The following is a 110,499-nucleotide window of genomic DNA, read 5'->3' as shown; positions in this document are numbered from 1 at the left end:
TCCGGGTGCGTTAACAATGGAAATATTAACATCAAAGATTTTACTTACCTGTTGTCAACGTTCTTCAATTTCGAAATAAAAGATTGTTTTAATGTGTACAGGGAGATAAGGAAACGAAAATTCAACCGGACTGCATTTCTTGATGAACTCAAAATTTCTTTGCTTGCCAGAATGGATAATGCAGACAACGGTATATATAAAAAGAAGTAGCAATATCGAAACAATTATACTAAACAGACTGTTTATGTTAAGATGAATGCATTTTTCACTGTAAAATGATGCATTATATCTAAAAAATAGCAAAACACTGTTAAAAGGATATAAAAAGCAGAAGAATTAGATTATATTTGTATTGAAAATAACCTAACGATGGGAAGAATTCCGAGACCTGAAACAAAAAAGAATATCGTTTTCCAGGCTTTCATTTTGTTTACTCAAAAGCCGTACGACAAAGTTACATTCGATGATTTGGAAAGAGTCACCGGATTGAGCAGGGGTGCTTTGCTTTATCATTTTAAGACAAAACTAGACATATTCAATGCGGTTATTGAAAATTCTCTTCTCAACAGATCCTCTGTACTGAATATTCCGATTAAGGACAAAGATTGCCTTAAAAATTTCATTCTTGATTTTATTGCAAATAGTGCCATCGCTATAAAAACAATGGCTAATTTGGGCATAAAGAATGTAAATATGGCCTATTTCAATATAGAATCACAAGCTCATTACTTTTATCCGAATTATAATAAAATTTCGAAACAACAAATTGTCACAGATACTAAAGTATGGCTAAATGTGATCAATAAAGCTTTGGATAATAAGGAAATAGAAAGTCCTATTGAACCTGAAACCCTGGCTCTGTTGTTTGAAAAAACATATTTAGGGCATGCTTATGCCGCTGTATCGGAAGATAAGGGTTGTGATGTTGATTTATTGAAGAAAGAGTTGCTCTCTTTGTATGAGCTGGTAAAGAAAAAGCAAAAAAAATGATGAATGAGATAAGAGAGAGGGCAAAGAAGCTCTCTCTCATTGTTTTCAATCAAAATAGCATGGCTATTTGTTTTTTGTGCCTGCTTTAGTAAATGCCTGAGAGGTATAGCATTTGTCCTTTATTGTTAATAACCCGAGTTCACTAAAGTAATCTTCCATTGCAACAACCGATTTTTTACCGATATTCCGGGTTCTTTGCAATAATCCTATTCTTTGTTGCAACAACATGACAGATAAGACATCTTCCATATTTTCGCACTTAAAATGGGTTTTCAATGCTCTTTTGCCAATTGACGGCATGGGCAGAATATCAATCGGGGAATCAAGATAAATTGCATTTTCCGGATTACGATTGAAGCTCAATCCATATTTATTCACTTTTTTGTCTTTATGGGTACGAAGTAATGTATTTCTTTCTCTTCCGGTTTTTCCTTCTAATGACAGCAGGCACTCGATTTCATCCTGTAATTCTTTATCCCTCCTTTCTAATATATCAGTATTGTTGCTTATACTGGTTGCAGATCTTTTAATACTATTGTCTATATCCTTCAATAAACCGACGATTTTTCTGAATTGTTCCAATTTTACATCGAGATTATTTGTAAAATGATCAATTTTCTTATCGACCGTTTCAATCATATCTTCTATTCTTTCCGAACACTTATCAAGGGATTGGATCTGGCGGTTGATTACCTGAGTCTTTCTGTTGGCCGAATCAAGCAACTCCTGAAGACAATCGTCTTTGGTTGTTTTTCTCCGTTTTCTATTGGTCCACTTATTTTTTATTCGGCAGAAAAATACCCCTAAAAAGCCGAAGCTTACAATAGTGAGAATAAAAATAAGTGATGCATTTATCAGTTTGTCAACATAATAGTTTAATAGATCGGGACTCATAACTGCATATTTTTAGATTCTACCCATCCCCCATAACAAACACAGGAACAATTAGCTTCAAAGCTTTCATTCAATAAATTGATTAACTTCTGGCTGGCGTCTATCAGGATAGGATGGTATTGCAGATTTCCATTTATCCGATTTTCGGGTTCGGGAATATAAGCTGACCGGTTATCTTCCGGTTCATATTTATTAATTACAGCATTGCAATAAGGGCACATCACAGTCCAGTCGTTCTCCTGAGCGTTAATATCCTGATAGAATATCAAGGGTGTTATTCTGCTGTCATTCTTCCTTAACTCATTAACTTCTTTTTTTAATTGTTTAGAGTATTCAACAGGTAATGAGTATATAGGAATCAATGTATTATAATACTTCCAATAAAAATTATCCCATTGCGGCAACTGGGTTTTAGGAAAAACAATGCCGCTGACAATGAATATTACTTTTTTACAGATGCTACAAATATCCTTGTACGTTTCAATGTTTACTATTTGTTTTCCAGCTACAGGCCCGATGAAAACGATTTCATCCGAGTAGTATCTTTTCAGGATATTTTTTAATCCGGTATATCTTTCCCCGTTTATCGAAGTTAGCAGGACCTTATTAGTTGAAACAGGCAACCTGAGATAATTCGGATGGAACATATCCGCTTCTTCCGATAAAAAAGTCTGAATATCATTTTCCTGTTTTGACTTGCCATTACTGTGGATAATGATTAAGCGGTCGTTTTTAACCTGAATATTATCAATAAGCGGATATACGATTCCGGCTATACTGTCACTCATTTGCACATCGGATGCGATTGTTAGTATCACGATATATGTTTTTTCCGCTTGAAATTTCGGTTTGAAGCGATATAGTATTCCTCCTATTGTGTCATCCACGGCAATATCTATTGTTAAGGTTCCTGTATTGGGAGCAAGTTCCGAAATCGAACCCATAATTTGTTTATGTACTCTCACTAAAAAATCATTCATAACTTATTCGTTTTTATTGTCTGTTTCCTCATTTCCTTTTGGTGGCATACCTTTTCCAAAGTGTTCCATAATATATTTTTCTACATCTGATTTTAAATAATAATTCTTTTTATTAATGGTCCGGAAAGGGAGTTTTCCGGAGTTGCGCATCCGCTGCAGTGTGCGTTGGCTTATTTTAAGAATGGTCAACAGGTCTTGATTATCAAGCAGGACATCTTTTTCTATTTGCTGATCGAACCGTATTACCGAGTTTAGTTTACTATTGAGATTGTCAAATTGCTCCATTATGCGTTTCATCCATTCTTCAAAATCATCTTTATCTATATACATGCTACCAGTGTTTTAATTATCCGATAATAAAAATGTTTGGGTTTGACGGGTCTTTGATTATGATCTCTTTTTCCCGCATAAATTTGATATAGCTCTTGGCCGTCCGGTCTTTTACTTCCATCACCTGTTGAATTTCCTCACATAGTTCCTGATAAGTATAGAATGATTTAAGGCGGAAGATGCTTCTTGCCACATTCTTCAGTTCATTTTCTTTTCGTTTATCCTTTTCTTCTTTTGTTTTCTCTCCCAGATAACAGTGCATTCCTTCGTCCTTGTTCCATGCAAATTGGATGAGAGGAACATCAAGTGGGCTCCCGTCACGGACCTTCAATGCTTTTATTACGGAAATATTCGGATCATCGTCTTTTTCGATAGATATAATTGCGGCTGCCTTACGCTGTAGTTCCGACCCCAGATGTCCCCGTAGCTTGAGCCCGTTAGGAACAAAATGCAATACACAGATAATACAAATCTTATAGATGCCTGCCAAACGGTACAATTCGTCAACGATCCGTAAACTCTCAGCTTCATCATTAGCCGACCCGATCAAATCCGCAATACCGTCAATAATAACCAGATGAATACCTCCAAACTCATAATAATACTTATCCATACTTTGGACAATTGCTTGCAGGCGTTCATTCCGGGACATACCTGTCAGGCAATAAGCCTTAAAGTATTCAGGCATGGAATCCTGTCTGTTACGCTTCAATATATTTAATGAATTCTTATATAGCTGTACCTCTGATTGCTCCGTATCATAAAGCAGGACGGCATTATTGCTGTTGTTTGGAAGAATGGAAGTACCAAGGGTATCGATATCTTTATTTCCTTTACTCATTGCTCCGGCAATCAGGCTTGCAGCATAGTTGCTTTTACCGCTACCTTCCCCTCCTGTAATACACAGCAGGTTTCCCTGTGTACCTAAAGGGACATCATTGATTGAAACAACTGTTTCGACGCTGGCCGGAGGATTCTTGAAATCTATTTCACACGATTTAAGGATAGCCATCGTTTCCGAATAGATCAGGTCAAGATGTTGGACAAATAGCCCCATAAACTCTTCACGGCTGTGCCCTAAGCGAAAGTAATCGGTTATATCCTTTTCCTGTTTTGTTCCTTCCAATGGCAAGAGTAACCGCTTTATATCAAATCCGGACAATTGTTCCTGATGTTTCGATGAACACTCCAATCCGGTTTTGTCCATATCATAAAGAATAATGAGATGCTTAAAGCGATAGGTCAGTTTTTGGATAATACCCTTGGGGATATTGGACGACTCGCTATTAAAACAAATAGCATGAAACCCATGAGCAGCCAGAGATAGGACATCCCGTTCCCCTCCCGTTATGAAAAGCATATCTCCTTTGGGTGGTAGTTGCTCCAATCCAAAACAATAATGCTCTTCCGGCTCTCCTGCATACATATAACGGACTGCTGAAAATGGGCGGTATAATTTTAACCGCTTTTTACCGGTGTATGCAAACATGGGTTCCTGTTCGCCGGAATAAAAAGAAAAGGGTTTGCCATCGCTATTTTCACCCGAAAACTTTTTTAAAGACACAACATGATATTGCTTCAATAGTTGAATAGTTATACCTGACTGGTTCCAGAACTCAAACTCATGTTTACTAAACGTTTTTTGAACAGTAGTGAATCCTTTTGATTTTATCCGGTTTTGGATTTGTGGTGGCTCCTTGCTGCTTGTACTATAGGTTTCCGGCTTGACGATTCCACTGTCACTTTTTAAACCCAGGTTCAAATCATTATTTATTATTTCAAGTATCTCGATAAAATCTGAAGGGTTACTACAGTTCTTCCCATATATTTTCCCGACAAGGGCAAAGCAATCTCCGCTATATCCGTCGTTGCCAAAATCCTTCATCCGGTAGCATTGTTTATGCCGGTCATAAAATACATTACACGAGGCTTTGGTGTCTTTATAAAGAGGATTCAGGAAATTCTTTCCAATGCGGAAGTTTACATCCAGATAATGACGGAATACGTTTAATCCGTTATCTGTACGACGCAGTATATCATCTTTTACTAACATGGAAAATGAAATTTTTGCGGAAATTCTCCATTATTTCCGGAGTACAACGGATAACCCTGTCTTTCAATGCTTTCTCTATATCGGAACCTTTGTAGTAACATTTTCCTCCCAGAAGGCTATAACTGATAAGCCCTTTTGTCCTGAGCCTTTGCAAAGTCCTTGTACTGATATTCAAAATGATAGCGACTTCATCATTGTCTAACCAAGCATCCAGTTCTTCTTGATTTTCCTCTGGTTTTGTCGCATTCGCTACATAATGGGCTATCGACTCTATTTTACTTACAATGTCTTTATAAGCCCGGCTTTCAATAGTAATTACATCCATAATAACATAACTTAATGTTTATGCCACAAAAGTCTGAATGTTGAAAAATATAATTACACCACTGTATATACACCCTGTATATTTTTAGAAAATTGACATTGATTTTCAGAATGTTACATTTTAAAATAGCTAAAATTCGATGAAAAACACACGGGTTGGGGATAATTATGATTTATTTTGAGTATAATTGTACAACTAAGTGTACAAATTGTTATCTTTACAAATGAATGCAGAAAAGTAAATTTTACAACAATGGATATAAGGATAATAACAAGTTCCGATTTCCGGAAAAACCAAAAGAAATATTTAGACCTTTCTAAAAAAGAGAGGATCGTAATAACTCAAAGAGGAACCAATGAGGTTATAGAACTTGTCAGGAAAGATAAAATTGAGGTAAGTAATCTCCATCGGGCCATAACCAAAGATGAATTAATGGAAGGCATTGAGGCGGACATCAGAAAAATGTATAATAAATGAAGGTATTGTTTTTGCCGGAGGTCAGGCAATACTTCGTAGAATTGGCTTCTATTCTTTATCAAAAGGATTATTTTGGTTTCGAAGAGAATGCGATTAGGTATGCTCGTGAATTATTCGACGATATAGAAAATTCTTTACCCGAAAAACAAAAAAAGAAAGCTCCTGAATATTTTTCCAAGTATGGAGATAATTTATCTTATGCTGTATTCAAAAAGAACAATACAACGCAATGGTATGTGTTCTTTGAAACATACGTTCAAGAAAAGGCCTATGTCGTTACTTATATAGGCAATAACCATACTATTGTACAATATTTATAGTCTATTCACTTAATCTGATTCGATATTTTTCAGGTACAGAGTTTTCTTCTCGCCTGACAACTCAAATACTACGAACGAGTTCTTATGCTGAATGATCAAAGGATAAACCCTTCGGCGTTAATGACGGTTAAAGACCGTGGTTATCTTTTTCTTAACGGGAAGATTCATCGACAACTTGAAAAATAAACTAGTATGGACAATTACAGATTTAAATTATACTATGCCATATAATTCTCTATTCAATAAAAATGTTAATTTTGTGAACAACTGATAACTTATTATTATATACCATGAAAATATGTTTGCATACTAATTGGGAGATTAATCAAAAATATATTGGAGGAACAGAACGATTCCTCATTAATTTAAGTAAAGAACTTGAAATTTTAGGACATGAACCTTTTATTGTTTGTTCCAGTAAAGAGGAAGAGACTTATGTAGAAGGAATAAAAGTTTTAGGAAAATGCGGTTCTGATTATAAAAATATTTTCGCTAAATATGAAAGTTTTTCTTCTAATTTTTTGAGAAAAGAAATTATAGGTGAAAACTTTAGTGAAGATTCATTAAAACGCTTGTCTGATTTTACGCAAGGACAATTAGATGGAATTAACGCGGATGTATTTCATTTAAATTCCTTTATATCTGCGTCTTATATATCATCGCTAAAAAATATTATAGTAACAAATCATGAAAATAACAAAGAATATGATTGGTACTGGGGAAAAGGGTTTTTCAATCTTTTGAAAACACTGGTTTATGAGAGAAAAACTAATCTACATGAGATTAAGGGACTTTTTACTCCTAGTAAATATTATGCTAATTTTTTTTCATCTGAATTTAATTTAAAAGTAGAAGATACTAAGTTGGGCATTCCATTAAATTATTTTAAATATGAGCAAAAAGAATCTACCCTAAAGGAAGAATATGATTTCAATAAAAATGATATTGTTTTATTATTACCATCAAGATTTCAACCATTTCAAAAGGGACATGATGTTGCATTAGAAGCGTGTTCAATACTTAAAGAAAAAAGAATTCCATTTAAGATCATTTTTACAGGAGTAAAAAAAAGCAGTGAAAGATATCGTTCTTCTTTTAATGAACTTGTTAGTAAGTATGGATTAGAGAAACATATAAAAGTAATAACTTTCGCTGATATAAATGAAGCATATAGAAATGTTGATATAGTAATATCTCCTGAAAGATACTGTTCGTATGGCTTGTCTATTTCGGAATCATTATCCTTAGGTATTCCTACTATATTAAGTGATATCCCGACTTATAGGGAAATCGCAGATGGGTATGCACATGCATCTTTCTTTAAATCAGAATCAGGCAAAGAATTAGCAGAAAAGATAATTAACGCAATGCTTCACCAAGAACGAAATCAAAGTGAAGCAGTGAGATTTAGATGTTCGAATGACATAAGAGATTGTGCGAAAAAATACACGAACATTTACCAAAATTATATTTAATCAAAATATAATTTGCTTCTTTTAAATATATAGTAGATGTTTTCAAAAAAGTTAAATTCTTGTATTGATAATATGGGATAATCTTCTTTTATATAAATATGTATTTTCTTTACTGTTGGAAAAGTATTAGAAGGACAAATAAATAATTTGCCTTTAATGGAATCATTTGTTTTTAGCATTATTCTACATCGTACTTTTCTCCAACCTTGCTCACAAGGGAAAATAAGATACCAGAATTTTTGATTATTATCGTTATCTATATATAATTGCGCTCGAAAAATATTTAAAGCTTCACTTGCCCCTGGATTAATTTCAACTTTTTCTGGATTTCCTAATGTTGCCCAACACAAGGATACGTTTTTTATTTCTTTTACTTTCTTTTCTGGAGTAATAAGTTGATGTCTTGGAAAATCCATTTTTAAATTTTCTAGTCTATATGTGGGTAAAGATGTTTCAAAAGCATCAAAATTGAATAAAGATGGCTCCATCAAATTCTTATCATCAAAAAAAAGAGTTACCTTCCCTTGTGTATTTATTGACGCAGTTCTTCCTCTATTAGCTACTATTACAGAAGCAAAAAAACCATTATCTGAAAAAAGAGGCTGTAATCTTTCAAATCTGATAATAACATTAGGTCTATATAGGAATCTTGATATTTCAGCACCTAGAAGCGTTCCAATGATCAACCCCCATATGTTGCTCGCATCAAATATACTTTCTAAAATACTCATAATAATAAGTTATCAGTTATCTAAATTGACTATAGCGTTAAACTAAACATTAAATTGAGATCAAATAATTAACTTTGTAAAACAATAGATATATCAGAAAATCATGAATGATCTCCTACAAAAATTTATAAAACAAGGTAATATTGTAATTGTGGCCGGAGCTGGAATTTCTAAAGAAAAGCCAGCTTCCTTACCTAGCTGGTGGGAATATAATTTATCATTGTTTAGAGAAATAGGTAATTTAGGAGCCGAAATATTATGTGAAAAGAATAATCTTTTAGATGATTTGGATATCGAGAAATTTATTCCTGTAATTAGTATATCTGATTTTATCTTTAATTATGTTGCAGGGAAAGCATATTTTCCGTTACTTGAAGTTCTTGAAGGATCAAGTCCTAATAAAAATCATATTTTTCTTGCTGAATTAGCCGAAAGAAAAAAAATAAAAGCTATAGTAACAACAAACTTCGATACACTAATCGAGCAAGCTTTTCTAGAGCAAAATATTCCTGTTAATGTTTTCTATGATCCATTGCAATTTGATAATATACATGAATCAGAAAATATACATTTATATAAAATACATGGATCAGTTACCAACACTTCCACGGCTGTAGATTTGGTTACTCAAAAGATTGGCGGACTTTCTATCGGTAAATATAATGTCTTAAAAAAAATATTTAGTGAAAATCATATTATATTTCTTGGGTTTTCTGGTGAAGATTTTTCTTTTAACATTGACTATTTACCTTTATCTTTTGCTCAATATGGAGTTACTTGGGTTGTTTATCCTAACTCGCCAATACCCGATGTTGTATCAAAATTGAAAGATTCAGTATCTGACTTCGTTTTTGAAGAAGCGACACTTCCTGAATTTTACTGCCGAACTGGGTGGGAGAATATATATTCTTCAATATATATAAATCAGAAGGAAGAAGAAACATTAAAACCTACCATAGATATCAATAAAAAAATAAGATCAGTGTTAAATAGTCAATCTATAACACAATGGTCATGCTTGGGAATGTGTATCCAATTATTCAAATCCATTGGAAATATTGATCGTGCTTTACATATAAGTCGAATAATAGATTATTTTTTTAAAGAAAAGTTATCCCAAGAAAATATGGATAAAAATAATATTAATGGATACATATTATTACCCATAATTGAAAAATTGTCTATTATACCCAGAAATTATTTCTCATTGTCAAGTGTTTATATTTCTGACATTCATTATTTGGTTCCTTTATTTGATACATTAGGAGATGTTTTTAAAGAAACTGACATACATGCGGCATTGGAATATTATTATTTATCCCTAAAAATATCCAATAAAAGATTGGCACAATATGTTGATGGTTCATATGACTTGAAAAAAGACATAATATATAATAATATTTCAACAACATTAGGTAGAATAGGCACATTATGTTTAGAGCAAAATCATTATAAAGATGCAGTACCTATCTTTCGAGAAGCTGCATACGATGCACTCAGCGCTAAACGATTTTATAATTTTTCATGTATGTATTTTTATGCTGTATATTCGAAAAATCATAATATTCTGAAACATTACTCTACTACCGAAAATATTGAATTATATATAGCCGAATTGAATGTTTGCATGCGGTTGGCAGAACAAGGGGGACATTGTGGGATTTTATTTGCAATACATAAAGAATTATTTGTAATTTATCATATTCATGGCTTTTCGAAAAATGCTTTAATCTCAAAAGAAAAGGCGGAATTGTATGCAAAAATGTCAATAGACAGAAACATCAAATTAAACGAGTTGGAGAATATAAATTCATCCCTCCCTGAAACGCCCTATAGAGAGGAATCATACTTTAAAATTTGGTTATATAGAGAGCCAGATAATAAATATGTATGGAAAGAAGCTGGAGAACGTGAAATTTTACGATATGAAGAAGGCATTAAAGCCTACTCCTTATTCAGAGAAAAACAATATGAAGATGCAATTCTGCTTCTGGAACAGACATCGAATAAATATTTAACAAAACATGATTTTGAAAGTAACCTACTTTCAGAAATGTTTTCATTTGCAGCTGTACATTTACGATTTTTCACGGGCTGTTATTCTCCTGAAGAAATGAAGTTACATCTTAACCGTTGTATAAAACTTGAGATAAAATGTGGATTGACGGATTATTTAGTCCTTTCAACTCATTATTACAGCATTATTCTTTCTGAAAAAAAGTTATATGAGGACTCTTTGTTTTATGCTCAATTAGGACTTTCCGTATGTGATAATCCTATAGAGCACAGCGTTATTTTAGGACTTTGTTTAAATGCTGCGAAATGCTGTATTTGTTTGAAAAAATATTCTGACACAAAATATTACATTGATAAGTATTACCATTATTCGTCTATAGTACCCGATTTTGTAGATCCAATAGGCCATGAATATGCTGAACAAATACTAAAAGACATAATTAAGATAAATAATCCCACCTAGAACAATTACAAATGATGTTATTAAATTTAATGTTGCTTCTGAAAAGTATCTTAAACTAAATAACAACAACTATTTTTCAATATTGGCTCTTTTAGAAAAACTGCAAAAGAGAAAAATAAAGATTAAATAGAAATTGATATTGTTACTATTCATGTTGATGATAAAAAGGTTCATCGTAGAGGTAAAATGACAACGAAAAAATGTCGAACCTAAGTTATTTCAACAAAATGTCAAGGTTATCCAATTGAAATAATAATTTTTTATACGATATGCTATTGATTTAATGTTATGCATTGAACTATATGCAGCTTCGTCTTCCTTCTGCATAAATTCATAATTACATCCGAAATACTCTGCTTTTGTGGTCATTTATATAATCATCTTGCAAATACATAGTGCAGTTTGAATTCCATACCATTTATACTTTTCTTCGCATTGTAATTATTAAAACAAGAAAAATATGGATATTAGAAGTTTAGGTGAGAATACTCAGGATGTGAGTGTAAATGAGGTTATTAGAGGATTTATTTTCCACTGTCAATTCGAAAAAAACTTGAATTCAAAAACATTACGAGCTTATTCTACGGACTTGAAACAATTTGCAGTATATATAAAAGGGACTAATGATGAGCAAAAGTTCAAAAGTATGTCTAAAGACACTCTGAAAAATTACCTCCAAGAAATTTCTTACCTCAAACCAAAAACGATAAAGCGTAAAGTTGCTTCATTAAAAGCAATGCTGAATTATTTAGAATATGAAGATGATGATTATATTAATCCTTTTCGAAAAATTAAAGTTCGCTTGAAAGAGCCATACCTCCTTCCTTCTGTAATGACTTTGAATGAAGTGAAAAAAATATTAACCATTATGTACCAAGAATTTGAAAACAATAGCTATACAGAACGATATACATATAAAGCACAAGTACGAAATTTAGCAATTATCGAAATTTTATTTTCGACAGGAATGAGAGTCTCAGAAGTTTGTAATTTAAAGATTCAGGATATTAACTTAAAAAATGGAGTTGTGAAGATTTTCGGTAAAGGGAGTAAAGAACGTATGATACAAATATGCCAAACTGAAACTATGTCTATAATTAAACGCTACTACCAATTACATAAAAATCAAATAAAACAAGATTCTTATTTTTTCATAAATCGCTTAGGTCTTCCTTTATCTACGCAATCTGTCAGATTGATGGTAAAGTCCTATGTGAGTAAAGCCGGATTAACAAAACACATTACACCACATACATTCAGGCATACTTTTGCCACTTTACTTTTAGAGGAAGATGTAGATATAAAATACATTCAAAATATGTTAGGCCATAGCTCTATTGCTATTACACAAATATACACTCATGTAAACGTCAGTAAACAGAAAAAAATATTATCGACCAAACATCCTAGAAGAAAACTTCAACTAGCTGGGAATGGTTGATAACTATAAATTATGAGGGATCTGGAAAAATATACAACCTTATTTGAAGTAGAACGTATCATTATTGAAGATCCCATAAGGATTGACGATATATCTATAGTTATTCCAGCTTTCAATAATCAAAAGAACTTGAATCGACTCATATATTCTTTTCTAAGTGGGAAAAACGAAAGTGAATTACCTTTAGAAATTATAGTAGTTGATAATTTATCTAATCCATCTCTAAATATAAAGAACTTTGCAAATTCAAAAATACCTATACATATATTTGTTTGTGAAAGGCGTGGAGCTGCTGCTGCAAGAAATGTCGGAATAAGTAGAGCAAAGGGTAAATGGATATGTTTTTGTGATGATGATTGCATCGCTACGCCTAATACTCTCAATGGTTATTTAATTGACCAAAATGGCTCTATTGCTTATAATGGAAGTGTTATTCCATATAAAAACAATATACTATCTAATTTTTATCAAGCTCAAGGAAGTTTGACTCCACCTCCATGTAAATATAAAAAGTTGGAAAATATACCAATGCATATAGTAACAGCCAACTCACTCGTCTATAAAGAAGCACTATGCAAAATAAATGGCTTTGACGAATCTTTTTTTATTGCAGCTGAAGATGTTGATATTAGTATTCGTCTATTTAAGCATGGCATGATATCATATGCTCCTCATAGCATTATAGTTCATGATTTTGAAGGAGGTATGCGTAGGTTTATCAAACGTTTTGTTAGATATGGTTCAGGAAATAGACACTTAGAAAGAAAATGGAAAATAGAAAGAAAACCTAAATATTATAAACCAAAAATGAATGGTATTACTCACCAAATTCTCAGTTATTTACAATACTATTCGATGATTATTGGGTATAAAATCATTAAAAATGAACAATTATCTAAACCAACGCAAAAGTATCAGAGGTAAATTTATTGGCATCATATACTCTTTTGAAGGAGAATCCTCACCTGGTTCAGAACATTATGATGTTTGGAGATCTGATGTAATATCCGATTGGCTAAAAGCAATACAAGAAATCGGGTGCATTCCATACATATTAGATGTTAGAACATTTGCATACAAAGCTTTTAATAAATCTTTACCTCCTCTTGATTTTATTGTCAATTTGAACGCTGGAAATTGTGAACTATCTATGCTCGGCTTAGTTCCTAGTATTTGCGGGTTTCTAGCCATTCCATGTATACCTTGCGACACATTAACAGCTGTCTCTGGAGAAAATAAGATTTTATCGAATTTGATAGCATTTGCTAAAGGATTCAATGTTCCAGAAGAAATAGATTCGTCAGATTCAAATGGGATTTTTAGATTATGTAATCTTGGCAGCAGCTGTGGAGTTAAAAAGGGTTTTGGACAAACTGAAACGAACTACACATATCAAAAATTTATACAAGGCTTCGACTTAACCATTCCTATTTTATATAATCCATTAACAAATGAATTAGAAGTATTACCTGGAATATTATACATTCCGGATAATAGAGACACTCAATGGTTTCTTGGAGAACAAGAAAAAGAACATCATTCTGGCTATAAAAAAGAAATCGCTTTTATTGATCATGTTACAAAAGAAAAATGTGTTGATTTAGCAAAATCTTTTTTCATCCAAACATTTTGCAGGATAGATACTCGTATTTATTGTAAATCTTTTGATGAATTAACTCAAATTATAAATAATATCCCCTTTAATAGAGTCTTTTTTTTGGAAATAAATCCCATGCCAACCATTAGAAATGGAATTAATTTTCATAACTCTTTAGAATATTTGGATTATAATTCATCAATGAATGAATGTCTACAATTATATAGAGAAGATACGCCAAATTCTTCGCTGACTGGTTTTATACTATCCAATTCAATAATAGCACTTACAACCAAGCATTGAATATTGACGGATTCATTCCGTTATTAGAAATAAATCGCTGTCTTATGCCTGAAGTTTTAGGCATATTTGAATTAGATAAAACATCATAACTAAAGAGTTTTTTTAATTCCGAATGCTTGTTTGTCAGTTTATATAGTTGATGGTTTAAAGATCCAACTCCAAGCAAGTTGGGTTTTAAGGCATTATTTAATACATCGGATATTTCAAATTCATCAAAAAGGGTAGATAATAGACCTTTATATTTTAGTGAAATTGCAATAATGTTTGTAATATAATTTGCAGATAAAAAAGCACCTTTTTGTATATCGAAATGGTCGAATATCCTTCTCAAAACACTGTATATTTCTTTTTCATTAATATCTTCTCCATAATAATCTTTTACGACCATTAAATTGCATAAAATACCAAGTTCTTGTGTCACTCGATTTTCAGTTTTTGCATAATCTTTTGCTTTATTCAAAATATCAATGGCTAGTTCGAGTTTTCCTGAATATAAATAAGCAACACCAACATTATTTAAAATAATTGACATTCCGACTAAACCAGGAACATTAAACAATGCTGTTTCTTTCATTGCTTCAAATTGATTAATGCCAATCTGATCGGTATAAAACTGATTAGTTAATTCATTATTCATACAGTAGACCATATGATCTTCCATTCCATTTTTTGAAAATATTTCTTGTGCTTTTGATAGATATAGATTCTTTTCATGAAGAGTTACGTCTTTCATAAAATGCGCATAACGATAAACGTGAGCTGATAAAATATCGTTATTTATATATTTTGCGATATCCAATGCGTCTTGTATGTCTTGCCCTCCATAATCATTACAATAAACTCGAAATAACTTAGACATACAGCTAAAACTATGCGTTAGTACATTATTTCTATGACTAGTTTCAACTTCGTTTTGTAATCTTTTAATAATGTCGCAAACATCTTCTCTTACATTATCTTTTAGATCGTACAAGAGATTTGTCCTGAGCCTCAAAATTGATGGAGCATATAATTTAACGATAGAGTTTTCTGCCCACTCTTTATTATACAAAACTCCCCTAGCAGTCTTAGAGCAAGCGCTAAAACATTGTCGCGTAAATATATCAATAAATGATTCTACATCCTCAACCCCAGTGTTGATTATCTTGTCCAATTCTGAGGAACCATCATTTCTTATCATTTTAACTAATATCCCATGAGGACAAAGAGATAATAGAGTTCTTGCTCTATCAAAATCATTATCTTTTAAAAGTATAACTATCACAGGGCGCAGGATACTACTTTTGTATAGAGATATTAATTCTGCGAGATCTTTATTGGTTACATTGCCTTCTTGAATAAGAATTGGGTCTATTATTTCAGGTCCAGCAGCTTGATGTTCGTGAACAGAAAATAATTTAGCAAGATTATTGATTATTTGAGGTATGTCGACTGCTATATTTGTAAAAAAGCAATGAGTCATTAGATCTGTAATATTGGAGATATTTTTACCAATCCATTGATATATTTTTGATTTGATTTTTTTCACCTCCCCAGATGTTGTAATCATATTTTTTTTGCCACGAAAAGTTTTAAAAAAATCACTACCTCTTCCTACAACGAAACGTTGCTCTACCACATAGATAGTAAAACCTTCTTGAGTTTCATTAAAAAAATCAGTGTCTATACCGCTCATAATTTATAGTTATCAGTTATTCGCGAATTTAACATTTATATTTGGAATACGTAAATTCTCATAAAGTATTTCTGTTTATCATCAGCCAAATGTGGTTGTTTTTGTATACATTTGGCTGATAATATTTTTTATTGCCAGCCAAATCCATCCTATTGTTCATAAAAAGCTACATACTCTCTTTCGACAAATGATATTTGATGCGATGAATAAAAACCGCGACGACCATGCGAAGAATTTTTCTTTCCAACTGATAAACGGCGAATGAAAGGAGTACAGCCCGAAACCGTTTTTAGTCAGTAGCTAAAATGAAAAATGCAGTTTAGATTATTAGCAAAGTTTTCCAACATAGAAAAAGATATTGGCACATCAGGGAAAGGAATGAGCCAATATCACATAATGACTTAAACCTGCTTCATAAATTACAATATAATACATCAATGACGTAAAAACACATCATTATTGCATTAATTAATTTAATGTCGTATATTTGCTTTATAAATAAATAATTTGAAAGTTATGACTGAAAAAGGAGACATTATATTTAGTTATACAAACAGTGATGAAAATATACTTGTGAATCTGGGAAAGCAGCTTAAGCAGATGAGACTAAATAAAAATTATACTCAGAAGCAGTTAAGCGAGTTGTCCGGTCTTTCGCGGAGTGCAATCAGTGACTTTGAAAATAAAGGAAGTGGTTCCATGAAGAGTTTCGTACAGTTATTGAGATCTTTAGAAAAGCTTGAATTACTTAATCATTTTATTTCAGAGGCATTGGTTAGCCCTATACAGGTTGCCAAACTGAAAGGAAAAATGCGCAAACGCGCCTCAGGAACAATCAATCTAAAAAACAATAAAGAAGAATCAGAATGGTAGAATTTGCTAATGTAAAACTATGGGGAAAATTAGTTGGAGTTGTATTATGGAATCCCGGCACTCAGAACGCCAGTTTTGAATATGCTCCTACTTTTATAAAAACAGGGCTTGAAGTATCACCATTAAGGATGCCGCTTCAGGAACAATATATTTTTTCTTTCCCTGAATTAAACCCTCAGACATTTAAAGGCTTGCCCGGAATGCTAGCCGATTCTTTACCCGATAATTTTGGTAATGCTCTTATTAATAGATGGCTTGCCGAACAGGGACGCAATCCTGATTCATATAATCCAATAGAGAGGTTATTGTATCAGGGCAAACGTAGTATGGGAGCTCTTGAGTTCGAACCTGCTGAAAAGGTAATATCGAATGTTTCAACAAAAATAGAATTGGAGGGACTGGTAGAAGCGGCACGTATTGCCATAAGCAATAAAGAAAAACTGGATATACGCCTGGAAGGAAATGAGTCCGAACTTCTACAGATAATGAAAGTAGGAACATCTGCCGGAGGAGCCAGGGCAAAAGCAGTTATTGCATATAATGAACAAACAAATGAGGTCAGGTCCGGCCAGTTGAATGCTCCTGAAGGTTTTACCCATTGGCTGATCAAGCTGGATGGCGTGACAAATAACAAATTGGGAGATCCCAGCCATTATGGGAGAATAGAATATGCCTACTATAAAATGGCTATTGGTTGCGGTATAGAGATGACCGACTGCCGTTTGATGGAAGAAAACGGCAGGGCGCATTTTATGACAAGGCGTTTTGACCGGATTGGAGGAAAAGAAAAACTCCACATGCAAACCTTATGCGGTTTAACACATTTTGATTTTAATACTCCCGGGGTTTATTCTTATGAACAGCTATTTCAAACTATGCGCACCTTACGCCTTCCATATTCAGCAGCTGAACAGGTATACAGAAGAATGATTTTTAATATTGTAGCTCGTAACCAGGATGACCATACTAAGAATTTCTCTTTCCTTATGAATCAACAAGGGCAATGGAGTTTATCTCCGGCTTATGATATGGCTTATTCTTACAATCCCACAGGAGAATTTACCTCCCGCCATCAAATGTCAGTGAACGGTAAAAGTGATAATTTTACAAAAACAGATTTAATAGAAGTAGCACGTTCAATGAATATTAAAAAAGCAGAGGAAATTATTGAAGAAGTTATATCATCTGTCTCTCAATGGAGTAAAATTGCGTCAGAAATTGGTATTCCTGAAAACCAAGTAAAGGCCATAGGCGCAACTCTCCGTCTCAAATGGGAATAATAATTTTAAGTCTTAAAAGTGAGATGCCTTCTTTTTAGTCATCGAAAGATCTCTTATTCGACTTGACTGATAAAGAAATGAAGATCTAGCTAAGAAACGAGTCATTTCTTTGTGTATAGTGCAAGTATCTATATATAGATAAGCTTGCACTTTACACAAAAGCTTAGAATATTCACAATCAAAGATTTGGATAGTCGGTTAATTATGTGTAGATTTGAACCTGTATTGTTTAGCGGACAATATGAAGTCAGAATAGATAAAAAAGGATAAAATTAAATCGTTACCAATTCGTTACCATCTATTTTTTAGATTATTGTAAATAATTGGTTATGCGATGATTACGAGATAAAGATTGTGAACCCAGCGGGATCACTTAAAGATCAGCAAATAAGCGACTTATTTCTGACAAACCAAGACAAAACTCTCTAAGATAGATTCTTAGGGAGTTTTTTATTTCCTCTCTAAGACATAATCAGTCATCAAAATGCCAATATTGGACAGTCATTCGTTACGGAATCGTTACGGATTTCACGAAAGACAAAAACCGTAACGAATTAGAGTGTAATATTCTCATTTGTCGCAAATTGGCAGTCGTTTGTCCGCCTGACTTCTAACAATTAACAATAGTTTTGAACACTAAAAATTTATGCGTTATGAATGTTATGAAGTCTACTTTTCGTGTGTTGTTTTATCTCCGAAAAAATGAAGTGAATAAATCCGGTAATTCTTCGATTATGGTCCGAATTACGGTAAATGGGGAGCAAGTGCAATTCAGCTCCAAGTTACAAATCAAACCCGAACTGTGGGATACCAAGAATGGAAAGGCAGTTGGCAAGAGTGCAGGAGCAATGAATACTAATCGCTTGTTAGAAGCCATCAGTGCAAAGGCAAATGAATTATATCATAAGCATCTGAGTGAGTACGGCTATGTTCTGCCCGAAAAGATTAAGAACATTATACTCGGAGTCGATTCAGACAGAAGAAAGATGCTGTTGGAGCATTTTGCCGAGCATAATGAGTTCTATGTATTGAAGATTGGTAAAGATACCTCTCAGATAACAGCTAATCGTTATAAGTTGACTATGCTTCGTTTGCAAGAGTTCCTAAAAGCAGAATATAATCTATCGGACATCCCTGTATTTGAACTAACGCCTGTATTTGTAGAGAAATTCTTTCTGTTTCTTCGGAGCACTCATAATTGCAGTAATAATACCGCTTTGAAGTTTATCCAACGATTCAGAGCCGTATTCTACTACATCAAGAACACCGGAGCAGATATAAAGATTAATCCTTTCGGTAGCTTCAAGTTTCGTACAACCAAAGTCGTTCGGGAGATACTTACCCAAGAGGAACTTGACATTATTTACAAGAAGGAGTTTCTGACCGAACGGTTAGGACAAGTCAGGGACATCTTTATTTTTATGTGTTACACCGGGCTCAGCTACATTGATGTGGCACAGTTGACAGAGGATAATATCAAAACTGCTTTTGATGGACATCAATGGGTAATGACTAAACGCCAAAAGACAAGCGTACCTTCTAATATCCGTTTACTCGAAATTCCATTAGCAATTATAGAGAAGTATAGAGGGCAACAAGCCAATGGAAAATTATTCCCGATTTGCTCCAATCAGAAGATGAACGAATACTTGAAAGAAATTGCTACAATCTGCGGAATTAATAAGCTAATCACCTGTCATATAGCACGTCACAGTTTCGGGACGACCGTTACGCTCGCCAATGGAGTACCTATTGAAACGGTATCAAAAATGCTCGGGCACACAGACATTCGGACTACTCAGATTTATGCGAAGATAGTTGATCAGAAGCTGAGCACAGATATGGATAGCTTGGCTAAAAACTATAAAAGACGGAAATACATTAATAAATAGGCTCTATGGAAACAGGATATATAACATTTACAGATATAGAAACTGGTAAACCCATTATTGAAGTGAAAATTGTAGATGGTACAGTATGGATGACAATAAATGAGATAGCTGACTTGTTCGGGGTGTATTCTCCAACAATCAGCAAACATCTTAAAGCTATTTTCAAAGATGGTCTATTAAGAGAAGATGAGGTAACAAAGGAATATAGATATACAAAAGATACCGGAGAATATATTCGCATCTATTACAATCTCCAAATGATTATCTTTTTGAGTTTTCGTATTCAATCACTTTATACAAAAGCATTTCGGGAATGGGTGCTGAATGCTTTTCGGGAGTATAGTCAGGGACATAAAAGCCATGAAGTTATTGTGATATTCAATACGAGCACAAGAAAACATTCACTTAAAACTTTGAATTAATATGGAATTACAGGTAATACAAAACAAAATATTTGAAGTTCGGGGCTTACGAATAATGATTGACTTTCATTTGGCAGAATTGTATCAGGTAGAAACCAGAGCCTTGAAACAAGCGGTCAGAAGAAATATTGAGCGTTTTCCGTCCGATTTCATGTTTGAATTGACCAATGAAGAAGCTATTCAATTGATAAACACAGGGGTATCACAATCTGTGATACCCTCCGGTTATAATATTGGAGCATCTAAAATATTTGCATTTTCGGAGCAAGGAGTATCTATGCTTTCATCTGTACTACGAAGCAAAATAGCTATTGAAATCAATATCTCGATTATGAGAGCCTTTGTCGCTCTTCGTCAATATGCTTTGGGGTATGCTGAACTCAGTCAGAGATTGGAAAACTTTATGCTCGAAACAAATATGCAATTTAACGAAGTATATCAGGCCTTGACGGAATTGGCAAGTATCAAAGAATTGGAGAATAAATCACGAAAGAGAGTTGGGTTCGTACGAGAAGAAGAATAGTTATTACAATTTATCTTTTATAATGAGCCTTTTACAATCAAATGTAAGAGGCTTTTGCTATTTTTGCATCACAGATAAATTGATATATGCTCCGAGACTTTGCAGCCATAGATTTTGAAACAGCTAATCAGGAACTATCCAGCGTGTGCAGTGTGGGTATTGTTGTAATACGAAATGGTATTATAACAGAGCGTTTCTATAGTCTGATTCAGCCCGAACCAAATTACTATTGTTACGGCAATAGTCAAGTTCATGGCTTGACTGCCGAAGATACTGCCGATGCAAAAGTATTCTCGGAAGTCTGGCAAGAGATTGAGCCGCTTATTGAAAATCTACCATTGGTCGCTCATAACAAAGGCTTTGATGAATCTTGTCTAAAAGCCGTCTTTCGTACTTATCGGATGGATTATCCCGATTATATATTCTATTGCACATTGGCTGCATCACGTCGCCAGTTGAAACATTTGCCCAATCATCAACTACATACGGTTGCCGAAGATTGTGGCTATATACTAACGAATCATCATAATGCTTTGGCTGATGCGGAAGCCTGTGCAAAAGTTGCTTTGCAATTGTTATAAAAAAATGGAAACAAAAGAAACAGATAACTTTTCCATTGTACAAAAATCAGTTATTTGAGACAACTATCCAATTTAGAGATAATGTAATCATTATACTTATTGAATAATTCTATCCCATTGTCAATAGCATTTTTCAATGTCGTTACATGTGAAAGGTCTTTATCTTCTAAATATTCAGAATTTTCTATATAATCGTTTAAGGTTTCCACATCATTATATAGTTTGTCATAGGCCTCAAAAAGATTATCAAGATTGTCGTTTAAGAATTTTTTGTCGTTTTTTTTCATATTTGAAGGGATTGCTAATAATGCTTTTCTTTCTGCCAAATACCAACTATTTCTCTCTTTTACTCGATTGACATCTCCTAAAGATCTGGGGGTACAGTATTTTAACACCCAAGCCTCTTTTGTGATTACTGCCTGATTAATAGCTCCATAATTAACGCCAAACTTATAGTGCTTAAAAGAATAAATAGTTTCATCACTATAGGCTAAATATTTTATTTTGTATTTGAAGATTGTTTCTTTGGTAGAGTTATCATATACTATTTTTTTAGACTTACAAGAGAAACATAAGCAGGTACATAGTATTATCAAAAAAATACAGATTTTATTCATAATTTGTGTTTTGAATTATTAGCAAAAATAAATATTTCAGAATGAACCATTCCTCCCGAAGGTATTTTATATTCTCCGTTTCTTTTCTTCTGAATGGGCAAATCAAAGTTCTTCGATTGCTTGATAATATGGTTTTCAGACATAAAACAAAAGTACATAAATTATAGCAATAGAATATGTTATAAATAGAGATTCAGATTCCATTTCTTATACTCATTCCCCAAATCTGAGGTATTCTTTCGAGTTCGGGAATCTTGTTCATAGAGCAAAGGTATAATCGTGTTTTAGATATTCATATTCGAGCCTGCGGTTTTCAAAACAAATCTTCCTCATTCCCTATCGGGCGAGCGTATTTATTCCGAAAAAACATGCCTATCTAAAATCACAATACCATTTGTTGCCCTACGAAACAAGAAACTCCTAACTCCGAAAGGATGCCGCAAAAAAAAGGTCATGAATATAAGAAACGAAATAAAGAAACAAGAAAGCTCCCTCACCTCAGGAATTAACATAAAAATGGGTTTGAGAATAGCTTTGCTGATGATTGGTGCATGGTTCGTCTACAAAGTGGGTATCTCGGTTGTCTCTGTAATTGGAGTCTATATACTTGTCCGTAGTGTATTTGGTATCATTCGATTGTCTCTGAAAATTATCTTTTCTCTTTTGTCTATCCTATTTCTGATAGCAATAATTTCTCTTATCGTATTATTCATCTTCTAAAACTCAAAATCATGGAAAACAATTATAAGAATCTTGATAAATACGAAAAGTTGGCTCAAATACAAGATTTACGTCTTATGAAAAAAGAACGTCCCTATGCAGCTAAGTACCTAAAGGCATTATGGCTGAATAATACAGAAGTAATAGCCGAATATGAGAGTTTTGGCAACTCAGCCCGACAACTATTAATGAACAGACGTGAATACGATCAGCATCTCTTATTTGGATTTACAGATGTTGAGTTCAATGAATACGGATGGCTGGAAAGACCTCATTTTTTAGATCTAGAACATTTTGAGTTTCCACATCGGGACGGATGGGCAGTAATGAATCATATCACAATCGGTAGAGGTATCAACGGCAAATGGTCTTATGGAACGAGTTACTCATGTAATACCAGCGGAGGCGGTTATGGCTTAGGTGTATGGGGCAAAATATTTGATAACAGAAAAAGCTGTTTAATATCTGCTTTGCAGGAGTTAATGGATAAACTCAAAAAAGTAGACCAAGATAAATATACTGCTCGTGTTTTGAAGCAAGCGAAGGAATTATTCGACACGGTTACAGGGAGAAAGCTTGTACAGTTGGAATTATTTTAAAACAGACAGATATGTACAGATTATATATAGGATTCAGGCTATTGGGCGAGTTCGATAGGATATTGGAAGCTAAACAGTTTGCAGAAAGAAGCGGATTGAGTGGAGTATTTAATCTGATTGGGGATAATTATCGGGATAGTTGGTATGTGCCAAGATGGAAAGAACTGAAAGATATACAAAACGTTACGGACTGAGAAATCAGTCCGTTTTTTATGAAATAGAATCTAATTTATGATCTTGGAGAATAGTATATAATACAAACGCCCAACAACGCTATCAAAGCTCCTATAACATCATACTTAGTCGGAACATATTTATCAAATACAAAAGCCCACAAGAGTGAAAGGACGATAAAGAATCCGCCATAAGTAGCATAAACCTTTGCAAAATTAGATGCTTGCAATGTTGCTACTAATCCGTAAAGAACAAGAATTGCACCTCCTATTATTCCATACCACACAGGCTTACCTTCTCTTACAGATAACCAAACAAGATACCCACCTCCTATTTCACAAATACCTGCTACTATAAATATTGATATTGACCTGATTATTTCCATTATTTAATTATGTTTTTGCTAATTTGAGAATCCTTATCGCCCCTCTTATAACAATAAGAAATACAATACTACCAATTATAAGGTCGGGGATCTGATTATTTAACTGCCACACTAAAAATCCTGCAAGAATTACCCCTGCATTTATTATAACATCGTTGGATGAAAAGATGATACTTGCCTGAATATGGGCATCTTTGCTTTTCGTCCTTTGAAGTAACAGTAAACATATAACATTAGCAATCAAGGCAAGTATGGATATGCCTATCATTGTCTGAAAGACAGGCATTTTTTCTGCACCAATGAACCGCCTAATTACCTCAATAAAGCCAATAGCAGCCAAAAGTATCTGGAAATATCCGCAAATCATAGCAACGCGTTTCTTACGGCTTACGGCTGCACCGACAGCAAACAAACTTAATCCATATACAAAAGCATCGGCAAGCATATCAAGGCTATCAGCAATCAATCCCATAGATTTAGATATGATACCCGTTGACATTTCAATCAGGAAAAAGCCAAAGTTAATAGCCAGTACAATCCAAAGGACTTTACGCTGCTTGTTATCTTCCTCTGCCTGAATTTTTCCTGTTGCTTCTGAACTTTCAACAAAGCGTGAACCGAGATTCAAGGTAGCAAGCTGTTGTTCGATTGTTTGATAGTCGCCTGTATGGTAAACGGTCAATATTCTGCCTTTCAGGTCAAATTCCTGTTTGGCAATACCCTCTATGTTTTGAAGTTTCATCCGAATGAGGTTTTCCTCACTCGGACAATCCATTTGTTCAATTTTAAAAATTGATTTTTTCATTTACAATTTAATTATAATCCCGGCATTCAGGACAAAACCGTCCAACGGTGCGTAAATATCCCGAAATTCGGGTTTAGTCATAGAACCTGTATGAATGGTATCGAACCTTGTCTGCCGTCTATCGGTAAAGTTCTCAAAGTTAGCATATATCGAGAATTTTTCCCAAATCCGTTGCATCATTAATCCGCAGATAAGGTAATCTTGTCCTGTTTTGCCGTCATTTAGTTTTTGTTTACCTGTATAATAGGCTTCCAATCCGATTTTCCATTTGTCCTCTACCTCATACATCAAAACAGAATTAATTTTATGTTTTGGTGTAAGGTTTTTTTGGTAGCTCCTGCCGTCTTCCTTTACATTCGCATCCGTATAAGTATATCCGAGGAATAAACCGAAATCCTTATACTTTATTTTCATATTGGTTTCAGCCCCTTTACTATCCACATGACCGTCTATGTTATAAAACAGCCAACGGTTATTATCCGCAGCTTGCAGTTCAAGCGGATTTTTCAGGTAAGTATAAAAGAATAACTGGTTTATACTTAGATATACTTGGTCACCGAACAATCCTGTTTTATAAGTAAAATCCACATTTGCCCCATAGCTTCTTTCCAGTTTATTATTATCGTCATTAATCGGTAAGACATTCTGAAACTGGATGCGTTCGCTATCTTCCGAAAAGATGGTAGGTGCTTTATATCCGAACCCGCCACCTACACGGGATGAAAATTTCTCTGTAATCTTGAAATGTGAAGATATGCGGGGTAGAACTGCAAAACCGTAATCAGTTACATAGTCGGTACGCAATCCGCTTTCAAGGTTCATCCAGTCCGTTATCTTCGTATTGTTCTGAACAAACAAGCCTAAAGTAGTCATGTTGTAATCACGCAAAGGGAAATCTGTCAGTTTTTCTTCGGTAAACTTATCCGTCCATACATTCGCACCGGCTACCCACTCTGTCTTTTCTTTTGTGTGGACATAGGATACTTCCGAAAAAGAGGATAGCTGTTCGCCGTCAAAAGTAAAATCGGGAATCTCTATCTTACGGCTGAAATAAGTAACGCTGTTCTTTACATTGAGTTTATTCTGTTCATCGAACCGATGTCCGAATGTAAGTTGGCTCGAATGTCTTTGTGTCTTGTTCCTCTCAAAATAAGAATGTTCATCACTTCCTTTACCTTTTACGTATTCCATATCTCCACCCAGACGGTTTTCGATAGTAGAATTTATGCCGAGATTAAAGTCCGTATTTTCTGATAGGTACAGGAATAGTTTCGGATTCAGAACAAATCTGTCAAACTTGGGTATGGCGGTAAAACCTACATCTGACGGGTCATAAGCCCAGTTACGGTTATAGGATGCAAATACAGTAGTGCCCACTTTATTGAATTTCTGACCGAAAAAGCTATTTACATCAAGCCCCTTGCCTGTTGTCCCGTTCAGGTGTATCGAAAAATCCCTTTCCTTTTCGGGTGTTTTTGATATGAGATTTACCAGTCCCGCAATCGCACCACCACCGTATAAGGTAGAAGAAGAACCTTTGATTATCTCTACCTGCTTTAAATCGAGCGGAGGTGTCTGCAACAAACCTAATCCACTCGCAGCACCCGAGAATACAGGAAAACCGTCTTTTAATATTTGAGTGTATCTACCGTCCAAACCCTGTATGCGGATGGACGAATTACCCGATATGGCGGATGTTTGTTGTGTCATAATACCTGTGCTTTCATTCAGCAACATACGGATGTCCCCGGGCTTCATCACTCCTTTTTCGCCTAATTCTTCGGTATTTATAAATTCTATTCGGGTCGGAATATCTTTGAAAGTGCGTGTTCCTCTTGTTGAAGAAACAACTACTTCCTGCAATGTTTCTTCGTCAGGTTCGACCTTGATAACAATAGGCTCATCGGAAGCCAGCGGGAATGTAAATTCTTTGATAGTCTTTTCATACCCCATATAAGTAATTTCAATTTTCTGATTACCATTCGGAATATTGGAAAGTACGGCTAATCCTTCAGTATCGGAAGATACTCCGTTTGTTGTGTTTTGAAGTACGACATTCGCACCGATTAAAGGTTCTTTTGTCTCGCAGTCTATCAGTTTGACTTTGAGTGTATTTTGTGCGAATATATTGGGAAGGCTAAATGCTAAAAATAGCATCAGTATAATTTTTGTTTTCATTATGATTCTTGTTTTAAATCTTCAACTATAAATGATATGAGGATTACGATATTACAAAGAATGTATTATCGTAAATAGTAAATAAGACAGGACATATTTTATTATGACCTGTAAATCAAATATTAGTTATGCTTGTGGTGGTTGCCAGATTGAAGATATAATATCGGGAAGATTGTCTCTTACTATATATACTGATTCGCAATCAGCGATTAAGTTAGTGACTATTCTTAAAGGTTTGTAGTGACGAGCTTCGGGAAAACCGGAACAGGTATTGCAATGTAGAAAGGGAGAACAGCAATCATACGTTTTATCGGAACAGTCATCGCTGGTATTGTTGCAGATAGTATTTTCTGTCTCCACAGTTTCAGTATATACAGACATACATTTATCCTCAATGCAACAAGGCATTACTGATAGCAGCAACACACTTATAGCTAATATGAGAGATAAATATTTCATGCTACAAAGATATATAAATCCCTTTAATATCATTTATGAATTGGACATTCTTTGAAGATAGATTCTATATTATGGATTTAGAAACTGGTGCTTTTTTACAAAAAAGTCAAAGAGATAAGTTCTCTCTGACTTTTTATTTTTACAATAAAGGATGTATTCTATTCCACCTCCTCGTTCCACAACTCCACATCACTCGGAGCAGTATAAATGCCGTAAGCAAAGCAAGCCAGCATTACCATTTCAAATATCAACCATGCAATCAACCAACTCATTCTTCCGATGGATTATCGGCATTATCATTGGAAAAAGCAAATGACAATTTAAACTCATTTCCAAAATTATCCGAGAAATATACATCTATCACTTGCTGATCTTCCGACTGAGAAGTATAGTATAAGCGAAACATTTCTTTTGTCAGTTCGTAAGTATCATTCGGCAGGAATATTGTCCCATCATCCAATCTCAGTTCCCCTTTTCCATCAGGCTGAAAATACCGCAGATAGTATTTTGTATTTTCATATTCTCCCGAACGCTCTAACTGACAACGAATTTCAGCAGTCTCATTTACTTTGAGTTTCTTCGGGACAGGCAAGTGAGTAACTTTGAATTCATAACTTTGCTTAATATCAAGATTATCGCTACAGGCACACGCTATTGCTGCCAACAATAGCGTATATATTAGGTAAGATGCAGATTTTCTGATGATATGTATCATTTTCATATTTTACAGTTTTAGTCGTTAATGATAAATTTTATACCCACTCCCACTTGGAGATGGATCTTATTGATAGATGAGCCGAACAACAATCGCTCCCTGCCATGAATCAGCAGGATTGTTCTGTCCGAAAGAAAAGCTTCTATCTCCAAAGTCAACGCCCCACCATACAAAATAGCATCCTTGTTTTCTATGGTAGAGCCATCGTAAAGTAGTTCCTTTCCCCAGTTCACAGTTTCATACCCTGCCATTCCTGATAAGCCAATCGAAAATAAAAAGGTCTTTCGGGGACTGGCAAAATAATTCAAAAAGTAGCCACCCTCTGCCGTAAACTGAGCCGTAGGAATCAGTATATCTTTGTAGGCGTGCTTCTTTTGCAGATATTCAGCACCAAATACCCAATGGTCGCCAAAGTTTCGATAGTTGGAGAACGCCAGTCCAACAGCAAAGGCTTGTTTGTCTCCATTTTTGAGATTAAAGCCATCCACAGCACTGGCTGTAACCTGAAAACCTTTTTGTCCCGGTAAGTAGCGTTGAGCTTGTGCCTGCCCGATCAGGACAAGACACAACGTGATTAATACTATTATTCTATACATTGTTTTTCTCATAAATGCGTTAATACAAAGGTCTGAGACCTTTACTTGACTTTTAGTTCGTTAATCTCTTTGGCACTCAATAAGTCGGCATTGGTTACGATAAACGTCTGATTACGACCGCCATTCTTCTCAAAGAGTTCAATGACCAATTGCTTGTCATCGGGAATGGTAATCTTATCAATGGTAAATACGGTTCGCTCGATACTATTTCCGCCCACATTGGAGATAAAATTGAATGCTCGCAAAGGCTGTATAACCGTTTCCTGAATAGCGGTGCGTTTAGCTACTTTCTTATCAACTACTTTCATCCGCACAAAGTCAATATCGAAAGGCACATTGGATGAATTTTTGATTTGAGTATGCAGATACAGCAATCCGTTATGTGTATAAATTCCTTTCAACAGATATTGAATACCAAAGCGATTGCTCCCGATATGTTTAACAAAGCGTTCGTTATTCTGATGAATAGAGCGGTTGATAAGGTAGACCAAGCGAGGAGATTCGCTCCCAAGTTCTTTCAGGTAGATTTCCTGTGCATTATTCGGACGATTGGTTGCGATACCATCGTGCATAAAATCTTTCATCTCAATATTTAGCTTCTCAGGCTCATCCGCATATTTGATATTGAAGGTATAGTAACTTCCTTCTTCGGTAATGACAGACATATTGGTCTCCGTCTCAAAATTCCGAATAGTCGCTTTTACCCGAATCACATTCTCCGAGTTTCCTGCTTTTCCTGCAATGATATTGTTTGAACCTAAGTCCACATAGGTAATTGCCGATGGGAAAATGATGTGCACCGTTTTATCGAAAGTTACCTCCAGCCCATAGGGAGGAATCATCCGATCGAAGGTTATTTTCTTGGTTAAGCCTTCGTAATAATCTCCCGAAGAGGGTTTGAGCACTTGTTGCAGTTCTTCCTGATAGCTTTCTGTTTCCGTTTGGGCATGAAGGCATACACTTGCCAATAGCCACATTACACTTATAATTATTGAGTGTCTCATCTGTATTCTTTTAATTTAATTGTAAATAAATAGGTCAACGACCTTTAGTTGTTTTCTTTCGGCAGTAGATAGAGTCTGTATCCCGATTTAAGATTTACTTTCACTTGCCGGATTTTCTTCGTCATATACTGTGATGCTCCCTGCATCAAGCCTTTAGTCAGATCGGAGGTTATCTGCTGCCCTGTACTCTGATTCATCGTAAAGCTCGTTCCGACACTATTTCCCATATTCGCTGCAATTTCTTTGACTGCGTTCATTTCCATCGAACCGGGGATGTAGATGCCACGCTGCCCATCGGTATCGAAAACTGTCATTTCCACAGGGATAATCTCCGCTTGATATTCCAACGATGTGATAAGTATCTCCAACCGTTCGCCTTGTATTTTGGCTACTCCCGTAATAATGGAATTTTCAGCAATCACACTTGTGCCTGCTACTAAGGGTTCAGTCAGCCGAAGGCGAACTGTCTGCCCGTCAATCAAGGTCTGGTCATCGTGTACCACTGCACCAATGGTATTTTTATCAGAGGACAGGACTTTAGAGCCAACCGTATTGAATCCGAAATTTCGGGCTTGATCGTATTGCTGATACAGTTCTTCATTACTGATATTCTGAGCCAATGCCGATACTGTTTGCTCCCGAACTTGCTTGATGGGAGTAATCTTTGTTTTTCCATTATTGGAACTACCGACCGATCCTTTCGCTATCCGTTTGCTCAGGCTTTCGTTGGATGTCTGACTTTGGGACGGATCGCCTTGATTCTGACCCTGTGGCATATACTTGGCAGCCATTTGGTAGGATTTCTCCATCAAAGCCAACTGTTCATCCATAGCGGATTGCTTGCTGTCCTTATCATTCATCTTCGCTTCTAATTGCTCCAACTTCTGTTTCAGTTCTTCCTTTTCGGGATCGACTTTCGGTTGTTCGTAGAAATTGCCTAACGTCTTATTGATGTCCTGATAGGCAGAAACAGAGTTTGTAATGGGAGTCTGCTTTTTTACGACTTCTCGCTGAGTGGGTTTTGCATCTTCCAACAGATTCAGTTCATCATTATTGGCTTTTGCATCGCCAAGCATAAAAGCATAATCCTGTAAGGATTGCATCCGGTCATTTTGCTTTTGCTTCATCTGCTCCTGTTCGTAGGCATCTTTCTTGTCGCCGATAATGCCCTGCTCCTTCGGATCGGGAATATCCGCATTGAAACCTAATCCCTGCTTTTCTTTTTCTATATCGGCTTCCGATGGTCTGAATATAAATACAACCGAAGCCACACAGAGGATTCCTGCAAAAGCAAAGACAGCATACTTTTTTACTTTCTGCCTCAGGGCAGCGTTTGTATTATTCGTATCGCTCATTTTCTTCTTCGTTAAAATAATTGTTAGTAGACTTTTCAATATCCAATTGCTTGATATGCTCTATCTTCATCTGCTCCCGCTTTTCTTCTTCTCTACCCCAATCTTTGATGGTGGTAAATGTGAAATAGAGGTTGAGTAGTGTAAATGCCAAGAGCATAATCAGAATAACCGTCAATCGCTTATCGGGAGTAATCTCTCCGCATAGGGCTTTCAGTTTGTCTTCAAACCAATAGCCGATTTCGTTGATTCGTTCTTTCATACACGAATACGATTAGCGGTTCAGCACCCGAATATCCTTATTCTCTTTAATCTCAAAGCCTTCGATAGTAAATCCGTGCGGATTGTTGTCGGAGCGGACTGAGTTTAAAAGTTTACAGTGGGTTACAAGGCTTCGTTCGGTAATATTACTTTCACGGACAATCATCATTCGGGCGTGTACCGCCACATTGTAAGGATAGGTATCGAAACTGCAATTGACACTATCCACCACTATCGTTTGGTTGATATTTCCCGAGATGATTCGATTGTAGTAGCCTTTCTCTGCCAAGTCTTTGTAATAATTGAAAGCTGATCTGTCGGACAATAGTAATGCCCTTTGTATATTGCTTTCAATAGCAGATTTATCGGGAGACAGTGTAAAGAACAGCTCGTGAAACCGCTTGACGTGTTCCCTCGCTTCAACAGGTCTGTTCTGAGACAGGTCTTGAGACAGAGCAAGCATCAGCGACTTACCTCCATCCAACACATATATCTTTTGGCGTTGCTCTTCGGCAAAGTTGTATGCACTCCACACGGCATAGCACGTAATGATAGCACATAAGCCCAAGAACAGCATTCCAAACAGACGTATCTGCTTAAAACTGGATTCTATATTTTTTAATGACTTAAATTCCATTTTCTAATTTATTAATGTGAAACAACGTTCGACGGAACGTAGTGTAGTTAAAATATGCTAATGTGCCAATATTGGGATTTATTTTATTGGCACATCGGCACATTAATTAATTTACATATTGAGGACCTACCGCCCCATTAGCTTTCCGGCAACATTTCCTGCGGCTGCCCCTGCTCCACCTCCGGCAAGTGCTCCTGCTTTGGTTGCGGTCGAGTTGACATTCTTACCTACATTACCCATACCTCCTGCCTGAATGATCCACCCTGCCACACTCGGTATAGTAAAATATCCGATGATGCCAATCAGCATAAACACGATATACACCGCATTAGAAGCATCTATTGAATAGGCAGGATTGTTCTGCAACTCGGTAATATCATTTTGCAGCATTAGTACTTGAATGCGAGCCAAAATACAACTGAATATATCCGAGACAGGCAACCAGAGATAGACTGTAACATAGCGTGTCAGCCATTGCGTGAGAGTCGATTGAAAGCCATCCCAGACTGAAAGGGCAAAAGCAATCGGTCCGAGTATGGCTAACACAATCAGAAAGAAGGTTCGTATGACATCTATAACCAATGCAGCAGCCTGAAACAAGAGTTCCAACAACTCCCGAAAGAAATTCTGCACGGTTTTCTTCAATGAATACATTCCCCTTTCGACATACATCCCTGCTATTTGCGGTGCATCCATTATGCCCAACTGCTCCAATTGTTCATCGAAAACCTGATTGTCTACCAAATAAGCAGTTTCGGGATTACGTCTCAAAGCTTCATATTCCAACTTGTCCTTTTGTGCCCGATAGGTATTCATATCAAAAGTCTGGGTAGTCAGCATTTTGTTTGTTCCCTGCACGATGGGACTTAGCACTCCGTTGATAGTACCCAATACAATAGTCGGGAAGAACATAATACACAGACCGATAGCAAAAGGACGAAGCAGAGGGTACACATCAATCTGTTCAGCCCGGGAAAGGGATTGCCAGACCCGATGAGCCACATAGAACAGTGCACCCAATCCGGCAATCCCTTTGGCTACTCCTGCCATATCGCCACAAAGCGGCATCATATCGGCATAGAGGCTTTGAAGTATCTGATGTAGATTGTCAAACGTCATTACCAGTATCTTTCGCTTTCGTTACCATACAATGACATTACCCGGTCGGTATCATTCTTTTTCTTCGCCCGAAGCAGTGAAACCCCAATATTTTTATTGGTGTAGTATTTCACAAGGTTGCGGTAGTTCCTTGAGGGGCAATACAATCCACGCACTTTTATGTTTTGACTGAAAATGTTTATTAATAGGTGTTTATGTGAAAGCATTGGTAACACCACATTGGTAAAACACTGGTAAACGTCTGGTGTAAAAACGCTCCGAAACCGCTATAAATAAAGCACTTTATTGGTTACTTGATGGTGAACCGCTAAAGTGCTTCTTTTTGTCTGTATATTGGTAACACCCTGTTACCATCAATATACGCACTTTTTAACTAAATGCAATGGTAACAAAAATGTATGTATTGAATTGCTGCTTTTTGAGTTTAAATTATTAATTCTAGTTCCTTACCTGTTAGAGAAAAATATAAGTTTTGAAGTTGATGAAGTGATTTCATTTCTATAATGTTACCGTTTCTGTTTTTACCTTGAATCAATCTAATAAGAGATACAACACCTGTATTATCTAAATAAGCTTATTATACAGATTGCCCTGTAGTTTTATCAGTTCGATCATACCATATTCTATTTCTTCAGGTGTGCCGGCTAAATCTTCGGGATAGGCTTCGAACTCATATACCTGTGTGTGGTAATTGATAACCGGGGCATCAATAATGCCTTCTGACACAAACTTTAAAGGAGTGGTACGACCTAACGGTTTTCTTTCAAGCATCTTTTGAATTACAAAATGATAAAGAAACCGTTTTAAACCTGAATCACGTTGCATCGATATATTCGAAGCATCAGGCATTTCATCAGTAATAGTGTGTAATGTCAATGTTACCAGGCGTGGATTTTTTGCACCTTGACCTGTCAGCTGGTAGTCAACAAACATAGCCGGTAAAGAAAAGTATTCGTATAATCCTGGATCTAACGGTTGTGAACGGTATATATCGATGAACCAGTCTGAACTTAATTCATATTTATCAAACAATGCTTTGCTTTCTTCGAATCGTTTATATAAATTCAGTAGTGTAAGTATCATAATGTTTTATTTTAAAGCACGGACAAAGCGTGCTGTTACGTGTAATTCTATTCTTCGTGCAAGCGTATAGCTGTTACCTATGAAACGCCTGGAAGGTATCTTTAAATTCATTTTTCGGGTATGAGCCTTGACCGTATAATCTTTGATTGTTTGAGCCTTTATACGTTCTGCACGTCCGTTCCGATTCCTGGTGTATGCTTTTCTCCTATGCGACTTTATCGTATGAGATTTCACATTCACCGTTTTATTGATTTCACCGCCTTCGTTGTGTATTTCAGCATATGGTACATCAGTGCCAATAATCACTTGTTCTGTTGTAGCCTTTATCTTCCTGATACTCTTTTTCAATCTGCCGGTATCAACCAGTAATGTCTGGCTTCTTCTTCCGGGACGCTTATTTTTTCGTGGTTTCCATTTATGTTTGGTTTCATCCAGCCAAGCCTGATCCCTGAAGCGCTCTTTACTGAAGTTCTCGGCAATAGTTGCTATTTCGGGCGGTAACCTTCTGTAAGTTTCCAAAATAGAATCAATCCTGCGTGTAAAATCCGATATATCTACCTTGTTACTCATAAGCAATTTACATTGAGGTTTCAGCACTTCTTACCACACGCATAAATACTTCGGTCATTTTGCGTTCAAATTCGTCTGTACTCATATTATTGAAAGATTGGTGTGTTGGTGAAAAACTTTTGATAAAACTATCTATATTGATAGTTATATTCTTTGTCTGGCTGTTGCCTTTAATACCTCTTGCTCCATCGGCAATGGATGAATTCGTATTATCAGGCATTATTGCATCTGGACTGGTTGGCCCTGAACCAGTAGGCACACCGGAAAAGTCACCATCGTCGTCAGCTGATTCAACCACAACCCTTTGTTTGATTTCGCCAATATCAGGCAACTTAAAGTTGCTGATTTTGTCTTTAACTCCATTTACATTAAATGTAAATACATCATACATCAATGAACCTATTTCAGTAAGAAATTCTTTTAACCAGACAAGATAAGGGCGTATTGTATTATACAATTTCTTAAAGCTGAACTGAACACCAGTTACTTTTGTTATCCAGTTCTCAAACTTGGATAGAAGTATAGACACATTTGATATTGTGTTTTTGACTAAATTAATAACAAGGTTGAAACCTATTGTTGAAACATTCCACAACCATTCAAACACAGCGCCTATGCCGCTCAATAAATCCCTGAACATTTGAGAATTATTATATAAGTCTTTCCAATATTGTATGATTCCCAGAATTTTATTACCAATGGCTGAAACAATAGGTAAGAACAATTCGCCTATCTTAATCATTTCAACTTTAATCTGGTTTTGTATGATCTTCCAGCTTTCCATTGGTGTTAATGAATCAGCATAGGCTTTTTCAAGTGAACCAGCAGAATTTGTTGTTGCATCAATAGCTTTCTGTAAAGCTGGTATATCCTGCATTAAAGAAGAAAAACCTAATGAACCCATCTGATCAAGGCCTAACTTATCAAACTGAATCATACGTTGTTTATCAGACAGGCCTGCCATTTTCTGATTTAGTTCTGTAACAATCTGAAGGATAGGTTTTATTTTCTTTGTTGTTGGATCGAAAACATCAATACCGATTGATTTAAACCCGGATACATATTTACCAGTAGCTTTATCAATTTGACCTATGGCAACACGCTGTGATGATAAGGCTCTCATAATACCCTGCAATGCTGTTGTGGATTGTTCTGTACTTAAACGGCCTGTAAGCATTGCATAAGCGCCAGCAACTTGTTCGAGTTCGTAACCGACATTTTTTGCTAGCGGTATGACTTTTGGCAGATATTGTGCAATGTCCTTAAATTCAGCATTCCCTTCTTTTACAGTTTCAAACAAGATATCATATACGCGTTTTGCGTCGTAACCAGTAGCCATCATTACAGAAGTTGCTGCACTAGCGGCTATTTCAATGTCAGTAAAACCCGCTTTTGCAGCACGTAAAGTCGGTTCAAGTGTGGCCAATGAATCATTTACACTTAGACCTGCAGATATGATACGGTTAAAAGCTTTGGGTACTTCTTCCAGTGGTGCAACATTGCGGCCTCCTATATCAAGTAGCTTATCAGACAATTTACCAAGCTTGTCTTTTGAAAGTTCGGCTGTGACGTTTATTTCAGCCATCTTTTCATGCCACTCATTGGCCTTTAATGTACACATGGTGACAGCTCCAGCTAATGCTACAACTGCAGCAGTAGCCAAAACATAGGGATTGGATAAAAGTGTAACAGCTCTGGCAACACCAGGAACTTCGTCTTTAATTGCTCCAAATAATTTGGTGTTTTCTATGCTGAATGCTTTTAATTTATTCTGCATATTTCCAGTTGCACGTTCAATCTTTTTTTTAGCCTTATTTAAACCGACATTCAGTTTATCTTTAATTTCTATAAGTAATTGTAATTTAGCTAATCCAGCCATAATCTTTGTTTATTTAAATAATGTTTGTATATTTGTGGTGTTCAGGGATACGTCCCAGGGCTCCCAAAAGCGATGGTGTATTTATGTACATCATCGCTTTTGCCTTTTATACTGTACTTTTTCGTTATTATTTATCAACCATATATCACTATTGTTGTTAGGGTAGTGCTTTAGATGTCCATTTACAATGCGATAGGCATCATTTATATCCATACTATCTGGTATGCAAATAAATACTGTGTCTGCCTGGGCTATACCATGTTCGACAGCATGCTGAATTGAACGTTTACTGCCAGACGGGATTTCTATTTCTGCAACTTTCTTGTTGTAAAGAATATCAGCATTTTTTGTTGGAAACTTATCCAAATACTCTTTTGGGTAATATTTCTTTCTTGCATCCATATTATTTTCAGAAATAATAGGCATCAGTTTTACTTTTGCATCCGGTTCTTTTTTCAGTAATGTTGTAACTGCATTAATGTTTTTGCCTAACTCTTTTTCTCCATGCAACGGGTGTATTTCGAAATGGCATCCATTTACCTTTATATCAATAAATGTATTTTCCGGTGGTAGATATGCCAGTGCTTTGCTTATTTCGGCTTTTGGTACACCATTGTAATAGGGATGGTTTTTAGGATAAATCAGGCCTGTTTTAGCCAGGTTTGTTTTAAACATTTTGGGTATATCCACAACAGGAATATCTTTATCAGGTGTTACTTTTCCGTAACCTTCGAGTGATTGCACTACTTCGCATCTGCAGCCCCAACCGTTTGGCGGGTAATGGGTAATCCAGAAGCTATCATTAACAGGCCGTATAATACCATCCAGTACCTGGTGTGATGCACGTACATGATCGTCACCAACAGTCTGATATTTCAGGTTTGGTATAATGCCAGCTTCTTTTTCAAATTCAACCCATCGTGCAGCATTTTGCGATGAAGAAACCGCAAAATTGTACTCGGTTCTTAACCAGGTTTCATTGTATTTGTCAATGATACCTTCAGCCGCTTGTTTGAAATCTTCAAACTCACGCAACTTGCCGTTGTCGTCTTTCAGTAACAGCGTTAAATCCCGCATTTCCTGATAGCTTTTCGCACCACTGAAATGCCATACATCACGCACCAGGCGCGTCAACATTTCAGCATCAGGCGTCGTATAATCTGCAGCAACCTGGTAGGAATCAATCACACGATCTGACAGCGTTTTTACAGTAAGGTCAAGCAAGCTGTCCAGATCTTCACCCTTCATAGCCCTTTCAATGATGGATGATCTTAGTTTGTCCAGTTCATCGATGTAACCTGATGGTAAATCTGCTTCTGCTGTTGGGTGCGTTCCTTTGCAGTGAGGGCAATCATCAACGTATAATCTGGGAACATAGCCAGCCCTTACTTGTTCCCTTACTGAAAATTTGCAGAAAAGCCTGTATTTAATGGGTTTTGTACCTGTTTTTTGCCAGTGATAGGTAAATTGAATGTTTTAACCAGTTCGTCAATATCCAATTCATAACCTGCTTCAATTGCACCTTTGGTTATTTCCCATTGCTGGTTGAGTGTCAAATCTTCTGTTTCGTCAAATACAAATTCCATCGTATCCGGATTAAACGGAAAGCCTAAACTGTTGAGAATCGGAAAAAGCTGATCATTGACACAGAAAATCATATTACGCCTGTCTGATTGTGCAATCTTATCATCAAGCGTTTCAATATGTACCTGTGTTTGTGAACGGTTTGCACCTTCATCTAAAATTGTAGTTGAACCAACGAAGCGTTTGCTTACCTGGTTATCCTGAAGCTTTGCATTCTCAATGTAGGTTTTTTCAGGATTACCAGCGTTTGCCAGATCATGCACTGTGATTGTAGTGCCTGTTGGAAGTACACCAGTACCAGAATCACCCAGTTCTACCAGTGATTTGGATATGCGTGGAGCTTCAGCTTTATTATTGGTTGTGGCTGTAATCAACGGTTTGCCAAACCGTTCAGAAAATTCAGCATAGGCCTGCAGCGCATCACGTTTCCAGATAACATTGGGAATAACATCATTGACCAAACCAAACTTACTGGTGTGCATGATTTCGATTATATTGGGTACTTCATTGTAATTGACAAAAGCACTTCCAGATACTTCAATGTACATACGCCCCAATTGAGGACAAATATTTCTGCGTGGAATAAGCTTAAATATCGGTTTGTCGTTTACCCTGAAAAATTGTGCAATGGTATATTTCCGAAATACAGAATCAAGCGCGCTATCAAGAAACTCATAAAACCATTGCTTGTTCAGAAAGTCGGTTTGTTCATCCAGCGTTTCTTGTGTTTTCTTATCCCGGACATAAAATCTATGATTGAGCGTTGCAGATTTACGCACATCAATAACAGATGCAAGGTGTGCATCCAGTATCAGATCATCAATCAAGTCCTGAAGCAAGTACCAGCGTGGATCATCAGGGCTTTCAGCAGCTGTGTTTGAATCACGCCATTTGGTAATATTCTTTCTGCTTCGATCCTGAAATTCCTGTGCGATCTGTAAAACTATATCATTAACCAGTTTTTGTTTATCTGCAGTAGCAGCAACTGGTGATTTTCTTAAAAAGTTAAATAAACCCATTTGAAAAAATTAAGAATTAAAAATTAAAAATTTTGCAAAGCAGTAAAGCTGTTTTAAAGTGTTTTTAATTATAGATTGAATCCACTACACTCACCATCGTTGGTTTTCTTGAGGCCTGCTGTTAATTATTACCTCGCTGTATTCATTGCCATCTTCATCGACCAAAGCCGGCAGTTCCGGGATGGTGTCACCATTACCGACATCTTTAAGCCAGTCAAGTGCATCCTGGTAACGATCCTGCCTGTGTTGTGGAATATCTTTCATGCCTGTCTGGCTGTACAGGTGATACAGTGCTATATCAATGGTTATGGTTACAATCCATTGATCACGCGTATCGGGGTCACCCGGTATTACTGCTGTGAATATTTTGTCACAGTCATATCTTTTGGCAATCCGGTTGCGTATCTGCCTGATGGCTGTATTTTCGGCTCTAACCAGTTTAGCACTTTGATAAAATTCTTGTGCAGTAAGTAGGCGTATTATTTCCTGCTTAATCTGCATATCGTAATCGGATTCAAGTATAAATCTTGGCATAATTAAAAGCGGTTTTTACCCTGTGTTCTGGGTGTTGTTATTATTTCAAATTTTTCTATAAAAGTCGCTTTGTTCAGTTCAGCAATGGCAGATTGTAAAGCATCAGGCCCGTCATCGTTTGCACCACTCCCTTTTTCAAATGCCAGTAACTGATCAATCAGGTTGATGATATCGGTACTGTTTTTCAAAGCTTCATTAAAGAATACATTCAGGCGTTCAAAGAAACCTGCCATGCTTTCAATACGATCATATTTATTGCCTTTGCTTTGTTTGTCTGCAACTACTGGCACATAGTAACCACGCTGATCACCTTCCTGGTCGAAATCATTTATAAATTCATCCTGAGCAAAAAGGCCTTCAATCAGGTATGAGATATTGTATTTGTTCAGTTTCAGCCTTTCATACAAATCATACAACCACACAGCACATGCAGCACGTGAAGTTTGCCTTACAAAAGCATCTATGATGTGAAATTCACGCCCGATCTTTCCAACCAACACAAGTGCTTTGTAGTCTCCTTTGTCTTTATAGGATAAGTCACCATACAATACCAGGCTGTCATACCTGTGTAATGGCAGTATTCTTTTATATTGTATCCATTCAGGATTGAATATAGTACCATCAACCAACGGTGTACACATATATTCACGCATCCACGACCTGAAAGGTGTTGATGCTCTCTTTTCCTTCCAGTATTGAGCCGTATATTTGCCAGGCCAGGACGGTGTGAAATCTTCATCCAGGATAGCCTTTGTTTTGACATGAAAGAATGTTTTAGGCAGGTTTTGTTCTTTGGCCTGTTTGTTGGCAATAACGGATAATTCAACCAGCTTTGCCATGATTGAATTTTTGTGTATCAGGTTATTGTTAAAAATAAACCTTTCATTGCCTTTGTCGAAACAACCCCAAAGCGTGCCAGTAATGTAGTCTACAGCTTCACGTATCAGGCGATCATTGTTACACCTTTTCAGTGTATCAATATCATCCACTACAATTAAGTCAGGCCTGTGTTCACCATTTCGCAAACCACGCGGATCCTGTCCGAAACCCAAAGCCATGAATTTTACACCATCTTTTGTTGTAAAATTACCTTCAGCCCAATCACCATGTTGAAATTGTTCACCGTAATCATTAATAAGCCGTTGGTTATGCTTCAGTTCAGCCTGGATATCGGCTAATAATTCTATGGCTTTATCTTCTGTTTGACCGATAAGAAGCATGAACCACATTTCTTTTTTAACCAATGCCAGGTATAAGGACAATCCTACAACAGTTCTGACAGATTTAGCTGATCCACGAAAAGCATCATTCAGTAGCTTCAGAATCTTATTCTTGATTACTATATCATCTATTTTCAGATGAAAAGGTGCGCTTTCACAAGTTGCATAGTGTTTGAAATGATGTTTCCACCATCGGTCAAAATCAGCTTCAAGATGCTTGATACGCTTATATTTTTGTTCAAGCGTTTCGTGTATATCAAAGTAAGCTGCTTTCTGAATCCTCTTACAGCTTTCATCATACGATCTTAATATCTTATCGAAATTAGTTGCTGCCATTTTCCTGCCCTATTTTGTACACTAAAAACATTCTGTGATACTGTGTCATTTCAGCAGCAAGCCTTGGTTCACGTTCACTGACAAAGTTGTCCAATTCAACCAGGATATCACGGCAAACTGCAGGGCTGGCTTTCTTACTTATGTAATCATAGCCTTTCATTATTTTGCTTAATGAATCAGCATCAATTTCCTTTATTTCGTTACCTGCAGCGTCCTTTCTTACTTCACCTTTCATGATGCGCATAGCAGCTTGCAACAGTTCTTTTTTCAACTGTGTCGGTCCTGTGTCAAACAATAGTTTGGTTTCATCCCAGCCATACTTATCCCGCCAATCATAAATGGTTTTAATATTGCGTTCCAGTTCATCAGCAATTGCTTGCGGTGATAAACCTTTTTCTACATAAAGCCACTCAGCATGCTTCTTTTCACTTGGGCTTGCCTCTTTCTTTTTTGTCTTTTCTGCTATTTTCTTAGCCATCAGTACAATTTTTTTCATACAAATTACCCGGATAATCGATCATTTTGCAAATAAGTAGTAAAGCCATTTTACTAAACAGTAAAGCCACTTTACTATTTAGTAAAATGGCTTTACTACGCATAGCGGTTTATTATCGAAAGCAATCTAATTTAGCCTTCTCAAATGGTTTAAAAACCCATTAAAACAGGTTTATGTAAAATATTATGCAGATTAAAGAAATTAATAAGAAGCATGTAGAAGCTAAACTATACGGCAATATAGGTAGCTTTTTTGCTGATGGTAACAGTTTCAGTTCATTGCTGGACGGTTTTGAAACAAAAGGCTATACAGAGGTAACCATCAGGATGCACTGTTATGGTGGTTCAGTATTTGAAGGCAATGTTATGTACAATGCCTTGCAGCGTACCAACCTGAAAGTAAATATCATCATAGATGGTGTGGCTGCATCAATGGGTTTCTTCATGCTTCCTGCAATAGAAAATGTATTTATTGCAGAAAATGGTTTCGGTATGGTACACCGCCCATCAGGCTATGATGATGGGGATGCAGATGCACACCTTGCTACTGCCAAACTACTGCGTGATATGGAAGGTAGCTTTATTAAACGAGTTTCGGAACGTACCAACATGACAGCTGAAGAAATAAAAGCCAAATGGTTTGATGGAAAGGATCACTGGCTGAATGCAGATGAAATGGTACAGTATGGCTTTGCGAAAAAGAAACTGCCGGCAACAGCCAAAAACATTAAAATCCTGGATGACGAAATTTCACAAGGTTTGACAGCAGAAGCGATGTACAACCGCTTTGCTGCCTTTTTAGATAACAAAAACAATAAAAACAATGTACAAATGAATCCATTAGTAACATTATTGGTTGCAGCACTCCAATTGGAAGGAATTACAGCAGAAAGTTCAGAAGCTGATGTAGTTGCTGCAGTGACAAAGAAATTTGAAGGTCTGAACACTCGCATTACAACACTGGAAGGTGAAGCTAAAGCTAAAGCAGCAGCCACAATCAAAGCCATGCTTGATAATGCAAAAGTTCCTGCAGGTGATCTGCGTACTACTTATGAAAAGATTGGTGAAACCAGCGGTGTCGATACACTGGCTGCAATCCTGAAACCACAAACACCAGGTGCAGTTGTAACAACTGACATCACCAGCCTGATCAAACATGAAGGCAAGGAAACGCCTGGTGCAAATACTTCGAAAGACTGGAACTGGTATCAGACAAACGATCCTAAAGCTTTGGAAAAAATGCAGCTTGAAAATCCTGATCAATTCAAAGCTTTATACAAAGCTGAATATGGTGTTGAACCTGCGTGATGAATCAGTTAACAGTCAACAGTTAGCAGTAGAAATTCAGGAAACTAATTAACTAATATTTAAATTATATTTTATGGCACAAGTTTATAGAGAGGTGTGGACCAGAGAAGTGATAAAGGGGTTCAATGCAGGCCTGAAAGATACATTTCTGGATGGAATAAAAGATTACAGCCAGTATGTAACAGGCGATGATGAAGCGCAAGTTATCCATTCCACTTACTTTGGTGTTCATCCTGATGTGTTGATTAATAACACAACTTACCCTATCGCAATTCAGGCACTGGATGGTAGCGATATACCCATTGCCCTGGATAAGTACCAAACAACAGCAACACCGATTACGGATGATGAGTTGTATGCTTTGGCTTATGACAAAATAAAGAACGTAAAAGAAGCACATTCTGAAGCTTTGGTTGAAAACAGACTAAAGAAAGCTATTCATGCTTTTGGCCCTGCATCAAATGCTGTTAATCATCCTGTCTTGGTTACAACCGGAGAAGTGGTTGGCAATCGCAGGCGTTTACGTTGGACAGATGTAATCAATATCCGTTCGGCTTATGCCAAGATGGGTGTTCCTATCGAATTTTTGCGTTTTGTCCTTTGTCCTGATCATGTCAATGACTTGCTTGTAGAAGAAACTTCTATGCTTGCAAAATCGTATGCAAACTTTACAGGCGGTGTTATCACGAATCAACTGGGTCTTGAGTTCAGGGAGTTTGCCAACAATCCATTCTACAATGTCGCTGCGAAAACAAAATTGTCATTCGGTGCAGTAGTGGATGATAGTACTGATATGCAGGCATCTGTTGTATTTCCACTTAAAAAAGTAGGTAAAGCAACCGGTGCAACCAAAATGTACTGGTCTGACGCAAAGAACGATCCGCAAAACCAGCGTAATCTGGTGAACTTCCGTAACTATTTTATTGCAATGCCTTTGATTGAAACAGGCTTTGCTGCAATAGTATCTGACATTGTATAACTATAATTCAGTGAGACAAATGAAAGCAAATCAAAAACAAATTGAAAAAGGCAAAAGCATTGCCAAACAACTGAAAACGGATACCCTTTTCATCAATGACAAGGGTGAATACTTCACCAGTGAGAACCGGGCGCAATTGTCGGTAAACGGTGACAAAAAGAAGTACCAGAAACTGGATTACTCAACATCTTTTTCTAATGAAAATGATGAAGCTGAAGAACTGGCTGAAATAAAGGCACTGCAATCAGTCGATGAAGTTCAGGCAATCCTTGACCTGGAACTTGAAGGTGCAGGCCGTGAAACAATTATCAAAGCGTGTGAAGATCGCATTGCTGAACTTAAAAACTAAGCTTATATGAGTTTAAGAGGTGTAACATTACAAGAAGGCAGGATTGGTGCAAACGTTGCAGGTGACAGCCGTGAATTTGGCATCATCTGTAGCGGTATAGCAGTTCAGGACAAAGCCCAATTGAACACCACTTACAAGTTGTTAAGGCCTTCTGATGCTGAAGCAATAGGCATAACAGAAGAATACGACACAACAAATAAGGTAAGGGTGTACAGGCACATATCCGAATTTTACCGCCGTGCCGGTGAAGGCCGTGCATTGCATCTGCGATTGATTGCACAATCGTTCAAGCCTGCTGATATGGTTGAATCTGCCAAAATACTGGTAGTAGAAGCCGACGGCATGATATCAGATTTAGCTTTTGGTTATAACCCGCCTGCCGGTTACCTGGAAACAATGGCTGATGGCTTCAATTCCGATGTGCGGGCTGCGATTGGGCCGCTTCAACAATTTGCGGTGTGGACTGATGAAAACGATATGCCTTTGCACACTATTCTGGAAGGCCGTGCGCTTGCCGATGATGCTTCAGGTGCAATAGACCTGCGTGCGCTGAAAGTTGGAGATGCAACCCTTGAGGCAGCCAAAGTAACGATTGTATTTGGCCAGGACTGGGTGTATGCAGATACACTTGATGATCTGGGTAAAAAGTATGCAGATGTAGGTACTTTTCTGGGTGTGATAGCATCGCAAGCCTGGAACCGTAATCCCGGTGAAGTGGAAACGCAAAACCTGACTGATGCAACACTTGGTGTTTGGACTATCGGAGGCTTGAGTAACCACAAAAAATACAGTGAGGTATTTGAAAGCCTGGAATCATTGAATGACAAAGGATATGTATTCCCTATCAAATATCAGGGCCTTACAGGCTACTGGTGGAACGATGGCCATGTATGCGCGCCTATAATAATAGATGCACAAGGCAATATGAACCAGCACATGATTTACTACAGCCACACGATGGATGAAGCGAAGCGCAATTTGCGCCGTGTGTACCTGCCTGAAGTAAAGAAACCAGTACAACTTGAATCTGGTAAACTACCAACAGGCATGGTTGGCTATTATAATGCAATAGGAGATCGGGAATTTGAACGCCTGGCAGGTAATGAACTGATATCAGAAGGCAAAACATATACGGATGCCAACAGCGATCTGTTGATTGCCAAAGTTCTGAATATTGATTTCGGTGTTGTGCCAACAGGCTGTATCAATGAGATACTGGGAACTATCAATCTTAAAAATCAAGCGTAATGGCACGAGTAAAAAGAATGGGTGAAGTATATTCTGCAGGTGATGTAACAGTTACCGTTGCCGGCATATACGATTTCGATCCGCTTGCAATAACCTATGGCTATACTTATGCGCATGAGTATCAGAGAGGCCTAAGACGGAAGCCGCGAGGTTGGCGGATGGGACCGATAGAATACGAAGCAAGCATGACACTGGCGCTGGATGTTGCTGCCGATCTTGAAAAGAAGTTTGGCGATTTGGCATTAATCAGGCCGTTCCCAGTGAACGTAACCTTTGCCAACTTCGAAAATGAAATGATACATGACATCGTCTGGATGAAATTCACAGGCAACAAGCGTGAAGTGACAGGCGATGGCGAGCTACAGAACGAATACGAAATGTTCGTCCTGGATATGACTCTAAATATAGATTAAAATTAATTCAAAATAAACAATGAAAGAAGAAACAAAAAATCAAGAACTGCCTGCTGGCATTACCGCTGAAATGATTGCCGCAGCTAAAGAAAAACATGGCGCGGACAAAGTAAAGATGATCGACATCGCTAAAAATGAAGAAGGTACTGAATTTATGACCGTTCTTGCCATCGTACCCACCAGAACCGTTTTGGGCCAATATACAAAGATGGACCGGGTTGACCCTAAAAGGGCTGATGAGCTTCTGGTAAAGGCGTGCCTGCTTTCGCATAAAGATATTGTCGTTGCTGATGACGGTTTATTTAACGGTGCTTTATCTGGTATCGCCGAACTCATCCCTGTAAGACGTGCAGTAGTAAAAAACTGCTAACGCAACTTTCTGACATTCCCAAAATTGAGGATTTAGAAAGTTGCTTACAGGAAGGTAAAGACGATCAGTTCTTTGCTATGTTGGATGCAATGATACGCTTTTATTTCAAAGAGAATCCCGATATGCTGGATGATTTTGAATATGTAAAACGGTGGAAAGAATTACAATGGTTAGGTAACGAAGGCTTTTTAAGAGGTATAAGGTTATGAATTTCGATTTTTCAGGCAGGTATCAGGCTGCGTTTGGTTTCACACCAGGACACATCAGCAATGCACTTATCGAAGCTGGTTTCGACAGGGCAATCAAGCAAAGGCATGATACTAATTTTCAGGCATCGGTGTATGCGTTTGACAATAACACCCACTTTGATGCCGTGACGTTAAGAAACAATTCCAAAGAATATCTGTTTGCTTACCGCGAACTGGCTGAAGAATACAGTGAAGTATTTGCCACGCCTCCGGTTATCAGCCTGAAAAGGAGTAAAAGACTAATCATTACGCCTGTTGACAACAGCGATATTGAGGTTATCGAGCGGTTCAGTACAGAGCCTTACCAGATAACGATGCGAGGATTGCTGATAGATATGGAAGAACACTGCTTTCCACTTGATAAGCTGGAAACGCTTAATGACATATTCGAAGTAAACAGCATCTGGAAGGTAGATAGTGAAATACTATCGGCTGTGCGTGTCGATTCCATCGTGATTCAGGATTTGGATATCGAATTTGTAGAAGGATACGAAGATACCATTGCATACAATATTACAGCAAGGGCAACCAAATCAATAGAATATCAATTAATCAATGAGAATTAGTCAATTTGAAAATATGCCAATGTGCCAATTGGCGCAAAACAACAAGTTATTTACGAATATGCTAATTAGCTAATTTACAAATTAAAAAATGAAGAATTTAATTTTAATAATCAGTGCTATGTTACTATTTATGAATATGACAGCACAAGTACAGCTTGGTAATGTTTCTCTAAAAAACGTCAATGCTTTTGACATTGACGAGAACATACTTGAAATGAGTAATACGGCTCAAATCACCATACCACGCAACTATGTAAAACTGGAAGGCAAATCAATCCTGGAACAAATCAAGGCTGGTGATAAAGTCACAATTGATGCCGGTTATGATGGTGTGCTTGCGCGTGAATTTACCGGCTACATCCGCGAGATAGAAAGCGATATACCGCTGATTATTCACTGTGATGATGAAACCTATCCTTTGCGACAAACCAATTATGTGAAAAGCTATAAGGATGCAACACTAAAACAGGTACTGACTGATATTATACCATCATCAATAAAATTTGATTGTCCTGATGTAAGGATCGGCAAATACCAGATAGATAATGCCAGTGCCTTTGCCGTGCTTCAGGACTTGATGAAGCATTACGGATTATACAGCAGGCTGCAGGAAGGTATCTTGAAGGTTGGCCTGGCTTATGAGTTTGGTGAAAAAACAGACACGCATATTTACACCATCAATGCTCCAGCTGATAATATGTACCTGGCTAATGTAAAAAAGAACGATCTGAAATTCAAGCGAAAAGAAGATTTTAAAGTAAGGTATAAAGCGATATCCAACAATCCGAATGGTAAAAAAACAACCGTTATAGTGGGTAATAAGGAAAAAGATGCATCAGAACGCACGCTGAACTTTGCCGGGCCAATGACTGAAGCAGAACTTCGTGAACGTGCCAACGCAGTGATGGCAAAAACGGTCTATGATGGCTATACCGGGGATATTACAGGCTTTGGTTTGCCACGCACACACGCTGGTGATGCACTTGAAATACGCGATAGCCTGGAACCTGATCGCGCCGGCAAATACCTGATAGAAAAAGTAAATATTAATTATAGCGATTCATCCGGCTTTTCCAGGAAGAATACATTAAGCTATAAAATCTAATGTGCTAATTAGCTAACAATATTGTCGCTTTGCGTCAATTGGCACATTCTCATATTGGCACATTTTCAAATTGATTTAAGGCTTAAAACTGTGTGATTGATAAAACATACGGCTTACAGGTGTAAAATTGAAATTAAACGATTTTAAAGCGGTATTAAAGTATATAAATGGGACAACTGGAACAAACAATCGAGCAGGCAATAAAATCACAGGCTGGTAAGATGCAGATAAAAACAGTGTGTTGGGGTGTGGTTACAGAGGTGACCGAAACAACATGCACGGTAGAACGTGATGAAGCGCCCACCCTGTATGATGTATTGCTGAATGCTATTGATGATGATCTGCAAAGCTATGTAACAGTATATCCGGAAGTGGGTAGCAACGTGCTGGTAGCTATTGTAGAGAATCTGAAAACTGAAGCAGTGATTGTCAAATGTTCAGAGGTTGAAAAGGTTAAAATCAAGATCGGTGAACAAACTCTTATAATGGATAAAGAAGGTTTTGTTTTCAATGATGGTAAGAATCAAGGTTTAGTGAAGATTGTTAATATGGTTGATTGGATGGTAAAGCTATACACTGACTTACAAACATTGAAGGACCTCTTATCTACACACCTGGTAGCGGGTAACGGTTCACCGCTTGGTTTAATCTTTAATCCAATAACACCTTCACCTTCAGTAAAGATGTTTGAAAACGAAAAGATAAAACAATGACAGGCATATTAGTTGACGAAAATTACGATCTGCAGGTAGCTGTGAAAAGAGACAGCAACGGGCTGATCACACAAGGCCTTGTGCTTGGTAATATCGATTACCAGCGTTGCAAGTTTATCATCATTGCGCAAAAAGGTGAATTTAAACAAGTGCCAACGCTTGGTTTAGGTATTGATAACTACCTGAAGAAAACCATATCAGCACACGAAAAGCAAAAATTTATAACAGAATTGAAATCTGAATTGTCATCCGATGGCATCAAAGCTCAAATCAGGATCACAGGCAATGATATTTCAAAATTCACAATCGACATTTAATATATGGACTTTTTAATACACATAGATCAGTATCTGCCAAAATCGAAGCTTGTAATGCTTCTTTGGCTATTTGTAATCATCGCAGTTTTCATTGACCTGATGGCAGGGCTGTATAAGGCCAAAAGCCTGCGTTACCTGATCACTTCAGACGGATTGAAACGCAGTGTGCCAAAATTGCTGCTATATCTTGCCCTGATGGCTTTCGGAGGTATGATAGATATCACAATTTATGGTTCGGAAATGGTATCGATACCAATATTTTCTATTCTGTTTTGCCTGTTTGTCTTGGTGATTGAAGGCAAGTCGGTTTTTGAACGTGCTGATGAAAAGGAACGGAAACGGATTGCCGGCGGGGCAAAAGATGTAACTGCAATATTATCCAGCAGGGAAGATTTTATCAAAGCCATTGATGAATATTTGAAAAAGGCAGATAACAATGAGAAAGATAAATAACATAATCCTGCATTGTTCGGCGACACAAGAAGGGCAAAGCTTCACCGTAGAAGATATCACCCGGTGGCACAAGGCGCGAGGTTTCAGGACAATCGGTTATCACTTTGTCATCTATCTGGATGGCACTGTACACAAAGGCCGCGATATATCCGAAATAGGCGCACACGTTGCAGGGCATAACGCTGGCAGCATCGGCATCTGCTACATCGGGGGCTTAGATGCTAACGGCAACCCGAAAGATACACGCACACCGGAACAAATAGCAGCAATGGCTGCGCTTATATCCGGCTTGAAAGCTTTTTTGCCGGATGCTACGATTCACGGACATTATGAATTTGCAAATAAGGCCTGCCCATGTTTTGACGTACAAAAAGAATACAACGATGAAAAACTTTAAAACAACTTTAAAAATAGCCTTCATAGGTTCAGTACTGGCTTTGGCTGTTAGCTGCAAAACACAACAGCCACAAACACAGGTAGAGATAAAAACCATTGAAAAAGAAGTCGAGAAACTTGTGCCATACGCTTTACCGCCTGATAGTGCCGCAATCGAAGCCCTGTTTGAATGTGACAGCCTGAACCAGGTGCAACTGAAGGAACTGAAAGAACTGAAAGCAAAAGGCTGGCAAAGCAGCTTCTTTTTCAACAATGGTTTCCTGCAATATAAAATGTACCAGCCGCCCGATACAATTTATATACCGGGCAAAGACAGGTACATATATCAGGATGTTCCGGTGGAAGTGGTGAAAGAAGTGATTGTATATAAGCAAACCGATTGGCAGATCGTTTGCGGGTGGTTCGGTAAAATATTTATGGCTGTTATAGGTATTGGTTTAATAGTATTGGTTTTGAAATGGAAACGATTGTTTTAGATGGACAAAGTTTGTTTGATATTGCAATTCAGCAATCAGGTTCTGCTGAAGCTGCCTTTGCTTTATCTGTAGCAAATGATATAAGTATTTCGGGTGAAGTATCGGCTAATACTTCACTTGAAAATACTTCCATCTTAAACAGGCGATTTACAGAATATTACAAATTAAAGAATCTGAAACCCACAACTTATTCATCAAACCCCGGTGAAATAAGATTGAGAGGTATCGGGAATATGGCAATTGAAAAAGACTTTATAGTATCTGATGACAGTAAATGACATATATAAAATAATGACTGATGCCTATATAAGCGATCCTGAAGTGATTGCCAGATATGGACTGACAGAAGGCAAAACCTTTGATGAGCAATTTTCTGCAGCTTCTATCGAGAGGATTATGTTTTTTAATGCTGCTGTTGCCATGTATGTAAATTACCAGACATACACCCAGCATACAACGGATATTGACAGGAAGCTGAAAGACGAAAAGGTACACAGTACTGGATGGTACACTATGATGGCTTTATTGTTCCAGTATGGTTACGAGCTGGCAGGCGACACAGATGCTTATGATAATTCAGGGCTTACTGAAGAACAAATTGAAGCTTCACGGGTGGTTAAGTTCGCTGCTGCAGTAAGCCCAATGAATAAAAGTATCTTATACATAAAGACCGCAACTGAGGTAAATGGCGTGAAGCAACCGTTGCCCGATGAAGTGTTTGCTGCTTTCAAAGCTTATATTCTTAAAATCCAGGATGCAGGTGTTAAGATTAAGTTCATTAATGATCCTGCAGATGAAATGCGTGTTGAAATGGATGTGTATTACAATCCGTTGGTACTGGATAAGAATGGTAAACGCCTGGACGGCACGAATGATACACCTGTGCCTGATGCTATCCGCAACTATGTGCACAACCTGATTTTTAACAGCAGGTATGCCAATGTGAAGCTGGTAGATGCTGTACAGGCTGTTGATGGTGTGGAACTGCCAGAACTGAAAAAAGCATCATCCAGGTATGGTGTTTATACCGATTTTAAAGAAATAGACGCTATTGAAATAGCACATGCAGGCTATTATACTATTTCGGATGCAAACCTGATCCTAAAGTATATTCCTTATGAGTAACTATTACAACATCAATTATTCACGTATAGGTGTGTTGCTGCTTCCTACATTTTTAAGGCAGCCAATTGCTTCAGCTTTTATAAGGGCTATAATGCAACCTTTGGATAATATGAATGATGAGTTTAATGAATACAGGGAATCACTTGATATTGGGACTTATTCCCAGGTATGTTACCTGCAGGGCCTTATTAATGACAATTTCGATCCACTGGAAAGACGAATCAGGATCAGGCAGGCAGCACTGGATGAAGATGCCTTTTTGTTTTGGAAAAGAAACACCAATAAACCTGTACGATTGTATAAAAGGTCTTCACCCGGATTTGTACCCAGGCTAATGAGTAGGAAAGGGTTTATAGGCACTGAGAACCCAGATTTTGAAATTGTATTGCCTGTTGGTTTTACGCTTTCTGAAAATGAAGAAACCTATATGCGCGCATTGATAAATCAGAATAAACTGGCTTCTAAAACATATATTATAACAAATGGATAAGACTAATTTTTTAGCAAAAGATGATTTTCCTGCAGCCTCTGATGATCTTGACAGGCTACAGAATGCAACATATATGGTTGCAGCTTTGGCATTGTTAGGTGGTGCAAACTATATATTATCAGGGTGTGCGGATGATGGTTCAAATGTTGCGCCGGGTATGATCGTAATCAATGGTGAGATCTTACCGTTTCAGGGAGGTGCGAAGAAAAGCAAGATCACTATCCAGGAAACCAAAACAACACTTGAGGCCTTTGATGAAACATATCCGGAAGCATATATTGATCGGGTTGCCGTATTTGCTAATGAAGGCCAGTACAATTGGGCTGACTTTAAACAGGTATTAACCAATCAGGAACTGGAAACAAAGATATCACAGGTAAGAGGTGAACCGCCAGGCATGAAAATTGACTGGACTGGCAGGCTGGATCGCATCCCTGATAATTACATGCTGGCTGATGGTCGTATAATGAAAACTTCTGAATATCCCGATTTAGCCTGGTTTTATGGCAAGGAGAATGAAGAAAGCTTTACGTTGCCCGATTTACGTCACATGTTTATTACAGGCTATGATTCTACTAAAACGGATTATGATTCTATTGGCAAAAGTGGAGGAAATTCAAAGATTACACTAAGCATAGAACAAATGCCAAACCACGCACACGGCATCAAATTTACCGAAAACAAGTGGGGTGACAATGCAAACAGTCGTCCTTTCCCGGACGCAACAGGTTCAGCGGGATATACAGCGCAAACTGAAGCTGTAGGAGGCGGTGAAGAAATAGACATTCGGCCCGAATATTATGTATTGGCCTATATTATTAAAGTTAAATATTGAATAGCAATGATAGATTTACTTACAATATTATCATATTATAAAAAAGGAAAAGAGCCTACAGAAAAGCAATTTGCGGATTCATGGAAGTCTTTTTGGCATAAATCGGAAAGATTACCGCAAACGCAAATACTCGGTCTAACCGATGCCCTCAATGATTTAGAACAAAATAAAGCCTCTCATGCGGATTTGGAAGCCGTAAAAGAAGAAAACAAACACAATCTCGGCTATTTTTCCACGCTTGAAAAGTTGGAGGCGGATATTGCTAGCGGTACGGTGCGACAACCACAAGCGGGCGACAAAGCGGGTATTTTAGATACTGGCACTATATGGGAGTATAAAAACGATTCGTGGTCTGATACAGGTGTAGCAATATCCGAAGATATACCCGCCGTGTATGCTCAATTATCCATTATATCGAATAGTGAGTATCTTTTCGCCATCACAGACACATCAACGGCTATCCTTTGCGGTTTCCGCCGTAACGGAGAAATCTATGTCGCCAAAGGCATGCCCGAAGATACCAAAGCAGCCCTTAAGCTAAAACTTAACTATACAGATGTTGTAAACGTATTAGGCAACACGGGCAAACCTATATCCGACACAGCCGTGAACGCCGCTATCGGCGCAATATCGAGAATACTATCCGTTGTAACCGATAACGAGGGGCGAATAGAAGTGACGCTGGACGCTGAAAACAGGATTTTATCGTATCGCCGTAAGGACGGTACAAAGTGGGAATGTACCTTTGAGACTGAAACAGCAACCATAAATGACAGGATAAAACTATCTGTCAAAGCCATAACCCAACTTAAACAGGATTTAATAGACAGCGGTTTTTCTCCGGGCAAAGGTACAGGCGACTGGTCGGAACAATCCGATATTGCCATACCTATACCGAGAGTTGCGGCGCGGATAAACCTTATTGTTTCAAGGATGCCATCGGGTAAATTTGACGATATACACGCAATATTGGAATATTGGGATAAGGACGGTAACTATTTCAGGAAGCCCATTATTCTGAATGCACAGGGCACATCGTCAATGGCATACATGGTAAAAAACCTATCTGTAGACTTTACCGACTGTAAAATCAAGTTTGGGAACTGGGTAGCACAAGACAGCTTCCATATAAAGAAATATTATATAGACGCTTTCAGGGGGCAATGTAACGTAAGTTACAAGCTATGCGAACAAATGTACCAAACACGCCCGGTTGGGGAAAGAAAGCCTTATCAAAGCGTTTACCCGTCTGCAACTGCATACGATGGCACAGGCATATTGAAAGCTGATATAGTAAACGAGGCTTTATGCCATCCTGATGGCTTTCCCGTTGTTATATACGTCAATGAAGAATTTTACGGCCTGTATGCTCTCAACCTTAAGAAGCATCGCGATAATTATGCAGCCAATAAAGGTGATTCAAAACATATCATTCTGGACGGCAATTTATCTTTAAGTACATTTTGGCAAAACAATATCGTATGGTCTGAATTTGAAGTACGCAACCCGAAAGACTTGATAGACATAAACGGAAATGAGTATAACGGCGACTATCCGAAAGAACTGTCAAATACGGACGTTTTTTCAAAAGAGGTGAAAGATAATATTGTGAGGCTCAGTAATGCCTTGCCTACTTTTTCGGGGTCTACTACCAAAGCCGAATTTGAACAATACTTCGATGTGCCTTTCTTTATTGATTATTTCGTACACGCTCAATTTGTCTACAATTTTGACGGTTTCGCCAAAAATTGGATATGGTGTACATGGGATGGGCTTAAATGGTGTCCTACTTTTTACGACCATGATAGTGTGTTCGGTATGCACTGGCGGGGCAATATGGTAAAACGTAACAGTTTGAGCGCTATTCTTGGGCTCGAAAACCGTTTGCCGTCTTATTGGCTTAACCAATTATATAAACCCGAAATTCAAGCCCGCTATAAGGAGTTAAGGGATAAAGGGATATTTACGGCTGAAAACGTTGTCAATCTCTTTAATGAGTGGGTTGAAATGATAGGTTCGGACATGTATAAAAAGGAGTTTGAGAAATGGGGCGAAACACCTTCATATCGCAAATCCTATATTAATGAAGCATATTGGAAGCTTGTCGGCGATGAGTGGGATAACGGCACAGAGTATAACAACGCAACTGCTTACAATGTAGGCGATAAATGCAAATACCAAACTTTCCTTTTTGAATGTATAGATCCATCAACGGGCAATGCGCCTTTAACAAAGCTATACGATAACGTACCCAATGCGCTCGGCTTTTACAATTCGATTGAACGCATCGAAAAATGGGTAACGGCTAAACTCGTGAACCTGGACTTATATTTCAATTACAATTAAAATTAAAAAATACAATAATATGGCAGAATGTTTACAAATAAAATTAACTGAATCGGTGACAACTGATTTGTTAAAATTGAACGAAGCCCGTTTTATGGTTGTCCCTACAGGAAGCCACAATACACAAAACGATTTTGTGAAAATGACTTTCAGGCTGAATGGTGCTTATACGTTCACATTGAAAGGTGACGGCAATTTTTATAAGAGTGACCTTACGACTGTTATCGGCAAAACGGTATCGGGTACGGCAAACTGGGGCGCGGAAGTGAGCATATATTTCAAAGCTACCGAAGCGGAATATATTTCATTGAACAATAAGTTCAGAATAATAGGGCTAGGAACGCTGACTACTTATTTTTTTACCAACGCCAATAACTCTATAAGCTCCATGCCCGCTTATATTGACTTTGATATAGATGCTTTGAAATACAATGATTTGCGTTCCGTGCGTTCTGCAATCGGGCTGAAAGGCGATATATCCATATTTGCCAATATAAGGAACGAACATTTTGTAGCCTTACAGACGGCAATAGGCGGCGACTTGTCCGGCTTCTCTACTTATTCTAACCTGACGGACTTTATGATAACCCGTTCTGGTGCATCGTCAGCCATATATAAGGATATGACACCGCTAACGGGCGATGCTACACGGATATTGAACAAACTATATCTGGGCAATCTTCAGATAGCGTGCCGGGCTAATTTTGATGATGTGGCGGGAAGTCTTACTACTGGCATACATCACAACCTTTATTTGTTCTCCGTTCCAAACACGAAGATTGCAGGTGACTTGTCCGTATTGACAGGACATATTCCTGCGGGCTTGAACCTAAGCAATGTCAATTTTGAGAACTGTAAAGGTATTACAGGCGATATATCCGTATTTCATAAATGTGCAGCAACAGTAGGTTATACAATGGGTTTGAAAGGTGTTGATGGCGTATATGGGGATATAAGCCAGTTTACAAGCAACAACCTTACATTTTTCTCGAATCAAAACGGAAAATCGGTATTTACATGGTCGGGCAAACTGGCTTCACGGACATATATTATGGCGTTGGAAGCTGTCAGATTTGCTACATCAGGTGATGTAGACAGGTTTCTTAACGATATGGCAACTTGTGATTTTGCACCTACCTTGCCCGAAAGTTCGTGGCTGAAAATCATGTCGTATTACGGCACACGCACAATTGCATCAGATGCAGCGGTCGAAACATTACAGGCTAAAGGAGTAACAATAATAAATTTAGGAGCATGAAGTACATCGTTTTACATAAAGACGGCAAATTGATAATGCCGTTACAGGAAATGCCGAGAGGGGCAACGATATACCCCGCCGATGATGTGGTGTATATGGAATTTACTTCTATTGACGAAGCTAAGCAGTATATTAAAGACAATCAATTAATCTATCAGGACAATGCAGACGAAAATAGAGAACTGGTGCAGGAATAATATTGATAAGGTTTTACACTTTATTGTCGGGCTTCTTTTGGCTCAATTGGCTTATTTATGGGTGTGGTTTCTTTTGTTCCCATTGATTGCCGGTTTAGGAAAAGAATTTATTGATAAGTATGTAAGGAAAACCGGATTCACATGGATGGATACAATTGCGACATGGATGGGCGCGATTCCCATCGCAATATTATTGTTGATAGATAAATATATTTTGTAATGATTGAAGTAGGTAACATAAAGCATACACCTAAAGAATATGTCCTTTGGGTGTATGATAGTAAAGCAATAAAGCCAAAAGCATCTATTGCCATGCCGGACGATATGGTTGTAAGCAATGAGGTAATGGGTGAACATTACATCCAATTCTCATTTGATTACCCAACCAGAGAATTTTTTAAACGTGCAGACTATATCAACTATAATGGTATAAAGTATAGATTAAGGGAAGATTGCAAGCCGAAAGAGGTAAATACACAATTATATAAATATGAGTTGAAATTCGAGGCTTCGGAGATGTTCTTTCTTGATTGTGTTATGTTCTACACCATGCAGGGCTATAAGGAAGTGGAATGGGTATTGTATGGCAAAGCCCAGCAATTTCTTGAGATAGCAGCTGATAATATAAGTAACTATCTGAATGAAGAATGGACTGTTGGTATTATTGAACCAACGGATCTGCAAAACATTACTTTCAACAGCCAGAATGTATTTGATGGTCTGACTGATATTGCCGAAGCATTCAAAGCGGAATGGTATGTGGATTACGAGCTTAAAACTATAAACCTGGTATATCAGCGTGAAAGTTCGGATATAGTTACTTTACGCCGTGAAGTATCATTAATCGATATTCAAAAAGCAAATGAAAGTGAGGAAGATTATTGTACACGACTGTTTGCTTTTGGCTCCACACGTAATATCCCTAAAAATTACCGGCAGATAAGCGATGATGAAGTAATAGACGCTATTGTTCAAAAGAAGTTGCGGCTTCCGGCAGAAGTGGGCGATTATGTTGATGCCTTCCCCGGTATGAACAGGCTTGATATAATCGAAAGGGTAAAAATATTCGAAGATATTTACCCCAAACGTATCGGTAATGTTACCAGCTTGCGACAGGTCGAGAAAACAGATGAAAACGGCGATCCATTTATAATCTATTATATTAAAGATGCGGGGTTACAGTTTAAGTCTGAATATATACTGGCAAACGAAACATTGATGCTCCAATTCGGTAATAACAGCTGGTTGGCTGGTCGTGATTTTGAACTTTCATATAGTGATAAAACAGATGAATTTGAGATTATCGTTATTACTGAAGGCGACAATTATATTCCAAATGAAATATTGAAGCCGAAGATAGGGGATGAATATGTGTTATATGGTTTCGATATTTCTCTTGTGGGCGATCAATACATTCCGGAAGCAGAGAAGGAACTGGAAGATGCTGCAAGGGAATATTTGAAAACTATCGCTACCGATACAGCAACTTATACCTGTATTGTAAATCCTGTCTTCCGGCTTGAAAATGACCTTGACTTACAGATTGGCCAACGGGTAAGGATGGTTAGCATGATCTTCGAATCGGGCGAAAAATTATCGCGGGTATATGGGTACCGGAAATATCCGATAACTGCGAAGGATGAATATGTTGTAGGAAATGTAATGGACTACAAGCGTCTTGCCCGAATTGAAAACAGCATTGAGGGAAATAAAAAAGAAGCTGATGTTCAATATCTGGAAGCAATGAAAGCTGTTAACGGGAACTTAAAAAACATAAAGGCGTTAAACTATCTTCGTATTGCCCTGGAAAACGAAACCATGATTGACAAAGGTCTATTATTGACGACCCTTATACGTCTGGGCGCTGTCGTTGGTGATGAATGGAAAGAGGTAGCAGGCATAAACGGAGCAGCAATAGAGCCGGATGATGTAGTCGCTTATTTCGGTGGACCACTTGATGATGCTGCGGAAGGAAAAACTCCAATTGGGTTTAAAGTAGATGGTTCGGGGTGGTTGGCAAACCAGAATATTATCTGGGATGCATTAGGGAATCTTTTATTATCGGGGAAATTTGAGAGTAATAAGAATGGGAATAGGATAGAGATTGATCCTGAAGATAGGAGTTTAAAGTTTATAAATAGTATAGGGCAAACTTTGATTCATATGTATTTCGAGGAAGATGAGGGTGATGATGGCGAAAAATTCTTTTTACCAAGAATTCTTTTAAATCATTTTGGATGGAAAACCGGGGACGAACCTGCTTATGTATTAGATATAACAGGGTATGAAATTAGATTTTTAGATAATTCAACCGGATATATGTCCTATTTGAACCCTGAAAATGTGGGATTCTTTAATAGGGAGGATCAATCACAACCGTCATTCTCAGCAAGTAGATATTATATACCAAATGATAATGGTGAAGGAAGTTATAATTTAGAAGTTAGTATGAATGGATTGCCTTCTTCTGATCCTAATCAAAGTGGTAGATTATTTAGGAATGGAAAAGCGTTAAATATATCATAAATTATTAATTTGAGATTAATTTGAGATTAATTTTTCGTACTTACTATTTCCTATATAAAGAAAATCATCCTTGAAATAGAAATCAAAGGAATATGATTTTCCATACGATGTAACATATTTAATTGAATATTCTGAAATAGTATATGAAAAATCCGTTTTCAAAAAAGAATTTTTTTCCGTATAAAAGCCAAGTTTTCCATTTTTACTATCTATGAATTGGAAAAAATTATGTTCCGTTCTAGTCTTGTCAACCCAATATCCAATAATGTTTTCGGTGGTAGGTTTTATTCTACTATCGCTTTCATTTTCATCATCAGATGAACATGCCATTAAAGGCAATATCAGTAAAAGGAAGAATATCTTTTTCATAATTGTTAAATATTGCGTTATTGTTAAATTCCAAAAGTAATGAAATTATTGTTTATAAAATCAATTTTAGAAGGTGATTATTCATCACTAAAAATTAAACTTATCATTGTTGCAATCATGTGGTTGTTTGTTTTTGCTGCCATTGCAATTGACCTAAGAAGCGGTTATATGAAAGCAAAAATAAGAGGTGAAGCAAGAACATCCTATGGTTTGAAAAGAACCATTTCAAAGGTAAATTTGTATTACACAGCCCTATTTTTTGCTTTTATGCTTGATGTTATAATAACTTTTGTTATAACATCATTTGATGCACCTATTCCACCAATACCTTTTGTAACAATTTTAGCAAGCATATACTTGATATATGTTGAAGGACGGTCAGTGTTGGAAAAGGCAGAAGACAAAGAAAAAATTAGGTTATCCAAAAACCTAGATGATATTGTAACCTTGATTGAAAATAAGGATGATTTATTAACTGCTTTATCGGAAGTAATCAAGAAGAATAAAAATCACTCTCACAAAAAAACAGAAGAAGATCATGGCAAAGATTGAATTTTTAGTGCCTAAAATTCTAAAATGGGAAGGTGGTTTTGTGAATCATCCAAATGATAAGGGTGGTGCAACAAATAAGGGGATTACCATCGGCACATGTACTTACTACCGAAAATTAAAAGGCTTACCCCAACCATCGGTAAATGACTTGAAAAATATATCCAATGAAGAATGGATGGATGTGCTAAAAACCCTTTATTGGGATAAGTGGAAAGCCGATCTGATAAACAACCAGTCAATAGCCAATCTTCTTGTAGATTGGGTGTGGGGTTCTGGTAGCTATGGTATAAAATACCCTCAACAGGTACTTGGCGTGGTTGCTGATGGCATAGTAGGGAAAAAGACACTTGCAGCTGTGAATGAATACCCGGATCAAAAGGAATTGTTTCAAAAGCTTTGGGATAGAAGAAAACAGCATTTTGAAAGTATTGCACAGCACAATCCATCACAAAAGGTATTTTTAAAAGGATGGTTGAACCGTTTAAATGACTATAGATATGAAGAATAACGCAGATCAATCAAAGGTAAATACTATAGCAATAATAATATTATCATTATTGCTTCTAATTGTTGGATTATCCGGGTGCAAAACAAAATATGTTCCTTTACCGATAGAAACGACAAAAACGGAAAAAGAATATATTGATAGATGGCATCGAGATTCAATTCATGTAATGGATTCTGTTTTTATTTATTCAAAAAATGATACTGTTTTTCTGAATAAGTACAGATACTTGTATAGGGATAAACTAATGAGGGATTCGATATTTATTAAAGATAGCATACAAGTTCCATATCCTGTAGAGATTGAGAAGGAAGTGAACAGGCTTACACCTTTTCAGGGCTTTCAAGTATGGTGCGGGAGGGTTTTAATTTTGATCGTTTTAGGTTATATAGGTATCAGGTATTTAAAAAAGATGTTTTAGTATTAATTCTCTATTGGCAGCCGTCTTGCTTGTGAAAGTAGGGCGGTTTATCGCATTCTATAATAATTTCTTCATGTCATCTATAACCTTCTTGCCTAACAATCTGGCATATAACTGTGTCTGCTTTATGCTTGCATGCCCCAAGGTTTTGGATACTGTTTCTATTGGTATTCCTTTATTTAGTAGATATGTGGCAAATGTGTGTCTGGCGGTGTGAGAGGTCACCTTTTTATTTATATTAATATTGGGATGAGCAATCAATAATTTTAAATAGTCATTGTATTTTTGATTACTTATTTTAGGTAAATTGTAATTATACTTTTCAGCTATTTTTTTTGCATCAGGCAGAAATAATAAAATAAAAGATTCATCCGTCTTGGTTCGACTACTCCTAATGACTTCTTGTTCGTCTACAACTTGAATACTATTTTTTGAGAAACCCTGCATATCAATATATGCCATACCGGTGTAGCATTGGAAAATAAACAAATCTTTGACCTTTTCAAGTTTATCGTTAAGCCCTGATATTTTTTTAATATTTTCCACTTCATCTTGTGTGAGAAAAACAGGATCGTTATTTTTCCCTTTGGGCGGAGTGAATTTATTATATGGATTTTTCTCTATCAAATCCTTGTTTATTGCTATTTTGATATACAAATTGAAAAGAGAATGATTTTTATTTATAGAAACATTTCCAATACCTTTGTCTCGCATGTATTTATCAAACTCTGTTATATTGGAATAGGTTAGATCAGAGAAAATCTTTATCTTCTTGAAGTCATTTAACTTATTCACCAAAGTAACATGCGCCTTCAAAGTGTTATATTCCATATTTCGCAACTTCATCTCCGATTCAATAAATTTAATAACGGAGTCAAGATCGTTTTTATCTTTATCCCATTTTTCTATATCTTCCCATTTTATGCATCTGTCAGATAGACAGAACTTCTCTATTTTATTATACATTTCCCATGCTGTAGACGTAACGTCTTTTGCATTTTCATGGTTAATACAGGTAAATCCTTTTTTATCTGAGAATTGATTTTTGTACAATCTGATACCAGTAGATATGTATTTCCTCCGAGATGTTTTATTTTGCCTTATAACTATCTGTAACAAGCCCTGCTTTTCAAGACTAGATACACCTTTTACATCAAAAATAAAATTTATAGATAATCCAACCATACCGTGTGTTACTGATTTTTGTTACCAATAAAACAAAGGTAACAAATTAGTAACAAAAAATGTCCTAAAAGTAACAAAATATAGATAGTTTCAGAAAACAGAAACACCCTCAAACCCTTTATAAACAAAGAAACCCGCCTTTCCAGGCGGGTTTCCCAGTAGCACGACCGGAACTATGTATTATATACATAATCAACAAGTTATATTTCAAAGTAACAAAATAGCGACAAACAGTTTAAAAACCCTGCTTTTTTATGCTATAGAAGTCTATCAACAAATCTGCTGTTTTATCATCAATATTCGTAGTATCCAATTTTGATAAATCAAGATTATCTTCCGAAATATTGAATTGCAAAGATAACTTTTGTTCTACATAATTTATCCATTTCCAATGTGAATTTTGCAGAGCATAAAAAATACGTGTTTTATCCGTATGCGAATGATAAGTCATATCTTCATAAGATAATGTTGTTTCTTTCCAATCTACAGCAGTCCAAAACAATTGATTGAAATACTCCCACTTCTCAAATACTTCTTTCACTGATAGCAACACAGATATTTTACCTCCTGTATTTTTATACCCGGTGAATTTCTCTGCAAGCTTTACGGCGTCGCGATAACGAGGCGATGTAGATTTGCCGAATGAAAGTGTTAGCATGATGAAATATTTATAAATGAGGTTAATTTCTTTTTCTATCATCGTGAAATCCGGATAGACTTATAATATTAGGATAATCTTCCTCAATGAATATATCATTTTTAATCCGTCCATATTGCTCTTTTCCGTCTTTATCCTTGTATTTATGAGTAAAGAAAATATTACATCCATTCGTGTATATTGTATCCGATTTTTCACCAAACTTTATTTCCTCAATTTTATCTGTATCAACAAGTTTTCCGAAAGCATCATTATTTATTATTACTATATCATAAACATCACACTTATTAATGTAGTCAGGATCATTATAAATAACATATTTATATTTTCGGTTAGGCGTTATGTTTTGATCCTGTTCATCATCTCCTCCACACGAAAAAAATAATGGAAGTATAAGTAACAATAATAGTTTTTTCATAATGTTAATTTTTATAGTTGATCTCTTGTTAATTTCCCTGCTACTTTATATAAAAATTTTATGTCGTCCACAAGCATATCTCTATCTGGAAACTTTCGCCTTCCATCAGGATTTATATCTGTGTTATATGATGTCATAGTAATATATTCGTCACCCCTTCCACTTTCATATATATTTTTTATATATCGATCTTCGCTTGTGATTATTACATAACATTGCCCAAAGTCAAAGTCGTTACGTCCCTCTATCGGTCTAACGAATATTATATCTCCAGATTTATATTTATCATACATACTATCTCCATAAACGGTAACGCCATAGCAGCCGTTAAACTTTGGAATATTTACCCACTCAATCACTTTATTTTCATCACCCTCTAATCCAATGCCATATCCAGCACATACACGTATATCAAGTATTGGTTGACCTTGATTTTCAGCTTGTAAGAATTTTAAAGGAATATCTGTATTTCCATCTTCTTTAGCTAGCGATTCGAAATAATTTTTTAATTTAATATAATCTTCTGTTTTAGGTCTGTGAGATGTAGTTTCCCATTTAGCTATTTTATCCCTAGATATTCCAGTATCATTTGATACCGCTTGTTGTGATTTTCCAAATTTATCTCTTAGTTCTTTTATGTTAAGTTCCATATTTAAATAGTTAAAATGTGAATTAATTCACTGCATTAATGATTAATAGTTATATTTGCATTACGATAAATTAGGGCGATTGCAATAATTAAGAAATTAGTTTAAACCTTGAAAGTAGTATGCAATCCCAATTTGTATGCTGCTTTCTGTTTTAATATTTAGAATTATGGAGCCAATAACAAAAACTAAACTTGAAATTGCAGCCAGACAAGAAGCTGTAAATTTATTTGAAAGACAAGGGATCAGTGGTCTTGCTTTTTTCGCTAAAGAATTGTCATCCATTGTCAAAGAATACATAGATGCCCACGAAAAGGCTAATGCAAATTTCAAATCTATTGCTAACGAAGATTAGTAGAATACCCCACCGGTATCTATACTATCTCTTGTTGATGGCTTCCTTTTAGTTAATATATTTCTTATTGAATCTAAGGATTCATCAACTATTATGGAATCTCCTCCGATAAAAAATATATTAGTCTTTTCATTGAATACAGCTATGTAAGATATGCTATCCTCTTGTATTAATGCTATATTTCCATCAATGCTTAGTTCTAAAAATCTGTTCATATCGTTTAATTTAATATTTATAGTTATGAATGACAATCACCCAGAAATTGACCATGATTTAATGCTTGAATGCATTAAGATTGCTTCCAATAAATGCAACTTCTTTAATTTAGATTATATCACTGCCGATGCAAAAGATATATACAATTTCATTAAAGAAGATAAATTAAAAGTAGTCATAATATTGAGAGATAACGAAGGCAATTACCTGCATACTGAATCTCATCAAATGACATATTCCGAACTGATTAAAGACTATATTAGGTTAAAGGCAAAAGAATGTACGCAAGAAGCTATACAAGCCAAGCGCACCACCAATGACGGCAAACCACTTGACAGCAATATCAAGAAGCCTAAGCATTTCTTCTCTTTTCTTAGCAAGTATTTCTGATGAAAATATATTGCTCTTTAATGAGGCTATGCCGCTTTCGGTGGTAATAGTCTCATACTTTTTTATTCCCCTTTTATTATAGTCTATGTAATTGCCATCATCATCCTGATTGGGTAGATCGGGTCGCAAATCAACAGACTTTAAAAATCCTCTCTTTAGCAAGTCTCTTTCTATATCAAATCTGCCAATCACATAATCAGGGTAGTTCAATAGTAAACGATTAAATTCCTTGTCGTTATGCTTCGTTCTATCCTTTATATGTTCAAGCAACACAAGCCTATATCTATCATTTTCCATACCCTTAATTTTAAGTTAAAAAATGAATAGTATTAAATAAAGTTAACCGTGTGAATAAATTCACAAATTATATATGAATTGTGAACTAGTTCACTACCTTTGTATCGTAATCTTATAACAATACGATTACAATTACAAAGATAAAATAAATAAGAAAACAAAGTCAATAATACATAAATATCATATTCAATCGCTCTTTGATTTATTGGTTAATGATTTAATGGTTTCTGAGAGATTCTTAATGGTTTCTGATAAGTTTAGATTGGTTTTTATTAATTCTTCTGAACACCCATCATTCGCCAAATCACTCATTTTTTTGGATTCACCGGATATCAACCAATTTGCATCTACCCAATTAAATGTTTGGATTATTTTTAATAATACCTCATATCCTGGATTACTGCGCTGATAGGTGATTATATTTCTAATCGTCTGATCCCCAACCCCAATTTTCTTAGCAAAAGAAGATATATTAAGACCCTCTTTTTCAATTATATAAGAAATTCTATCAAAAATATTATTGAAATCCATAAAAATAACCAATAATTTATTTGCATATACCAATAATATATTTGATATTTGCACTATAAGTTTATAACAATACAAAAGTAACGAATAAAAAACAACATACAATAATACATAAATATCATTTAGCCATGAGAACTAAAGATTATAAAAAACCACAAATAGATATAGCCAAAGCTTACAGTATTGATGAAGTGGCTAATGTATTAGGCATTACTCGCAGGCATGTAGACAGAATTAATCCTAACAATATCTTCTCTCGCTCAGTAAAGTATTTGAACAAAAGATACTTTGAAAAAGATAGGGTTATTGAATATCAAGAGGATAATATTCTGTCAAACCTTAGCTTACTTCTCGGAAAAATAGAAGAAAAAATAAACTATTTCGATTACAACACAGAAGAAACTATCGAAGTAGAATTTATGAACGTAACTATTGAAGTAGGTATAGTAGTTAGAGGTTTTGAGTATAGATGCATTGAGCTTGTGGATATTGACCATAATAGAAGCTATGTAGACGCTTATAATATAGAATATGACGAATTACCTAGGCTTATTGAAGAACTTAAGAGTTCAGTTCGCGCAATGGTAGAACGTATAAATAAAGAAAATGAAATATATCAAATGTAATATAGCCGCGCAAAATATAAATGATAGAACATTAAGATACTACATAAATCAATCGCTAAAGTATGAAAAAGAAAATTGAGTTAAAACCAGGCGATACCATCGTGGGGTTATTTAAAAAACTAAAGTACCCGGGGGATATACTTCATGTTAAGGATGAAAAAAGAGATCGTTACCAATCGATAAGACAAGAAGCTTTAAGGCATAATGATAAAGCTAGATTATTGAAAGAAATTGAGTTCTGGCAAGTAAAGTTCTCTGTATTGCGAACACTAGAGGAAGGCTACACTTCGATTGTCTATAGAGATCATTCAAAGGGAGAAGCATAAATAATCTTTCTAACACACGACATTATGGAAAGAGTATTTACTGAACTGACTGAGCGTGTAGATGTTGTTTCGCAGGATTATGCTTCCGGAATGGAAAAGCAAGAAATAGCCGATAAATATTTTAAGGCCTTATGTACAATCAACAACCAGATAATGACAGCATTTGATGTGTTAGGTGTTCGAAACAGAAGCGAATTAAGCATTTTGTATGCAAAACGCATAGCCATAAAGAAGGCTAGGGTTTTCATAGCTAAAAATAAAGATGCTATAAAAACGACAATCGTTTGTGTATTTATTTCACTTATCTGCTTTGATATAGTTCAAGAAACAACATCTTTTTACAGAAGAATAGAGATTGCGGAAACATCAAGAATGAGACGCTCAAAACGTCCTAAAGGACTTGAAACAGATCCATTTCTAATTTAATAATGCAGCAAAATCAATAAACTCAGAAAACTAATACAACCATGACAGTACAAAAATTAGATATCCACGATTACAAGCCCTACTTGTCTGACAAGGCGGTAGGCATGATAGTAGAAGAATCAATCGGCCGGATAGATGTATACGAACTACAAAAACAATACTTATGAAAAAAAAGAGACTACCCCGGATCGAATTTTTTGATATAGCGCTTGGGCTTATACTATTCATCTCCATCTGGCTATGCTTTCACAGCTGCCACAAATGCAATAGAATTCAGAGCAAACTGAGTGAGCAGATAGCCTATGATGTACCAACAATAAAAAGATATTAGGCTACAGGTAAGACCGTCCCTATTCGGTTAGGGGTAGCCACAAAGACAAGTTCTTTGACGTATTGAAAAGCTTTCTCTCTCTAAATCGATATGTGAGTTCTTAAAAGAAAGCGACAAGAAAAAAGATAAAATATGTACTGCTAAAAGCTATGCTTATGGTGCCGCGGTGAAAAACCAAACCATGTACATACGATATACCCCTGTTCGTACAATTCGATGTAATAACCTTTGGCGGTTTCAGGGGGACAGAATCCCGATAAACGCCGGATACAGGTCGAAACAGATACGCGCTTGTTAGACTAGAAGGGACTGGCAATTTTAGAATCATTACCAATTTAAACCAATAATAACTTATGGAAACAAAATCATTAGAACAGAAACTCAGAGGATTATACAAATCGTCTGACAGTATGAAGTCTGCATTAGAATCAACTTTCGGCAAAGACATCACAGAGCGTATCAACACATGGGAAGATATGCTCGCCGAAACAGGACTACCAGATACGCCTGAATTTACAGAGCTACCTGAGCGGTTACGCGACCACTTCCGTAAATACTACCGATGCGTTGTGATGACCGAGGCATACAACGAAGGGGAGAAAATGGATATCTATAATAGTTCAAAGTGGAGGTATTTTCCGCGATTCCTGACACAAGGCTCTCCTGCGGCCTTCGCGTTCCGCGGCTCGAACTGCGTTAATTCGCTTGCGTTTGCGGGGAGCGGCTCCCGCCTCGCCCTAAAAAGCGAGAAACTCTCTAAAATCGTAGGCACAAAGCATATTGATTTTTATCGTGAATATCTGGAATCATAATTTATAACATCAAGAAAAATAGTTATCACAATGAAAAACTTAAAACAACTACTCGAAGAAAGGCTAAAAACATTAGATAATGCTTATGCCGAAACAGGCCGCCCTCATATTGACTTTTCATTTTATCCGGAAGATATGAGAGAGCATGAAGAAGCCTGCTATAATGCGAAAGTAATAGTAGAGGCAGCTCGTAAGATTGAACGTGAATGTGGACTAGGTGAAATAGACTGGAATAATCATAACCAATGGAAATATACACCGTGGTTTTGGATGTCTCCTGCGGCCTTCACGTTCTTCTTCTCGCGCTGCGATCTTACGTTTGCGGTTGCGGGGAGCTGCTCCCGCCTTCGCGTTTTGAGCCGTGAAGCGTCCGACCACATCGGTAAAACATTCCCTGAAATATGGGAAGCAGTGCAATTGAAATAATGAAAAAGGGCTGTTTGCCTTAGAGTCGGCTCTCCTGCGGCCTTCACGTTCAACAACTCGAACTACGATAATACGAATGCGAATGCAGGGAGCAGCTCCCACCTATGTAAAGATAAAAAATCAAGGCAAAGGCCTCGCCCCTTGGCGAAAAATAACAATTCAAAAGGTGCTGGTAGGGAAACCGAAGGCTCCGATTAGAAACAAAGGCTATATGAAGCGATTTGGGAATTTATATGATAAAATCTGTGACGCCGATAACCTTTATCTGGCTTATAGCAAAGCGAGGAAAGGCAAAGGAAAATCTTATGGTGTAAAACAATTCGAAAGCAATCTGATTGAAAACATGCAAATGATTCAAGACGATTTGATAAATGGAACTTATACGATATCGGAATATGATGTATTTACAATTACCGACCCGAAAGAACGGATAATATACCGGCTTCCTTTCCGCGACAGGGTTGTGCAACATACCATAATGAATATATTAGAACCGATATGGGCATCTGTATTTATTTCGCATACTTATTCCTGCATCAAAGGCAGGGGGATTCATGGTGCATTAAAGCACATCAAACGTGATTTAAAAGACAGTGAAAATACAAGTTACTGTCTGAAAATGGACATACGAAAGTTCTATCCATCTATTGACCACGAAGTAATGAAATTAATAGTCAGAAAGAAAATAAAGGATGCACGGCTATTGAACCTTTTGGATGACATTATCAACTCTGCACCCGGTTTGCCGATCGGGAATTACCTTTCTCAATTTTTGGCTAACCTGTATCTGTCTTATTTCGATCACTGGTTGAAAGAGGAGAAACAAGTAAAATACTATTACAGGTACGCAGACGACATGGTAATATTGAGCGATGATAAAAACTATTTGCATGACTTACAGATAGAAATAGGGAAATATCTGAATGACAGGTTGAAACTCGAACTTAAAGATAATTTCCAAGTATTTCCTGTCACAGCTCGCGGTATCGACTTTGTCGGATATGTTTTCTACCATACCCACACTCGGCTACGCAAACGCATCAAGAAGAAATTTTGCAGGCGTATAGCGAAGTTGAATAAGTATAAAAACATCACACCAAAAGAGTACCGGATAGCCATTTGTGCGTGGATAGGCTGGACAAAATATTGTAATTCGCTGAACCTGATTAAAACTGTTGTGAAAAATGAAGAAGTTCTCAGAACTTGGCATAAAGCCACTGGATGACGGTAAAGCCATATTTGATGTTCAGGTAGTGTCTATTAGCGACATCTTAAATTGTGAGGTAGAGGTGATTGATTTTCAGGCCGGGATAAAGACCCAGCATGGCGATAACAGATACATTGTTAAAGTCAGATTTGATGGAAAGGAATGTAAGTTTTTTACCGATTCCAAATACATCAAACATGACTTAGACCAGATAAACAAAGATGACTTTCCATTCAAAGCAACAATCAAACAAATCAGATATGGTAACGGGAACCAGAAAAGTTTTCAGTTCACTTAAAATTATAATGACAATGGAAGAATTAATAAAAATACAATCTCGGTTAAAAGCCCCCAAAAATCAGCTAAACAAGTTTGGCAATTACAATTATCGCAGTTGTGAGGATATCTTGGAGGCAGTTAAGCCCCTTTTAGAGGAAATGCAATGCACACTTGTTTTATCGGACGAAGTCAAAGATGTAGGCGGCAGGGTATACATAGAGGCTACTGCAATTCTAACTAATGAAAAAGGTAAATCGGCGATAGTCAAGGCCTATGCCCGTGAGGAAGAAACAAAGAAAGGGATGGACGCAGCTCAGATAACAGGTTCGGCAAGTTCGTACGCCCGCAAATACGCCCTGAATGGATTATTCTGCATAGATGACTCCAAGGAAATAGACAGCGAAAAACATGAAAATCGAACACCCGAAGAAGTGTTGTCGGACAAGCGAAAGGCTGTATATGATGTAATGCTTGCAAATAATAATGCCCTGAATACCATTCTTAAAAGATATGATATTGGTGTTATGGAAGACCTGACGAACAAGCAAATAGAAACTACTTATAACGCTTGGGTAAAAAGTGGGCATATAAAGGAAAAGGTATGAGGAGTATGTATATAGGTAGCGGTGATGTAGTCGCTTTAATGTCGGGCATCACTACTGAGTCACACAGAAAACTATTGAGGCGCTTTGTTTCGGATGAAATACCACACTATAATGCAAAACGTAGCCCTATAAATGCGCTCCGGGCAGGAGCGATACTCGAAGACCGCTTCTTTTTGGCATTGAGTGATGAATATCTGCCACAATATAAAGTGGTGAGCAAAGAAATGGATGTTTGCAGGGCGACTCTAGATTTTGCGAAGGTGGAACACAATAAAGTTGTTGATTTCATTGAGCTGAAAACGGTCTTTGCAAATGACTATCTCGATATAAATATGTATCGCGAATCTCCGGAAGAAGAATATCTTGAATTTATACGGAAACACTACAAGCATAATTATGAGCAAGTTCAATACCAGCTATTCTGTTCAGAATTAGATGCTGCAACCTTGTGCTATCTCGAAGTCCAGACATACGATGACGAAGAAAATATCAAAAGAAATATAACGCCTGACGAATATATCGAGTTTCGCATTCCTCGCAACGAAGAATTTATAAACAGCATTAGGGGCAGATGTACTATATTACAACAAATAAAAAACTATTACGTAAAATATTGATAATCATGTACAGACTAGAAATCATAGGCAATATCGGACAAGATGCCGAAACGAAGCCTATCAACGGCAAAGATTACTATTCGTTCTCTATAGCTTACACCGAGAAGCGTAACGGACAGAATAAGACCTACTGGGTGCGATGCCTGAGGCTGGTAGGCGAAAGCAACAAGCTTGGCAACTACCTGAAGAAAGGCCAGCAGGTGTATATCAGTGGCATGCCTTACACATCGGCCTACATCAATAAAGACAACAAAGCCATCGCCGACCAATGTGTGTTTGTAAACAATTTGCAGTTGTTGGGCGGCAGGCCGCAATCGGTGCAAAATACGTCACAGGGGAATAGCGCACCGGCTGATGATGATTTGCCCTTCTAATTATCTGGACTTATGTATTTCGATCTTACAACGGAAACAGGGGTAAAATCTTTCTTAACCAGAGTGCAATACATGATTGACAAAAAAAAGAAAGTAGACCTCACAGAAAAGCGGGAGAAACGGATATTATCGCAGAATAACTATCTACACCTTATTATTTCGTGGTTCTGCATAGAGACAGGAAATAATCTCAAATTTGTGAAAAAGGAATACTTCAAGAAGTTATGCAATCCTGATATATTCCTGTACGAGCGTGAAGATGATTATCTGGGAAGTGTGACAATAATAAGGAGTTCAGCAGAAATAGATACCAAACAAATGACAGATGCCATAGACCGGTTTAGGAATTGGAGCGCCAATGAAGCCGGTATCTATCTGCCCGAAGCTAACGAAGATAAGTTTCTGGAACATATTCAGGAAGAAACGAAAAGACAAAGACAATGGTTGTAATCAAATGCCGATCGTGCAAAACCAACTTTGAGCCCATATACAGAAATGGCATAATCGTATCGAGGCTATGCCTTTCTTGTATAGCAACCAAGGCGAAAAGCAAGGTGCAGAAAGACAAGGCGAAGGAAAAAGCGAAGGCGAAAGAGCGGCTAAAAACGCATTCGCAGTGGCTAAACGATCTGCAAAAGGTATTCAATAAATATATCAGGTTGAGAGACAAAGGTATGCCGTGCATATCGTGTGGATGTTCTTTAGTAGGAAAATACGATGCAGGGCATTTTTTCTCACTCGGGGCTTATCCCAATCTAAGGTTCAACGAAGACAACGTACACGGTCAGTGTGTCGCCTGCAACCAACACCGTCACGGCAATACTACTGAATATTCGCTATCTCTTCCTATGCGTATTGGCATAGAGAGATATGAACAACTATTAGAGATAAGAAATAAACCACTGAAAATGACGACCGAAGAAATAAAAGAGCAGATAGAATATTATAAAATTAAAATTAAAGAATATGAATTGGTTTGAATGTAAGATAAGTTACGAAAAGATGATGGAAATCCGGATACCGAAGATGGCGATAACATACCATGTAAAGATGGTGACGGATGGAAGCCGCTAATAGATATTGATGAAGGCAAAATCCTAAATTGGGAGCAGGGCAAAACAGCTTCTATACACTACAAGGTATGCGATGCCGGAATATACTGCCTGCTGGATGAAGATAAATCTGAGATAATACGTAAAGAGGGCTATGTGCCCGAAATTATGTGTCCGGGCGGTGAATGGGATGGCGACTATATCATCATGGACATTGACGAAAATGGGATTATCGAAAATTGGCGCGAAAAACTAATCTCTGAGTTTGCAGAGTTGGACGAATGGCTGTAAATAATCCTCCCATTTGGAGGTGGTATTTGTGTGGGAGGTCGAGTCTCCCACCAGTTACGAAAATAAGTATTAACCACAATCGGGCCCGGTTAAGAACTTGTATTAAAAATGGAAACAAGAATTAAGGAATATGCAGAACACCTTGAACGAAAAAAGAAACGACCCAAAGAATGGGGTTTTTCGGTTGATGAATCGACACTAAATACGCAAATGTTCGCTTTTCAAAAGTACTGTGTAAAGAGAGCCATTGAGACAGGGCGATTTGCACTATTTGAAGATTGCGGACTCGGTAAAACCTTCCAACAATTGGAGTGGTGCAAACAGGTTTGTGACAGAGAGCAGAGGCCTGTGATTATACTCACTCCGCTAGCCGTGTCGGGGCAAACTATAAAAGAGGCTGAAAAATTTGGCTATTCAATTGAGCGGTTGAAGGATGATGCGTTCTTATCTCCTAAAATTTATATTACCAATTATGAGCAACTGGATAATATAGACGCCTCACTGTTTTGCGGGGTTGCCTTAGATGAGAGTTCAATACTGAAGAACTTCGAAGGCAAGATGCGAAACAGCTTGATGGAAAGGTTTGTGAATACCCCTTACAAAAGTTGCTGGACAGCCACGCCATCGCCAAATGACCCGATGGAGCTAGGCAATCATTCTGAATTTTTGGGAGTAATGTCGCGAAACGAAATGCTGTCTATGTATTTCGTTCATGATGGTGGAGACACATCCAAATGGAGGATAAAAGGTCATGCCGAAAAAGACTTCTGGCAGTGGGTATCTACATGGGCTATAATGATTAGCAAACCATCAGATATCGGCTTTGATGATACCGGATACATACTTCCTGAACTGAATATGATAGAGAATATCATAGAAACACACAAACGGGATAATGGAATGTTGTTTAACGACATTGCCGTGAATGCAACGAACTTCAACAAGGAACTGAGACTGACGCTGGTAGATAGACTGAGTAATGTGGCCGATATTGTAAATAACTCATCCGAGAATTTTATAATCTGGATCAAACAAGATATGGAAGGCGAGTACCTGAGAAAAATCATACCTGGCGCAGTAGAGGTTAAGGGAAGTGACAAGCCTGATGTAAAAGAAAGCAGGTTGCTGGGCTTTGCTAATAACGAGTTTCGCGTATTGATAACAAAAGCCAAAATAGCCCAATACGGGCTTAATTACCAAAACTGCCACAACCAGATATTTGCCTCGCTGGATTTCTCTTTCGAATCGCTTTATCAAGCGATCAGGCGTTCGCTGCGTTTTGGACAAAAGCATACAGTAAATATCTACATTATTACCACTGATACGATGCAGAATGTAATTGCTAACATTAAGGAGAAACAAAAGAAGTTTCACTCAATGCAACGCCACATGGTAGATGCCATGCGAAACATTTTCACTTTCAGAGAAAAAAAAGAGCAGAATCAGATTGAATTTAAGTTGCCAACATTTTTAAAAGTATCATAACTATGATAAGGAATCAATTAATTACAGATGAATATGCTTTGTATCATGGCGATTGCGTGGAAGTAACGCCACTATTGCCGGATGAATCAATAGGGCTATCCATATTTTCCCCTCCGTTTGCTGAGCTGTACACGTATTCGGATGATATAGCAGATATGGGAAACTCTAAAGACTACAATGAGTTTCTGTTTGCTTTCTCTTTTCTGGTAAAGGAGTTGCACAGGGTAATGATGCAAGGACGTAATGTATGTGTTCATTGTATGGATTTGCCTATACAGAAAGGAAAAGAAGGGTTTATTGGATTGCGCGATTTTTCGAATATGATAAGAGAATCTTTCGAAAAAGAAGGGTTTATTTATCACTCACGCATAACCATCTGGAAAGACCCGGTAGTCGAGATGCAACGCACAAAAGCATTAGGGTTGCTTCACAAACAAGTAAAGAAAGACGCTACAATGAGCAGGGTAGGATTGCCCGATTATGTGCTTGTGTTTCGGAGGGATGGTGATAGGGACAATCCTGTAAAATGTGATATTTCAGTAGATACATGGCAAAAATACGCATCCCCTGTATGGTATGATATAAATTACTCTAATACGCTGAACCTGAAAGGCAGCCGAGACGAAAAGGACGAGAAGCATATATGCCCCCTGCAATTAGACACTATAGACAGGTTATTGACTCTTTATTCGAACGAAGGTGATACAATTTACACTCCTTTTCTGGGGATAGGCTCAGAACCTTATCAGGCAATACTGAGAGGCCGCAGAGCAATAGGCGTTGAACTGAAAGAGAGTTACTTTAATGCGGCTGTAAGGAACTGCAATGCCGCCTTGGAGTCGAAAAAACAACTAACAATGTTTGTATGAACCAACAATAGACCCAATCCCGGATAGAGGAGATATACAACTATCTCCTTTCTCACAATATGGCGGAGATGAGCATACCTGAGTTTTACAGGATTGCAAACGAGCTGCATGTATTGGAAACAATATCAGCCACCCGGGGAAAGAAACCGTACAGGGTGGGCAATTATATGGATAGTTATAAATTGATGAAGTGATGAAACTTGCGACATTATTCAGCGGTATAGACGGATTCTCGCTTGCTGGTGATTGGCTCGGATGGGAAACCGTCTTCACCTGTGAGATAGATGAGTTTTGTAATATAATTCTAAACCACTATAAACCCAATATACCTCACTATGGAAACATTAAACAAACAAACTTCTCTATTTGGAGAGGAAAAGTGGATGTCCTTGCGGGAGGATTCCCTTGCCAACCCCACAGTGTTGCGGGGAAAAGGCTCGGAAAGAACGATGACCGGCACATCTGGCCGGAAATGCTTAGAGCAATTCGGGAGATTTCCCCGCGTTGGGTTGTGGGCGAAAACGTTCGCGGCATTATTAGTTGGAATGGAGGGATGGTATTCAACGAGGTGCAATCTGACTTGGAGGCTGTCGGGTACGAAGTCACACCGTATATACTTCCAGCTTGTGCCGTCAATGCTCCACACAGAAGAGATAGAACATTCTTTATTGCCCACCGCACAGACACAGGGATTAAAAGTCTGCAACCAGAATGGAAAAACGGAGTTTATGGACTTAAAACTGTTACCTACCCCAACAGCAAACGACAATCCAGCAAAGAACACTGGAAAAAGAAATCAGGATTCTTTACAGAAAAGAGCATTCCAGCAGACTGGCGAGACTTCCCGACTCAATCACCGGTTTGTAATGGAGATGATGGGTTTTCCACCGAACTACTGCGACATCGCATTAGAGACGATAGTATGGGATTACTATCTGAAAAAGAAATCGACAAAATCATTTCAAAAGCGGTTACAAAAGTTAGAGCAGAATCTATCAAGGCCGGAGGCAACGCAGTAGCGCCACTTCTTATTTATCAAATATTTAAAGCTGTTGAAGATTATGAAAACAATCAAAGATTACTCAAATGAACAATTACAACACGGAGTAGCCCGGTGTGAGGACCGGCTACATGGCGTCCTGCCGTTGGGGCTGATGCGTACCGAAACAAGAGTGAAAGAGGCTCTGATGCAATACAAAGACGAACTTGAAAGAAGGGGACAGAATCAATTAGAATTTAAGTAATATGGCAAAGAAATCTTTTTATTTTCCACATGATGGCAATGCTCGTAATGATGATAAGATTATCGCCGTGCGGATGAGGCATAAGATGGAAGGATATGGGGTATATTTTGCTATTCTCGAAAGACTGCTTGAAAGTTCAAACTACATGTGTACCAAAGATTATAATTTAATAGCCTTCGATTTACATGTAAGTTCTGAATTAGTAAAAAGCATTGTAGAGAACTTCGACTTATTTAAGTTTAAATCTACCGATGATGGAGACTTCTTTTATTCCGAAAGTTTTAATGATAGAATGATACCTCTTGAAAATATCCGTGAGCAAAGGAGCTTGGCTGGTAAAAAATCGGCAGAAAAGCGAGCAAAAAAGAACAGCCGTTCAACGACCGTTCAACGACCGTTGAGCAAAATTCCAACAGAGTATAGTAAAGTAGATAATACAAAGAAAGAATCTCCTAACGGAGATAAGAAAGAAACTGGCGTTTCTTCACCCGCCCTTTCGGATTTTGAGAAATTTGATGATTGGATAAAAAAAGCAGCGCCATATTGCGCCAATCCTAAGAACTTTCCTTCGCAAATCACAGAGGTAGAGTTTCTTAAATTGAAAGAATGTTACTCGAGCCGCCAAATAGCGGATATTGTGGAACAGATAGAGAATCGCAAGGATTTGAGGAAACGTTATGTAAATCTGTATCGAACCGTACTAAACTGGGCTAAAAAAGAATATGGAAAACCAAAATCACAACAAGAAGAAACAGGAAAGATTACCTATGACTGAAATGGGCAGGATTCAACCGCAAGCCAGAGAACTGGAAAAAGCGGTACTGGGCGCGGTTATGCTCGAAAAAGAAGCGTTTCAGTCTATAGATGGCTTTCTTTCCGAAGATGACTTTTACGATCCCGTTCATCAAACGATATTCAAGGCTGTATCCAATCTGGGACTTAGGTCGGAGCCAATTGATATGCTGACTGTGAGCCAAGAATTGAGAAAAATGGGCGAACTGGAGTCGGTTGGCGGTCCAGTATATGTATCAGACCTGACCGGGAATATCGGCTCGGCCGCAAACATCGAACATCATGCACGGATAATAAAGCAAATGTCTATTGCCCGGCAGATAATTTCAGCCACATCAGCTATTCAGCAAATGGCTTTCGATGACACGATAGATGTATCTGAGACGCTCGAAGAATTTGAGAAGAAATGTACGGAAATCGTTATCAGTTCAACCGGAGAGAGCACCATCACTATCAATGAAGCGATCAAAAACACACTGGATAAAGCGTCTGAGGTTCAGAAGCTGAAACAGCAGGGTTTGGATATATCCATAACCACCGGGCTGAAAGGCTTGGATGATGCTTTTCTGGGCGGATGGCGTTCGCCCGACCTGATTGTAGTCGGAGCAAGACCGTCGATGGGTAAAACGCAACTGGCCTTGTCGTTCTCTAAAGCGGCTTTCAATGCAGGGAGGCATGTATTGTTTATCTCGATAGAGATGTCAGCGAATCAGCTTATATCGCGATACTTGTTGGAGGATGAATCTATAAGCAACTACAACCTGAAAACCGGGCAAATGAGCCAGCATGAATGGGAAGCGCTGGATAGGCAAGCATCTATGTTCTACAACCGGAATCTGACAATTGTAGACAAGCCTTCGATTACGGTTAGCGAAATAAAGTCGATAGCCCGAAAACAGAAGCGAAAACAAAAGCTAGACCTTCTGGTTATCGACTATCTGGGGCTTATAGGTACAAGCGCCCGGTTCGAAAGACGCGACTTAGAAATAGGATTTATCACCCGCTCACTAAAAAGTTTATGCAAAGAGCTTGATATCCCCACCATCTTGCTAGCCCAGTTGAACCGTCCACCCAAAGGACTATCTGATGAAGCTAAAGCTGTAAAGGAGCCTGATTTGGAAGACCTAAGGGAATCGGGAAACATAGAGCAGGATGCGGATAAGGTATGTTTTATCCACCGCCCGGCCTACTACAAAGAGGATATCTCAGACTCTAAGGGCGAATCGTGGCAGAATAGAGGTAAAATCTTAATTGCTAAAGACAGGGATGGTATAAGAAACCATTCGGTCATATTTCACCACGATGATAGATTTAAACGGATATCTGATTACCCCATCCATCACAGTACGCAATTCCCCACGGCAACTACCAGGGGCACAGCATCAGAGGGTACGCCATTCTGAAAAAAAACAACCAATATGAAACTATTATTTGAACCCAATAAAATAGAAAATACCATCCGCATATTCCAATCCAACGGAATGATAAAGACTCGGATTGCCAGCCGGTATAATTCTACCGGAAAGATAACCTTGGCAAATATCTACCGAAGGCAAATAGAGGAAAGCGGAGCATCGGTAAAAGAGGTGTGCGAGGTACTGGAATCCGAATACAACAATTGGATGTACAGCACAAGTCCACTCAGAAACCTAACCAGAGAGCAGGGCGAAAAACTGATAAGAGACATGAAGGCTATAAACATCCTGTCTGTCTGCTTTCAGGATAGCATCAACAGCTTGAAAGTTCTGGACGGGCTAGACTTATTCGGAGAGGTAACAAAGGACTTACAGCAGCTAAGGGATAGCATTCTTTCGTTTACAGAAAAGGTATCTAAAATAACGGGTATTGATGCTGCTATTGAGATGGCTGATATAGCGGACGAAGTAAATAATTTGATTGAGGATAGGATGAATATTTAAGTTACAAAAAGAGAACATCGATATTTTAATTACGGCGATTTCGCCATAAATACAAAATAAGAATGAAAGAATTTAAAGGAACAAAATGTAAAGACGGATCATTCAAATGGAATCGGTCAGGTATGGGCTTTCAAGTATTAACGGCCGATTCTTATTATTCTGTATGTGAATCGAAAGGAAAACACGGAATGGAGGAACAAATAGCCAATGCACAATTGATAGCTACAGCCCCCGAATTGTTAACAGAACTTCAAGAGGCCGTAGAGCTACTGGATAGTGCTTACAGAAGTTTCGTTAATGATGATCTGGAAGGACTGTACAATACATTAGCGAACGCTACGAGTAGAACCACATTTAGAGAAACAATAGATAAAGCGTTGGGGAAGGTATAAAAATAATATTAAAAGAAGTATTATGAAAAGTATTATAGATGTTTTCCGAATGAATGAGATTGAATCTAAAACAAGGGCAAAAATCATTATCAAGCTGGGCAATGCTATTAATTACCAATATGCAGCAAATATAACCGAAGGTCTTGTCTTTGAACTTGTGTCGATATTAGACCCGGATAATGATATATTGAAGGATGAACGATATTTAAACCATAAATAAATTATGAACGATAAAACCAAACGGAATAATGATAGGTAATATGTTTCAAATAAATGGATTATCTATGTATGCCTTGTGCCAATGATATTAATAACAATAAAAAAAGAAAGCAATGGAAGAAAACAAGTATTCATGGTTCCCTGAAAATGGGAATTGCACCGATTTATTCGATAGCATCGAGGAAGCTATTAAAGATGCTCAACATAAGTATGACGAAGGGTATGAAGAGTTTGAGGATAAAGATGAATCTTCGCCTATTATATCTATTGGCTCGGTCAGACATTTCGATGTGCAAAAATCTGTAAATATAATAGTAGATAATATTGAAGATTATATCGGAGAACAATTGCACGACTTCTCATCGGGTTGCGACTTTGAATCTGAATGTTATGTCTCAAGAAAAGACAAAGAGACATTTGCCAAAGAGGCTGTTCAAGCCTTGCTCCCTATTGTAGAAAAGTATGTGTTTGTAAATCCTCAATGGGTTTGTACTCCGACAGACAAATACGATTTAAAAAACAAAGAATGGTTGAAACTGTGAGCCAGTAAAAATTAAAATCAATGGAAAAACAACTACAATTAGAAGATATAGCCGGTTATTTGCCGTATGAACTGAAAGCCAGGAAGAATGGGATAGATTTTATAGGGAAAGTAGATTATTGGGATGGTAATGGGTATAAAAATGAAGAAATTTCCATAACAAATAAAGAAGTCGGATATTTTCTGTTGGGTATTCAAGAACTACGTCCTATTCTTCGTCCGATGTCCGACCTATACGAGTCTTGCTTAGAAGATGGGAAGATTCCTATAGTGGAGCTGGCAAAAATATGCTACAGGAAAGCTGAGTATGACGCCATTCTGGAAGACGGGAGATGCTATGCCATCAATAACATAAAGGCTAAGCAATATTCATTCATGTATGATATTAGCCACAAAGGATTTATGGCAATGTCGCTTTTTTTCTCTTCGCAAAATAGCAAGAAGATACAAGCCTATGATGATAGGCCGGGAGCTGTATTTAATCAAACAGAATTGTTCCAAAAGCTCTATGAATGGCATTTCGATGTAAACGGACTAATAGAGCGAGATTTAGCAATTGATATCAACACTTTAAAGTAAAAAAACTATGGCATATCAAGATTATAGACCAGAATATGAATACCTATGGGGATTAGGTTTTATTGAAACAGACAATGGGGGAAATCACCCATACGAAAGATGGAACGAACTAAAACTAAATGATAAATCAATATTACACATGGATGCTTTTTGGGATTTTCAAGTAGAACCCTTTACAGATGCAAGCCCTATACCTATTTGCTTTTCATGCGATGAAGAATTAGAAGATTTTATTAAAGCATTCAGAAACTGATACTACACATCATGAACGAAACAGAAACAAACATTTGTGAAGATTGCGGAAAGGAATTTGACGCAACCGAAGTGCCTGATAACACGCCTTACGCAATGTGTTACCAATGCTGGGATGATTACTGCATGGAAAATTTACCAATTGACGGAAAAGAACTTTAAAATATGAATATAGTAACATTTGAGCAAGCAAAGAAGCTGAAAAAATTGGGTTTTGACAGAGAGACAAGCGATATATATTGGATGGATGGAGATATGGAAGAAAACTACGGAAGGTTCGACTGGAATAATCAAAACGATGAAGATTGTATTTCCGCACCTTCTGCCTCCGAGGCTCTGCAATGGATAAGAGATAACAAGGGTATTTATTGCGGTGTTGGTTGCGGATACGATGTAGATAACGAAATCTATTATCATGGCCATTTTTTTACCGACAATCCATATTTCGTTTGTGAGGATATTTATGGAAACACTTACCATCAAGCCGAATCCGATTTACTTGATGCAGTATTAACCTATTTAATAGAGAAGATATGATAACCAGAATGGATATACATCTAAAATTTATACATAGCATAGGTCTATCCGATGGTCATATATCACAATACAGAGATGATGTCAATAAAATTTCTGCCGAAACAGTTACTCCAAGACTATCAGATGGATTCAGCTTTGGCAAGCCAAGTACAACATATTATATCGATAACGATGATAGGGAATTTAAAGATATAGACTCTCTAATAGAAGCCTACAATGAACTATATAAATATTCAGAGGATAATCCAGAAATGGAAGTTGTATATGTAAAAACAATCAGAAAAAGGAGGAATCAATCATGAAAGGAATTTGCTTTATACCACCGTTGCACGAAAAAACGGTGAAAGGAATAAAAACCCAAACAAGACGGATAATTGGCACAAAGGGGTTATTCAACATAAGAATATATGATAAGGCTATATCAGTAGCAGGCGTAGATGTATACGGTAAAGAGAAGATAATAAGACCTCGTTATAATGTTGGAGAGGTGCTGTATCTCAAAGAGCCATATATTGATGATAGCGATATGTTCTTTACCGTTTTTCCCATACATGAAACTCTAACATACAAGGGAGGAAAAATATTGTATCAGTATGGAAATGATACAAGTATTTTAGATTCTGTATATGGAGATTTGGTAAAATGGCAAAACAAACTCTTTATGCCTGCTTCTGCTGCCCGACACTTTATAAAGGTTACAGACCTCAGAGCCGAGCGGTTGCAAGATATATCGGATGAAGATTGTATCAAAGAGGGTATCGAAGTTAGTAAATATGATAACCGCCATTATGTCAATGATGTATGGGGAAAGAGTAAATTAGATGGAATTTGGGAGAAAACAAGAACATTGTATGATTCGCCCCGAGATGCTTACGCAGCTCTCATTAACAGAATAAACGGTAAAGGCACTTGGGAGAGCAACCCTTATGTATGGGTATATGATTATGAATTGACTGATAAACCAGAGAAACATGATTGAAAGAACCATTATAAAAACAAAGAAGGTCAAGCTACCTAGAAAAAGAAAAAAAGCCTGTATAAAAGCTATTGGCAGGACTCAATACTCAGGGATAATCTATGTGAACGAATTAAGTTTCGAGGATAATTGGGACAAAATGGATAGGAAATTTCCTAAATCTTATCATCCTTACAATTCGTGGATGAGAGGTCAGGTAAAAGAATATTGGTAATAAAATATCATAATAATGAGAAATATACTATGTACACTATTTGGTCATAAGACCGGCAAAGACTATAACGATTCGGGGTATTTGATATGCAAAAGATGTCAGAGCCACGAGTATTACCATTATTCCGGCGCTGAAAGCCTGGGATTCAAACCTGATATGATTTGGCGTAGAGGGGGCTTACTGTTACAACCTTACTGCTTTGTGAAAGGGATATGCTTTAAGATTAGGACTCTCATTGATTATTTCCGGTTAAAGTATATAGAAAAGAGTGATTTACCATTTAAAAAAGAAAGTTCCATGAATAAAGAAACAATAACAGAAAGATATATTGAAATGGCATCAACCATTGAAGATGCTAATATATATGACGGGCGCGGAATATATGATTTATACGAATGTGAAAAATGTAACAGGCATAAAGTTACATTATACGAAGACAAAGGGGTTACTCCTTTTATGATAAAATGCGATTGCGGAGCTTTTATGCAACATACAAAATCGTATAAGAATATACCGGACTATGTTCGTGTATATAAATGGAAAAGACCAACGCTTGAGCAAACAAGGGCATTGCCGGATGGATTAATAGAACATGTCCTTAATGGAGGTTTAGTTTTGGACTCTGATATTCATATAGCTCTATTATCTAAAAAAACGGGATAATTTACCATTTAAAAAAAACGCCGAACATTTTAGCCTCCAATCCCGGAGGCTTTTTTCATAAAAAAAGGCAACCCCACACGACTAAGGCTGCCCCTTTAAACGTCTAATTTTATAAAAAGAACTCTGTAATACAAAGTTAAACATTAATTTATATTTCAGAGTATGGAAACAATAAAAAACTTACAAGAATTATCAGAATTAAGACAAAGAATTGAGATTCTGGAATCAAAGATACTAAAGCCTCAATTAACAGATCTGCAACATATTCCTTTGCTGTATAATTGGTTCGAAGTTATAGCGAACGAAATACAGGATTTTCCGGGGAAAGACAACACCGAATATAGGCAAGTGTTTTTATATTGCATATTGATACTTTATTGTCCTCGTGCTTTAGCGGATGACTTTCTCATAAGGGGTTTACGTCAATCGTTAGCTATATTATTCGGACTTTCGCCCTCGCATATCAGTAACCTAATGAAGAATCTTACTTTCTATTACGAAAAGTACACTAAATTTAGGGGAAATTGTGATGTTGTGTTAGCCGAGATGCAATTTAAGGTCGAAATGGAGGGGTTGAAATAAATAGAGGATATGGTGTATATCCTCTTTATTTGAAAGATTATCACAACTTTTGATTACTCCGGAAAATCCCTGCGCTGGGTGTATATCCTCTTTATTTGAAAGATTATCACAACATAAAGATTAAGAGTTACCAATAATTTCTTGTTGATATCCTTATTTTACCATAATCTTTATAATATGAAACTTCATACTCTAATTTGCTTATGCGGTCAACATAAACTTCACGAACAAAATTAATATTGTATTTATCTATAAAAACGACTTCTTGTTCATATAATTTTGTGAATTCGCCTTTCTCTAAAATTGAAGTTTTATAATATGAAAGACGATTGATAGGGAAGGTATATGTAAGCCAATCTACATCGTACGTTCTAAAAATCATAGGTATATTATGAAACATGAAATGACCTATCCCTATACCCTTAGTGTCAACTCTAAACCCATCTTTGAAATATAGTATAGAATTTTCGTTTCGATTAAAGCCAATATCTTTTATAGATTTATCAAAATGCAATGAATCAGAATTGAATAATGAGATAAGTTTAGAAAATGGGATTTCTATGTAGTTGTCCTCGTTTTTTGTTATCTCCTGAATTACATTATGAAGTGAATCGGCTTTATGTGTTAGTACATCTGATTGATTCTTATTGGAAGTAGAACATCCACTGATGAAAAAAGATATTAAAGGCAGAACTAATAATAATTTCTTCATATCATAAATTTTAGATTATGATACAAAGCTATAAAATTATTTAACACTTTCTATTTCAGCCAAAATTTTTTTCAAATCCTCAATGGAATTTATTTCGTAAGTAATTCCTTTCGCCCTTATTATACCCATTATCCCATCACTAATAAATAGTTCTGAAATATCTACTCCTATTGTTGATGCTATTTTCTCTAAAGTTTCAACAGTTGGATTACCATTAATACTATTCGTAAGAGACACTCTATTTACTCCCATCACTTCTGATAATGATTGTATAGTATATCCTTTCTCTTTTAAAACCTCTTTTATTCTCAATGACATATTATAGTAATTTATAAGTTACATGCAAAAATAAGCAATTGTAATATATAAACTACTATGTAAATATTAAAGTAATGTTAAAGTTTCTATTACCTATTGTTCTGTGTAATTTATATATTACTTTTGAATCAAGAAAGTAATTTAAACGCTACAATTATGATACGTTACAACAAATCCAAAATCATGCGCCTTGCTCACCACCTGAGAAAACATGAAGGCTTCACAATGTCACAGGCTTTGACACTGGCGTGGTCTAAAGCTCGCAGGGATAAGTTCTATATGGTTATCGAAGTATTAAAGCCTCAGAGAGTATCAAGCCCTACAGTAATGAGCCAATACCAGATAGACAGTTATTATGCTAATGGTGCATATTCAGGTGATTAATTTACCCCCCAAAAACAGAGAATAAATATAAATAATATAAATATCAACGATTATGAGTACAATTAAATTAAAAGAGTCCGATATGGACAAAATGAGAGCCTTAAATGCAAAGAACCGTTGGGGTATAGATTATGATGGCATCATGAAGCTTGTAAGCGAACATGAAAAAGCAAGAGATATCGACCCCTACAAATGCGCTCTGATAGAATACCGGCTAACAGATATAAATTGCCACACGGAAGTCAGTATGCTCGAAAAAGGTTATTACAAAAAGGTGAGAAATAGAATAGAAGAAATATTTTAATACCTACCATCATGGCAACAATAGAAATCAAAGGTTCAAGATACCAAAAAAGAATAGACGCTTTTACAGAAGCCTTAAAACTTTTGAATGCTGCGAAAGAAATCATATTAGCAAATGTGCCAGATTATAAAGAGGGTTGCGAATTAGTAGGGTACAGAAACTCGGTAACCGATGCTGAATCAGATTGCACATCAACTATCTGTGATATTAGTTCGGCAATAAGCGAACTTGTCAGAGAGGATGTTTCAGAGACTTATTTATAATGCTTAAAGCCACCCCATAAAAATCAATCAGTTACACCGTATATATTGTAGCGTTACAACAATACAATACATTAATAATCAGACAATTAAGTTTGTTTTTGATAAATTTTATTCTTAATATTGCAAAATAATTCAACTTCGTGGCAGTCGTTGATAAAAATATAAGAAGTCATTAATTGATTAGTTGCAGACTGCCACAACATGCAACTTTTTGATTGATGACTTTTCTTTTAATAAAATGATATATGAAAATGAAAGAGAGTAGTAATAAAAACAAAGAGGTCAATCAAACTTTGGCCGGTGCGATAACCTCTTTGTTATCATAAACATTAAATAATCAAATCTTATGACAGCAACAAAATTAGAAAAATTTAATCAGAAAACAATCTCTAGTAGAGAAATTGCAGAGATTACAGGTAAAACACATGATAATGTGTTAAAGGCGATCAGGAACATGGAAGATGCCTGGGCTAGAATTACTGGCGTCAAATTTAACGTCAGTGATTATAAAGATTCAACAGGCAGAAAATTACCTATGTACGAACTTTCAAAAACAGAAAGCCTCTATGTCGCAACAAAATTCAATGATGAAGCGAGAGCGAAACTTATCCTCCGTTGGGAAGAATTGGAACTAAAAGCTCAAAAGATTGCTTTGCCACAAAGTTATTCAGAAGCTTTGCGAGAGTTAGCCGATAAAGCAGAAGAAAACGAACGGCTGAAAATAGAAGCCAAAGAGAATGCCCCGAAAGTATTATTTACAAATGCTGTAAGTGCTGCAAAAACATCTATCCTTATAGGTGAGCTTGCTAAAATATTAAAACAGAATGGTGTCGAAATCGGTCAAAACCGTCTTTTCGAATGGTTAAGGCAAAACAATTACCTTATCAGTCGCAAAGGCACAGACTATAACGCGCCCACTCAAAGAGCTATGGATTTAGGTCTGTTCGAAATCAAAGAAACCGTTGTTACCCATTCAGATCATACAACAATCAACAAAACGACAAAAGTAACTGGCAAAGGTCAAATATATTTTATTAACAAGTTTCTAGCTATAGAAGTATAGCGTTTTGTCACTCAAAAGACACTCATTTTTTTATGGGTGTCTTTATTTTACGAACACTTTGCAAACGGTTTGCCTCAATAATTCGTATTTTTAAGAGATAGTGTTTATTAGTGGTAACTTTAACAAATAAGATTGCATTAAAAATGAAAGTATTACAACTTGTTTTAAGAAAAGAAACGTTTGATAGTATATTGTCAGGCGAACAGAAAAGTGAAGTTAGAGAAATTCGCCCAAATGCGAGTTTCAGCAAATACGCAATATGTGTAGATGTTAACGGCAAAACTTACAAAAGCGAAAATCTGGTGCCCGATGACGTAGATTACGAGGTCGTGCCTGTGAAATATGATGCTATTCAATTCTATCATGGTTATGAAACCGATAGGCGGAGTATGTTAATTGAAGTGAAAGACGCTATGGTGTACATGTTGACTGATGACGATGGTAAAGATTTGACATATGAACTTGATGGTAAAGAGTATATTTATTCAGAAATAGAATATTCTTTAGGTAAAATATTAAATAAAACTAATTGTTAAACATATGGCAAGAATTGGATCAAGACGAGGTGCTGACGGGCGTATTCAAAGTAGGACGCAGCAACAAAGAGACTACAATAAGCTCTTTGGCGCAAAATGAATGTTCTAACGCATACAGAACAAGTTGTAAAAGCGGTTAGTCAAAAGACCGACCGCATTTTACTTTTTTACTCTTGTGGTAAAGATTCAATAGCGATGTTGGATTTGATTGCACCACATTTCAAAGAGGTGATGTGCGTTTATATGTATTTCGTAAAAGGGCTTAGCCATATTGACCGCTTTATAAACTACTCAAAAGTAAAATACCCAAATGTTTCTTTCATTGAAGTCCCACATTGGAATATGTCAAGGGTATTAAAAATAGGCTTATACTGCAAGCCTGATCCTAAAATAAAATTATTGTTGCTTAAAGACATTGTAGAACGTGTTCGTGTCAAAACTGGCATCGAATGGTGTTTCTATGGCATGAAGCAAGCAGATAGTCTCAATAGAAGGCTTATGCTCCGTGGGGATGATTACGATCTACAGGCTATAAATAATAAAACAAAGAATGTATACCCATTGTCTTTATGGAAAAAGAAAGAGGTGTTAGCTTATTTGAAATCAAGAAACTTGCCTGAACCGATACAATATTCTAAAGAGGCAGGCAACGGACTATGGTTTGACCTAAAGGTGTATCTTTTTTTGAAAGATAATTATCCTCAAGATTTACAGAAAATACTTTCCGCTTTCCCGTTAAGCGAAAAAATACTATACGATTACCAACAATCACTAAGAAGCCAAAACGATGAAAGAGGACGAATTAAATAAATACTTCAAGTCTGAAACAGTTGAATTATATCGCTCCGAGATTCAACTTGCAGGATATAATCCACGCAAAATATCAAATGAGGCAAGAAAGCAATTAAAAGGTAGCTTAAAGAAATATGGTGTCGTCGGGGGGCTTGTCGTAAATAAGACAACAAGCAATACACTTGTTTCCGGGCACCAAAAAGTAAGTATTCTTGATGAACTGAATAACTTCCCCGAAAACGACTACAAGATAAAAGTAGAGCTCATAGAGGTTGATGAGAAAACTGAGAAAGAGTTGAATATATTTTTCAATAACCCAAATGCAATGGGTAGTTGGGATTACGATATACTGGCGTCTATTATTCCAGATATAGACTACAAAAATGCGGGATTAACAGAACAAGATTTAAGTATCATCGGTATTGATATATCGTTCGATGTGCAAAATGATATCGTTGCAGATTTTCAAGAGTTATCTAAGCCATATGAAGAGATGAAAGATCATGTTAAGAATGTAAAGGCGGAAGTTCGTAAGCAATCAAATGAAATGGTAGACAATCATGAGACATACGTATCCTTAGTGTTTAAAAACACAAAAGCAAAAGAATCGTTTCTTCAAAGATTTGGGTTTACTCAAGATTCCAAATTTATCCAAGGAGAAGAATTTGCTAATATGGTGGAAAGAATAGGGTAGTTTGTGAAAGGTGAATTATTTGAAAACATGATAGAGAGTTGAGCAATGGCAAAAGTTAAGTTTGATTTTACTGATAAACAAAACATTCTCCGTATCGAAGGATGGGCGAGAGATGGGTTAGACGACAAGCAGATTGCCGCCAATATCGGATATAATGAAACTTATTTCTCTGAATTAAAGGGTCGTATTACCGAATTATCCGAAGCATTAAAAAAGGGACGTGCTCCGCTTGATGTAATTGTAGAAAGTACCCTTTATCGACGGGCGATTGGCATGAAAATAAAAACGCAGCAAGCTTTCAAGGTTAAAGAGGTAACATATACAGAAGAAGGTAAGAGGTTCGAGACAGAGAGGGTTGAAATTGTAGAATTAGACCAAGAACTCCCCCCTGACCCTACTTCTATGATATTCTGGCTTAAAAACAGGAAGCCTGAACAATGGAACAAACAAACAGAGAAGGTAGATATAACAACAAATGGAAAAGATTTTAAGACCGATCCTATAATCATTGAAGTAATAGACAGTAGAGATAAAGTAGATGCCAAAGATTCAGACAACACCGATATACAGTAAGGTTGACGAAGCTATAAAGGATGGATTCAATGTTGTTTCAGCTCAAGGTAGTAGTCGAAGCTCCAAGACGTATAATATACTGATTTGGCTTATAAATTATTGCCTTAAACATCCATTTACACGTCTGTCTATTGTACGTGCAACCCTCCCTGCTATAAAGGGATCTGTATTTGTCGACTTCAAAGAGATATTATATAATATGGGGATTTTTGACTCCGGGTGTTTGAATAAAACGGAGATGATTTACACTCTCCCTAATGGATCTTGGATTGAATTTTTCTCAACCGATTCAGAGCAAAAATTGAGAGGGCGTAAAAGAGATATTTTATATGTGAATGAGGCTAACGAGCTTCTTTTCATAGAATGGCAACAACTCAAGATGCGTACAACAAAGTTTGCCATTGTTGACTATAATCCTTCCTTTAGCGATGACCATTGGCTATGTGACCTAAATAAAGAAGAAAAAACATTTCATTTCATTTCTACATATAAAGACAATCCTTTTTTGGAGAAAACTATCATAGACGAAATAGAGAGCTTACAGCATAAAAATAAATCTCTCTGGCAGATATATGGATTAGGATTACAAGCGCAAATTGAGGGGCTTATATTTAAGGATATTGAGATTGTAGACGAAGTGCCGCAATGGGTAAAGAAGAGGTGGATAGGATTGGATTTTGGTTATACCAATGACCCGTCAACGGGAATTGATGTTTCCCTATTGGATAACACTTTGTATTTGGATGAATTATTTTATCGGACACAAATGCTATCTGCCGATATTGTTAAAGAACTAAAGCCGTATAGTGGACTAAAAGTAATATCAGAAAGCGCAGATCCCCGCCTGATACAGGAGGTTAAAAATGCAGGTATTAATATTTATCCTGTCGAAAAATTCAAAGGTTCTATTATGGCAGGAATAAACAAGATGCTCGAATTGAATATAAAGGTAACGAAACGGTCTGTGAATCTGATTAAAGAGTTTAAGAACTACACATACCTTCAAGATAAAGACGAGAGATGGTTGAATGAACCTATTGATGCATATAATCATGGGATAGATGCGAGTAGGTATGTTGTTCTTTCGGAAATATTAGGTAGAAATAGGAAGTCATTCGATTTATCGGGGGTGTTTCATTAAAATAAAGTTGTATGACATTACAAGAAATATTAGCTCAAGAAAATATATCCGAAAAGATAAAGCTAATCAAGCAGGCTAGAAAAACGCCTTTGCCTGATGTAGATCAACTCCGTAAAGATTGGGATCCGATGCTTCATGATGTTATGGATAAGGAAAAACGCCCTGATGAAATAAAAGTTATCAAGCCGGAAGAAAGAGATCCATTAACGAATAAGATTATAAAGATTGCTGTAACCAAAGAAGAACCGGTTAATCGTATTCCGTTACCACTCGAACAGGATATAGTCAATATTCATACTGCCTTTACTGTCGGTACAGAGCCTAACTTGACCTGTGAAACTGACGATGATAAAGAGAAAGAGCTTTTCAAAGTGGTTAAGACTATCGATCGCAAAAATAAAATTAAGTATCACAATAAACGCATTGTCCGATCTTGGTTGGCAGAAACAGAAGTTGCAGAGTATTGGTATACAGTTGAAGATAAAAGCTTCTGGAAACTTATTCTGAATAAAGTAAAATCAGCTTTTGGAGTTAAGGCTAATGCTACCCGCAAATTTAAGTGTGCTATTTGGTCTCCTTTTCGCGGAGATGTGCTTTATCCGTTTTTTGATGATGTGAATGATTACAAGGGGTTGGGGCGCGAATACAAGGTAAAACAGACTGACGGCACTGTCGTTAATTATTTTCAATTCGTAGATGATATGCATGTTTATTTGTGGGTGCAAAATGGTGCAGATTGGAAAGATGCGGATAAACATCCTTTCAGACATAACTTTCCTAAAAATCCAACAATATACAGTCCACGACCTGAATCGCTATGTGCAAAAATACGCCCTATCCGAAATCGTCTTGAGACTATTTTATCGAACTATGGTGATTGTATTGATTATAATTTCTTCCCGAAATTGGTCGCTATCGGTGAAGTGACAGGCAACAATCCAAAAGCAGCACGGGGAGGTATGGTTAAAGTCGAGAACGGTGGCGATCTTAAATATCTGTCCTGGCAGCAAACACCTGAAGCTGCAAAGTTGGAGATAGATACGTTGACAGAAAGAGTCTATTCGCTTACAAATACGCCTCGTATCAGTTTCGAGAACTTGCAAGGCTTAGGTAATGCTTTCTCCGGGGTGAGCTTCAAATATGCATTTATGGGGGCTCACATGGCCGTAGAGATGCACGCTGAAACTTTAGGCGAACATTTGCAACGTAGGTATAACTTCCTTGTGTCTGCTATCGGTTCGGTTAATACTGCGTATGCTGATGCAGCCGAAACAATAGATATAGATGTACAGATTGTGCCTTATATGATTGATTCCGTGTCAGAAAAAATAAAAGATGCATCTGATGCGGTGGGTTCTGGTATCGCATCAAGAAAGACTGGTATTATCCTTGCCGGACTAGTAGAAGAAGATGATATTGAAACGGAAATTGATGCAATCGAAGCCGATGAAGCAAAGAAAAATGAGTATAGTAATTATCCGATAGGAGGAAATGAAGAATGAAAAAAGGTAAAAAAATAAATGAATATATTTTCTATGCAATTTGCATAATATCATTATGGATTGTAATAACTACATCCATACAGAGAGAACAGAATAGAGGGTTGAGTGAAACGGAGCTATTTATGCTTATACCTAAATCTTTTGTATTGAATTTTGAACCATAAATTGAACCAACATGAACTCAATTGTATCATTTAGATTATGCAAGCTGTCAGATGAAGAACTACTCGAAAAGGTAGATAAAATGACAGATGAAATGTTCCAAAAGAGGGAAATACCCACAAGGCATATCCCTGCAAAACCTGATAGCGACTATGATTTATTGGTCGGTGAGTTGGTAATGAGATTTAATGAAAGAATAAAAAAAGATAACAAATGAAAGCAATCCTAAATTTCCTCCGCTCTCTATATCACAGAGAGAATAGACCAACGAGAAGATACAAAAGCGGTAAACGGAAGTCTATTTAATTATGAACCTACTTAAATTCAAAATATCACAAGCTCCCTCAATAGGTAGTAGATTATCTGTAAATATTCAGCCTCGCAAATGGTATATTGCTTGGTTGTGGGTAAAAGTGTTTACTAAAGCGTCATGTATGTGGGTGAAAGTATTCTTTAAAACTTTATTCGAAAAACAATGCTAACACAAGAAAGAGGTTATGGTTGTGGACTGTACTCAGTTGCAAATGTTATTAATTTAGAAAACTTCGTAACGGACGAACGATTAGAGCTAAGCAAAGCTGGCAACAATATTGGTCAAATTACGAACTGGTTATTTCAAGATGGTCACTCCTTTTGGATTGATACACTAAAATATACAGGGAAACTCGTTTCACTCCCGAAAATAGATATAAAATTTGAAAGTAACGTTCTTTACTGGCCTGCTCTTATTTCGATTCAAGCAACAAGGGAAAAAAACCACATGATAGGTATCAAGATGCATAACGGTGGGCGTTCAGGGCAAACGATAGAGGTTTGCGATAGTTTACTCGATGAACCTTTTTATCTCTATGACTGGACTGAATTGAAGTCTTATTACCCAAAGGTGTACGGATTATTCAGCTTTCGAGATTTCTATAATAAAGATATTTTCTTCTGTAATATATGAACAAATACGACAAAAAATATAAAGAAACTCAACTCCGAATACTAAAAGACCTCGAAAATATCTATGGCAATTTAGTAGATGATCTTGTCGTTGCTGCATCTTTAGCCGGTATTTCCGATAAAGAATACTTCTTATTCAAAAATCACCCTGCAATAAAAAAGAAAGCAGATGATTTGATTAATAAAGTCAATGTCCGGTTATTCTTGTATGTAAACAATCGCACTACGGAGGTCTGGGCTTTGTCAAATGAGAAGAACGATACTTTGGTAGATCAAGTATTCGGTAAAAGAAATAAAGTAACTCCAAGGGCTTTTAAACCACACAACGGAAAAGCTTTAAAAACTTTCAGAGAAAGCAAAATTAAAGGCTTGACCCTATCTGATAGGGTGTGGAACTCAAACGCTAATTTGAGAAATGAACTTGAATCTGCTTTGAATGCGGCTGTTAGCAATGGCCAGTCTGCGAAGTCTTTAGCGAAAGACATTAAAAAATATCTGTTAGATTCAAATTCACGGATTAGACGTGTTAGAGATAAATTCGGAGATTTAAGAGTTTCTCCAAAGGATTTGAAATTTAATCCGGGGCGTGGAGTCTACCGATCTTCCTATCAAAATGCCCTTCGTCTCGCAAGAAATGAAATTAATAGGGCTTACAGGGAGGCGGAGTATCTAAGATTTCAGCAAAACCCCGCTGTTATAGGCTATCGCATTCAAAATTCAAATAGAGTTGCCACAATATGTCCAATATGTACGGCTATGAATGGTCTTGTATTTCCTAAGACGTTTAAGTTTAGCGGATTTCACGTCATGTGCATGTGTGTTACCATCCCTATATTATGCTCTGATGAAGAATTTGATAGGATATTGGAAGATGAGAGCTATGTACCTAAACAACCGGAGATGCCAGTGATAGAATTATAGGTCTGTCTGCTCTTTCACTTCATTTTGCACGTCTTTGCCTTTCATTAGTAACAATTTGCAAGCTTCATCAATAGTCAAATTATTAGCTTTGGCGAACTGCTCAATAGTCGCCCGTAATTCTATTATTTCTTCTTGGATGCTCATAACTCAACCTCCTTTATTCCTAACTTATCTTCTAATTCTCTCTTATGCTTGCCCCAAGTTTCATCTTTGAGCGGGACCATAAGGAGCGTATTTTTAGCGCATAACCCCACTAAATAATCACAAGCGAGGGAAGCAATCGCACGACCTTGCACAGTTTTGAGGCCTGAAGCATCCACTTTATTGAAATCGACTTCTTTGCTTTCGAGTATTTCGACTGCTTTCAAATAGCCCTCTTTTACGGCTGCATTTACGTGCCGGTTGATAGGTTTATACGCCAATCTATCGTTAATGATTGAGATTGTCTCCTGTACCTGTTCATCGGTTGGCTTTTCTCCCTGCATATTCAGGAGTTCAGTCGTTTTTTGATATTGTTCTAATTCGGTCATGGTTATTGGCTATCTTCTATTTGGGAGTTCAATGAAATTTCGATTTTGGGAAACTATTATTTTACCTTCTGTCTCCAATTCATTTAAAGCTTCAATGAATATAGTTTGGGATACCGTAAAATCTTTACTATACATGTTATATATGTTAGCATAACGAGTAACACCTTTATATTCATTTTCTAGTTTTTGAATAATTGCTTCTTTGAAAAACTCTTTCGTATTCATATTTATTTCTCATTAAAAAGTTTAATTAAATCAGTTTCGGTTATACGTTTGGTTTCTCCCTGATATTCGATTAATATTTTCACTTCTGATCTTTCTTCAAGAAGCTCTATATAATCAACTCCAAGAGCGTTGGCAATATCTTTCACCTTTCCTATGGTGGGGTTTCCTGATAACGCAGCGTATAACGCCTGATAGGTTATATTCATCCTTTTCTCTGCGAGAATCTTTAGCGTTATGCCTTTTTCGTCGCAGATTGATTTTACTCTTTCTAATAACATATTTTCAAACTATAGTTTGATGCAAATATAGTACTTGTTTTCAAACTATAACTATATGTATTGATAAATAAATCAAAAAATAATTTGAAAATTTATTGAAAAATATTTGTGCATTTCAAATTATATATTGATATTTGTATAAAGAAAATAAAAACATAGTTTGAATTATTGATAACAACAGATATGAGAATAGCAAGTTCAACAAAAACAAGATTCGTAGTAGTAGATACAATCACAGGCAATGAAGTATCAGAAGTTCTAAGATTTGAAAGCGAAGCTTTAGAATTGATACCTGTCTACGAACAAGATGATAAAGAAGCTGGCTGTTACATAGCTAATTCATATAAAGTAGAAGCAGTAGAAGTAATCTAACAATATAATCACACGACAATGAAAACAAAAGAAGTATTAAGATCAGTAATGTCGCTCGCATGGCAATTTGTGCGTAGAAATGGTTTTTCTATGAGTGAAGCGTTAAAGGTAGCTTGGGTTAATATAAAACTGAAAATTGCTATGAAAAGTAAAATTGTGAAGTTCTACTTCAAAAAGGTAGATGGTTCGACTCGTGAAGCCTATGGCACACTTCAAGAATCTGTTTTGCCTGAAACAAAGGGCGAAAGAAAATCAAACGACACAGTACAAACATACTTCGATACAGAAGTACAAGAATATCGCTGTTTCAAGAAAGCAAATTATAATATTATAAATATATAGTAATGAAACAGATTTATCATTTCACAAATTATGATGAGTTTTTAGAAGAACTCAATTCGTACAAAGGTGACTTTTGCAAAATAATTAGATCGGGCAATGTCGCAGTCATAACCTTTAGAGATAGTAATGAGTTCGTTGCATGTTTGCAATATGTAAAATTATCAGAATCATGACGCTATTCAACCTACTTCAAACCAAACCTACCCTTTACGGCTATATCATGGTAAAGGGTAGTCAAAAGATAGGTTCTTTCAGACCTAAATACAATAAGTACACGAATACAATTCAGTATGTGTATTATACCGAGAAAGGCAATAGAGGTCAAGGCGGTTTTAGCCTCAATGTAGGTTATCACCTGTTAAACAAAGGTCAATTATCATTGAATCCCGAAAAGGGCAAAAGAGAAAATTATTTGTAAAAATATGGCACGATTAGATATAGAACGACAAAAAGAATTAGAACCTAAAAGAATGGCTTATGCAAAAGAGCAAATTCAAAAATTAGGTTATGAGATAAGCTTCGAGAATGATACAGAAATACGATTTGAGTTTAACGGCAATACCGTTAAGTTATTTCCTTATTCGGGTTGGCATACAGGTAAAGGTGTTATATCTGGGCGTGGATTAAATAAATTACTAAAACAAATAAGACAATAACATAATGGCAAATAAAGAATTATCCTCAATCGAAAAACGAGCGAAAGAATATGCTGAAAAATCAAATAAAGCTGTCGGCTTCCCAAATACAAATATAGCCCGACCTGTTGAACTCGGCTTCCTTTCAGGTGCAAATGTAATGAAAGGCAAAGCGGTTGCCGCTTTTGCTACATATTTAGAAAACTATTGTGGTTTAGATGCCTGCGAAAAAAGATATAAAGAGTTATTAAACGATTTTACGAAACAACTTGAAAAATAAATAATCATGACACATCAATTAAAAGTAAAGATTTTCAGAAGTAACGGTAGACTACAATTCGATTTTCAAGCATCAATAAACGAATGGCTTGCCGAAAACACCAAAGATGGCAAATGTGTAATTCTCAATATCCTGCAATCAGAATGCGAGAAAAACATAACTATCAGTATTTTTTACAACGAATATGTAGAAGAATGAGATATGAATTTACAATTATTTATAGAAACCTATCACCCATATTATAGCAGTAGCGATAATGTTGCGAGGTATTTAGATTTGGGTATGTATTTAAGTGGCGAAATGGAAGAGTCAGTTTTGTGGCACGATATGGCTCAATCAGACAGCGAACAGCTATTTATCGAGTTCTCTAATCTGCAAGATATATTATTTAAAGAAGCTTTTGAAAATTATAAAAACTTAAAGACATGAGCGAACTAACCCCCGATGATATCTGGTTCTGTGAACGTATGACAGATAGTCATTCTAATTCTGGTTATCTGGTAACGACTAAAACAGGCTTAAAAGGTAGGACTTATCACAAAGATAGTCTTATCAACGGCAAACAGCCTGTATATGTGGAAAAGGACGGTAAGGCGCTAAGGATGCTTTGCGATCTTGATAGCTTAACGTTGAATGGATTTATAGATTGAGATATGAAAAGTATTATTGATGTTTTCCGAATGGAAGAAGTGAGCAAAGAGACGCGAGCTAAAGTAATCATAAAACTAGGACGTGCCATAAATGACCAATATGCAATGAATATAACCGAAGGTCTTGTCTTTGAACTTGTGTCTATCCTTGACCCTGATAACGATATATTAACTGATAATCATTATTTAAGGCACAAATAGCAGAAAAGGTTTTATTGAATATAAATTGAAAATGAAATGAAAAAGATAGAAAGTAAAGACAAAGTGGATAAAGAAACGATTGATGTATATGACAGCATTAACGGTTTTGATGTAATGAAAGAACTTTTCCTATTTAAAGGCGAAGATCGTGTCTGTCGAGATATGAGAGTGGAATTTAAAGATTTATTAGATGCTGCTTTTATCCTATATGGATTGAAAGTAAACAGTACAAATAAATTGTATGTGTCTTTCTATCTTACACGGTTCTACAAAAAAGAAGGCCTTATTGCTCCTAATGGAAGAATTATTGCGCCTGTCTCGATATACGATGATATAAAAGCAATAAACGATAAATACAGGAGTACAACACCCCCATCGCTAAGATAAAACTCCGAAACACCCCACTAAAAGACACCCTGCTATAGAGTGTCTTTTTCTTTTTGCACCTACTCACAAACTAAAACAAAACTGTTTATTCCCCTCCTTTAAATTCCTTTCCTATACCTTTTATTGCAAGTAACTTAGTGGAAAATTGTAGTAAATGAGCGAGCTTGCAAACAAAGAAGATCTTATAAATAGCAAATTGAGTGAAATACTCAATGGGTATAATATTGTCAATGAGAAAGGGTATGTTCTCAGAAGCATACAATTCTCATTGATTTATCCTAGGCTAGCAAAAAGAATAGTTCAAAGATTGTATCCAAAATGTAAAGAATTTCAAATTGAAAAAAAGGACATAAAAGATGTATTAGGGAGAAAGTTCAATGTTATTGAAACATCAATATTGAGGAACCTCCCAACAATGGTAATAAAATATTTTTCAACAAGACATATGTTTGGAAATGGCGTTGAGGAAATATACGAAGTTATGTCGCTTGCCACTAAAGCAAATACAGTTATTGTTGATGTCAATGGAGATGCAGAGTGCATTGATGTGGTTTCTTACGTTTACTTTGGGAATATAATCCCAATAGAAGAAGCTAAATGTATTATCAATAAGCGAGGATTATCAGTTGTAGAAAAGAACGACAGTGGAACCGTGTTTGATAAATTCAGCAAAAAAAGCTTTAAGTATTTCGTGAAAGAAACAAAAGCGAAAGAACTGGATTAAAATATACATACATATAAAATAAGATAATTATAGCTAGGCGTGATTATTCCCAAATCGGGGGTAGTCACGCTTTTTTTATTTAATAAATCTTCATAAGCAATGAAAGAAAAAATCTTTAATGCACTAAAAACGGCAATTCTGGTCGGAGGAAAAACCTCTGTATCGGATGCTACAATTAACACTTATGTAGGTCTTATCGACGTTGAAAAAATCACCGATGAGAACCAAATTGCAGAAGCTATTAAGCCGTTTGTTCCTGTATTGCAAGCGGTACAAGCGAATATTAATAGTGTTGCTGCAAGTTCTGTTACAGCTAAAGAATCCGAGCTTAACAAAACTATCGAGGAATTGAAAAAATCAATCCCCGAACCAACAAAGAATCCTGACGTGGAAGTTCCCGAATGGCAAAAAGCTATTGAGGGGCTGACTGCAACGGTTCAAACCCTTGCATCTACCGTTGGAGCGCAACAAGCTGAAAAAACGCATGAAACGCTCTCTCAAAAACTAACAAGCCTACTTACCGAAAAGAAAGTGCCTGAATGGTACTCTTCTGACATATTGGATGGTCGGACTTTCAAAGACGAGAACGATGTAAATACTTGGGCTGAAAAAATCAGTACCAAATGGGGCGAACGCAATCAGGAACTTACAAACAACGGATTCAGAGAAACAGTGCCTCCGGGAAGTGGAAACGATGATGTGAAAGATTCTGAAATTATCGCAGCCGCTATTAATGCAGGTACAAGAAAAATTGTCGAACAACAAAATCAAAATTAATTATGCCAGCAGGATTTAAGTATAACCTGAATGCAGAACCGGTAATCGAAGAACTTTGCCGTTTTGAAACAGTCTTCCGTCATTCGGGAGGTTTCAATTTGGATGATTCTTCTTTGGTCGAAGGTTCTATCATTCCGGTATTAGCTCCTATTGCAGTGGATTTCGCCACTAGAAAAGTAAAGGTTGTTAAGAATGTTACCATAGTAGAAGCCGCTACTGCTACCGCCACAGAATACAAGATTGCTAAAAACTCCCTGGTTTCTGTGGGTATGTTTCTAGGAACAGGTTCAAAAGGCGCAGAGGTAACAGCCATTGATAAGACAAATGCAGATTACGACCTTATAACTGTCGGTGCTACAATCGGAGCAGCAGTTACAATAGACCAGGTTCTTTTTGAGTCTACAGCCGTAGGAGGATCAACTCCTAAAAACGTAGCTAACAAACTGAACTATGCACGTACTAAGGTAGAGCCGGGAGCGACTATCACAGCCGTTGGACGTGCTTACGAGATCATAGAAAGCAAGCTCAAACTTCCTATTTCGGACAAAGATAAAGCTTCTCTTGGTGATAATTTTATGTTTCAACCCCAATAAATTATAAGCTATGCAATTGACATTAGATAAATTATTCAACGATCCTAATATCGTTAAAGCGATAATTGACAGGGTAATGCAAACAAGATTAGATACCATCTATTGGAAGCGTTATCTTGACTTCGAACAAACAATGTCGCGTACATTCAAGACTTATCTTGGTACTGTGACAGGTGTTACAGCCGGTTCGATCATTGACCGAAACTCAAACAAACCACTTCGCGAACGCCGCGCTTTAGGGCAAGGTTACGGAGAGGTTGCTTATTTGGGTGACCGCTATCAGATGGATAACGACCGTTTGGATCAGTTGAAATCTTTGATTGATAAATACAATCAAGCAAAAACAGCCGACCAAATTGATGCTATGAACGCCATTATAGACTATATCACAGACGATTTGAGACAAGTTCTTCTTGCGCCTCATAAACGTATGGATATTGTTGTAGGTTCTTTGCGTTCAACAGGCAAAGCAGAAGTAAAACTTGCTGATAACCCACAAGGCATTGAATTGTTGGATATCGAGCTTCCAATGAAGTTTATAACTCCGGAAGTAGGTGAGCAAGCTAAATTCATTTCATTCTTGAAAGAATTGATAGAATCCCTCCGCGCAACTATCGGAGCTTTCTCTGTAATTGAGATGTCGCGTTCAACTTTTAATAAATATATCATCGGAGCATCCGAATTTGGTACTAACTACAAAATGATATTCGGTAGTGCTGAATTGGCACAATCAGGCGGTCTTATGACTGATGCTATGGCTAACCAGTTGTTCACAGGAATTGGATTGCCTCCTGTCCGAATAGTAGAAGAATATGTCGCAAAAACAGATGGTACAACTGTATCGACATTTGCGGATAAACGCATAACTCTTTTACAAGCCGACAAGATCGGCAAGATGATGTGGCACGAACCTTATGAGGCGAGCGATCCTGTACCGGGTAAAACCTATACACGTTCGGAAGGCGGTATGTATATATCTCAAGTAAGAACCGATGAAGGTCGTTTCATGGAGTACGGTGCTGAATGGATTCCAAACATCGCAGCTCCTCATAAGATGGTGAACATTGACCTTGCAAACTTCTCATGACAGTAAAAGATTACATAACAAGCAAATTTCAGCCTTTCGGAGTAAATTTCTCCGAAGCTGATATTGCTGATGTTGCTCTGTCTGGTGTTGATGTTGATTCTGAACTGACCAATGATAACAGGAAATCTGTTTACCTGTCAATGGTTCGGTTTATTATCCCTCAATTACTTCTTAGAGCAAAATCAATATCTGAAAGTGGATTTTCTGTATCATATGATACTAAAGACATACTTCAATATTACGCTTGGTTATGTAAGCAACTTGGTATAAAAGACGAATTGAATCAAAAACCGACTGTAACCTTTCTATAGTGTATTTCAAGCCTCATAAACTATATATCCATAAGGAAGGAGAATCTTATCAGGATGATGATGGCAACTGGCATACATCTGAGCCTTCAACCGAATATCTGTGTGATTGCTTTTTACATGATATTTCGATTAAGGAACAGGCCGGATTAGCCGGAGTTGGCGTAAAAGCCACAAAGAAGATCAATCTTGACAGAAATGATTCTTTGAAATTAGGGGATAAAGTAGAAGCTAGAGAAAAGAAAGATGACAGCGTTAGGGGTATAGGCTCAATCGTAGACATCAAGCATACAAGTAATATGGGCAATAATTATACTCAAATTCTTCTATGATAGCAACCAACGATATAAAAACCATCCTGTACAAAGCGGTTAAAGCTCATTACATTTTGGGAGCGTTCCCTGAAATATCAAAGGATAGGCACAAAGCCGTTACCGAACAAACGGTAAAGGAGAGGATTGTAGTTGTTGTTAATGCTACTGATAATAGCGATTGGCAGGGAACATATGCAAGAATATGCGTTTATGTGCCTAAAATAAAAGCAGGCACAGAATTATATCCCAATACATCACGATTGACAGAACTAGAAAGGGTATGTACTGAATTATTCTACAAAAGAACATTCATAGAGATCGAAGGTCAAACACTCTATTACAAATTAGAAGATATCGTTCAGGAAGATGATTCCGAAACATGGAGTGACTTTCTGAATGTGAGATTAAAAGTAACAAATCAAAATTTTAAATTATAAAATTATGCCAGAAATTTCAGGAATAGGAGTAAAGAAAATATACTATGGTCTTGCATTATCAACTGTAGCTACTCCATATGTAGATGGTGATACTACCACGGGATTATCACCATCCGAACTAAAAGCTTTCCTTGCTTTGGATACAACAAAACAAGTTAAGAATGTTCACGAAAATAATTGGAATTATGAGAAATCTCTACCATCAAAGTCTTATTATAAAAATAAGCTTACAGGTAAGAATTATCGAGGATCAACAGATGATCCGGGAGATTCTGTAATAACATTCTCTATCGGCAAATACGATTTTGAAACAAAAGCGGCTTTAGAAGGTGGGGGAGCAAGTGATACAAAATATTCAGCTCCGGATCAGTATACGCCATTAAGTTTAACTCTGGTCGCATTAACAGAAGATGGATGCTATATTGTTTATCCGAAAGCAGATATAGTTGCAGGAGGTGTTACCACTGATGACGCCGTTGCAATTTCAGTTCAAGCTACAGCTCTGGAGCCAGATATAGCCATTGAATCTGAGGCGTGGGTAATGAAATCTGCTGTTGACGCTGCTGCTAATCCATAACAAGAAATAACGATGTATAACTAAAATGGCAGGCGGTGTTTTCTGCCTGCCATTTTTTATTTAAGAATATGAACGAAGCGGCTCAATTAGTATCTGAAGCTCTCCTCGGGTTAGATTCAAAAACTATATTCATCTGTGGCAAAGCGTATGAGATTAAGCCCCCAACAATAAAAATAATGTGTTTAGGCCTGAATGAATGGGCTAAGATAGATTTGAATCTCAAAGAACAAACTAACTTATCATTAGCTATCCAAATTCCTGAAAATGCAAAACGTCAACTTAAAGGTATCAGCAAGTTTATTGCTGGAGACACTATTTATTCTGATAAAATTTATAACGAATGGGTAAATAATGAGCCAAGCGTAACACAAGAGGAATTAGACTTTGCGGTTGACACCATTTTAAGCCTGATAGACAAGGAAAAGGTTTTTCGAAGTGCGCAAGGGTGCTTGAGCGCAGCAAAAATAATAGCAAGACCCAAATAATAGGGGGTGATACGATGTTCGGCCAGATATCCTCTTTTATGGATAGTCTTCATCTGTCATACAAGGAAGTTTTTGAATTGATACCCTATCGAAATTTGGTAATGATGCAAGCAGATAAGCAAAGAGAGTCTACAGGAGATATAATAAGGCAATCGAGCAGTAGGGAAATTGCGGGAAACAGAATAAAAGGATGATAAACATTGATATAGACCTAAACGGATTAGATGATACCCTAAAAGAAATAGAAGCTTATGAACAGCGTTTTATATTTCGTTTGCAACGCATAGGTGAGCAATATGTCGCCACAGCCAGACAAAAAGGAAGCTATGATGATCATACAGGGAATCTACGAAATGCTAATTCTTACAGGCTTTATAAAGATGGAAGAGTATTATTCCAAAGCATCGGATCGTCTATAACTGGCGAATTCTTAGATAACTATATCACTGGAATAGGATTAGAGCTTGTGTGTGGTAACGGAATGGAGTATTGCACCTATGTAGAGGGAAAAGGTTACGACGTGGTTAGTAGTGGGTTTTTGAAGGCAGAATCAGAAGCAAGAAAAATATAAAATATGGCAGTATCGGCAATCAATATAAAGGCTAACGCCCAAGAGGTTATTAACCTTAGGAAGAGGATGGAGGAGCTAAAGGCAACCTTGCAAGGTATGAGAAGGCAAGATAATACTAGACTATATGATAGGCTTAATAATGAATTGCAGCAATCAACCATCAGATACAACAAGTTAACGACTGAAATACAGCAATATGTGTCGCAGCAAAACAGGGCATCGAAAGCTACCGATAACGCCTCCAATAGTTTATTGAATTATATTAAAAAAGGTGCTGCTTTAGCCGGTATTACCTTCGGGCTGGATAAGATAAAAGATTTAGGATCGGAAATCATCAATGTTCGTAATCAGTTTCAACAACTGGAGATTGCTTTCGGCACCATGCTGAAAAGCGAAGAGAAAGCAGCCGTCTTGATGAAAGACCTTACTAAGTTTGCCGCTGAGACTCCATTCGGATTGCAATCGGCAGCATCAGGAGCAAAACAGCTTCTTGCTTACGGCTCAACGGCTGAAACTGTCATTAAAGAGATGACTATGCTCGGAGATGTGGCAGCCGGTACAGGTCAACAATTAAATGATCTTGTTTACTTGTATGGAACACTAAGAACGCAGGGGCGCGCTTATTTAATGGATATCCGCCAGTTTGCCGGGCGCGGTATTCCTATTTATGATGAATTGGCAAAAGTTCTCAGTACTTCGAAAGATAAAGTAAATGATTTTGTATCTGCCGGTAAGGTAGGATTCAAGGAGATTGAGCAGGCTTTCAAAAACATGACAGCTCAGGGCGGCTTATATGGAGGATTGATGGAGCAGCAATCTGCATCTATCGGGGGTCGATTGGAAGCTTTAAAAGATAATATAGATTCTATATTTAATCAGATAGGGAAAGATAGCGAAGGTATTATTTACAAATCTATAGATGGCATAAATACTCTTGTTGAAAACTATGAGAAAGTTGGTAAAATATTAGTCGGATTAGTTGCCACTTATGGAATATATCGTACAGCATTAATCGTAAATGCAATAGCTACTCAGTCATTAGCTACAACACAATTCCAATTAGGGGCTGTACTTGCCAGAGTGCAAAAAATATGGCAAGCTGTTACTGCGACAATGTCAATAAATCCGTATGTATTAATGGCTACGGCTATAACTGGATTAGTTGTTACTGTATGGGCACTTAATGATGCAACTACAGCTCAGGAAAGTGCTCAAAATAATCTAAACAAAATAGTAAACGAAGCTAAATCAAAAAAAGATGAACTTGGAAGTAAATCTTCTGAACTAATCAATATTATAAATTCAGAAACTAAATCTATACATGAACAAATACTCGCTTATAAAGAATTACAAAAAGAACATCAAAAATATTTAGGGAATAAATCTTTTTCAGAATTTAAGAATCTGTCTTTAAAAGAACAGCAACAGATAATAGATCAATCTGCTTTTGAGCTATCAGGGGATGTTATAAATGAAACTATAACCAAATATACTCAAATACTGGATAAACTTAGCACGAGTAGCGGAACAGGATTAAAGGGAGTAAACGAAAGTGTAGCTGTCTTAAAAGAAATAAGCAAAGAACTTGAGATTGAAGGTGCATCAGCCGAATATGTAAGAAATACGTTAAGAAATACATTAAAATTATTGAAAGATGAAAAAGACAAAAGAGAAGAAGCCAGAAAAGAAGCTGAACTTATGTCTTTGCCAGAATACGAGCGAAAAAAAGTACTTGAAGAGCAATTAAAAAAACTAGAGGATCAAAAATCATTAATTGAAAAGCAGATACCACAAATAAGTAGTGTTAAAGATGAATGGAATAAATTCAATCCGTTATTTGTGACTCTGAACAATCAGTTGGGTGACATTTTATTTAAAATTGAAGATACAAAAAATAAACTTTCGAATAAACCTGTTACAAAAAATAAATCTTTTTGGGAGAAAGAGAAAAAAGATGCAGAAGATGCTCTAGCGCTAATGGATGAAACCGAAAAGGGCTCAAAAGAATGGAAAAAACAGGTAAATAAACTAAATACATCAAAGGTAAAATTAGGTATTTGGGATTTCTCTGGTAAATCTCAACGATCCGGGGAATCTGCCGCAAAAAAACGTATTGAGGCTCAACAATGGCTATTAAACAAACAGAAAGAGTTAAGCAATGAACAAATAAAAACTTCTTTAGAATTGGAACAAAAGCAATTGGATGTTGAGCAAGACAGCTTCGATAAACGGCGAAAGCAAAATGAACTGAATCATAAAAAAGAGCTTCTTTCTATAGCTGAATTTGAAGCCAATAAATACAAAGCACAACAGGAGACAGCTAAACAAATATATGTGAGTGAAACAGGATCAAGTGAAGGTTTTAATTTTGCTACATTTGATAAATCTAAGTTACCATCTGAACTTAGCAATGAAGCTCTAACAACGCAGGTTAATGCATTAAAAGATGTTGCTAAAAAATCGTATGCCAACGCGAACAATGAGATATCCAAAGAATATAATACATTCATTCAGGAAGAACGTTTGCGCTTTGCCTCACAGTTACAACAACAGATCGCTGATATAAATTCTCATTATACCGAACGATTAAAACTTGTTAAAAAAGGCTCTGAGGACGAGAGGTTATTGACAAATAATAGGGATAAGGAAGTTCGGCTAGTAAGGCTTCAATCTACTCAAAAACAACTTGAATTTGAAGCGCAGTACAATCAGAAATGGCAGGATTTAATAAATGATAGATATGTATTTGAATCAGATAAGCAGGCAGCATCCCTAAAACAGCAAATATCTGACCAAAAAAAGATATTTAATAATCTTGAAAAGCAGGTATTCCAAGACCCAAATAATGATGAATTAGCCAGACAATTAAGGGAAGCTTACATCCAATTAAAGATTTTAAATAAAGAATTAAAAAAAACAGAGGGTCAAAAATTAAGAGAAATAGCAGATATAGTTTCTGAGGTAGCAAATTCTTTAGGTGAAATTACTGGAACTGATTTAAGTATATTAAGTGATGCTGTATCAGGTATAGCTTCATTTGCTTCTGGCGACTATTTGGGGGCAGCTTCTGCAGGACTAAGCATCGTTTCAGGATTTATATCCGGAATACTTAATAAGGGAGAACAAGAAGCTCAAATCAAGCGTGAACTGCTAAAACTGCAGCAAGAATATAATATTTCGCTGCGCCAGCAGAATTACGACCTGATAAGCTCAATAGATTATGCCCGTGCCTTCCGTGATAATCTGGAAGCATTGTATTGGCTGGTTGAGAAAGGTTTTATTTCTGATACGGATTATACGGTATGGGAGGCTCTGAACAGGCAATCGGAGGTTCTGGACGAAAATATATTAGCTGCACAAAAAGATTTTGATAATCTGAATAAAAAAGCAAATGATATTCTGAATGGAGCATATAATGATTTTGCAGACGGTGTTGCAGGAAAAATCGGGAATTGGGGCAAAACTATAGTCCCTGTCCTTAAAGATTGGAAAAATGGCACAATAGATACTACGGAAGCCTTAAGAAGACTTTCTGCTGCAGGAGTTTCAGGAGTTGGTGATTTGGCTGAACAATTAAGCAGCGCAAAAGACGAAACTCTCCAATTAGGAGAACAGATTGTTGAATTAAGCCAGCAGATGGATGAGTTTGCTACAGGTAATTCGTTCGATGGATTTCTCGGTGATGCTATGTCGGCCATTGAAAGCATGATGATGGGGGTTTCCGAATTGGGAGACTTTACGGAGGATACGCTAAAAAAGGCTGTATTGTCTTCATTTAAATATAAGATTCTTGCAGGTGCGTTAGAACCATTATATGATAAACTCACAGATATATTCCTTGTTGATGAAATAGATAAAAATGCAGTAAAAGACTGGAGTGAAGAATTCAATAAGGTTATAAAGGAAGCTAGTGATAAATTAGGAATTACTTTAGATACTTTAGGATTAGATTTAAACGACAATTCAACATCTCAACAAGCATCATCCGGAAGATTTGAAACGATGTCACAAGATACTGGAGACGCTTTAGAAGGGCGTTTCACAGCTATGCAAATGAGTTTAATATCCATAGATGAAAATGTAAAACATATAGCCCAATGGAACCAACCTGTCAGCGATAAGTTAAGTTTTAGTTCTATGTCAGTCCCGATGCTATCTTTAAATGAATCTTCTTTACGAATAGAACGTATGATAGAGGAAAACAGAAATATTGCTATTAATTCTTATTATGAACTAAAAGACATTAACACTAATACCAAGCAGTTGTATGATATCAATGATAAGATGGGTGAACTAAACAAAAAGCTTAATTAGTCATGAGAAAAGACAATCTATTATACATAAACGGAAAAGATGCCTGGCTAACATGGTCGGCCATGCTGGTTGATGATTCGTATGATAATTTACTTCTTCCTGCTGGACAAAAAGCATATATAGAGAATAATTCACGTAGTCAGTCAGGAAAACAAATCTTTTTCTCGAATCCAAAGCAAGCGGATCGGAATGTACAGCTTATGTTTTGTATAACCTGTGATTCAAAACAAGATTATTTTAATAAATATCATTCTCTTATAGCCGAAATGAGAAAAGGATTATTTGAATTGAAGGTAATTCCTCTTTCGACAATTTATAGAGTTTACCTGCCGGAGAATGGTTTTTTAAGCCTTTCATCCGGAATCGGATTTCGTGAAGGCAAATTTTCTGTACGGTTGAATGAACCCAATCCGGCCAACAGGCAAAGCACCCTTCTTACGGCTTATGTATTATCATCCCTTGGCAAAGTTCTCACATTACAAGGTAAAATATTAACAACAAAATAGAATAATAATATGGTAACAAATATTGAAAATCTGGAATTTAAGGAAATCACAGACATAACAATTACCGAACAAAAAGAAGGATTTCATGCTATTGGCTATGATAGTGTCGGAAATGATAAGGCTTATCCATTAGGCAATCTTATAACAGAAGATGAGGTTGATAAAAAGCTAAGAAGTAAAGCCGAAAACAAAGAATTAGAAATTGTACGAAAAGATATTAACACATTAAAATCGACCAAAGCCGACCAATTTGCATTAAACACAACCAATTCGGAAGTAGAAGATTTAAAAGAGGGAAAACTTGATAAAACTGAATTTGAAGATTATAAAGACACAAAACAGCACGATAAAGGATATTTTTCTACAGAAGAGGCATTGATAGAAGCGCATCCATCTCCTGTTGCTGGGGATAATGCTAATGTAGCAGGAATCATGTATGAATGCAAAAGTGATGGAATATGGATTAGCACAGGACAAGCAGCCCCTACCCCTGAGTTATACTTAGGGGAATATGTAAAAAAAGAAGATATAGATTTACAGGCTTCACAATGCTTACGTATTATATCGAATAGTGAGTATCTTTTTGCTATCATAGACGCTTCAACGGCTATTCTTTGCGGTTTTCGCCGTAACGGAGAAATCTATGTCGCCAAAGGCATGCCCGAAGATACCAAAGCAGCCCTTAAGCTAAAACTTAACTATACAGATGTTGTAAACGT

156 protein-coding genes (1 of these 156 only partly in view) are annotated in these 110,499 nt (G+C 36.8%); 115 read left to right on the top strand and 41 right to left on the bottom strand.

Annotated features, from left to right (window positions below):
* A protein-coding gene (locus tag D0T84_RS01480; RefSeq protein ID WP_163305184.1) for an RteC domain-containing protein crosses the window boundary here: on the top strand, positions 1-210 show its end. 387 nt of this gene lie to the left of the window's left edge; the window shows 210 of its 597 coding nt (coding positions 388-597); its start codon lies off the left edge, out of view; its stop codon occupies positions 208-210.
* Positions 211-369: 159 nt separating this feature from the next.
* A complete protein-coding gene (locus tag D0T84_RS01475; protein WP_163305182.1) occupies positions 370-990 on the top strand; it encodes a TetR/AcrR family transcriptional regulator in 621 nt (206 codons plus the stop codon).
* Positions 991-1,053: 63 nt separating this feature from the next.
* Here D0T84_RS01475 and D0T84_RS01470 read toward each other — a convergent pair whose 3' ends face one another.
* The 5 genes from D0T84_RS01470 to D0T84_RS01450 form a co-directional block, all read right to left on the bottom strand.
* Positions 1,054-1,629, bottom strand: coding sequence for a hypothetical protein (locus tag D0T84_RS01470; protein WP_163305180.1), 576 nt, complete (start codon positions 1,627-1,629; stop codon positions 1,054-1,056).
* A gap of 251 nt (positions 1,630-1,880) precedes the next feature.
* The gene (locus tag D0T84_RS01465; protein ID WP_163305178.1) at positions 1,881-2,864 is read right to left on the bottom strand and encodes a hypothetical protein; all 984 of its coding nucleotides are present in this window, start codon (positions 2,862-2,864) and stop codon (positions 1,881-1,883) included.
* Between the two features lie 3 nt (positions 2,865-2,867).
* Positions 2,868-3,194, bottom strand: a complete 327-nt coding sequence (locus tag D0T84_RS01460) for a helix-turn-helix domain-containing protein (protein ID WP_163305176.1) — start codon at positions 3,192-3,194, stop codon at positions 2,868-2,870.
* A gap of 16 nt (positions 3,195-3,210) precedes the next feature.
* Positions 3,211-5,247: a bifunctional DNA primase/helicase gene (locus tag D0T84_RS01455; protein ID WP_163305174.1), complete on the bottom strand. Its 2,037-nt coding sequence runs from the start codon at positions 5,245-5,247 to the stop codon at positions 3,211-3,213.
* Positions 5,231-5,572 (bottom strand): helix-turn-helix domain-containing protein, encoded by a 342-nt coding sequence (locus D0T84_RS01450; RefSeq protein ID WP_163305172.1) that lies wholly within the window; start codon positions 5,570-5,572, stop codon positions 5,231-5,233. The genes D0T84_RS01455 and D0T84_RS01450 overlap by 17 nt, the downstream gene beginning before the upstream one ends.
* Positions 5,573-5,824: 252 nt before the next feature.
* Between D0T84_RS01450 and D0T84_RS01445 the strand changes: the two genes are divergently transcribed.
* From D0T84_RS01445 to D0T84_RS01435, 3 genes are all read left to right on the top strand, one after another.
* On the top strand, positions 5,825-6,049 hold the full coding sequence (locus D0T84_RS01445) for a hypothetical protein (protein ID WP_163305170.1): 225 nt from the start codon (positions 5,825-5,827) through the stop codon (positions 6,047-6,049).
* Positions 6,046-6,369 carry a hypothetical protein gene (locus D0T84_RS01440; protein WP_163305168.1) on the top strand — a complete coding sequence of 108 codons (324 nt, stop codon included), beginning with the start codon at positions 6,046-6,048 and terminating at the stop codon, positions 6,367-6,369. The genes D0T84_RS01445 and D0T84_RS01440 overlap by 4 nt, the downstream gene beginning before the upstream one ends.
* Before the next feature lie 290 nt (positions 6,370-6,659).
* Positions 6,660-7,844, top strand: coding sequence for a glycosyltransferase family 4 protein (locus D0T84_RS01435; RefSeq protein WP_163305166.1), 1,185 nt, complete (start codon positions 6,660-6,662; stop codon positions 7,842-7,844).
* Here D0T84_RS01435 and D0T84_RS01430 read toward each other — a convergent pair.
* Positions 7,841-8,575, bottom strand: coding sequence for a hypothetical protein (locus tag D0T84_RS01430; protein WP_163305165.1), 735 nt, complete (start codon positions 8,573-8,575; stop codon positions 7,841-7,843). The genes D0T84_RS01435 and D0T84_RS01430 overlap by 4 nt on opposite strands.
* Before the next feature lie 103 nt (positions 8,576-8,678).
* Between D0T84_RS01430 and D0T84_RS01425 the strand changes: the two genes are divergently transcribed.
* From D0T84_RS01425 to D0T84_RS01410, 4 genes are all read left to right on the top strand, one after another.
* The gene (locus D0T84_RS01425; RefSeq protein ID WP_163305164.1) at positions 8,679-11,054 is read left to right on the top strand and encodes an SIR2 family protein; all 2,376 of its coding nucleotides are present in this window, start codon (positions 8,679-8,681) and stop codon (positions 11,052-11,054) included.
* Positions 11,055-11,514: 460 nt separating this feature from the next.
* Positions 11,515-12,495, top strand: a complete 981-nt coding sequence (locus D0T84_RS01420) for a tyrosine-type recombinase/integrase (RefSeq protein ID WP_163305163.1) — start codon at positions 11,515-11,517, stop codon at positions 12,493-12,495.
* 12 nt (positions 12,496-12,507) lie between these two features.
* On the top strand, positions 12,508-13,419 hold the full coding sequence (locus D0T84_RS01415) for a glycosyltransferase family 2 protein (RefSeq protein WP_163305162.1): 912 nt from the start codon (positions 12,508-12,510) through the stop codon (positions 13,417-13,419).
* Positions 13,379-14,395, top strand: coding sequence for a hypothetical protein (locus tag D0T84_RS01410; RefSeq protein WP_163305161.1), 1,017 nt, complete (start codon positions 13,379-13,381; stop codon positions 14,393-14,395). The genes D0T84_RS01415 and D0T84_RS01410 overlap by 41 nt, the downstream gene beginning before the upstream one ends.
* Here D0T84_RS01410 and D0T84_RS01405 read toward each other — a convergent pair.
* On the bottom strand, positions 14,379-16,070 hold the full coding sequence (locus D0T84_RS01405) for a hypothetical protein (protein WP_163305159.1): 1,692 nt from the start codon (positions 16,068-16,070) through the stop codon (positions 14,379-14,381). The genes D0T84_RS01410 and D0T84_RS01405 overlap by 17 nt on opposite strands.
* 91 nt (positions 16,071-16,161) lie before the next feature.
* On the opposite strand from D0T84_RS01405, the gene D0T84_RS22730 reads away from it, so the two are divergent.
* The 7 genes from D0T84_RS22730 (at position 16,162) to D0T84_RS01370 (ending at position 21,641) form a co-directional block, all read left to right on the top strand.
* Entirely contained in the window at positions 16,162-16,335 is a 174-nt protein-coding gene (locus D0T84_RS22730; RefSeq protein WP_280646991.1) for a HipA domain-containing protein, read from the top strand.
* 251 nt (positions 16,336-16,586) lie between these two features.
* Positions 16,587-16,943 carry a helix-turn-helix domain-containing protein gene (locus D0T84_RS01395; RefSeq protein ID WP_163305157.1) on the top strand — a complete coding sequence of 119 codons (357 nt, stop codon included), beginning with the start codon at positions 16,587-16,589 and terminating at the stop codon, positions 16,941-16,943.
* Positions 16,937-18,223, top strand: coding sequence for a type II toxin-antitoxin system HipA family toxin (locus D0T84_RS01390; protein WP_163305155.1), 1,287 nt, complete (start codon positions 16,937-16,939; stop codon positions 18,221-18,223). Before D0T84_RS01395 ends, D0T84_RS01390 begins: the two co-directional genes overlap by 7 nt.
* 662 nt (positions 18,224-18,885) lie before the next feature.
* Positions 18,886-20,115, top strand: a complete 1,230-nt coding sequence (locus D0T84_RS01385) for a site-specific integrase (protein ID WP_163305347.1) — start codon at positions 18,886-18,888, stop codon at positions 20,113-20,115.
* Positions 20,116-20,120: 5 nt separating this feature from the next.
* Complete coding sequence (locus D0T84_RS01380) at positions 20,121-20,537, top strand: hypothetical protein (protein ID WP_163305153.1); 417 nt, start codon at positions 20,121-20,123, stop codon at positions 20,535-20,537.
* A gap of 1 nt (position 20,538) precedes the next feature.
* A complete protein-coding gene (locus D0T84_RS01375) occupies positions 20,539-21,060 on the top strand; it encodes an ORF6N domain-containing protein (RefSeq protein ID WP_163305151.1) in 522 nt (173 codons plus the stop codon).
* A gap of 86 nt (positions 21,061-21,146) precedes the next feature.
* Positions 21,147-21,641 carry a 3'-5' exonuclease gene (locus tag D0T84_RS01370; protein WP_163305149.1) on the top strand — a complete coding sequence of 165 codons (495 nt, stop codon included), beginning with the start codon at positions 21,147-21,149 and terminating at the stop codon, positions 21,639-21,641.
* Between the two features lie 50 nt (positions 21,642-21,691).
* Here D0T84_RS01370 and D0T84_RS01365 read toward each other — a convergent pair whose 3' ends face one another.
* Positions 21,692-22,258, bottom strand: a complete 567-nt coding sequence (locus D0T84_RS01365; protein WP_163305147.1) for a hypothetical protein — start codon at positions 22,256-22,258, stop codon at positions 21,692-21,694.
* 453 nt (positions 22,259-22,711) lie between these two features.
* On the opposite strand from D0T84_RS01365, the gene D0T84_RS01360 reads away from it, so the two are divergent.
* Genes D0T84_RS01360 through D0T84_RS01350 form a run of 3 tightly spaced genes read left to right on the top strand, consistent with a single transcriptional unit; the run spans position 22,712 to position 23,771 of the window.
* Positions 22,712-22,978, top strand: coding sequence for a hypothetical protein (locus D0T84_RS01360; RefSeq protein ID WP_163305145.1), 267 nt, complete (start codon positions 22,712-22,714; stop codon positions 22,976-22,978).
* An 11-nt stretch (positions 22,979-22,989) separates the two neighbouring features.
* Positions 22,990-23,577, top strand: a complete 588-nt coding sequence (locus D0T84_RS01355) for a hypothetical protein (RefSeq protein WP_163305143.1) — start codon at positions 22,990-22,992, stop codon at positions 23,575-23,577.
* Positions 23,578-23,588: 11 nt separating this feature from the next.
* Positions 23,589-23,771 (top strand): hypothetical protein, encoded by a 183-nt coding sequence (locus D0T84_RS01350; RefSeq protein WP_163305141.1) that lies wholly within the window; start codon positions 23,589-23,591, stop codon positions 23,769-23,771.
* A gap of 35 nt (positions 23,772-23,806) precedes the next feature.
* On the opposite strand, the gene D0T84_RS01345 is transcribed toward D0T84_RS01350, so the two are convergent.
* The 19 genes from D0T84_RS01345 to D0T84_RS01260 all read right to left on the bottom strand — a co-directional run bounded on the left by D0T84_RS01345 (position 23,807) and on the right by D0T84_RS01260 (position 41,965).
* On the bottom strand, positions 23,807-24,136 hold the full coding sequence (locus tag D0T84_RS01345) for a YnfA family protein (protein ID WP_163305139.1): 330 nt from the start codon (positions 24,134-24,136) through the stop codon (positions 23,807-23,809).
* A 7-nt stretch (positions 24,137-24,143) separates the two neighbouring features.
* A complete protein-coding gene (locus D0T84_RS01340; protein WP_163305137.1) occupies positions 24,144-24,941 on the bottom strand; it encodes a cation transporter in 798 nt (265 codons plus the stop codon).
* Entirely contained in the window at positions 24,942-27,119 is a 2,178-nt protein-coding gene (locus D0T84_RS01335; RefSeq protein ID WP_163305135.1) for a TonB-dependent receptor, read from the bottom strand.
* 727 nt (positions 27,120-27,846) lie between these two features.
* Positions 27,847-28,299 (bottom strand): DUF3872 domain-containing protein, encoded by a 453-nt coding sequence (locus D0T84_RS01330; protein ID WP_185155670.1) that lies wholly within the window; start codon positions 28,297-28,299, stop codon positions 27,847-27,849.
* Positions 28,300-28,310: 11 nt separating this feature from the next.
* Positions 28,311-28,901: a conjugal transfer protein TraO gene (locus D0T84_RS01325; RefSeq protein ID WP_185155669.1), complete on the bottom strand. Its 591-nt coding sequence runs from the start codon at positions 28,899-28,901 to the stop codon at positions 28,311-28,313.
* Between the two features lie 29 nt (positions 28,902-28,930).
* A complete protein-coding gene (gene traN, locus D0T84_RS01320) occupies positions 28,931-29,893 on the bottom strand; it encodes a conjugative transposon protein TraN (RefSeq protein WP_163305131.1) in 963 nt (320 codons plus the stop codon).
* Between the two features lie 44 nt (positions 29,894-29,937).
* Positions 29,938-31,248 (bottom strand): conjugative transposon protein TraM, encoded by a 1,311-nt coding sequence (traM, locus tag D0T84_RS01315; protein ID WP_163305129.1) that lies wholly within the window; start codon positions 31,246-31,248, stop codon positions 29,938-29,940.
* Entirely contained in the window at positions 31,232-31,507 is a 276-nt protein-coding gene (locus tag D0T84_RS01310) for a TraL conjugative transposon family protein (RefSeq protein WP_163305127.1), read from the bottom strand. The genes traM and D0T84_RS01310 overlap by 17 nt, the downstream gene beginning before the upstream one ends.
* Positions 31,508-31,519: 12 nt before the next feature.
* Positions 31,520-32,143 carry a conjugative transposon protein TraK gene (traK, locus tag D0T84_RS01305; protein WP_163305125.1) on the bottom strand — a complete coding sequence of 208 codons (624 nt, stop codon included), beginning with the start codon at positions 32,141-32,143 and terminating at the stop codon, positions 31,520-31,522.
* A 126-nt stretch (positions 32,144-32,269) separates the two neighbouring features.
* Entirely contained in the window at positions 32,270-33,262 is a 993-nt protein-coding gene (traJ, locus tag D0T84_RS01300) for a conjugative transposon protein TraJ (protein WP_163305123.1), read from the bottom strand.
* Complete coding sequence (locus D0T84_RS22505) at positions 33,262-33,417, bottom strand: hypothetical protein (protein ID WP_221413107.1); 156 nt, start codon at positions 33,415-33,417, stop codon at positions 33,262-33,264. The genes traJ and D0T84_RS22505 overlap by 1 nt, the downstream gene beginning before the upstream one ends.
* A gap of 409 nt (positions 33,418-33,826) precedes the next feature.
* Positions 33,827-34,345 carry a hypothetical protein gene (locus D0T84_RS01295; protein WP_163305121.1) on the bottom strand — a complete coding sequence of 173 codons (519 nt, stop codon included), beginning with the start codon at positions 34,343-34,345 and terminating at the stop codon, positions 33,827-33,829.
* A 6-nt stretch (positions 34,346-34,351) separates the two neighbouring features.
* A complete protein-coding gene (locus D0T84_RS01290) occupies positions 34,352-34,915 on the bottom strand; it encodes a phage virion morphogenesis protein (RefSeq protein WP_163305118.1) in 564 nt (187 codons plus the stop codon).
* A gap of 7 nt (positions 34,916-34,922) precedes the next feature.
* Complete coding sequence (locus tag D0T84_RS01285) at positions 34,923-36,794, bottom strand: phage tail tape measure protein (protein ID WP_163305116.1); 1,872 nt, start codon at positions 36,792-36,794, stop codon at positions 34,923-34,925.
* A gap of 90 nt (positions 36,795-36,884) precedes the next feature.
* Positions 36,885-38,042, bottom strand: coding sequence for a phage minor head protein (locus tag D0T84_RS01280; protein ID WP_163305114.1), 1,158 nt, complete (start codon positions 38,040-38,042; stop codon positions 36,885-36,887).
* Between the two features lie 149 nt (positions 38,043-38,191).
* The gene (locus D0T84_RS01275) at positions 38,192-39,397 is read right to left on the bottom strand and encodes a DUF935 family protein (RefSeq protein ID WP_163305112.1); all 1,206 of its coding nucleotides are present in this window, start codon (positions 39,395-39,397) and stop codon (positions 38,192-38,194) included.
* A 90-nt stretch (positions 39,398-39,487) separates the two neighbouring features.
* Positions 39,488-39,931 (bottom strand): phage protein Gp36 family protein, encoded by a 444-nt coding sequence (locus tag D0T84_RS01270; RefSeq protein WP_163305110.1) that lies wholly within the window; start codon positions 39,929-39,931, stop codon positions 39,488-39,490.
* Positions 39,932-39,933: 2 nt separating this feature from the next.
* Positions 39,934-41,487, bottom strand: coding sequence for a hypothetical protein (locus D0T84_RS01265; protein WP_163305108.1), 1,554 nt, complete (start codon positions 41,485-41,487; stop codon positions 39,934-39,936).
* The gene (locus D0T84_RS01260) at positions 41,474-41,965 is read right to left on the bottom strand and encodes a hypothetical protein (protein ID WP_163305106.1); all 492 of its coding nucleotides are present in this window, start codon (positions 41,963-41,965) and stop codon (positions 41,474-41,476) included. The genes D0T84_RS01265 and D0T84_RS01260 overlap by 14 nt, the downstream gene beginning before the upstream one ends.
* Positions 41,966-42,168: 203 nt before the next feature.
* Between D0T84_RS01260 and D0T84_RS01255 the strand changes: the two genes are divergently transcribed.
* The 22 genes from D0T84_RS01255 (at position 42,169) to D0T84_RS01150 (ending at position 59,700) form a co-directional block, all read left to right on the top strand.
* Entirely contained in the window at positions 42,169-43,290 is a 1,122-nt protein-coding gene (locus D0T84_RS01255) for an ATP-dependent Clp protease proteolytic subunit (RefSeq protein ID WP_163305104.1), read from the top strand.
* Between the two features lie 73 nt (positions 43,291-43,363).
* Complete coding sequence (locus D0T84_RS01250) at positions 43,364-44,269, top strand: hypothetical protein (protein WP_163305102.1); 906 nt, start codon at positions 43,364-43,366, stop codon at positions 44,267-44,269.
* A 19-nt stretch (positions 44,270-44,288) separates the two neighbouring features.
* Entirely contained in the window at positions 44,289-44,618 is a 330-nt protein-coding gene (locus D0T84_RS01245) for a hypothetical protein (protein ID WP_163305100.1), read from the top strand.
* Positions 44,619-44,624: 6 nt separating this feature from the next.
* Positions 44,625-45,866 (top strand): DUF2586 family protein, encoded by a 1,242-nt coding sequence (locus D0T84_RS01240; RefSeq protein ID WP_163305098.1) that lies wholly within the window; start codon positions 44,625-44,627, stop codon positions 45,864-45,866.
* Complete coding sequence (locus D0T84_RS01235) at positions 45,866-46,279, top strand: hypothetical protein (protein WP_163305096.1); 414 nt, start codon at positions 45,866-45,868, stop codon at positions 46,277-46,279. Before D0T84_RS01240 ends, D0T84_RS01235 begins: the two co-directional genes overlap by 1 nt.
* A 19-nt stretch (positions 46,280-46,298) precedes the next feature.
* Positions 46,299-46,649 (top strand): hypothetical protein, encoded by a 351-nt coding sequence (locus D0T84_RS01230; RefSeq protein ID WP_163305094.1) that lies wholly within the window; start codon positions 46,299-46,301, stop codon positions 46,647-46,649.
* Positions 46,650-46,854: 205 nt separating this feature from the next.
* On the top strand, positions 46,855-47,463 hold the full coding sequence (locus D0T84_RS01225; protein WP_163305092.1) for a DUF6046 domain-containing protein: 609 nt from the start codon (positions 46,855-46,857) through the stop codon (positions 47,461-47,463).
* Positions 47,464-47,551: 88 nt separating this feature from the next.
* Entirely contained in the window at positions 47,552-48,568 is a 1,017-nt protein-coding gene (locus tag D0T84_RS01220) for a hypothetical protein (protein WP_163305090.1), read from the top strand.
* A 167-nt stretch (positions 48,569-48,735) separates the two neighbouring features.
* Positions 48,736-49,281, top strand: a complete 546-nt coding sequence (locus D0T84_RS01215) for a hypothetical protein (protein ID WP_163305088.1) — start codon at positions 48,736-48,738, stop codon at positions 49,279-49,281.
* A complete protein-coding gene (locus tag D0T84_RS01210) occupies positions 49,278-49,598 on the top strand; it encodes a hypothetical protein (RefSeq protein WP_163305086.1) in 321 nt (106 codons plus the stop codon). Before D0T84_RS01215 ends, D0T84_RS01210 begins: the two co-directional genes overlap by 4 nt.
* A gap of 3 nt (positions 49,599-49,601) precedes the next feature.
* A complete protein-coding gene (locus D0T84_RS01205; protein WP_163305084.1) occupies positions 49,602-50,051 on the top strand; it encodes a phage holin family protein in 450 nt (149 codons plus the stop codon).
* A complete protein-coding gene (locus D0T84_RS01200) occupies positions 50,035-50,448 on the top strand; it encodes an N-acetylmuramoyl-L-alanine amidase (RefSeq protein WP_163305082.1) in 414 nt (137 codons plus the stop codon). The genes D0T84_RS01205 and D0T84_RS01200 overlap by 17 nt, the downstream gene beginning before the upstream one ends.
* Positions 50,435-50,923 (top strand): hypothetical protein, encoded by a 489-nt coding sequence (locus D0T84_RS01195; protein WP_163305080.1) that lies wholly within the window; start codon positions 50,435-50,437, stop codon positions 50,921-50,923. Before D0T84_RS01200 ends, D0T84_RS01195 begins: the two co-directional genes overlap by 14 nt.
* The gene (locus D0T84_RS01190) at positions 50,905-51,201 is read left to right on the top strand and encodes a hypothetical protein (protein WP_163305078.1); all 297 of its coding nucleotides are present in this window, start codon (positions 50,905-50,907) and stop codon (positions 51,199-51,201) included. The genes D0T84_RS01195 and D0T84_RS01190 overlap by 19 nt, the downstream gene beginning before the upstream one ends.
* Positions 51,188-52,048, top strand: coding sequence for a hypothetical protein (locus tag D0T84_RS01185; RefSeq protein ID WP_163305076.1), 861 nt, complete (start codon positions 51,188-51,190; stop codon positions 52,046-52,048). Before D0T84_RS01190 ends, D0T84_RS01185 begins: the two co-directional genes overlap by 14 nt.
* A complete protein-coding gene (locus D0T84_RS01180; protein ID WP_163305074.1) occupies positions 52,041-52,538 on the top strand; it encodes a hypothetical protein in 498 nt (165 codons plus the stop codon). Before D0T84_RS01185 ends, D0T84_RS01180 begins: the two co-directional genes overlap by 8 nt.
* Complete coding sequence (locus D0T84_RS01175) at positions 52,531-53,373, top strand: tail fiber protein (protein ID WP_163305072.1); 843 nt, start codon at positions 52,531-52,533, stop codon at positions 53,371-53,373. The genes D0T84_RS01180 and D0T84_RS01175 overlap by 8 nt, the downstream gene beginning before the upstream one ends.
* 6 nt (positions 53,374-53,379) lie before the next feature.
* Positions 53,380-55,719, top strand: a complete 2,340-nt coding sequence (locus D0T84_RS01170; RefSeq protein WP_163305069.1) for a CotH kinase family protein — start codon at positions 53,380-53,382, stop codon at positions 55,717-55,719.
* Positions 55,720-55,738: 19 nt separating this feature from the next.
* The gene (locus tag D0T84_RS01165) at positions 55,739-56,977 is read left to right on the top strand and encodes a hypothetical protein (RefSeq protein WP_163305067.1); all 1,239 of its coding nucleotides are present in this window, start codon (positions 55,739-55,741) and stop codon (positions 56,975-56,977) included.
* A complete protein-coding gene (locus tag D0T84_RS01160; protein ID WP_163305065.1) occupies positions 56,974-57,174 on the top strand; it encodes a hypothetical protein in 201 nt (66 codons plus the stop codon). The genes D0T84_RS01165 and D0T84_RS01160 overlap by 4 nt, the downstream gene beginning before the upstream one ends.
* Positions 57,140-57,394, top strand: coding sequence for a hypothetical protein (locus D0T84_RS01155; RefSeq protein ID WP_163305063.1), 255 nt, complete (start codon positions 57,140-57,142; stop codon positions 57,392-57,394). The genes D0T84_RS01160 and D0T84_RS01155 overlap by 35 nt, the downstream gene beginning before the upstream one ends.
* Positions 57,394-59,700 (top strand): hypothetical protein, encoded by a 2,307-nt coding sequence (locus D0T84_RS01150; protein ID WP_163305061.1) that lies wholly within the window; start codon positions 57,394-57,396, stop codon positions 59,698-59,700. Before D0T84_RS01155 ends, D0T84_RS01150 begins: the two co-directional genes overlap by 1 nt.
* Before the next feature lie 15 nt (positions 59,701-59,715).
* Here D0T84_RS01150 and D0T84_RS01145 read toward each other — a convergent pair whose 3' ends face one another.
* The gene (locus D0T84_RS01145; protein ID WP_163305059.1) at positions 59,716-60,069 is read right to left on the bottom strand and encodes a hypothetical protein; all 354 of its coding nucleotides are present in this window, start codon (positions 60,067-60,069) and stop codon (positions 59,716-59,718) included.
* Between the two features lie 39 nt (positions 60,070-60,108).
* On the opposite strand from D0T84_RS01145, the gene D0T84_RS01140 reads away from it, so the two are divergent.
* The 3 genes from D0T84_RS01140 to D0T84_RS01130 are packed head-to-tail and all read left to right on the top strand — an operon-like array spanning position 60,109 to position 61,547.
* Positions 60,109-60,621: a phage holin family protein gene (locus tag D0T84_RS01140; RefSeq protein WP_163305057.1), complete on the top strand. Its 513-nt coding sequence runs from the start codon at positions 60,109-60,111 to the stop codon at positions 60,619-60,621.
* A complete protein-coding gene (locus D0T84_RS01135; protein WP_163305055.1) occupies positions 60,608-61,129 on the top strand; it encodes a glycoside hydrolase family 108 protein in 522 nt (173 codons plus the stop codon). Before D0T84_RS01140 ends, D0T84_RS01135 begins: the two co-directional genes overlap by 14 nt.
* The gene (locus D0T84_RS01130; protein ID WP_163305053.1) at positions 61,119-61,547 is read left to right on the top strand and encodes a hypothetical protein; all 429 of its coding nucleotides are present in this window, start codon (positions 61,119-61,121) and stop codon (positions 61,545-61,547) included. The genes D0T84_RS01135 and D0T84_RS01130 overlap by 11 nt, the downstream gene beginning before the upstream one ends.
* A 57-nt stretch (positions 61,548-61,604) precedes the next feature.
* On the opposite strand, the gene D0T84_RS01125 is transcribed toward D0T84_RS01130, so the two are convergent.
* The 4 genes from D0T84_RS01125 to D0T84_RS01110 form a co-directional block, all read right to left on the bottom strand.
* A complete protein-coding gene (locus tag D0T84_RS01125; protein WP_163305051.1) occupies positions 61,605-62,732 on the bottom strand; it encodes a site-specific integrase in 1,128 nt (375 codons plus the stop codon).
* Between the two features lie 235 nt (positions 62,733-62,967).
* Complete coding sequence (locus D0T84_RS01120) at positions 62,968-63,390, bottom strand: hypothetical protein (RefSeq protein ID WP_163305049.1); 423 nt, start codon at positions 63,388-63,390, stop codon at positions 62,968-62,970.
* Between the two features lie 22 nt (positions 63,391-63,412).
* A complete protein-coding gene (locus D0T84_RS01115) occupies positions 63,413-63,808 on the bottom strand; it encodes a hypothetical protein (RefSeq protein WP_163305047.1) in 396 nt (131 codons plus the stop codon).
* Positions 63,809-63,819: 11 nt separating this feature from the next.
* Positions 63,820-64,458, bottom strand: coding sequence for an XRE family transcriptional regulator (locus D0T84_RS01110; protein WP_163305045.1), 639 nt, complete (start codon positions 64,456-64,458; stop codon positions 63,820-63,822).
* 166 nt (positions 64,459-64,624) lie between these two features.
* Here D0T84_RS01110 and D0T84_RS01105 point away from each other — a divergent pair, with 166 nt between their 5' ends.
* Positions 64,625-64,810 carry a hypothetical protein gene (locus D0T84_RS01105; RefSeq protein ID WP_163305043.1) on the top strand — a complete coding sequence of 62 codons (186 nt, stop codon included), beginning with the start codon at positions 64,625-64,627 and terminating at the stop codon, positions 64,808-64,810.
* Here D0T84_RS01105 and D0T84_RS01100 read toward each other — a convergent pair.
* The 3 genes from D0T84_RS01100 to D0T84_RS01090 form a co-directional block, all read right to left on the bottom strand.
* Positions 64,807-65,025, bottom strand: coding sequence for a hypothetical protein (locus D0T84_RS01100; protein ID WP_163305041.1), 219 nt, complete (start codon positions 65,023-65,025; stop codon positions 64,807-64,809). The genes D0T84_RS01105 and D0T84_RS01100 overlap by 4 nt on opposite strands.
* Before the next feature lie 265 nt (positions 65,026-65,290).
* Positions 65,291-65,713: a hypothetical protein gene (locus tag D0T84_RS01095; protein ID WP_163305039.1), complete on the bottom strand. Its 423-nt coding sequence runs from the start codon at positions 65,711-65,713 to the stop codon at positions 65,291-65,293.
* Positions 65,714-65,899: 186 nt separating this feature from the next.
* A complete protein-coding gene (locus D0T84_RS01090) occupies positions 65,900-66,244 on the bottom strand; it encodes a helix-turn-helix domain-containing protein (protein ID WP_163305037.1) in 345 nt (114 codons plus the stop codon).
* A 125-nt stretch (positions 66,245-66,369) separates the two neighbouring features.
* On the opposite strand from D0T84_RS01090, the gene D0T84_RS01085 reads away from it, so the two are divergent.
* From D0T84_RS01085 to D0T84_RS00925, 34 genes are all read left to right on the top strand, one after another.
* On the top strand, positions 66,370-66,867 hold the full coding sequence (locus tag D0T84_RS01085) for a hypothetical protein (protein ID WP_163305035.1): 498 nt from the start codon (positions 66,370-66,372) through the stop codon (positions 66,865-66,867).
* A 62-nt stretch (positions 66,868-66,929) separates the two neighbouring features.
* Complete coding sequence (locus D0T84_RS01080) at positions 66,930-67,193, top strand: hypothetical protein (protein WP_163305033.1); 264 nt, start codon at positions 66,930-66,932, stop codon at positions 67,191-67,193.
* Positions 67,194-67,217: 24 nt separating this feature from the next.
* A complete protein-coding gene (locus tag D0T84_RS01075) occupies positions 67,218-67,619 on the top strand; it encodes a response regulator transcription factor (RefSeq protein ID WP_163305031.1) in 402 nt (133 codons plus the stop codon).
* Positions 67,620-67,660: 41 nt separating this feature from the next.
* Positions 67,661-67,786 carry a hypothetical protein gene (locus D0T84_RS22725; protein ID WP_255495106.1) on the top strand — a complete coding sequence of 42 codons (126 nt, stop codon included), beginning with the start codon at positions 67,661-67,663 and terminating at the stop codon, positions 67,784-67,786.
* A 517-nt stretch (positions 67,787-68,303) separates the two neighbouring features.
* Entirely contained in the window at positions 68,304-68,762 is a 459-nt protein-coding gene (locus tag D0T84_RS01070) for a hypothetical protein (RefSeq protein WP_163305029.1), read from the top strand.
* 30 nt (positions 68,763-68,792) lie between these two features.
* A complete protein-coding gene (locus D0T84_RS01065; RefSeq protein ID WP_163305027.1) occupies positions 68,793-69,188 on the top strand; it encodes a hypothetical protein in 396 nt (131 codons plus the stop codon).
* An 82-nt stretch (positions 69,189-69,270) separates the two neighbouring features.
* Positions 69,271-70,413, top strand: a complete 1,143-nt coding sequence (locus tag D0T84_RS01060) for a reverse transcriptase domain-containing protein (protein ID WP_370525383.1) — start codon at positions 69,271-69,273, stop codon at positions 70,411-70,413.
* Entirely contained in the window at positions 70,373-70,693 is a 321-nt protein-coding gene (locus D0T84_RS01055; protein ID WP_163305025.1) for a hypothetical protein, read from the top strand. Before D0T84_RS01060 ends, D0T84_RS01055 begins: the two co-directional genes overlap by 41 nt.
* Positions 70,694-70,706: 13 nt before the next feature.
* Positions 70,707-71,279, top strand: a complete 573-nt coding sequence (locus D0T84_RS01050; protein WP_163305022.1) for an ERF family protein — start codon at positions 70,707-70,709, stop codon at positions 71,277-71,279.
* A complete protein-coding gene (locus tag D0T84_RS01045; RefSeq protein ID WP_163305020.1) occupies positions 71,276-71,896 on the top strand; it encodes a hypothetical protein in 621 nt (206 codons plus the stop codon). The genes D0T84_RS01050 and D0T84_RS01045 overlap by 4 nt, the downstream gene beginning before the upstream one ends.
* 5 nt (positions 71,897-71,901) lie before the next feature.
* Entirely contained in the window at positions 71,902-72,270 is a 369-nt protein-coding gene (locus D0T84_RS01040; RefSeq protein ID WP_163305019.1) for a single-stranded DNA-binding protein, read from the top strand.
* Between the two features lie 72 nt (positions 72,271-72,342).
* Entirely contained in the window at positions 72,343-72,720 is a 378-nt protein-coding gene (locus D0T84_RS01035; RefSeq protein WP_163305017.1) for a hypothetical protein, read from the top strand.
* Entirely contained in the window at positions 72,711-73,250 is a 540-nt protein-coding gene (locus D0T84_RS01030) for a recombination protein NinG (protein ID WP_163305016.1), read from the top strand. Before D0T84_RS01035 ends, D0T84_RS01030 begins: the two co-directional genes overlap by 10 nt.
* Positions 73,237-73,344: a DUF4494 domain-containing protein gene (locus D0T84_RS22500; RefSeq protein WP_221413104.1), complete on the top strand. Its 108-nt coding sequence runs from the start codon at positions 73,237-73,239 to the stop codon at positions 73,342-73,344. Before D0T84_RS01030 ends, D0T84_RS22500 begins: the two co-directional genes overlap by 14 nt.
* 134 nt (positions 73,345-73,478) lie before the next feature.
* Positions 73,479-73,613, top strand: coding sequence for a hypothetical protein (locus tag D0T84_RS22720; protein ID WP_255495104.1), 135 nt, complete (start codon positions 73,479-73,481; stop codon positions 73,611-73,613).
* A 108-nt stretch (positions 73,614-73,721) separates the two neighbouring features.
* On the top strand, positions 73,722-75,098 hold the full coding sequence (locus tag D0T84_RS01020) for a DEAD/DEAH box helicase (RefSeq protein ID WP_163305014.1): 1,377 nt from the start codon (positions 73,722-73,724) through the stop codon (positions 75,096-75,098).
* Positions 75,099-75,100: 2 nt separating this feature from the next.
* On the top strand, positions 75,101-75,967 hold the full coding sequence (locus D0T84_RS01015) for a DNA methyltransferase (RefSeq protein ID WP_185155668.1): 867 nt from the start codon (positions 75,101-75,103) through the stop codon (positions 75,965-75,967).
* A 193-nt stretch (positions 75,968-76,160) separates the two neighbouring features.
* Positions 76,161-77,057 (top strand): DNA cytosine methyltransferase, encoded by an 897-nt coding sequence (locus tag D0T84_RS01010; protein WP_163305012.1) that lies wholly within the window; start codon positions 76,161-76,163, stop codon positions 77,055-77,057.
* Complete coding sequence (locus D0T84_RS01005) at positions 77,029-77,211, top strand: hypothetical protein (RefSeq protein WP_163305010.1); 183 nt, start codon at positions 77,029-77,031, stop codon at positions 77,209-77,211. Before D0T84_RS01010 ends, D0T84_RS01005 begins: the two co-directional genes overlap by 29 nt.
* A gap of 1 nt (position 77,212) precedes the next feature.
* Entirely contained in the window at positions 77,213-77,986 is a 774-nt protein-coding gene (locus D0T84_RS22495; RefSeq protein ID WP_221413103.1) for a Lin1244/Lin1753 domain-containing protein, read from the top strand.
* Positions 77,934-79,406, top strand: a complete 1,473-nt coding sequence (locus tag D0T84_RS00990; protein ID WP_163305008.1) for a replicative DNA helicase — start codon at positions 77,934-77,936, stop codon at positions 79,404-79,406. The genes D0T84_RS22495 and D0T84_RS00990 overlap by 53 nt, the downstream gene beginning before the upstream one ends.
* 15 nt (positions 79,407-79,421) lie before the next feature.
* Complete coding sequence (locus D0T84_RS00985) at positions 79,422-79,922, top strand: hypothetical protein (protein WP_163305006.1); 501 nt, start codon at positions 79,422-79,424, stop codon at positions 79,920-79,922.
* A 62-nt stretch (positions 79,923-79,984) separates the two neighbouring features.
* The gene (locus D0T84_RS00980; protein WP_163305004.1) at positions 79,985-80,314 is read left to right on the top strand and encodes a hypothetical protein; all 330 of its coding nucleotides are present in this window, start codon (positions 79,985-79,987) and stop codon (positions 80,312-80,314) included.
* Between the two features lie 22 nt (positions 80,315-80,336).
* On the top strand, positions 80,337-80,534 hold the full coding sequence (locus tag D0T84_RS00975) for a hypothetical protein (protein WP_163305002.1): 198 nt from the start codon (positions 80,337-80,339) through the stop codon (positions 80,532-80,534).
* 112 nt (positions 80,535-80,646) lie between these two features.
* Positions 80,647-81,075: a hypothetical protein gene (locus tag D0T84_RS00970; RefSeq protein ID WP_163305000.1), complete on the top strand. Its 429-nt coding sequence runs from the start codon at positions 80,647-80,649 to the stop codon at positions 81,073-81,075.
* Positions 81,076-81,095: 20 nt separating this feature from the next.
* Entirely contained in the window at positions 81,096-81,653 is a 558-nt protein-coding gene (locus D0T84_RS00965) for a hypothetical protein (protein WP_163304998.1), read from the top strand.
* Between the two features lie 7 nt (positions 81,654-81,660).
* Entirely contained in the window at positions 81,661-81,906 is a 246-nt protein-coding gene (locus tag D0T84_RS00960) for a hypothetical protein (RefSeq protein WP_163304996.1), read from the top strand.
* 11 nt (positions 81,907-81,917) lie between these two features.
* Positions 81,918-82,067 (top strand): hypothetical protein, encoded by a 150-nt coding sequence (locus D0T84_RS00955; RefSeq protein WP_163304994.1) that lies wholly within the window; start codon positions 81,918-81,920, stop codon positions 82,065-82,067.
* Positions 82,068-82,070: 3 nt separating this feature from the next.
* Positions 82,071-82,442: a hypothetical protein gene (locus D0T84_RS00950; RefSeq protein WP_163304992.1), complete on the top strand. Its 372-nt coding sequence runs from the start codon at positions 82,071-82,073 to the stop codon at positions 82,440-82,442.
* Positions 82,439-82,744, top strand: a complete 306-nt coding sequence (locus D0T84_RS00945) for a hypothetical protein (RefSeq protein ID WP_163304990.1) — start codon at positions 82,439-82,441, stop codon at positions 82,742-82,744. The genes D0T84_RS00950 and D0T84_RS00945 overlap by 4 nt, the downstream gene beginning before the upstream one ends.
* Entirely contained in the window at positions 82,741-83,421 is a 681-nt protein-coding gene (locus tag D0T84_RS00940; protein WP_163304988.1) for a hypothetical protein, read from the top strand. The genes D0T84_RS00945 and D0T84_RS00940 overlap by 4 nt, the downstream gene beginning before the upstream one ends.
* Entirely contained in the window at positions 83,414-83,632 is a 219-nt protein-coding gene (locus tag D0T84_RS00935) for a hypothetical protein (protein ID WP_163304986.1), read from the top strand. The genes D0T84_RS00940 and D0T84_RS00935 overlap by 8 nt, the downstream gene beginning before the upstream one ends.
* Positions 83,633-83,647: 15 nt before the next feature.
* A complete protein-coding gene (locus D0T84_RS00930; protein ID WP_163304984.1) occupies positions 83,648-84,295 on the top strand; it encodes a DUF1660 family phage protein in 648 nt (215 codons plus the stop codon).
* A 162-nt stretch (positions 84,296-84,457) separates the two neighbouring features.
* Positions 84,458-84,877 carry a hypothetical protein gene (locus D0T84_RS00925; protein ID WP_163304982.1) on the top strand — a complete coding sequence of 140 codons (420 nt, stop codon included), beginning with the start codon at positions 84,458-84,460 and terminating at the stop codon, positions 84,875-84,877.
* A 127-nt stretch (positions 84,878-85,004) separates the two neighbouring features.
* Here D0T84_RS00925 and D0T84_RS00920 read toward each other — a convergent pair whose 3' ends face one another.
* Together D0T84_RS00920 and D0T84_RS00915 are read right to left on the bottom strand one after the other, a co-directional pair.
* The gene (locus D0T84_RS00920) at positions 85,005-85,589 is read right to left on the bottom strand and encodes a hypothetical protein (RefSeq protein WP_163304980.1); all 585 of its coding nucleotides are present in this window, start codon (positions 85,587-85,589) and stop codon (positions 85,005-85,007) included.
* 36 nt (positions 85,590-85,625) lie between these two features.
* The gene (locus tag D0T84_RS00915; RefSeq protein ID WP_163304978.1) at positions 85,626-85,907 is read right to left on the bottom strand and encodes a helix-turn-helix transcriptional regulator; all 282 of its coding nucleotides are present in this window, start codon (positions 85,905-85,907) and stop codon (positions 85,626-85,628) included.
* Positions 85,908-86,063: 156 nt separating this feature from the next.
* Between D0T84_RS00915 and D0T84_RS00910 the strand changes: the two genes are divergently transcribed.
* The 13 genes from D0T84_RS00910 (at position 86,064) to D0T84_RS00850 (ending at position 95,187) form a co-directional block, all read left to right on the top strand.
* Positions 86,064-86,291 (top strand): hypothetical protein, encoded by a 228-nt coding sequence (locus D0T84_RS00910; RefSeq protein ID WP_163304976.1) that lies wholly within the window; start codon positions 86,064-86,066, stop codon positions 86,289-86,291.
* 52 nt (positions 86,292-86,343) lie between these two features.
* Complete coding sequence (locus D0T84_RS00905; protein ID WP_163304974.1) at positions 86,344-86,595, top strand: hypothetical protein; 252 nt, start codon at positions 86,344-86,346, stop codon at positions 86,593-86,595.
* Positions 86,596-86,606: 11 nt separating this feature from the next.
* Positions 86,607-86,858 (top strand): hypothetical protein, encoded by a 252-nt coding sequence (locus D0T84_RS00900; protein WP_163304972.1) that lies wholly within the window; start codon positions 86,607-86,609, stop codon positions 86,856-86,858.
* Positions 86,859-87,204: 346 nt separating this feature from the next.
* Complete coding sequence (locus tag D0T84_RS00895) at positions 87,205-87,921, top strand: phage antirepressor KilAC domain-containing protein (RefSeq protein WP_221413102.1); 717 nt, start codon at positions 87,205-87,207, stop codon at positions 87,919-87,921.
* 143 nt (positions 87,922-88,064) lie between these two features.
* Positions 88,065-88,457: an ASCH domain-containing protein gene (locus D0T84_RS00890; RefSeq protein WP_163304970.1), complete on the top strand. Its 393-nt coding sequence runs from the start codon at positions 88,065-88,067 to the stop codon at positions 88,455-88,457.
* A gap of 96 nt (positions 88,458-88,553) precedes the next feature.
* A complete protein-coding gene (locus D0T84_RS00885) occupies positions 88,554-89,267 on the top strand; it encodes a phosphoadenosine phosphosulfate reductase family protein (RefSeq protein WP_163304968.1) in 714 nt (237 codons plus the stop codon).
* Positions 89,245-89,943, top strand: coding sequence for a DNA methylase (locus tag D0T84_RS00880; protein ID WP_163304966.1), 699 nt, complete (start codon positions 89,245-89,247; stop codon positions 89,941-89,943). Before D0T84_RS00885 ends, D0T84_RS00880 begins: the two co-directional genes overlap by 23 nt.
* 45 nt (positions 89,944-89,988) lie before the next feature.
* On the top strand, positions 89,989-90,516 hold the full coding sequence (locus D0T84_RS00875; RefSeq protein WP_163304964.1) for a transposase: 528 nt from the start codon (positions 89,989-89,991) through the stop codon (positions 90,514-90,516).
* The gene (locus tag D0T84_RS00870; RefSeq protein ID WP_163304962.1) at positions 90,482-91,657 is read left to right on the top strand and encodes a PBSX family phage terminase large subunit; all 1,176 of its coding nucleotides are present in this window, start codon (positions 90,482-90,484) and stop codon (positions 91,655-91,657) included. The genes D0T84_RS00875 and D0T84_RS00870 overlap by 35 nt, the downstream gene beginning before the upstream one ends.
* Before the next feature lie 11 nt (positions 91,658-91,668).
* A complete protein-coding gene (locus D0T84_RS00865) occupies positions 91,669-93,159 on the top strand; it encodes a phage portal protein (RefSeq protein ID WP_163304960.1) in 1,491 nt (496 codons plus the stop codon).
* A 175-nt stretch (positions 93,160-93,334) separates the two neighbouring features.
* On the top strand, positions 93,335-93,538 hold the full coding sequence (locus D0T84_RS00860) for a hypothetical protein (RefSeq protein ID WP_163304958.1): 204 nt from the start codon (positions 93,335-93,337) through the stop codon (positions 93,536-93,538).
* A 258-nt stretch (positions 93,539-93,796) separates the two neighbouring features.
* On the top strand, positions 93,797-94,267 hold the full coding sequence (locus D0T84_RS00855; RefSeq protein WP_163304950.1) for a hypothetical protein: 471 nt from the start codon (positions 93,797-93,799) through the stop codon (positions 94,265-94,267).
* On the top strand, positions 94,264-95,187 hold the full coding sequence (locus D0T84_RS00850; RefSeq protein WP_163304948.1) for a hypothetical protein: 924 nt from the start codon (positions 94,264-94,266) through the stop codon (positions 95,185-95,187). The genes D0T84_RS00855 and D0T84_RS00850 overlap by 4 nt, the downstream gene beginning before the upstream one ends.
* On the opposite strand, the gene D0T84_RS00845 is transcribed toward D0T84_RS00850, so the two are convergent.
* The 4 genes from D0T84_RS00845 to D0T84_RS00830 are packed head-to-tail and all read right to left on the bottom strand — an operon-like array spanning position 95,182 to position 96,220.
* Positions 95,182-95,331, bottom strand: coding sequence for a hypothetical protein (locus D0T84_RS00845; RefSeq protein ID WP_163304946.1), 150 nt, complete (start codon positions 95,329-95,331; stop codon positions 95,182-95,184). The genes D0T84_RS00850 and D0T84_RS00845 overlap by 6 nt on opposite strands.
* Entirely contained in the window at positions 95,328-95,717 is a 390-nt protein-coding gene (locus D0T84_RS00840) for a hypothetical protein (RefSeq protein WP_163304944.1), read from the bottom strand. Before D0T84_RS00840 ends, D0T84_RS00845 begins: the two co-directional genes overlap by 4 nt.
* 9 nt (positions 95,718-95,726) lie before the next feature.
* Positions 95,727-95,942: a hypothetical protein gene (locus tag D0T84_RS00835; protein WP_163304942.1), complete on the bottom strand. Its 216-nt coding sequence runs from the start codon at positions 95,940-95,942 to the stop codon at positions 95,727-95,729.
* Positions 95,943-95,944: 2 nt separating this feature from the next.
* On the bottom strand, positions 95,945-96,220 hold the full coding sequence (locus tag D0T84_RS00830; protein ID WP_163304941.1) for a helix-turn-helix domain-containing protein: 276 nt from the start codon (positions 96,218-96,220) through the stop codon (positions 95,945-95,947).
* A 183-nt stretch (positions 96,221-96,403) separates the two neighbouring features.
* Between D0T84_RS00830 and D0T84_RS00825 the strand changes: the two genes are divergently transcribed.
* From D0T84_RS00825 to D0T84_RS00715, 23 genes are all read left to right on the top strand, one after another.
* Positions 96,404-96,592 carry a hypothetical protein gene (locus tag D0T84_RS00825; RefSeq protein ID WP_163304939.1) on the top strand — a complete coding sequence of 63 codons (189 nt, stop codon included), beginning with the start codon at positions 96,404-96,406 and terminating at the stop codon, positions 96,590-96,592.
* Between the two features lie 18 nt (positions 96,593-96,610).
* Positions 96,611-96,934: an SH3 beta-barrel fold-containing protein gene (locus D0T84_RS00820; protein ID WP_163304937.1), complete on the top strand. Its 324-nt coding sequence runs from the start codon at positions 96,611-96,613 to the stop codon at positions 96,932-96,934.
* Positions 96,935-97,103: 169 nt separating this feature from the next.
* The gene (locus tag D0T84_RS00815; RefSeq protein ID WP_163304935.1) at positions 97,104-97,352 is read left to right on the top strand and encodes a hypothetical protein; all 249 of its coding nucleotides are present in this window, start codon (positions 97,104-97,106) and stop codon (positions 97,350-97,352) included.
* A gap of 4 nt (positions 97,353-97,356) precedes the next feature.
* Positions 97,357-97,590 (top strand): hypothetical protein, encoded by a 234-nt coding sequence (locus D0T84_RS00810; protein WP_163304932.1) that lies wholly within the window; start codon positions 97,357-97,359, stop codon positions 97,588-97,590.
* A gap of 4 nt (positions 97,591-97,594) precedes the next feature.
* Entirely contained in the window at positions 97,595-97,849 is a 255-nt protein-coding gene (locus D0T84_RS00805) for a hypothetical protein (RefSeq protein WP_163304930.1), read from the top strand.
* A gap of 6 nt (positions 97,850-97,855) precedes the next feature.
* On the top strand, positions 97,856-98,047 hold the full coding sequence (locus D0T84_RS00800) for a hypothetical protein (protein ID WP_163304928.1): 192 nt from the start codon (positions 97,856-97,858) through the stop codon (positions 98,045-98,047).
* Between the two features lie 3 nt (positions 98,048-98,050).
* The gene (locus D0T84_RS00795; protein WP_163304927.1) at positions 98,051-98,278 is read left to right on the top strand and encodes a hypothetical protein; all 228 of its coding nucleotides are present in this window, start codon (positions 98,051-98,053) and stop codon (positions 98,276-98,278) included.
* Positions 98,275-98,499: a hypothetical protein gene (locus tag D0T84_RS00790; protein ID WP_163304925.1), complete on the top strand. Its 225-nt coding sequence runs from the start codon at positions 98,275-98,277 to the stop codon at positions 98,497-98,499. The genes D0T84_RS00795 and D0T84_RS00790 overlap by 4 nt, the downstream gene beginning before the upstream one ends.
* Positions 98,500-98,502: 3 nt before the next feature.
* Positions 98,503-98,700 carry a hypothetical protein gene (locus tag D0T84_RS00785; protein WP_163304923.1) on the top strand — a complete coding sequence of 66 codons (198 nt, stop codon included), beginning with the start codon at positions 98,503-98,505 and terminating at the stop codon, positions 98,698-98,700.
* Positions 98,701-98,736: 36 nt separating this feature from the next.
* On the top strand, positions 98,737-99,087 hold the full coding sequence (locus tag D0T84_RS00780) for a hypothetical protein (protein ID WP_163304921.1): 351 nt from the start codon (positions 98,737-98,739) through the stop codon (positions 99,085-99,087).
* A gap of 154 nt (positions 99,088-99,241) precedes the next feature.
* Entirely contained in the window at positions 99,242-99,811 is a 570-nt protein-coding gene (locus D0T84_RS00775) for a hypothetical protein (RefSeq protein WP_163304919.1), read from the top strand.
* Positions 99,812-99,910: 99 nt separating this feature from the next.
* Positions 99,911-100,588 carry a hypothetical protein gene (locus tag D0T84_RS00770; protein WP_163304917.1) on the top strand — a complete coding sequence of 226 codons (678 nt, stop codon included), beginning with the start codon at positions 99,911-99,913 and terminating at the stop codon, positions 100,586-100,588.
* Between the two features lie 2 nt (positions 100,589-100,590).
* On the top strand, positions 100,591-101,181 hold the full coding sequence (locus D0T84_RS00765; RefSeq protein WP_163304915.1) for a head fiber protein: 591 nt from the start codon (positions 100,591-100,593) through the stop codon (positions 101,179-101,181).
* A gap of 10 nt (positions 101,182-101,191) precedes the next feature.
* Entirely contained in the window at positions 101,192-102,268 is a 1,077-nt protein-coding gene (locus D0T84_RS00760) for a hypothetical protein (RefSeq protein WP_163304913.1), read from the top strand.
* A complete protein-coding gene (locus D0T84_RS00755; protein ID WP_163304911.1) occupies positions 102,265-102,579 on the top strand; it encodes a DUF6706 family protein in 315 nt (104 codons plus the stop codon). Before D0T84_RS00760 ends, D0T84_RS00755 begins: the two co-directional genes overlap by 4 nt.
* On the top strand, positions 102,579-102,908 hold the full coding sequence (locus D0T84_RS00750) for a hypothetical protein (RefSeq protein WP_163304909.1): 330 nt from the start codon (positions 102,579-102,581) through the stop codon (positions 102,906-102,908). Before D0T84_RS00755 ends, D0T84_RS00750 begins: the two co-directional genes overlap by 1 nt.
* A complete protein-coding gene (locus D0T84_RS00745) occupies positions 102,905-103,327 on the top strand; it encodes a hypothetical protein (RefSeq protein ID WP_163304907.1) in 423 nt (140 codons plus the stop codon). Before D0T84_RS00750 ends, D0T84_RS00745 begins: the two co-directional genes overlap by 4 nt.
* Positions 103,328-103,331: 4 nt before the next feature.
* On the top strand, positions 103,332-103,904 hold the full coding sequence (locus tag D0T84_RS00740; protein WP_163304905.1) for a hypothetical protein: 573 nt from the start codon (positions 103,332-103,334) through the stop codon (positions 103,902-103,904).
* 68 nt (positions 103,905-103,972) lie between these two features.
* Positions 103,973-104,389 (top strand): hypothetical protein, encoded by a 417-nt coding sequence (locus D0T84_RS00735; RefSeq protein WP_163304903.1) that lies wholly within the window; start codon positions 103,973-103,975, stop codon positions 104,387-104,389.
* 190 nt (positions 104,390-104,579) lie between these two features.
* A complete protein-coding gene (locus D0T84_RS00730) occupies positions 104,580-104,960 on the top strand; it encodes a hypothetical protein (RefSeq protein WP_163304901.1) in 381 nt (126 codons plus the stop codon).
* Positions 104,961-104,963: 3 nt separating this feature from the next.
* Positions 104,964-109,274, top strand: a complete 4,311-nt coding sequence (locus tag D0T84_RS00725) for a tape measure protein (protein WP_163304899.1) — start codon at positions 104,964-104,966, stop codon at positions 109,272-109,274.
* Between the two features lie 2 nt (positions 109,275-109,276).
* Complete coding sequence (locus D0T84_RS00720; protein WP_163304898.1) at positions 109,277-109,780, top strand: hypothetical protein; 504 nt, start codon at positions 109,277-109,279, stop codon at positions 109,778-109,780.
* A gap of 9 nt (positions 109,781-109,789) precedes the next feature.
* Positions 109,790-110,499 (top strand): hypothetical protein (locus D0T84_RS00715; RefSeq protein WP_163304896.1); only part of this gene is annotated, 710 nt, incomplete at its 3' end.

This window comes from Dysgonomonas sp. 521 (genome assembly GCF_010501055.1).
Classification (GTDB): domain Bacteria; phylum Bacteroidota; class Bacteroidia; order Bacteroidales; family Dysgonomonadaceae; genus Dysgonomonas.
Note: the sequence above shows the minus strand (reverse complement) of the source record. Positions and strands in the feature narration are given on the sequence as shown.

Bases quoted from the DNA above. Each gene is read 5' to 3' on its own strand.
- D0T84_RS01475 (WP_163305182.1), top strand. From the start codon at position 370: ATGGGAAGAATTCCGAGACCTGAAACAAAAAAGAATATCGTTTTCCAG.
- D0T84_RS01470 (WP_163305180.1), bottom strand. From the start codon at position 1,629: ATGATTGAAACGGTCGATAAGAAAATTGATCATTTTACAAATAATCTC.
- D0T84_RS01465 (WP_163305178.1), bottom strand. From the start codon at position 2,864: ATGAATGATTTTTTAGTGAGAGTACATAAACAAATTATGGGTTCGATT.
- D0T84_RS01460 (WP_163305176.1), bottom strand. From the start codon at position 3,194: ATGTATATAGATAAAGATGATTTTGAAGAATGGATGAAACGCATAATG.
- D0T84_RS01455 (WP_163305174.1), bottom strand. From the start codon at position 5,247: ATGTTAGTAAAAGATGATATACTGCGTCGTACAGATAACGGATTAAAC.
- D0T84_RS01450 (WP_163305172.1), bottom strand. From the start codon at position 5,572: ATGGATGTAATTACTATTGAAAGCCGGGCTTATAAAGACATTGTAAGT.
- D0T84_RS01445 (WP_163305170.1), top strand. From the start codon at position 5,825: ATGGATATAAGGATAATAACAAGTTCCGATTTCCGGAAAAACCAAAAG.
- D0T84_RS01440 (WP_163305168.1), top strand. From the start codon at position 6,046: ATGAAGGTATTGTTTTTGCCGGAGGTCAGGCAATACTTCGTAGAATTG.
- D0T84_RS01435 (WP_163305166.1), top strand. From the start codon at position 6,660: ATGAAAATATGTTTGCATACTAATTGGGAGATTAATCAAAAATATATT.
- D0T84_RS01430 (WP_163305165.1), bottom strand. From the start codon at position 8,575: ATGAGTATTTTAGAAAGTATATTTGATGCGAGCAACATATGGGGGTTG.
- D0T84_RS01425 (WP_163305164.1), top strand. From the start codon at position 8,679: ATGAATGATCTCCTACAAAAATTTATAAAACAAGGTAATATTGTAATT.
- D0T84_RS01420 (WP_163305163.1), top strand. From the start codon at position 11,515: ATGGATATTAGAAGTTTAGGTGAGAATACTCAGGATGTGAGTGTAAAT.
- D0T84_RS01415 (WP_163305162.1), top strand. From the start codon at position 12,508: ATGAGGGATCTGGAAAAATATACAACCTTATTTGAAGTAGAACGTATC.
- D0T84_RS01410 (WP_163305161.1), top strand. From the start codon at position 13,379: ATGAACAATTATCTAAACCAACGCAAAAGTATCAGAGGTAAATTTATT.
- D0T84_RS01405 (WP_163305159.1), bottom strand. From the start codon at position 16,070: ATGAGCGGTATAGACACTGATTTTTTTAATGAAACTCAAGAAGGTTTT.
- D0T84_RS01395 (WP_163305157.1), top strand. From the start codon at position 16,587: ATGACTGAAAAAGGAGACATTATATTTAGTTATACAAACAGTGATGAA.
- D0T84_RS01390 (WP_163305155.1), top strand. From the start codon at position 16,937: ATGGTAGAATTTGCTAATGTAAAACTATGGGGAAAATTAGTTGGAGTT.
- D0T84_RS01385 (WP_163305347.1), top strand. From the start codon at position 18,886: ATGAAGTCTACTTTTCGTGTGTTGTTTTATCTCCGAAAAAATGAAGTG.
- D0T84_RS01380 (WP_163305153.1), top strand. From the start codon at position 20,121: ATGGAAACAGGATATATAACATTTACAGATATAGAAACTGGTAAACCC.
- D0T84_RS01375 (WP_163305151.1), top strand. From the start codon at position 20,539: ATGGAATTACAGGTAATACAAAACAAAATATTTGAAGTTCGGGGCTTA.
- D0T84_RS01370 (WP_163305149.1), top strand. From the start codon at position 21,147: ATGCTCCGAGACTTTGCAGCCATAGATTTTGAAACAGCTAATCAGGAA.
- D0T84_RS01365 (WP_163305147.1), bottom strand. From the start codon at position 22,258: ATGAATAAAATCTGTATTTTTTTGATAATACTATGTACCTGCTTATGT.
- D0T84_RS01360 (WP_163305145.1), top strand. From the start codon at position 22,712: ATGAATATAAGAAACGAAATAAAGAAACAAGAAAGCTCCCTCACCTCA.
- D0T84_RS01355 (WP_163305143.1), top strand. From the start codon at position 22,990: ATGGAAAACAATTATAAGAATCTTGATAAATACGAAAAGTTGGCTCAA.
- D0T84_RS01350 (WP_163305141.1), top strand. From the start codon at position 23,589: ATGTACAGATTATATATAGGATTCAGGCTATTGGGCGAGTTCGATAGG.
- D0T84_RS01345 (WP_163305139.1), bottom strand. From the start codon at position 24,136: ATGGAAATAATCAGGTCAATATCAATATTTATAGTAGCAGGTATTTGT.
- D0T84_RS01340 (WP_163305137.1), bottom strand. From the start codon at position 24,941: ATGAAAAAATCAATTTTTAAAATTGAACAAATGGATTGTCCGAGTGAG.
- D0T84_RS01335 (WP_163305135.1), bottom strand. From the start codon at position 27,119: ATGAAAACAAAAATTATACTGATGCTATTTTTAGCATTTAGCCTTCCC.
- D0T84_RS01330 (WP_185155670.1), bottom strand. From the start codon at position 28,299: ATGAAAATGATACATATCATCAGAAAATCTGCATCTTACCTAATATAT.
- D0T84_RS01325 (WP_185155669.1), bottom strand. From the start codon at position 28,901: ATGAGAAAAACAATGTATAGAATAATAGTATTAATCACGTTGTGTCTT.
- traN (WP_163305131.1), bottom strand. From the start codon at position 29,893: ATGAGACACTCAATAATTATAAGTGTAATGTGGCTATTGGCAAGTGTA.
- traM (WP_163305129.1), bottom strand. From the start codon at position 31,248: ATGAGCGATACGAATAATACAAACGCTGCCCTGAGGCAGAAAGTAAAA.
- D0T84_RS01310 (WP_163305127.1), bottom strand. From the start codon at position 31,507: ATGAAAGAACGAATCAACGAAATCGGCTATTGGTTTGAAGACAAACTG.
- traK (WP_163305125.1), bottom strand. From the start codon at position 32,143: ATGGAATTTAAGTCATTAAAAAATATAGAATCCAGTTTTAAGCAGATA.
- traJ (WP_163305123.1), bottom strand. From the start codon at position 33,262: ATGACGTTTGACAATCTACATCAGATACTTCAAAGCCTCTATGCCGAT.
- D0T84_RS01295 (WP_163305121.1), bottom strand. From the start codon at position 34,345: ATGATACTTACACTACTGAATTTATATAAACGATTCGAAGAAAGCAAA.
- D0T84_RS01290 (WP_163305118.1), bottom strand. From the start codon at position 34,915: ATGAGTAACAAGGTAGATATATCGGATTTTACACGCAGGATTGATTCT.
- D0T84_RS01285 (WP_163305116.1), bottom strand. From the start codon at position 36,794: ATGGCTGGATTAGCTAAATTACAATTACTTATAGAAATTAAAGATAAA.
- D0T84_RS01280 (WP_163305114.1), bottom strand. From the start codon at position 38,042: ATGAAGGGTGAAGATCTGGACAGCTTGCTTGACCTTACTGTAAAAACG.
- D0T84_RS01275 (WP_163305112.1), bottom strand. From the start codon at position 39,397: ATGGGTTTATTTAACTTTTTAAGAAAATCACCAGTTGCTGCTACTGCA.
- D0T84_RS01270 (WP_163305110.1), bottom strand. From the start codon at position 39,931: ATGCCAAGATTTATACTTGAATCCGATTACGATATGCAGATTAAGCAG.
- D0T84_RS01265 (WP_163305108.1), bottom strand. From the start codon at position 41,487: ATGGCAGCAACTAATTTCGATAAGATATTAAGATCGTATGATGAAAGC.
- D0T84_RS01260 (WP_163305106.1), bottom strand. From the start codon at position 41,965: ATGGCTAAGAAAATAGCAGAAAAGACAAAAAAGAAAGAGGCAAGCCCA.
- D0T84_RS01255 (WP_163305104.1), top strand. From the start codon at position 42,169: ATGCAGATTAAAGAAATTAATAAGAAGCATGTAGAAGCTAAACTATAC.
- D0T84_RS01250 (WP_163305102.1), top strand. From the start codon at position 43,364: ATGGCACAAGTTTATAGAGAGGTGTGGACCAGAGAAGTGATAAAGGGG.
- D0T84_RS01245 (WP_163305100.1), top strand. From the start codon at position 44,289: ATGAAAGCAAATCAAAAACAAATTGAAAAAGGCAAAAGCATTGCCAAA.
- D0T84_RS01240 (WP_163305098.1), top strand. From the start codon at position 44,625: ATGAGTTTAAGAGGTGTAACATTACAAGAAGGCAGGATTGGTGCAAAC.
- D0T84_RS01235 (WP_163305096.1), top strand. From the start codon at position 45,866: ATGGCACGAGTAAAAAGAATGGGTGAAGTATATTCTGCAGGTGATGTA.
- D0T84_RS01230 (WP_163305094.1), top strand. From the start codon at position 46,299: ATGAAAGAAGAAACAAAAAATCAAGAACTGCCTGCTGGCATTACCGCT.
- D0T84_RS01225 (WP_163305092.1), top strand. From the start codon at position 46,855: ATGAATTTCGATTTTTCAGGCAGGTATCAGGCTGCGTTTGGTTTCACA.
- D0T84_RS01220 (WP_163305090.1), top strand. From the start codon at position 47,552: ATGAAGAATTTAATTTTAATAATCAGTGCTATGTTACTATTTATGAAT.
- D0T84_RS01215 (WP_163305088.1), top strand. From the start codon at position 48,736: ATGGGACAACTGGAACAAACAATCGAGCAGGCAATAAAATCACAGGCT.
- D0T84_RS01210 (WP_163305086.1), top strand. From the start codon at position 49,278: ATGACAGGCATATTAGTTGACGAAAATTACGATCTGCAGGTAGCTGTG.
- D0T84_RS01205 (WP_163305084.1), top strand. From the start codon at position 49,602: ATGGACTTTTTAATACACATAGATCAGTATCTGCCAAAATCGAAGCTT.
- D0T84_RS01200 (WP_163305082.1), top strand. From the start codon at position 50,035: ATGAGAAAGATAAATAACATAATCCTGCATTGTTCGGCGACACAAGAA.
- D0T84_RS01195 (WP_163305080.1), top strand. From the start codon at position 50,435: ATGAAAAACTTTAAAACAACTTTAAAAATAGCCTTCATAGGTTCAGTA.
- D0T84_RS01190 (WP_163305078.1), top strand. From the start codon at position 50,905: ATGGAAACGATTGTTTTAGATGGACAAAGTTTGTTTGATATTGCAATT.
- D0T84_RS01185 (WP_163305076.1), top strand. From the start codon at position 51,188: ATGACAGTAAATGACATATATAAAATAATGACTGATGCCTATATAAGC.
- D0T84_RS01180 (WP_163305074.1), top strand. From the start codon at position 52,041: ATGAGTAACTATTACAACATCAATTATTCACGTATAGGTGTGTTGCTG.
- D0T84_RS01175 (WP_163305072.1), top strand. From the start codon at position 52,531: ATGGATAAGACTAATTTTTTAGCAAAAGATGATTTTCCTGCAGCCTCT.
- D0T84_RS01170 (WP_163305069.1), top strand. From the start codon at position 53,380: ATGATAGATTTACTTACAATATTATCATATTATAAAAAAGGAAAAGAG.
- D0T84_RS01165 (WP_163305067.1), top strand. From the start codon at position 55,739: ATGGCAGAATGTTTACAAATAAAATTAACTGAATCGGTGACAACTGAT.
- D0T84_RS01160 (WP_163305065.1), top strand. From the start codon at position 56,974: ATGAAGTACATCGTTTTACATAAAGACGGCAAATTGATAATGCCGTTA.
- D0T84_RS01155 (WP_163305063.1), top strand. From the start codon at position 57,140: ATGCAGACGAAAATAGAGAACTGGTGCAGGAATAATATTGATAAGGTT.
- D0T84_RS01150 (WP_163305061.1), top strand. From the start codon at position 57,394: ATGATTGAAGTAGGTAACATAAAGCATACACCTAAAGAATATGTCCTT.
- D0T84_RS01145 (WP_163305059.1), bottom strand. From the start codon at position 60,069: ATGAAAAAGATATTCTTCCTTTTACTGATATTGCCTTTAATGGCATGT.
- D0T84_RS01140 (WP_163305057.1), top strand. From the start codon at position 60,109: ATGAAATTATTGTTTATAAAATCAATTTTAGAAGGTGATTATTCATCA.
- D0T84_RS01135 (WP_163305055.1), top strand. From the start codon at position 60,608: ATGGCAAAGATTGAATTTTTAGTGCCTAAAATTCTAAAATGGGAAGGT.
- D0T84_RS01130 (WP_163305053.1), top strand. From the start codon at position 61,119: ATGAAGAATAACGCAGATCAATCAAAGGTAAATACTATAGCAATAATA.
- D0T84_RS01125 (WP_163305051.1), bottom strand. From the start codon at position 62,732: ATGGTTGGATTATCTATAAATTTTATTTTTGATGTAAAAGGTGTATCT.
- D0T84_RS01120 (WP_163305049.1), bottom strand. From the start codon at position 63,390: ATGCTAACACTTTCATTCGGCAAATCTACATCGCCTCGTTATCGCGAC.
- D0T84_RS01115 (WP_163305047.1), bottom strand. From the start codon at position 63,808: ATGAAAAAACTATTATTGTTACTTATACTTCCATTATTTTTTTCGTGT.
- D0T84_RS01110 (WP_163305045.1), bottom strand. From the start codon at position 64,458: ATGGAACTTAACATAAAAGAACTAAGAGATAAATTTGGAAAATCACAA.
- D0T84_RS01105 (WP_163305043.1), top strand. From the start codon at position 64,625: ATGGAGCCAATAACAAAAACTAAACTTGAAATTGCAGCCAGACAAGAA.
- D0T84_RS01100 (WP_163305041.1), bottom strand. From the start codon at position 65,025: ATGAACAGATTTTTAGAACTAAGCATTGATGGAAATATAGCATTAATA.
- D0T84_RS01095 (WP_163305039.1), bottom strand. From the start codon at position 65,713: ATGGAAAATGATAGATATAGGCTTGTGTTGCTTGAACATATAAAGGAT.
- D0T84_RS01090 (WP_163305037.1), bottom strand. From the start codon at position 66,244: ATGGATTTCAATAATATTTTTGATAGAATTTCTTATATAATTGAAAAA.
- D0T84_RS01085 (WP_163305035.1), top strand. From the start codon at position 66,370: ATGAGAACTAAAGATTATAAAAAACCACAAATAGATATAGCCAAAGCT.
- D0T84_RS01080 (WP_163305033.1), top strand. From the start codon at position 66,930: ATGAAAAAGAAAATTGAGTTAAAACCAGGCGATACCATCGTGGGGTTA.
- D0T84_RS01075 (WP_163305031.1), top strand. From the start codon at position 67,218: ATGGAAAGAGTATTTACTGAACTGACTGAGCGTGTAGATGTTGTTTCG.
- D0T84_RS22725 (WP_255495106.1), top strand. From the start codon at position 67,661: ATGACAGTACAAAAATTAGATATCCACGATTACAAGCCCTACTTGTCT.
- D0T84_RS01070 (WP_163305029.1), top strand. From the start codon at position 68,304: ATGGAAACAAAATCATTAGAACAGAAACTCAGAGGATTATACAAATCG.
- D0T84_RS01065 (WP_163305027.1), top strand. From the start codon at position 68,793: ATGAAAAACTTAAAACAACTACTCGAAGAAAGGCTAAAAACATTAGAT.
- D0T84_RS01060 (WP_370525383.1), top strand. From the start codon at position 69,271: ATGCAGGGAGCAGCTCCCACCTATGTAAAGATAAAAAATCAAGGCAAA.
- D0T84_RS01055 (WP_163305025.1), top strand. From the start codon at position 70,373: ATGAAGAAGTTCTCAGAACTTGGCATAAAGCCACTGGATGACGGTAAA.
- D0T84_RS01050 (WP_163305022.1), top strand. From the start codon at position 70,707: ATGGAAGAATTAATAAAAATACAATCTCGGTTAAAAGCCCCCAAAAAT.
- D0T84_RS01045 (WP_163305020.1), top strand. From the start codon at position 71,276: ATGAGGAGTATGTATATAGGTAGCGGTGATGTAGTCGCTTTAATGTCG.
- D0T84_RS01040 (WP_163305019.1), top strand. From the start codon at position 71,902: ATGTACAGACTAGAAATCATAGGCAATATCGGACAAGATGCCGAAACG.
- D0T84_RS01035 (WP_163305017.1), top strand. From the start codon at position 72,343: ATGATTGACAAAAAAAAGAAAGTAGACCTCACAGAAAAGCGGGAGAAA.
- D0T84_RS01030 (WP_163305016.1), top strand. From the start codon at position 72,711: ATGGTTGTAATCAAATGCCGATCGTGCAAAACCAACTTTGAGCCCATA.
- D0T84_RS22500 (WP_221413104.1), top strand. From the start codon at position 73,237: ATGAATTGGTTTGAATGTAAGATAAGTTACGAAAAGATGATGGAAATC.
- D0T84_RS01020 (WP_163305014.1), top strand. From the start codon at position 73,722: ATGGAAACAAGAATTAAGGAATATGCAGAACACCTTGAACGAAAAAAG.
- D0T84_RS01015 (WP_185155668.1), top strand. From the start codon at position 75,101: ATGATAAGGAATCAATTAATTACAGATGAATATGCTTTGTATCATGGC.
- D0T84_RS01010 (WP_163305012.1), top strand. From the start codon at position 76,161: ATGAAACTTGCGACATTATTCAGCGGTATAGACGGATTCTCGCTTGCT.
- D0T84_RS01005 (WP_163305010.1), top strand. From the start codon at position 77,029: ATGAAAACAATCAAAGATTACTCAAATGAACAATTACAACACGGAGTA.
- D0T84_RS22495 (WP_221413103.1), top strand. From the start codon at position 77,213: ATGGCAAAGAAATCTTTTTATTTTCCACATGATGGCAATGCTCGTAAT.
- D0T84_RS00990 (WP_163305008.1), top strand. From the start codon at position 77,934: ATGGAAAACCAAAATCACAACAAGAAGAAACAGGAAAGATTACCTATG.
- D0T84_RS00985 (WP_163305006.1), top strand. From the start codon at position 79,422: ATGAAACTATTATTTGAACCCAATAAAATAGAAAATACCATCCGCATA.
- D0T84_RS00980 (WP_163305004.1), top strand. From the start codon at position 79,985: ATGAAAGAATTTAAAGGAACAAAATGTAAAGACGGATCATTCAAATGG.
- D0T84_RS00975 (WP_163305002.1), top strand. From the start codon at position 80,337: ATGAAAAGTATTATAGATGTTTTCCGAATGAATGAGATTGAATCTAAA.
- D0T84_RS00970 (WP_163305000.1), top strand. From the start codon at position 80,647: ATGGAAGAAAACAAGTATTCATGGTTCCCTGAAAATGGGAATTGCACC.
- D0T84_RS00965 (WP_163304998.1), top strand. From the start codon at position 81,096: ATGGAAAAACAACTACAATTAGAAGATATAGCCGGTTATTTGCCGTAT.
- D0T84_RS00960 (WP_163304996.1), top strand. From the start codon at position 81,661: ATGGCATATCAAGATTATAGACCAGAATATGAATACCTATGGGGATTA.
- D0T84_RS00955 (WP_163304994.1), top strand. From the start codon at position 81,918: ATGAACGAAACAGAAACAAACATTTGTGAAGATTGCGGAAAGGAATTT.
- D0T84_RS00950 (WP_163304992.1), top strand. From the start codon at position 82,071: ATGAATATAGTAACATTTGAGCAAGCAAAGAAGCTGAAAAAATTGGGT.
- D0T84_RS00945 (WP_163304990.1), top strand. From the start codon at position 82,439: ATGATAACCAGAATGGATATACATCTAAAATTTATACATAGCATAGGT.
- D0T84_RS00940 (WP_163304988.1), top strand. From the start codon at position 82,741: ATGAAAGGAATTTGCTTTATACCACCGTTGCACGAAAAAACGGTGAAA.
- D0T84_RS00935 (WP_163304986.1), top strand. From the start codon at position 83,414: ATGATTGAAAGAACCATTATAAAAACAAAGAAGGTCAAGCTACCTAGA.
- D0T84_RS00930 (WP_163304984.1), top strand. From the start codon at position 83,648: ATGAGAAATATACTATGTACACTATTTGGTCATAAGACCGGCAAAGAC.
- D0T84_RS00925 (WP_163304982.1), top strand. From the start codon at position 84,458: ATGGAAACAATAAAAAACTTACAAGAATTATCAGAATTAAGACAAAGA.
- D0T84_RS00920 (WP_163304980.1), bottom strand. From the start codon at position 85,589: ATGAAGAAATTATTATTAGTTCTGCCTTTAATATCTTTTTTCATCAGT.
- D0T84_RS00915 (WP_163304978.1), bottom strand. From the start codon at position 85,907: ATGTCATTGAGAATAAAAGAGGTTTTAAAAGAGAAAGGATATACTATA.
- D0T84_RS00910 (WP_163304976.1), top strand. From the start codon at position 86,064: ATGATACGTTACAACAAATCCAAAATCATGCGCCTTGCTCACCACCTG.
- D0T84_RS00905 (WP_163304974.1), top strand. From the start codon at position 86,344: ATGAGTACAATTAAATTAAAAGAGTCCGATATGGACAAAATGAGAGCC.
- D0T84_RS00900 (WP_163304972.1), top strand. From the start codon at position 86,607: ATGGCAACAATAGAAATCAAAGGTTCAAGATACCAAAAAAGAATAGAC.
- D0T84_RS00895 (WP_221413102.1), top strand. From the start codon at position 87,205: ATGACAGCAACAAAATTAGAAAAATTTAATCAGAAAACAATCTCTAGT.
- D0T84_RS00890 (WP_163304970.1), top strand. From the start codon at position 88,065: ATGAAAGTATTACAACTTGTTTTAAGAAAAGAAACGTTTGATAGTATA.
- D0T84_RS00885 (WP_163304968.1), top strand. From the start codon at position 88,554: ATGAATGTTCTAACGCATACAGAACAAGTTGTAAAAGCGGTTAGTCAA.
- D0T84_RS00880 (WP_163304966.1), top strand. From the start codon at position 89,245: ATGAAAGAGGACGAATTAAATAAATACTTCAAGTCTGAAACAGTTGAA.
- D0T84_RS00875 (WP_163304964.1), top strand. From the start codon at position 89,989: ATGGCAAAAGTTAAGTTTGATTTTACTGATAAACAAAACATTCTCCGT.
- D0T84_RS00870 (WP_163304962.1), top strand. From the start codon at position 90,482: ATGCCAAAGATTCAGACAACACCGATATACAGTAAGGTTGACGAAGCT.
- D0T84_RS00865 (WP_163304960.1), top strand. From the start codon at position 91,669: ATGACATTACAAGAAATATTAGCTCAAGAAAATATATCCGAAAAGATA.
- D0T84_RS00860 (WP_163304958.1), top strand. From the start codon at position 93,335: ATGAACTCAATTGTATCATTTAGATTATGCAAGCTGTCAGATGAAGAA.
- D0T84_RS00855 (WP_163304950.1), top strand. From the start codon at position 93,797: ATGCTAACACAAGAAAGAGGTTATGGTTGTGGACTGTACTCAGTTGCA.
- D0T84_RS00850 (WP_163304948.1), top strand. From the start codon at position 94,264: ATGAACAAATACGACAAAAAATATAAAGAAACTCAACTCCGAATACTA.
- D0T84_RS00845 (WP_163304946.1), bottom strand. From the start codon at position 95,331: ATGAGCATCCAAGAAGAAATAATAGAATTACGGGCGACTATTGAGCAG.
- D0T84_RS00840 (WP_163304944.1), bottom strand. From the start codon at position 95,717: ATGACCGAATTAGAACAATATCAAAAAACGACTGAACTCCTGAATATG.
- D0T84_RS00835 (WP_163304942.1), bottom strand. From the start codon at position 95,942: ATGAATACGAAAGAGTTTTTCAAAGAAGCAATTATTCAAAAACTAGAA.
- D0T84_RS00830 (WP_163304941.1), bottom strand. From the start codon at position 96,220: ATGTTATTAGAAAGAGTAAAATCAATCTGCGACGAAAAAGGCATAACG.
- D0T84_RS00825 (WP_163304939.1), top strand. From the start codon at position 96,404: ATGAGAATAGCAAGTTCAACAAAAACAAGATTCGTAGTAGTAGATACA.
- D0T84_RS00820 (WP_163304937.1), top strand. From the start codon at position 96,611: ATGAAAACAAAAGAAGTATTAAGATCAGTAATGTCGCTCGCATGGCAA.
- D0T84_RS00815 (WP_163304935.1), top strand. From the start codon at position 97,104: ATGACGCTATTCAACCTACTTCAAACCAAACCTACCCTTTACGGCTAT.
- D0T84_RS00810 (WP_163304932.1), top strand. From the start codon at position 97,357: ATGGCACGATTAGATATAGAACGACAAAAAGAATTAGAACCTAAAAGA.
- D0T84_RS00805 (WP_163304930.1), top strand. From the start codon at position 97,595: ATGGCAAATAAAGAATTATCCTCAATCGAAAAACGAGCGAAAGAATAT.
- D0T84_RS00800 (WP_163304928.1), top strand. From the start codon at position 97,856: ATGACACATCAATTAAAAGTAAAGATTTTCAGAAGTAACGGTAGACTA.
- D0T84_RS00795 (WP_163304927.1), top strand. From the start codon at position 98,051: ATGAATTTACAATTATTTATAGAAACCTATCACCCATATTATAGCAGT.
- D0T84_RS00790 (WP_163304925.1), top strand. From the start codon at position 98,275: ATGAGCGAACTAACCCCCGATGATATCTGGTTCTGTGAACGTATGACA.
- D0T84_RS00785 (WP_163304923.1), top strand. From the start codon at position 98,503: ATGAAAAGTATTATTGATGTTTTCCGAATGGAAGAAGTGAGCAAAGAG.
- D0T84_RS00780 (WP_163304921.1), top strand. From the start codon at position 98,737: ATGAAAAAGATAGAAAGTAAAGACAAAGTGGATAAAGAAACGATTGAT.
- D0T84_RS00775 (WP_163304919.1), top strand. From the start codon at position 99,242: ATGAGCGAGCTTGCAAACAAAGAAGATCTTATAAATAGCAAATTGAGT.
- D0T84_RS00770 (WP_163304917.1), top strand. From the start codon at position 99,911: ATGAAAGAAAAAATCTTTAATGCACTAAAAACGGCAATTCTGGTCGGA.
- D0T84_RS00765 (WP_163304915.1), top strand. From the start codon at position 100,591: ATGCCAGCAGGATTTAAGTATAACCTGAATGCAGAACCGGTAATCGAA.
- D0T84_RS00760 (WP_163304913.1), top strand. From the start codon at position 101,192: ATGCAATTGACATTAGATAAATTATTCAACGATCCTAATATCGTTAAA.
- D0T84_RS00755 (WP_163304911.1), top strand. From the start codon at position 102,265: ATGACAGTAAAAGATTACATAACAAGCAAATTTCAGCCTTTCGGAGTA.
- D0T84_RS00745 (WP_163304907.1), top strand. From the start codon at position 102,905: ATGATAGCAACCAACGATATAAAAACCATCCTGTACAAAGCGGTTAAA.
- D0T84_RS00740 (WP_163304905.1), top strand. From the start codon at position 103,332: ATGCCAGAAATTTCAGGAATAGGAGTAAAGAAAATATACTATGGTCTT.
- D0T84_RS00735 (WP_163304903.1), top strand. From the start codon at position 103,973: ATGAACGAAGCGGCTCAATTAGTATCTGAAGCTCTCCTCGGGTTAGAT.
- D0T84_RS00730 (WP_163304901.1), top strand. From the start codon at position 104,580: ATGATAAACATTGATATAGACCTAAACGGATTAGATGATACCCTAAAA.
- D0T84_RS00725 (WP_163304899.1), top strand. From the start codon at position 104,964: ATGGCAGTATCGGCAATCAATATAAAGGCTAACGCCCAAGAGGTTATT.
- D0T84_RS00720 (WP_163304898.1), top strand. From the start codon at position 109,277: ATGAGAAAAGACAATCTATTATACATAAACGGAAAAGATGCCTGGCTA.